Origin of the sequence: Croceitalea sp. P059 (assembly GCF_031846365.1) — a bacterium.
GTDB lineage: Bacteria > Bacteroidota > Bacteroidia > Flavobacteriales > Flavobacteriaceae > Croceitalea > Croceitalea vernalis.
The window spans coordinates 1-115,343 of the sequence record NZ_JAVRHW010000005.1; the positions used below are offsets into that span (position 1 = coordinate 1).

Annotated in this window: 96 protein-coding genes, 3 tRNA genes and 1 other RNA gene (1 of these 100 running past the window's edge); 58 read left to right on the forward strand and 42 right to left on the reverse strand. The window is 34.4% G+C overall.

Going from position 1 to position 115,343, the window contains the following annotated elements:
- Positions 1-913 (forward strand): hypothetical protein (locus tag RM542_RS13475; protein ID WP_311386275.1); only part of this gene is annotated, 913 nt, incomplete at its 5' end.
- Positions 914-1,195: 282 nt separating this feature from the next.
- Here the strand turns inward: RM542_RS13475 and RM542_RS13480 are convergent.
- Positions 1,196-4,618: a fasciclin domain-containing protein gene (locus tag RM542_RS13480; protein WP_311386276.1), complete on the reverse strand. Its 3,423-nt coding sequence runs from the start codon at positions 4,616-4,618 to the stop codon at positions 1,196-1,198.
- A gap of 87 nt (positions 4,619-4,705) precedes the next feature.
- Positions 4,706-6,109 (reverse strand): fasciclin domain-containing protein, encoded by a 1,404-nt coding sequence (locus RM542_RS13485; protein ID WP_311386277.1) that lies wholly within the window; start codon positions 6,107-6,109, stop codon positions 4,706-4,708.
- Positions 6,110-6,470: 361 nt separating this feature from the next.
- Between RM542_RS13485 and mnmA the strand changes: the two genes are divergently transcribed.
- The 3 genes from mnmA to RM542_RS13500 all read left to right on the forward strand — a co-directional run bounded on the left by mnmA (position 6,471) and on the right by RM542_RS13500 (position 9,201).
- The gene (mnmA, locus tag RM542_RS13490) at positions 6,471-7,694 is read left to right on the forward strand and encodes a tRNA 2-thiouridine(34) synthase MnmA (RefSeq protein WP_311386278.1); all 1,224 of its coding nucleotides are present in this window, start codon (positions 6,471-6,473) and stop codon (positions 7,692-7,694) included.
- A gap of 4 nt (positions 7,695-7,698) precedes the next feature.
- Entirely contained in the window at positions 7,699-8,640 is a 942-nt protein-coding gene (locus tag RM542_RS13495; RefSeq protein WP_311386279.1) for a nitronate monooxygenase, read from the forward strand.
- 87 nt (positions 8,641-8,727) lie between these two features.
- Positions 8,728-9,201, forward strand: coding sequence for a hypothetical protein (locus RM542_RS13500; protein ID WP_311386280.1), 474 nt, complete (start codon positions 8,728-8,730; stop codon positions 9,199-9,201).
- Here the strand turns inward: RM542_RS13500 and RM542_RS13505 are convergent.
- Genes RM542_RS13505 through RM542_RS13530 form a run of 6 tightly spaced genes read right to left on the reverse strand, consistent with a single transcriptional unit; the run spans position 9,198 to position 15,289 of the window.
- The gene (locus RM542_RS13505; RefSeq protein WP_311386400.1) at positions 9,198-10,529 is read right to left on the reverse strand and encodes a DUF58 domain-containing protein; all 1,332 of its coding nucleotides are present in this window, start codon (positions 10,527-10,529) and stop codon (positions 9,198-9,200) included. The genes RM542_RS13500 and RM542_RS13505 overlap by 4 nt on opposite strands.
- 2 nt (positions 10,530-10,531) lie before the next feature.
- A complete protein-coding gene (locus RM542_RS13510; RefSeq protein ID WP_311386281.1) occupies positions 10,532-11,515 on the reverse strand; it encodes a MoxR family ATPase in 984 nt (327 codons plus the stop codon).
- Positions 11,505-12,719 (reverse strand): DUF4350 domain-containing protein, encoded by a 1,215-nt coding sequence (locus tag RM542_RS13515; RefSeq protein ID WP_311386282.1) that lies wholly within the window; start codon positions 12,717-12,719, stop codon positions 11,505-11,507. The genes RM542_RS13510 and RM542_RS13515 overlap by 11 nt, the downstream gene beginning before the upstream one ends.
- Positions 12,712-13,449, reverse strand: a complete 738-nt coding sequence (locus RM542_RS13520; RefSeq protein ID WP_311386283.1) for a DUF4129 domain-containing protein — start codon at positions 13,447-13,449, stop codon at positions 12,712-12,714. Before RM542_RS13520 ends, RM542_RS13515 begins: the two co-directional genes overlap by 8 nt.
- A 3-nt stretch (positions 13,450-13,452) precedes the next feature.
- A complete protein-coding gene (locus tag RM542_RS13525) occupies positions 13,453-14,334 on the reverse strand; it encodes a hypothetical protein (RefSeq protein ID WP_311386284.1) in 882 nt (293 codons plus the stop codon).
- Positions 14,321-15,289, reverse strand: a complete 969-nt coding sequence (locus tag RM542_RS13530) for a stage II sporulation protein M (protein ID WP_311386285.1) — start codon at positions 15,287-15,289, stop codon at positions 14,321-14,323. The genes RM542_RS13525 and RM542_RS13530 overlap by 14 nt, the downstream gene beginning before the upstream one ends.
- 35 nt (positions 15,290-15,324) lie before the next feature.
- On the opposite strand from RM542_RS13530, the gene RM542_RS13535 reads away from it, so the two are divergent.
- Entirely contained in the window at positions 15,325-16,041 is a 717-nt protein-coding gene (locus tag RM542_RS13535) for an RDD family protein (protein WP_311386286.1), read from the forward strand.
- Between the two features lie 3 nt (positions 16,042-16,044).
- Complete coding sequence (locus RM542_RS13540) at positions 16,045-16,650, forward strand: trimeric intracellular cation channel family protein (protein ID WP_311386287.1); 606 nt, start codon at positions 16,045-16,047, stop codon at positions 16,648-16,650.
- A gap of 41 nt (positions 16,651-16,691) precedes the next feature.
- Here the strand turns inward: RM542_RS13540 and RM542_RS13545 are convergent, their stop codons facing one another.
- Positions 16,692-17,411, reverse strand: a complete 720-nt coding sequence (locus RM542_RS13545) for a peptidylprolyl isomerase (protein WP_311386288.1) — start codon at positions 17,409-17,411, stop codon at positions 16,692-16,694.
- Here RM542_RS13545 and RM542_RS13550 point away from each other — a divergent pair.
- On the forward strand, positions 17,410-18,051 hold the full coding sequence (locus RM542_RS13550) for a CoA pyrophosphatase (protein ID WP_311386289.1): 642 nt from the start codon (positions 17,410-17,412) through the stop codon (positions 18,049-18,051). The genes RM542_RS13545 and RM542_RS13550 overlap by 2 nt on opposite strands.
- Before the next feature lie 36 nt (positions 18,052-18,087).
- Positions 18,088-18,903, forward strand: coding sequence for a lysophospholipid acyltransferase family protein (locus RM542_RS13555; protein WP_311386290.1), 816 nt, complete (start codon positions 18,088-18,090; stop codon positions 18,901-18,903).
- On the opposite strand, the gene RM542_RS13560 is transcribed toward RM542_RS13555, so the two are convergent.
- The 3 genes from RM542_RS13560 to RM542_RS13570 form a co-directional block, all read right to left on the reverse strand.
- Positions 18,900-19,538, reverse strand: coding sequence for a hypothetical protein (locus RM542_RS13560; protein ID WP_409220570.1), 639 nt, complete (start codon positions 19,536-19,538; stop codon positions 18,900-18,902). The two genes, RM542_RS13555 and RM542_RS13560, sit on opposite strands and share 4 nt — an antisense overlap.
- Before the next feature lie 7 nt (positions 19,539-19,545).
- Positions 19,546-20,040, reverse strand: coding sequence for a sigma-70 family RNA polymerase sigma factor (locus tag RM542_RS13565; RefSeq protein ID WP_311386292.1), 495 nt, complete (start codon positions 20,038-20,040; stop codon positions 19,546-19,548).
- A gap of 121 nt (positions 20,041-20,161) precedes the next feature.
- Positions 20,162-21,589 (reverse strand): amidohydrolase, encoded by a 1,428-nt coding sequence (locus tag RM542_RS13570; RefSeq protein WP_311386293.1) that lies wholly within the window; start codon positions 21,587-21,589, stop codon positions 20,162-20,164.
- Between the two features lie 103 nt (positions 21,590-21,692).
- On the opposite strand from RM542_RS13570, the gene RM542_RS13575 reads away from it, so the two are divergent.
- The gene (locus RM542_RS13575) at positions 21,693-22,982 is read left to right on the forward strand and encodes an NAD(P)/FAD-dependent oxidoreductase (RefSeq protein WP_311386294.1); all 1,290 of its coding nucleotides are present in this window, start codon (positions 21,693-21,695) and stop codon (positions 22,980-22,982) included.
- A 12-nt stretch (positions 22,983-22,994) separates the two neighbouring features.
- On the opposite strand, the gene xerD is transcribed toward RM542_RS13575, so the two are convergent.
- A complete protein-coding gene (gene xerD / locus RM542_RS13580) occupies positions 22,995-23,897 on the reverse strand; it encodes a site-specific tyrosine recombinase XerD (RefSeq protein ID WP_311386401.1) in 903 nt (300 codons plus the stop codon).
- Between the two features lie 138 nt (positions 23,898-24,035).
- On the opposite strand from xerD, the gene RM542_RS13585 reads away from it, so the two are divergent.
- The 4 genes from RM542_RS13585 to RM542_RS13600 all read left to right on the forward strand — a co-directional run bounded on the left by RM542_RS13585 (position 24,036) and on the right by RM542_RS13600 (position 26,811).
- Positions 24,036-24,548 (forward strand): hypothetical protein, encoded by a 513-nt coding sequence (locus RM542_RS13585; protein ID WP_311386295.1) that lies wholly within the window; start codon positions 24,036-24,038, stop codon positions 24,546-24,548.
- An 82-nt stretch (positions 24,549-24,630) separates the two neighbouring features.
- Positions 24,631-25,089, forward strand: a complete 459-nt coding sequence (locus tag RM542_RS13590) for a hypothetical protein (protein ID WP_311386296.1) — start codon at positions 24,631-24,633, stop codon at positions 25,087-25,089.
- Positions 25,090-25,168: 79 nt separating this feature from the next.
- Positions 25,169-25,579: a type II 3-dehydroquinate dehydratase gene (aroQ, locus tag RM542_RS13595; RefSeq protein ID WP_311386297.1), complete on the forward strand. Its 411-nt coding sequence runs from the start codon at positions 25,169-25,171 to the stop codon at positions 25,577-25,579.
- 53 nt (positions 25,580-25,632) lie between these two features.
- Positions 25,633-26,811: a PQQ-dependent sugar dehydrogenase gene (locus RM542_RS13600; protein ID WP_311386298.1), complete on the forward strand. Its 1,179-nt coding sequence runs from the start codon at positions 25,633-25,635 to the stop codon at positions 26,809-26,811.
- On the opposite strand, the gene RM542_RS13605 is transcribed toward RM542_RS13600, so the two are convergent.
- The 5 genes from RM542_RS13605 to RM542_RS13625 form a co-directional block, all read right to left on the reverse strand.
- The gene (locus tag RM542_RS13605) at positions 26,808-27,086 is read right to left on the reverse strand and encodes a DUF3817 domain-containing protein (RefSeq protein WP_311386299.1); all 279 of its coding nucleotides are present in this window, start codon (positions 27,084-27,086) and stop codon (positions 26,808-26,810) included. The two genes, RM542_RS13600 and RM542_RS13605, sit on opposite strands and share 4 nt — an antisense overlap.
- 10 nt (positions 27,087-27,096) lie before the next feature.
- On the reverse strand, positions 27,097-28,488 hold the full coding sequence (gene lpdA / locus RM542_RS13610) for a dihydrolipoyl dehydrogenase (protein WP_311386300.1): 1,392 nt from the start codon (positions 28,486-28,488) through the stop codon (positions 27,097-27,099).
- 134 nt (positions 28,489-28,622) lie between these two features.
- Entirely contained in the window at positions 28,623-29,030 is a 408-nt protein-coding gene (gene msrB, locus RM542_RS13615; RefSeq protein WP_311386301.1) for a peptide-methionine (R)-S-oxide reductase MsrB, read from the reverse strand.
- 14 nt (positions 29,031-29,044) lie between these two features.
- Positions 29,045-29,548: a peptide-methionine (R)-S-oxide reductase MsrB gene (msrB, locus tag RM542_RS13620; protein WP_311386302.1), complete on the reverse strand. Its 504-nt coding sequence runs from the start codon at positions 29,546-29,548 to the stop codon at positions 29,045-29,047.
- Between the two features lie 108 nt (positions 29,549-29,656).
- Positions 29,657-30,235 carry a collagen-like protein gene (locus RM542_RS13625; RefSeq protein WP_311386303.1) on the reverse strand — a complete coding sequence of 193 codons (579 nt, stop codon included), beginning with the start codon at positions 30,233-30,235 and terminating at the stop codon, positions 29,657-29,659.
- A 155-nt stretch (positions 30,236-30,390) separates the two neighbouring features.
- On the opposite strand from RM542_RS13625, the gene glgB reads away from it, so the two are divergent.
- From glgB to RM542_RS13645, 4 genes are all read left to right on the forward strand, one after another.
- Complete coding sequence (gene glgB / locus RM542_RS13630; RefSeq protein ID WP_311386304.1) at positions 30,391-32,289, forward strand: 1,4-alpha-glucan branching protein GlgB; 1,899 nt, start codon at positions 30,391-30,393, stop codon at positions 32,287-32,289.
- 117 nt (positions 32,290-32,406) lie between these two features.
- A complete protein-coding gene (locus tag RM542_RS13635) occupies positions 32,407-34,806 on the forward strand; it encodes a glycoside hydrolase family 31 protein (protein ID WP_311386305.1) in 2,400 nt (799 codons plus the stop codon).
- 37 nt (positions 34,807-34,843) lie between these two features.
- Positions 34,844-35,653, forward strand: coding sequence for a M48 family metallopeptidase (locus RM542_RS13640; RefSeq protein ID WP_311386306.1), 810 nt, complete (start codon positions 34,844-34,846; stop codon positions 35,651-35,653).
- A gap of 62 nt (positions 35,654-35,715) precedes the next feature.
- Positions 35,716-37,035, forward strand: coding sequence for an MFS transporter (locus tag RM542_RS13645; protein WP_311386307.1), 1,320 nt, complete (start codon positions 35,716-35,718; stop codon positions 37,033-37,035).
- Between the two features lie 62 nt (positions 37,036-37,097).
- Here the strand turns inward: RM542_RS13645 and RM542_RS13650 are convergent, their stop codons facing one another.
- The 4 genes from RM542_RS13650 to RM542_RS13665 are packed head-to-tail and all read right to left on the reverse strand — an operon-like array spanning position 37,098 to position 40,068.
- Positions 37,098-37,820, reverse strand: coding sequence for a head GIN domain-containing protein (locus RM542_RS13650; protein WP_311386308.1), 723 nt, complete (start codon positions 37,818-37,820; stop codon positions 37,098-37,100).
- Between the two features lie 49 nt (positions 37,821-37,869).
- Positions 37,870-38,970 carry a hypothetical protein gene (locus tag RM542_RS13655; protein ID WP_311386309.1) on the reverse strand — a complete coding sequence of 367 codons (1,101 nt, stop codon included), beginning with the start codon at positions 38,968-38,970 and terminating at the stop codon, positions 37,870-37,872.
- Positions 38,948-39,508 carry a hypothetical protein gene (locus RM542_RS13660; RefSeq protein ID WP_311386310.1) on the reverse strand — a complete coding sequence of 187 codons (561 nt, stop codon included), beginning with the start codon at positions 39,506-39,508 and terminating at the stop codon, positions 38,948-38,950. The genes RM542_RS13655 and RM542_RS13660 overlap by 23 nt, the downstream gene beginning before the upstream one ends.
- Before the next feature lie 2 nt (positions 39,509-39,510).
- The gene (locus RM542_RS13665; RefSeq protein WP_311386311.1) at positions 39,511-40,068 is read right to left on the reverse strand and encodes an RNA polymerase sigma factor; all 558 of its coding nucleotides are present in this window, start codon (positions 40,066-40,068) and stop codon (positions 39,511-39,513) included.
- Positions 40,069-40,290: 222 nt separating this feature from the next.
- Here RM542_RS13665 and lon point away from each other — a divergent pair, with 222 nt between their 5' ends.
- Together lon and cmk are read left to right on the forward strand one after the other, a co-directional pair.
- Positions 40,291-42,741 (forward strand): endopeptidase La, encoded by a 2,451-nt coding sequence (gene lon, locus RM542_RS13670; protein WP_311386312.1) that lies wholly within the window; start codon positions 40,291-40,293, stop codon positions 42,739-42,741.
- A gap of 34 nt (positions 42,742-42,775) precedes the next feature.
- The gene (cmk, locus tag RM542_RS13675; protein WP_311386313.1) at positions 42,776-43,468 is read left to right on the forward strand and encodes a (d)CMP kinase; all 693 of its coding nucleotides are present in this window, start codon (positions 42,776-42,778) and stop codon (positions 43,466-43,468) included.
- A 77-nt stretch (positions 43,469-43,545) separates the two neighbouring features.
- Here the strand turns inward: cmk and RM542_RS13680 are convergent, their stop codons facing one another.
- Positions 43,546-43,926, reverse strand: a complete 381-nt coding sequence (locus RM542_RS13680; protein WP_311386314.1) for a LysM peptidoglycan-binding domain-containing protein — start codon at positions 43,924-43,926, stop codon at positions 43,546-43,548.
- 261 nt (positions 43,927-44,187) lie between these two features.
- On the opposite strand from RM542_RS13680, the gene rpsA reads away from it, so the two are divergent.
- The 8 genes from rpsA (at position 44,188) to ppk1 (ending at position 52,173) form a co-directional block, all read left to right on the forward strand.
- Positions 44,188-46,059: a 30S ribosomal protein S1 gene (rpsA, locus tag RM542_RS13685; protein ID WP_311386315.1), complete on the forward strand. Its 1,872-nt coding sequence runs from the start codon at positions 44,188-44,190 to the stop codon at positions 46,057-46,059.
- Positions 46,060-46,183: 124 nt separating this feature from the next.
- Positions 46,184-46,723, forward strand: a complete 540-nt coding sequence (gene pyrR / locus RM542_RS13690; protein WP_311386316.1) for a bifunctional pyr operon transcriptional regulator/uracil phosphoribosyltransferase PyrR — start codon at positions 46,184-46,186, stop codon at positions 46,721-46,723.
- Positions 46,724-46,726: 3 nt separating this feature from the next.
- Entirely contained in the window at positions 46,727-47,653 is a 927-nt protein-coding gene (locus tag RM542_RS13695; RefSeq protein WP_311386317.1) for an aspartate carbamoyltransferase catalytic subunit, read from the forward strand.
- Between the two features lies 1 nt (position 47,654).
- Positions 47,655-47,987: a ribonuclease Z gene (locus RM542_RS13700; RefSeq protein WP_311386318.1), complete on the forward strand. Its 333-nt coding sequence runs from the start codon at positions 47,655-47,657 to the stop codon at positions 47,985-47,987.
- Complete coding sequence (locus RM542_RS13705; RefSeq protein WP_311386319.1) at positions 47,984-48,889, forward strand: ribonuclease Z; 906 nt, start codon at positions 47,984-47,986, stop codon at positions 48,887-48,889. Before RM542_RS13700 ends, RM542_RS13705 begins: the two co-directional genes overlap by 4 nt.
- Positions 48,890-48,954: 65 nt before the next feature.
- Positions 48,955-49,602, forward strand: a complete 648-nt coding sequence (pdxH, locus tag RM542_RS13710) for a pyridoxamine 5'-phosphate oxidase (RefSeq protein WP_311386320.1) — start codon at positions 48,955-48,957, stop codon at positions 49,600-49,602.
- 5 nt (positions 49,603-49,607) lie between these two features.
- A complete protein-coding gene (locus RM542_RS13715; RefSeq protein ID WP_311386321.1) occupies positions 49,608-50,093 on the forward strand; it encodes a phosphoglycerate mutase family protein in 486 nt (161 codons plus the stop codon).
- A gap of 1 nt (position 50,094) precedes the next feature.
- A complete protein-coding gene (gene ppk1 / locus RM542_RS13720; RefSeq protein ID WP_311386322.1) occupies positions 50,095-52,173 on the forward strand; it encodes a polyphosphate kinase 1 in 2,079 nt (692 codons plus the stop codon).
- Positions 52,174-52,176: 3 nt separating this feature from the next.
- On the opposite strand, the gene RM542_RS13725 is transcribed toward ppk1, so the two are convergent.
- The gene (locus RM542_RS13725) at positions 52,177-52,758 is read right to left on the reverse strand and encodes a tRNA-(ms[2]io[6]A)-hydroxylase (protein ID WP_311386323.1); all 582 of its coding nucleotides are present in this window, start codon (positions 52,756-52,758) and stop codon (positions 52,177-52,179) included.
- 115 nt (positions 52,759-52,873) lie between these two features.
- On the opposite strand from RM542_RS13725, the gene RM542_RS13730 reads away from it, so the two are divergent.
- From RM542_RS13730 to RM542_RS13760, 7 genes are read left to right on the forward strand one after another with little or no spacing between them, the layout of a single operon-like run.
- Positions 52,874-53,731, forward strand: a complete 858-nt coding sequence (locus RM542_RS13730) for an EboA domain-containing protein (protein WP_311386324.1) — start codon at positions 52,874-52,876, stop codon at positions 53,729-53,731.
- Positions 53,732-53,733: 2 nt separating this feature from the next.
- On the forward strand, positions 53,734-54,642 hold the full coding sequence (locus RM542_RS13735) for a TatD family hydrolase (protein WP_311386325.1): 909 nt from the start codon (positions 53,734-53,736) through the stop codon (positions 54,640-54,642).
- Positions 54,642-55,526 (forward strand): UbiA-like protein EboC, encoded by an 885-nt coding sequence (eboC, locus tag RM542_RS13740; protein WP_311386326.1) that lies wholly within the window; start codon positions 54,642-54,644, stop codon positions 55,524-55,526. Before RM542_RS13735 ends, eboC begins: the two co-directional genes overlap by 1 nt.
- Positions 55,527-55,535: 9 nt before the next feature.
- Positions 55,536-56,687 (forward strand): 3-dehydroquinate synthase, encoded by a 1,152-nt coding sequence (locus RM542_RS13745; RefSeq protein WP_311386327.1) that lies wholly within the window; start codon positions 55,536-55,538, stop codon positions 56,685-56,687.
- A gap of 13 nt (positions 56,688-56,700) precedes the next feature.
- Entirely contained in the window at positions 56,701-57,897 is a 1,197-nt protein-coding gene (eboE, locus tag RM542_RS13750) for a metabolite traffic protein EboE (RefSeq protein WP_311386328.1), read from the forward strand.
- On the forward strand, positions 57,894-59,273 hold the full coding sequence (locus RM542_RS13755; RefSeq protein ID WP_311386329.1) for an alkaline phosphatase family protein: 1,380 nt from the start codon (positions 57,894-57,896) through the stop codon (positions 59,271-59,273). Before eboE ends, RM542_RS13755 begins: the two co-directional genes overlap by 4 nt.
- Positions 59,270-59,620, forward strand: coding sequence for a transmembrane 220 family protein (locus RM542_RS13760; protein WP_311386330.1), 351 nt, complete (start codon positions 59,270-59,272; stop codon positions 59,618-59,620). The genes RM542_RS13755 and RM542_RS13760 overlap by 4 nt, the downstream gene beginning before the upstream one ends.
- Before the next feature lies 1 nt (position 59,621).
- Here the strand turns inward: RM542_RS13760 and RM542_RS13765 are convergent, their stop codons facing one another.
- On the reverse strand, positions 59,622-61,382 hold the full coding sequence (locus RM542_RS13765) for a DNA polymerase III subunit gamma/tau (RefSeq protein ID WP_311386331.1): 1,761 nt from the start codon (positions 61,380-61,382) through the stop codon (positions 59,622-59,624).
- 103 nt (positions 61,383-61,485) lie between these two features.
- Between RM542_RS13765 and rnpB the strand changes: the two genes are divergently transcribed.
- Positions 61,486-61,802, forward strand: an RNA gene (gene rnpB / locus RM542_RS13770) — RNase P RNA component class A.
- On the opposite strand, the gene RM542_RS13775 is transcribed toward rnpB, so the two are convergent.
- The 3 genes from RM542_RS13775 to RM542_RS13785 are packed head-to-tail and all read right to left on the reverse strand — an operon-like array spanning position 61,799 to position 63,808.
- Positions 61,799-62,350 carry an RsmD family RNA methyltransferase gene (locus RM542_RS13775; RefSeq protein WP_311386332.1) on the reverse strand — a complete coding sequence of 184 codons (552 nt, stop codon included), beginning with the start codon at positions 62,348-62,350 and terminating at the stop codon, positions 61,799-61,801. The two genes, rnpB and RM542_RS13775, sit on opposite strands and share 4 nt — an antisense overlap.
- A complete protein-coding gene (locus RM542_RS13780) occupies positions 62,350-63,180 on the reverse strand; it encodes a DUF3822 family protein (RefSeq protein WP_311386333.1) in 831 nt (276 codons plus the stop codon). The genes RM542_RS13775 and RM542_RS13780 overlap by 1 nt, the downstream gene beginning before the upstream one ends.
- Complete coding sequence (locus RM542_RS13785) at positions 63,161-63,808, reverse strand: hypothetical protein (protein ID WP_311386334.1); 648 nt, start codon at positions 63,806-63,808, stop codon at positions 63,161-63,163. Before RM542_RS13785 ends, RM542_RS13780 begins: the two co-directional genes overlap by 20 nt.
- 102 nt (positions 63,809-63,910) lie before the next feature.
- Here RM542_RS13785 and RM542_RS13790 point away from each other — a divergent pair, with 102 nt between their 5' ends.
- From RM542_RS13790 to RM542_RS13815, 6 genes are read left to right on the forward strand one after another with little or no spacing between them, the layout of a single operon-like run.
- Positions 63,911-65,350 (forward strand): AAA family ATPase, encoded by a 1,440-nt coding sequence (locus tag RM542_RS13790; protein WP_311386335.1) that lies wholly within the window; start codon positions 63,911-63,913, stop codon positions 65,348-65,350.
- A gap of 24 nt (positions 65,351-65,374) precedes the next feature.
- Entirely contained in the window at positions 65,375-65,941 is a 567-nt protein-coding gene (locus RM542_RS13795) for a DUF4126 domain-containing protein (protein ID WP_311386336.1), read from the forward strand.
- Positions 65,942-65,977: 36 nt separating this feature from the next.
- Positions 65,978-66,691, forward strand: coding sequence for a 3-deoxy-manno-octulosonate cytidylyltransferase (kdsB, locus tag RM542_RS13800; RefSeq protein ID WP_311386402.1), 714 nt, complete (start codon positions 65,978-65,980; stop codon positions 66,689-66,691).
- Entirely contained in the window at positions 66,682-67,386 is a 705-nt protein-coding gene (locus tag RM542_RS13805; RefSeq protein ID WP_311386337.1) for an HAD family hydrolase, read from the forward strand. Before kdsB ends, RM542_RS13805 begins: the two co-directional genes overlap by 10 nt.
- Positions 67,387-67,388: 2 nt before the next feature.
- A complete protein-coding gene (locus RM542_RS13810) occupies positions 67,389-68,516 on the forward strand; it encodes an iron-containing alcohol dehydrogenase family protein (RefSeq protein ID WP_311386338.1) in 1,128 nt (375 codons plus the stop codon).
- Positions 68,517-68,551: 35 nt separating this feature from the next.
- A complete protein-coding gene (locus RM542_RS13815) occupies positions 68,552-69,103 on the forward strand; it encodes a 1-acyl-sn-glycerol-3-phosphate acyltransferase (protein ID WP_311386339.1) in 552 nt (183 codons plus the stop codon).
- Between the two features lie 9 nt (positions 69,104-69,112).
- Here the strand turns inward: RM542_RS13815 and RM542_RS13820 are convergent, their stop codons facing one another.
- Positions 69,113-69,604, reverse strand: coding sequence for a hypothetical protein (locus RM542_RS13820; protein ID WP_311386340.1), 492 nt, complete (start codon positions 69,602-69,604; stop codon positions 69,113-69,115).
- A gap of 186 nt (positions 69,605-69,790) precedes the next feature.
- Between RM542_RS13820 and RM542_RS13825 the strand changes: the two genes are divergently transcribed.
- Positions 69,791-79,636, forward strand: coding sequence for a BspA family leucine-rich repeat surface protein (locus RM542_RS13825; protein WP_311386341.1), 9,846 nt, complete (start codon positions 69,791-69,793; stop codon positions 79,634-79,636).
- Positions 79,637-79,712: 76 nt separating this feature from the next.
- Here the strand turns inward: RM542_RS13825 and RM542_RS13830 are convergent, their stop codons facing one another.
- The 7 genes from RM542_RS13830 to thrA all read right to left on the reverse strand — a co-directional run bounded on the left by RM542_RS13830 (position 79,713) and on the right by thrA (position 87,544).
- Positions 79,713-80,423 carry a YebC/PmpR family DNA-binding transcriptional regulator gene (locus tag RM542_RS13830; RefSeq protein WP_311386342.1) on the reverse strand — a complete coding sequence of 237 codons (711 nt, stop codon included), beginning with the start codon at positions 80,421-80,423 and terminating at the stop codon, positions 79,713-79,715.
- Between the two features lie 69 nt (positions 80,424-80,492).
- Complete coding sequence (locus tag RM542_RS13835; RefSeq protein WP_311386343.1) at positions 80,493-80,777, reverse strand: 4a-hydroxytetrahydrobiopterin dehydratase; 285 nt, start codon at positions 80,775-80,777, stop codon at positions 80,493-80,495.
- A 14-nt stretch (positions 80,778-80,791) separates the two neighbouring features.
- A complete protein-coding gene (locus RM542_RS13840) occupies positions 80,792-81,619 on the reverse strand; it encodes a sugar nucleotide-binding protein (RefSeq protein WP_311386344.1) in 828 nt (275 codons plus the stop codon).
- A gap of 9 nt (positions 81,620-81,628) precedes the next feature.
- Positions 81,629-82,714 (reverse strand): glycine cleavage system aminomethyltransferase GcvT, encoded by a 1,086-nt coding sequence (gene gcvT / locus RM542_RS13845; RefSeq protein ID WP_311386345.1) that lies wholly within the window; start codon positions 82,712-82,714, stop codon positions 81,629-81,631.
- A 164-nt stretch (positions 82,715-82,878) separates the two neighbouring features.
- Positions 82,879-84,174 (reverse strand): threonine synthase, encoded by a 1,296-nt coding sequence (gene thrC, locus RM542_RS13850; RefSeq protein WP_311386346.1) that lies wholly within the window; start codon positions 84,172-84,174, stop codon positions 82,879-82,881.
- Positions 84,175-84,176: 2 nt separating this feature from the next.
- Complete coding sequence (locus RM542_RS13855) at positions 84,177-85,097, reverse strand: homoserine kinase (RefSeq protein ID WP_311386347.1); 921 nt, start codon at positions 85,095-85,097, stop codon at positions 84,177-84,179.
- Positions 85,098-85,099: 2 nt separating this feature from the next.
- The gene (thrA, locus tag RM542_RS13860) at positions 85,100-87,544 is read right to left on the reverse strand and encodes a bifunctional aspartate kinase/homoserine dehydrogenase I (protein ID WP_311386348.1); all 2,445 of its coding nucleotides are present in this window, start codon (positions 87,542-87,544) and stop codon (positions 85,100-85,102) included.
- A gap of 257 nt (positions 87,545-87,801) precedes the next feature.
- On the opposite strand from thrA, the gene RM542_RS13865 reads away from it, so the two are divergent.
- On the forward strand, positions 87,802-89,346 hold the full coding sequence (locus RM542_RS13865; RefSeq protein ID WP_311386349.1) for an NAD(P)H-hydrate dehydratase: 1,545 nt from the start codon (positions 87,802-87,804) through the stop codon (positions 89,344-89,346).
- Here the strand turns inward: RM542_RS13865 and RM542_RS13870 are convergent.
- Positions 89,343-89,759, reverse strand: coding sequence for an STAS/SEC14 domain-containing protein (locus tag RM542_RS13870; protein ID WP_311386403.1), 417 nt, complete (start codon positions 89,757-89,759; stop codon positions 89,343-89,345). The genes RM542_RS13865 and RM542_RS13870 overlap by 4 nt on opposite strands.
- A gap of 191 nt (positions 89,760-89,950) precedes the next feature.
- A complete protein-coding gene (locus tag RM542_RS13875) occupies positions 89,951-92,506 on the reverse strand; it encodes an ATP-dependent Clp protease ATP-binding subunit (protein WP_311386350.1) in 2,556 nt (851 codons plus the stop codon).
- Positions 92,507-92,765: 259 nt separating this feature from the next.
- Here RM542_RS13875 and gyrA point away from each other — a divergent pair, with 259 nt between their 5' ends.
- Positions 92,766-95,297, forward strand: coding sequence for a DNA gyrase subunit A (gene gyrA, locus RM542_RS13880; protein WP_311386351.1), 2,532 nt, complete (start codon positions 92,766-92,768; stop codon positions 95,295-95,297).
- 35 nt (positions 95,298-95,332) lie between these two features.
- On the forward strand, positions 95,333-96,583 hold the full coding sequence (locus RM542_RS13885; protein ID WP_311386352.1) for a tetratricopeptide repeat protein: 1,251 nt from the start codon (positions 95,333-95,335) through the stop codon (positions 96,581-96,583).
- Positions 96,584-96,632: 49 nt separating this feature from the next.
- Here the strand turns inward: RM542_RS13885 and RM542_RS13890 are convergent, their stop codons facing one another.
- Both RM542_RS13890 and RM542_RS13895 read right to left on the reverse strand, forming a co-directional pair.
- Complete coding sequence (locus RM542_RS13890) at positions 96,633-97,388, reverse strand: NlpC/P60 family protein (RefSeq protein ID WP_311386353.1); 756 nt, start codon at positions 97,386-97,388, stop codon at positions 96,633-96,635.
- A 17-nt stretch (positions 97,389-97,405) separates the two neighbouring features.
- Complete coding sequence (locus tag RM542_RS13895; RefSeq protein WP_311386354.1) at positions 97,406-98,581, reverse strand: acetyl-CoA C-acyltransferase; 1,176 nt, start codon at positions 98,579-98,581, stop codon at positions 97,406-97,408.
- Positions 98,582-98,687: 106 nt separating this feature from the next.
- On the opposite strand from RM542_RS13895, the gene RM542_RS13900 reads away from it, so the two are divergent.
- The 5 genes from RM542_RS13900 (at position 98,688) to RM542_RS13920 (ending at position 107,369) form a co-directional block, all read left to right on the forward strand.
- A complete protein-coding gene (locus tag RM542_RS13900; protein ID WP_311386404.1) occupies positions 98,688-100,727 on the forward strand; it encodes an HDIG domain-containing metalloprotein in 2,040 nt (679 codons plus the stop codon).
- A 162-nt stretch (positions 100,728-100,889) separates the two neighbouring features.
- Positions 100,890-103,271, forward strand: coding sequence for a Plug domain-containing protein (locus RM542_RS13905; RefSeq protein WP_311386355.1), 2,382 nt, complete (start codon positions 100,890-100,892; stop codon positions 103,269-103,271).
- Between the two features lie 111 nt (positions 103,272-103,382).
- Positions 103,383-103,466: transfer RNA gene (locus RM542_RS13910), tRNA-Ser, on the forward strand.
- Between the two features lie 27 nt (positions 103,467-103,493).
- A tRNA-Pro gene (locus RM542_RS13915) sits at positions 103,494-103,568 on the forward strand.
- Between the two features lie 432 nt (positions 103,569-104,000).
- Positions 104,001-107,369, forward strand: a complete 3,369-nt coding sequence (locus RM542_RS13920; RefSeq protein WP_311386356.1) for a hypothetical protein — start codon at positions 104,001-104,003, stop codon at positions 107,367-107,369.
- Positions 107,370-107,491: 122 nt separating this feature from the next.
- Here the strand turns inward: RM542_RS13920 and RM542_RS13925 are convergent, their stop codons facing one another.
- The gene (locus tag RM542_RS13925) at positions 107,492-107,635 is read right to left on the reverse strand and encodes a hypothetical protein (protein WP_311386357.1); all 144 of its coding nucleotides are present in this window, start codon (positions 107,633-107,635) and stop codon (positions 107,492-107,494) included.
- A 109-nt stretch (positions 107,636-107,744) separates the two neighbouring features.
- Between RM542_RS13925 and RM542_RS13930 the strand changes: the two genes are divergently transcribed.
- The 8 genes from RM542_RS13930 to RM542_RS13965 all read left to right on the forward strand — a co-directional run bounded on the left by RM542_RS13930 (position 107,745) and on the right by RM542_RS13965 (position 114,641).
- Positions 107,745-109,811, forward strand: a complete 2,067-nt coding sequence (locus RM542_RS13930) for a hypothetical protein (protein ID WP_311386358.1) — start codon at positions 107,745-107,747, stop codon at positions 109,809-109,811.
- Positions 109,812-109,826: 15 nt separating this feature from the next.
- Complete coding sequence (locus tag RM542_RS13935) at positions 109,827-111,212, forward strand: caspase family protein (protein WP_311386359.1); 1,386 nt, start codon at positions 109,827-109,829, stop codon at positions 111,210-111,212.
- 51 nt (positions 111,213-111,263) lie between these two features.
- Positions 111,264-111,668 carry a hypothetical protein gene (locus tag RM542_RS13940; protein ID WP_311386360.1) on the forward strand — a complete coding sequence of 135 codons (405 nt, stop codon included), beginning with the start codon at positions 111,264-111,266 and terminating at the stop codon, positions 111,666-111,668.
- A 28-nt stretch (positions 111,669-111,696) separates the two neighbouring features.
- A complete protein-coding gene (locus RM542_RS13945) occupies positions 111,697-112,332 on the forward strand; it encodes a hypothetical protein (RefSeq protein ID WP_311386361.1) in 636 nt (211 codons plus the stop codon).
- A 115-nt stretch (positions 112,333-112,447) separates the two neighbouring features.
- Positions 112,448-112,521 (forward strand) — tRNA-Arg (locus tag RM542_RS13950).
- A gap of 166 nt (positions 112,522-112,687) precedes the next feature.
- On the forward strand, positions 112,688-113,209 hold the full coding sequence (locus RM542_RS13955) for a 5' nucleotidase, NT5C type (protein WP_311386362.1): 522 nt from the start codon (positions 112,688-112,690) through the stop codon (positions 113,207-113,209).
- Entirely contained in the window at positions 113,206-113,922 is a 717-nt protein-coding gene (locus tag RM542_RS13960) for a dienelactone hydrolase family protein (RefSeq protein ID WP_311386363.1), read from the forward strand. The genes RM542_RS13955 and RM542_RS13960 overlap by 4 nt, the downstream gene beginning before the upstream one ends.
- Positions 113,922-114,641 (forward strand): M15 family metallopeptidase, encoded by a 720-nt coding sequence (locus RM542_RS13965; RefSeq protein WP_311386364.1) that lies wholly within the window; start codon positions 113,922-113,924, stop codon positions 114,639-114,641. The genes RM542_RS13960 and RM542_RS13965 overlap by 1 nt, the downstream gene beginning before the upstream one ends.
- Positions 114,642-114,696: 55 nt before the next feature.
- Here the strand turns inward: RM542_RS13965 and RM542_RS13970 are convergent, their stop codons facing one another.
- Positions 114,697-115,343 carry the 3' portion of a class I SAM-dependent methyltransferase gene (locus RM542_RS13970; protein ID WP_311386365.1) on the reverse strand. It continues 532 nt past the right edge of the window, so 647 of the gene's 1,179 nt are visible here — the last part of the coding sequence; its start codon lies beyond the right edge, outside the window; the stop codon is at positions 114,697-114,699.

Below are 115,343 nucleotides of genomic sequence, written 5' to 3' on the forward strand. Positions count from 1 at the left end.
TCCTGTAACCGATGACATTGAAGAAGAAGTAACGATATGTGAGGGCTCAAATTATGAATGGGATTTAAACGGTGAAACCTATTCTGTCTCAGATAGTCCGGTTATGATTAACTTAGAAGACAGCAATGGCTGTGAATATAAAGCTACTCTTATTATTAATGAAGAAGTATGTGGGGGAGGAAGTTGTGAAACAGCTTTTGCTAGATATGAAAATGATAATACATGTTTCATAGATGATGGTTTCCAGAGATGGGGTTGGACTAATTTATTTTCGACTAATAATGGCAGTTATACTTTAGACTTTTATGCCGGAGCTGGGCAATGCGTAATTAATGCTGATAGAAAATGGGGTGAAGTTCAGGTTGAGTTTAACAATGGAATGGCTAAAGTTACAGTTAATATGGATAATGGGTATGTATTAAATGTAACACAGATGTATATAGGTGGGGAAAAGTATCCAACGAAAGGTAATGGTATGCCAACTGTAGCCCCAGGGCAATACCCATACAATTCAGGTGAATTGAACGAAGTAAGTTCATATGAGTTTGAGGAAGTTGATGTTAGTACTTTAGATAATGTTTATATCATTGTTCATGGTGATGTATGTGAAGGGCAAAGCCAAACTAATAGTATTCAGAATACGAAACTAAATGGTCTAGCTTCTTTTAAGACTTTTCAGAAACCATTTACTAAAACTATTACCATGGAACTGAATATGCCATATTCCAGTCATATTGATGTTGATTTTATGGATTTGTCTGGCAGAGTAATTAACAGTTCTATGACGAGAAACTTAACTAAAGGAAAGCATATGATGCATTTTGAAACTAATAACCTGGCATCGGAAGTTCATATTTTGAAAGTAAGAACGGATCGAGAAGTGATAATTAAGAAAGTTATTATTTTTAAATAGTTATTCAGGGGGAACTTTCCTTAAATAAAACTTCCCCCTTTCGGGGGAAGCTTCAACCATAAAGGTTTAGTTTGGAAAGATTCGGGACTTCAAAGATGCGGCCTAATTCCCTCTGAAAAAATTAATAGTTGTCAAGTGTCCTTTTTTGTATGGTAAGAGAGTCGCTTTTGATGTGTCATCGATGAACGGTAATTTGCTTTTAAAAAAGAAATGCCGTTGGTCGATACCAACGGCATTTATTAGTAATATTTGCCTTACAAAAACTATGATTTCTATCAGTTTTTAGTGCAATACATCAATTACCTCTTGTGGTAATAGTACTTTGTCAATTATATGTACTATGCCGTTACTAGCTAAATTATCAGCACCAGTTACATTAGCGTCAATATGAGTCTTGTCTCTTATTGCCACTCCATGATTCAAGATTGCAAAAACAGATTCCCCTTGAAGAGTTTGTATTTCTTGGTGATCAGATAAATCTGTAGATGCCACTGCAACTCCATTAATCACATGATAGGTTAAAATTTTAGCTAAAAGTTCTTTCTCAAAATCTGTATCGAAGTCTTCAAGACTGTTAAAAGAATCTCCTAAGCTGTCTAATAAGTCAGCAAAGGCTTTGTTTGTTGGTGCAAAAACGGTAAATGGTCCTTCACCACTTAAAGCTTCTACCAAGCCGGCATCAGCTTGAATTAAAGCGTCAACTAAAATGCTTAAATCATCAACTGATTGGGCCAACTCAACAATATTTGGTGTTGGTGGGAAAAGAATATCTAAAACCGCTTGTGGTAATAGTACTTTGTTAATGACATGAACTACACCGTTACTGGCATCAACATCAGGAATTATTACCTGTGCATCTGAATCAGAAGCATCTTTCACGAATACGCCACCATTTAAGTTAATAGTTACGTTTTCTCCTTGAACGGTTTGAATGGTTTGTCCGTCAGATAAGTCCGTTGAGAAAGCTTCTGTTCCTGCCACCACATGATAGGTCAACACTTGAATTAGAATATCAATTTCTGCTTGGGTATCAAAGTCTGAAAGACTGTTGAACTCATCTCCAAGAATATCTAACAGACCTGAAAATGCCTCATTGGTTGGGGCAAACACTGTAAATGGTCCTTCACTACTCAACGTTTCAACTAATCCTGCGTTAGCAGCAATTAAAGCATCTACTAGTAAGCTTAGGTCATCCGTTGCAATTGCAGTTTCTACAATATTCATCATATTAAGAGCAGCAACAAAATCTAATGCTTCTTGAGGTAGTAGCACTTTATTAATGACGTGAACTACCCCGTTACTAGCATCTACATCAGGTATCACAACTGTTGCATTGTTATCGGTTGCATCAACCAAATGAACAGTTCCATCTTTCAAATTAATACGCACTGAAGCACCATTTACAGTTTCGATAGATTGTCCATCTGATAAATCCGTTGAAAAAGCTTCTGTTCCCGCAACCACATGATAGGTCAATATTTTAACTAATAAATCAAGTTCCTCATCAGTATCAAAGTCAGCTAATGAGTTGTAATCATTGCCTAAAACATCTAATAGACTTATAAAAGCTTCATTTGTCGGGGCAAATACCGTAAATGATCCATCACCACTTAAAGTTTCAACTAATCCAGCGTTAGCAGCAACTAGAGCGTCAACCAATAAACTCAAATCGTCAGTGGCAATTGCGGTCTCCACAATGTTCATCATGTTGAGTTCGGTAACAAAGTCTATTGCTTCTTGCGGTAACAATACTTTATTAATGACATGTACGACACCATTACTGGCATCAACATCAGGAATTACAACCTGTGCTGGAGCTTCAGAAGCATCACCTATAAATACACCACCGTCAAGACTAATAGAGACATTGGCACCGTTTACCGTTCCGATTTGTTGTCCATCAGATAAGTCTGTAGAGAAAGCTTTTGTACCCGCAACTACATGATAGGTCAATATTTTAACCAATAGGTCTAATTCTTCTTGTGTGTCAAAATCGGCTAAAGAATTATAATCATCACCAAGAACATCCAATAACGAAACAAATGCATCATTCGTTGGAGCAAAGACCGTAAATGGGCCTTCACTGCTTAAGGTTTCCACCAATCCTGCATTGGCGGCTATCAGAGCATCTACTAATAGACTTAAATCGTCTGTTGCGATGGCAGTTTCAACAATATTCATCATGTTAAGTTCTGCTACAAAATCAAGAGCCTCTTGTGGCAACAATACTTTATTGATGACATGCACCACACCATTACTTGCATCTACATCAGGAATTATAACCTGAGCCGTGCTTTCAGAAGCATCACCAATGAATACACCGCCATCAAGACTGACAGTAACATTGGCTCCATTTACGGTTCCGATTTGTTGTCCATTAGATAGATCTGTAGAGAAAGCTTCAGTTCCGGCAATAACATGATAGGTTAGTATTTTAACCAATAAGTCTAATTCTTCTTGAGTATCGAAATCAGCTAGAGAAGTGTAGTCTTCACCTAAAACGTCCAACAAGGTAACAAAGGCGTCATTAGTTGGCGCGAAGACAGTAAATGGGCCCTCTCCGCTTAATGTTTCAACCAATCCTGCATTTGCAGCAGCTAAAGCATCTACCAATAGACTTAAATCGTCAGTTGCGATTGCAAGCTCAACAATGTTTTTCATTTCAAGAGTCGCCACAAAGTCAATTGCAGATTGTGGAAGAAGCACTTTGTCAATTACATGAGCAACACCATTCGTTGCAATCACATCGGTTAAAGCTATATTAGCATTAACTTCAGAGGCATCTCCTATCACAAAAGTCTCGGCCTCTGCAATTACCTCGATTGAATTTTCAGCTAAAGCTGTACCTACAGTTCCGGCAGCTAAATCAGCCTCTAAAACTTGAGCAGGCACTACATGATATAACAGAATGTCTCTTAGTAATGCAATTTCTTCATCTGTATCGAAATCTTCTAAAGAACTGTAGTCACTTCCTAAAGCCATCAATAATCCCATAAAAGCATCATCGGTTGGTGCAAAAACTGTAAAAGGACCTTCACTTTTTAGAGTATCAACCAAGCCTGCCTTTATAACAGCGGCCTCTAATGAAGACAAAGTCTCAGTGGCAATAACAACATCAACCAAATCTTGAGCATTTAACGCATCTAGAACAGCTTGCGGAACTAAAACTTTATTAATCACGTGAACAATACCGTTTGAGGTGGCCACATCCGGAATTATTACTTCAGAATCGTTAATGAATACTCCACCGTCTAATGAAACAGTTACCTTTTCTGATTGTACCGTAGTTATTTCTTGACCGTCTGAAAGGTCATCTGAAGCAACCGCTGCTCCGACAACTACATGATATTTTAAAATGTCAGCAAGGAGAGCTTTCTCTTCTTCAGTATCAAAATCTGATAGAGAATCAAAGCCATCTAAGCCAGAAAGTAGTTCAGTAAAAGCTTCATTGGTTGGAGCAAATACAGTAAATGGACCTTCACCGCTTAAAGTTCCAACAAGGTCAGAATTTTCATTTTCATCAGCCTTAATTAAGGCAGCCACCAAAGAACTTAAATCGTCTGTACCTTGGGCAGTCTCTACAATATTTGTTGAAGAAGTTTGGTTTTCTAATACATTTTGGTCGTCATCTTTATTACATGAAAGGACGAAAAGGGTCATTGCAATAAGCAATAAGAAATTTTTGAGTTGTAAAAAATGTTTCATTTTAATATAGTTTTTAGGGTGTTAATTGAAAATTCAATCAGTTTAAAAACTAAGGATCGTAGTGTTCTGCTACGACCCTTAGGTAATTTAGTTAGAGGTATTTGGAATCATTACTTTGTTCAATACGTGAATGACACCATTGTTTGCTTGAACATCGACAACTACAATACCGATATCGGTATTACCAGACCCATCAGTTACGTCAGCAATGTTATCTCCTGTTCCAGGTAAGGAAATTGTAATCGCATCGCCTTCTAAGGTGTTAGGCGAGGTGTCACCAGGGTTCGTTAAATCACTTGAACGCACGTTACCAGGCGTTACTACATGATGTTGAAGTACACTGGTTAAAAGTGCTTCATCAATATCAGAAACACTATTCCAATCCATATTACTATCCAATAAGGCTTGAAAAGCATCAGCTGTTGGTGCGAATACTGTAAAAGGTCCTTCTCCATTAAGTATGCTGACAAAGTCAGTTGCCGGAGTTCCTTCAGTTAGTGCTGCTACTAAAGGTTCGAATGTAGCATCTGCTACTGCAAAAGTGGTTACTGTTGGTAAATCTATTACACTGCTGACGGCATGAACAACGCCGTTCGTGGCCACAATGTCTGCAAGAGCCACTTGACTTGAACCATTGATTACTACTCCATCATCTGTTGAAATATATTGACTTAGATTGTCACCATCTGCATTTGTCGCAGCAGTAGTTACGTACATATTCATTAAGTCATCTGAGAATGCGGCAGTACCAGGTATTACATGATAAGACAAAACAGCGTTGATGTCATTATCATTTGGATTTGTAAACGCACTAAATGCCGTATCAACTGGTGCGAATACAGTAAAATCTGTATCAGTACTTGATAATAAGTCTGTAAATGTCGTATTACCATCAGCCGTTAACGCACTAACAAGAGAAGTTAAGCTTCCGTTGGCCACGGCGTGGTCTACAATATTTGGTAAACCAATCACACTATTTACAATATGTACTACGCCATTATCGGCTTCTACATCTGGTGTGATTACAGTTGCAACACCGTTAATTATAACGCCAGAATTAGTATTGATATACATGCTTAAATTTCTTCCGCCTGCACCTGCAGTAGACAGACTAGAAACGTAACCTGTAGATAGATTTGTTGATAAATTTGTTCCACTTACAACATGATTTAATAGTACTTGAGTTAGTATATCGTCAGGTATATCTGATAAAGAGCTAAAATTATTTGTAGTCAAGAATGCAGCAAAAGCTTCATTAGTGGGTGCAAAAACTGTAAACGGGCCATCTCCTTGTAATGTTTCAACAAGATTTGCGGCAGTTAAAGCTTCTACTAAAATACTTAGGTCAGCTGTATCTACAGCTAAATCAACTATAGTTGTAGTTTCCACCATTGGAGGGTCTACCGTTTCATTATCGTCATCGGAACACGAGATGAATAGAAACATAACAAGTAGGGTACTGAGTTTGAAAAAATTTGATACGACTTTCATAATAAGGTTTTAATTAATTGTTTAACAAAAAAATAGAATGTTTGAACTTTATTTTGTTTGATAATCAGCTTGTTAAAAGTTTTTTATTGGTAAACAACTGATAATCAATATTCTATTTATTACGACAAGAAGATAGTTTGTTGAAGAAATGGTTGCTTTTGTTAAACAGTATTTAATAAATGTTTAACATTTATTAATAAAGTTGAAACAATAATAATTTCATTTAAACCTTTTTAGATAATTGATTTTCAAGGTTTAGTGTTTTGAATTTTCTCTTAGAATGAATTTTATCGAATTTTAATAATTATAAATTCTTTGGCATTTTGTTAAGGAATTAAACAAAAGCAAGACAAAGGCTATTTTGTATTTTTGTAAGACAGTTTTTAAAGAAGTGAAAAAGAAAGTAGTTGTTGGTTTATCGGGAGGAGTAGATTCAAGCGTAACTGCATATTTGTTAAAAGAGCAAGGCTATGAAGTTATTGGTCTTTTTATGAAGAATTGGCACGACGATTCTGTTACAATTTCTGATGAATGTCCTTGGTTAGAAGATAGCAACGATGCTCTCATTGTTGCTGAAAAGCTTGGTATTCCATTTCAAACAGTTGATTTAAGTGTCGAATATAAAGAGCGAATTGTCGATTATATGTTTGATGAATATGAAAAAGGGCGTACGCCAAACCCTGATGTGCTCTGCAATCGTGAAATCAAGTTTGATGTTTTCTTAAAAATTGCATTGGATTTAGGTGCTGACTTTGTAGCCACTGGTCATTATTGTAGAAAAGGAATTATTAAAAATTCTGATGGTAGTGAAACTTATCAATTACTTTCTGGGGCTGATGAAAACAAAGATCAATCTTATTTTCTCTGTCAACTATCTCAAGAACAGCTCGCTAAAACATTATTTCCTATCGGGGAGCTTCTAAAACCTGAGGTTCGTGAAATAGCAGCGGAAAACAATTTGATTACAGCTGATAAAAAAGACTCACAAGGTCTTTGTTTCATAGGCAAGGTGCGATTACCAGATTTTCTACAACAGAAATTGAAGCCTAAGAAAGGTGTTATTGTTGAGATACCATCAGATGCACCACACTATCAAAATGGACAAGTTAATTTCTCAGAAAAGCTCTTAGAGTTAAAACATTATGCTGAAAAACCCGTGTATGATGTAGCTGATGGAAAGGTAGTTGGAGAACATCAAGGGGCTCATTATTTTACAACAGGACAACGAAAAGGTTTAGATGTTGGTGGTACTCCAGAACCTTTGTTTGTAATAGAGACTGATGTTAAAAGTAATGTAATTTATACCGGGCAAGGCAAATCACATCCTGGTTTATATCGTCGAACACTGTTTATTCACGATGATGAATTACATTGGGTACGAAAAGACTTAGAACTAGGCTTAGATGAATCACTGGAGGTCAATGCAAGAATTAGATATCGTCAATCTTTACAAAGAGCAAAACTTTATAGAGTTGAAGGGGGAGCGTACCTTGATTTTGAAGAAAAACAATCTGCAATAACCGAGGGCCAATTTGCTGCTTGGTATGTTGCTGACGAATTGATTGGTTCAGGAGTAATATCTTAGTACAATGCAAAATCAAATCACAAAACTTTTCGGAATACAATACCCTATTATTCAAGGTGGAATGATTTGGGCCAGTGGTTGGCGCTTAGCCTCGGCAGTATCTAATGCTGGCGGTTTAGGAGTCATAGGAGCTGGAAGTATGTACCCTGAGGTTTTAATTGAACATATCAAAAAATGTAAGCAAGCCACAAAGAAACCTTTTGCAGTAAATATTCCAATGCTATACCCCGATATAGATAAATTGATGGATATTATTATCAGTGAAGATGTAAAGATTGTCTTCACTTCTGCAGGAAATCCCAAAACTTGGACTTCATTTTTGAAGGAAAAAGGAATAACGGTTGTGCATGTGGTGAGTAGTATAAAATTTGCTTTAAAGGCACAGGAGGCTGGAGTTGATGCGATCGTAGCTGAGGGTTTTGAGGCTGGAGGACACAACGGGCGTGATGAAACGACAACTTTGGTCTTGATACCTGCTGTAAAAGAAAAGATTAACGTGCCATTAATAGCCGCGGGAGGAATAGCCACAGGAAAACAAATGTTGGCCGTTATGGTTTTGGGTGCCGATGGGGTGCAGGTAGGTAGCAGATTTGTTGCCAGCGAAGAAGCTTCTTCACATCAGTCTTTTAAAGATGAGGTGGTTAAAGCTAAAGAAGGTAGTACTCATTTAACATTGAAAGAATTGGCACCAGTTAGATTATTGAAAAATAAATTCTATCAAGATGTTCAGGAAGCTTACCTTCAAGGAGCTTCTATTGAAGACCTTAAAAAGGTTTTGGGACGAGCTAGAGCTAAAAAAGGGATGTTTGAGGGTGATTTAGATGAAGGTGAACTAGAAATAGGTCAAGTTTCCGCCATTATACATGAAATAAAACCCGCTGCTGAAATTATAAAGGAGCTAGTAGAAGATTTTGAGAAATCTAAAAGTGATTTCAAAAACTTATAGCTATTATGTAAAAGCTTATTATTTTTTAAGTGTAATTCATCGAATTCTCTTTCAACTTTAGTTTGCTTTTATACCTTTGCCGAAAACATGAAAAAACTAATCTCCACCTTAGTGTTTTTATTCTTTTTAAACTCTGTTTGCGCTCAAGTAGATAGAGATAAAGTCTTGCATTATATTGGTGGAAATCTTTACGGCCTTGCGGGCGCTGGAATTGCTAAACAAATTTCTAAAGGAGATCGTTGGTGGACCTTTGCTGGGGCAATCGGAGGTAGTACTTTAATAGGATTAGGTAAAGAAGCGGTAGACGCTAGTCAAAGAGAAGACGGTTGGGATAATGAAGATTTGTTAGCCACAATTTTGGGGGGAGCAACTGTAGGAATCGTCATTGATATTGCTGGTGGTAAAAAAAGGAAGCGACTAAAAGAAAAAGCTGCAAAATCAAGCGTCTTTTTGGATAAACCATGGCCTGACAAATCAATTGTTTTTTTTAATGATTTGGAACGGCTGCCTACACTAACAGAATTAGCTATGCCAAAAAGTCTCATACTTCAAAAGTATTAAAGTAGCCCTCTTGCTTTAATTTCTAAATATTTGTTGATAGTATTAATAGTAAGGTTTTCTGGTCTTGTTAAGATGGTTTGAATTCCATATTGCTGCAAAGCCTTTTGCATCAGTCTTTTTTCCATTGAAAATTTTTCCGCAATTGTTTTATGGTAGATTGCTTGAAGGTCTTCTGCATCATTCTTAATGAGGTCTTCCAACTCAGTATTCTCAAAGAAAATGACCACTAGAACATGTTTTTTGGCAATAGCATTCAAATAGGGTAATTGTCGTTGTAAAGCTGAGATATGCTCAAAATTAGTGTAGAGTAGAATAAGACTTCTGTGGTTTACTTTTCTCTTTAAATGTGCATATAGCAAGCCATAATCAGAGTCGGTAAAGGCTGTTTTAATATTGTATAATTTTTCAAGAATTGTATTTAAATGCGTAATTTTTTGAATTGCTGGGACATAACTTTCTATTTGTTTTGAAAATGAAATCATACCCGTTTTATCATTCCGTTTTAAAGCCACATTTGAAAAGGCTAAGGTTGAATTTATAGCATAATCCAGCAATTTTAATCCATTAAACGGCAATTTCATTACACGACCTGTGTCAATAATAGAGTATATGGGTTGTGATTTTTCATCTTGATATTGATTAACCATTAATTGGTTCTTTTTTGCAGTCGCTTTCCAATTAATGGTTCTAATGTCGTCTCCTTCAATATATTCTTTAATTTGTTCAAACTCTTGAGTATGACCAATTCTTCTAATTTTTTTTAGACCTAATTGTGTTAAGTTATTACTGGTTGCTAAAAAATCGTACTGCTGCATTTGAATAATCGATGGGTAAACGGGTACCATTTGATCTCTTTGAAAACGGTATCGGCGTTTAACTAATTGCAACTGTGAGGAAGCAAAAATATTAAGGTTGCCAAAAATATATTCTCCGCGGTCAACGGGTCTTAGGGAATAGATATGTTGGTATTGCTGATTCTTGATTAAGACTTTAGTATGAAGAAAATCTCGTTTTTGAAATTGTTCGGGTAGCTCATCAATAACATCGATTCTTGTTTTAAAAGGATACTTTGAGGTTACTTTTACTTTTAGTTCATTAAAATCACTATTTGAAAGTTTTTTTGGTAATTCTCTCACGGCTGTAATTGCATTACCATTGCCATACATCAAATAGCAGTCGAGCAGAAAAAGTGTAATTAGCACATAAAATAATAGCCATGAGATTGGGTATAACCATTCTACCCAAAAAGAAAGCACAAAGCTAGCCGCTAGACCAGCTATATACCAGAAAAAGGTATTATGAATATAGAATGATTTGAAGAAGGAAATCATTAACGCGGAATTTCAACTGATTCTGAAATCATTTTAATAACACTTTCTGTTGTCATACCTTCCATCTCGCGTTCTGGAGTTAGTATAACTCTGTGATTCAAGATAGGGACTAATGCTTTCTTTACATCTTCCGGGGTAACAAAGTCTCTACCTTTAATAGCTGCAAAGGCCTTAGCACAATGCATGGCAGCAATTGATGCCCTCGGGGAAGCCCCTAAATACAAATGAGGGTGATTTCTCGTTTTTGCAATTATTTCAGCGATATATTTAAAAAGTTTCTCTTCAACGATTACCTCATGAATAATATTCTTAAACTCTGTAAGCTTTTTAGGAAGTAAAACTGGTTTAATGTCATCTGCAGGATTATTCGACTTACGCTCATGATGAGTTTGAATAATTTGAACCTCTTCATCTACTGATGGATAATCAACTTTTATTTTAAATAAAAACCGGTCAAGTTGAGCTTCTGGCAACGCATAGGTGCCTTCTTGTTCAATTGGATTTTGGGTGGCTAAAACCATAAATGGTGAGGCCATTTTATAAGTTTTTCCATCAACAGTCGCTTGCCTTTCTTCCATTGTTTCAAAGAGAGCCGCTTGTGTTTTTGCTGGTGCTCTATTGATTTCATCAATAAGAATTATGTTAGAAAAGATAGGTCCTTTCTTATATTCAAATTCAGATTCTTTGACATTAAAAACTGATGTCCCAAGAATATCACTGGGCATTAAATCTGGAGTAAACTGAATTCTACTAAAGTTAGTTTTAAGCGTTTTAGCAAATAACTTGGCAGTAATCGTTTTTGCAATACCCGGTACTCCTTCAATCAAAACATGACCATCAATAAATAAAGAGACTATCAACAGCTCAATAAAATTGTGCTGACCTACAATAACTTTTGACAATTCATCACTTATAGCTGTTACACTATTTTTCAATTCCTCAAGTGGAATTCTATTGTCAAAATTCAAATTATTATTTTCCATTTGCTCTTGCTTTAAAAGTTTCTATTTTTTTACTCAAAGTTTGTAATTGCGAATTATTAAGTACAGATTGACTTTCTATATACCGAATATATTTAAACAAAGATTTTATTTCTTCTTTAGTGTGATAACTTCGAGAGGCCAAACTGGTAAAAAAATGTTCATCAAACTCATTAGTTTTCAGATAAAAGTTAGTCCTCACATAATCTAAAAAATTAGCGATTTGATGTTTGGTTATTTCTTTTTGTTGTCCTGTCTCATAGTACATGTCGGCAATGGTCCGTGTGAAGGCTAAGGTTTGATTTTTTAAAGGTGGTATCACGGCAATTGGACGTTGCTTTCTTTTTCCTTCAAAAATCACATAAATTAAACAACCAATAAGTGCTATATAATAAGCCCATTTTAACTCCTTTGTATTCAAAAAAATATACATTGGCGAGGTGTAGAAAGACTTACCTGATTTATGATGATTGTCTACAAATATTTTATTTGTAGGTTTTAAATAGGATAGCAACCCTGCGGTATAGCTCTTATTCTCATCTTTGAGAATGAAATAGTTTGTAAAAGCCTTAGGGAATGTTGAGAGAATAATAGTGCCTTGTCCAAAAGATTGCTTGATAACGTTTACTTTTTTATCGATAATTTCAAGGCTATCTAATTTGGTGTGAACTTCACCAAGAACAACAGTTTTTAAAGTGTCAATTTTGTCAAAGACCATTGCGTAGTAATCTTTATCAAAAGAAACTTTAGTAGATTTTAGTTTTGGATTAACTAATTGGTGTTGAAAATTTGGATTGATATCAGAGCTATTGTAGAGGCTTGTTTGTTCAAGATTTAATGTGTCTAAAAGCTTATATTCAAAACCTTCAGAAGCAATAAATAGGGTATTCCCTTTTGAAGCCCAATCTAAAAGAATATTTAATTCAGTTTCTCCCAAATCTATTTTATCATTAATCAAAAGATAAGTGCCCTTAACCTCTTTGTTTTGATTTATAAATGTGAAGGGCGTTTCATAAACTTGCTCTAATTGATTTTTAAAATTAGTAGTCAAAATTTCATTTACTACCAAAGTGCCATAGGGGATTTTGTGCTGTGCAACGAAGGACGGAAACCAATTAATTTTCTTTGGCTTATTGTATTGCATTAACAAGATGAGTCCCACGGTAATGACTGCAATAACAATGTAAACACCTCCTTTTTTAGTCATTATTACTTACAGTTTTTTTAAACGTATTAAAAACTTCAGAAGCTCTTTCGTAATCATTTTCTTTGATATGAAACCCCCCATACCAAACATAATCATAAAGTAACGTAGCTTTTGCAAACTGTAGTTTGAGATCTGAGTTTTTTAACTCACTCAAATAGTCGTCATTAGTTTTTTGAACCTGCCAGGTAATTAACTCCTTATCACTTAAAAGTTTTAGTAAATACAAATAGTAGTATCTGATAGCCAGGCGAAAGTCTTTTTTTGCAATGGCATCTTTTATAAGTTGCTGGATATCTTCAGATTGAAGAATTTTTTCTTCTTCAGATAGCGAAACCAAATTTGCATTTTGTTGGGCTTGTATTAATGCCCTTGTGTTTGCATTGATAAAAAACTTTATAATCAAATATAACAAGAGGCCTAATAAAATATAAGGCACTATTCGAAGGAAAATGGCTAAATACCCTACGGCCTTTTCTGCCCCAAATAGCCATTCAAAAAAACTGCGAAACAGGTTATAAAACCAATTTTTCACTCCTTCCCACCATTCGTTTTTTTCTTCGATTACTTCATAGTTGAATTTTTTATCGTCACGATATTTTTGTAAATCTTCCTCTGAGATTTCAACAATTTCAATATCAGACTCATCAAATTGTACTTTTTCGCTATCAGACTGAGCTAGCCCCAAATTAAAAAAACATAAAAGAAGTAATAAAATGAACTTTTTGAACATGAATTAGTTGGTTTGTTTACCCAAATTTTCAATTGTTTCAAAAGTGCCAGTAAAATTCTTCCTCTCGTTTAAATTGAAATAAATAAATGTTATTGAAACTAATAAAATAATGTTCATTAAAAATTGTATAATCTGACTTATTAAATTTAAAATCAAATAAATAGGGTCAGAAAAAATATTCATGTTTTCCGCGTCTACTTCCCCTGAAAAAATACCCATCTTTGCCCATGTATAAATGATTGTGGGTAAACTAAATGCTAAACTTGCAATGTATATGATAATATAAATTACAAATAATGTAGCAAAGGTTATCCACCAGTTTTCTTTTACTAAGCTAAAACTCTCGGAGTAGGCATCCGAGACGTTTTTTTTCTGAAAAATTAAAATTGCAAAGGAAACAGATAAGCAAACGCCTAAATAGATACCAGGAATTAAACAAAAAATAATACCTGCCATAATAGAGAGCCCAACTAAAAATCCTAGTCCTATTAAAGACCAAAAGTTAGCATAAACTCCTTTTTTAATATCCTCAAAAAAAATCTTGCCTTTGTTTTCAGTATAAGACCTGATGTAACATAAAACCGTACCGTGTGAAACAACATAGGCCATGATTGAACTAACAAACAAAGCTAGACCAGCGAGAATCATAATTATTGGTGAAAAAATTTGATTATCAGCTTGAAGGGTAGTAATATTCATGATATCTCCTACTGTGTATATATAAAAGCCTGAAGAAATCAACATTATTAAAATGTATGGACCAACTATCTTTAATAGTGTTCCAAAAAATGGTTTGAATTCACTTCTAATGAAGGCAAAGGTATCAGAAAGAATTTCACCTAGTTCTCGCTGTTTTTTAAATTCTATATAATTAACTGTTTGCATATAATGGTTTTTTGTTTAGTTGATATGGATATATGATGTAATAAAATACGATTAAACTTAAGGAGCTTAAAATGATTAGAATGGCTAACCAATCTGGCATTTCGGTATGTCTAGTTACAAAGCCTTCTAAAAAACCAGCGATTATGAAAAATGGAATTGTACTTACCATAATTTTCAAACCATTTTTTACACCTCTTTTAAATGATTCTAATCGGGAATAAGTGCAAGGAAAAAGAATTCCATTTGCTAAAACCAATCCTGCACAACCCGCAATTATTATTACTGAGATTTCTATAGTGCCATGTATCCAAATTGTTCTCACAGATTCCCAAAGTAAACCTTTATCATAAAAGAAGTACTGAAAACTACCTAACATAATACCGTTTCTAAGCATTATAAACAAAGTGCCTACCCCAAGAAATATTCCAAAGGCAAAAGCAAAAACAGCCACTTTTATATTGTTTATAGTTATCCCTAAAAACATATTAAATTCGCCTTGCTGTTTATAAACCGCCATCGGGTCATTGTTTTCAATGTTCTCAAGAGTCATATTTACATAACCATCGCCCAAGATTGACCGAACAAAATCACCTTCATTAGCAGAAGAGAAAGCTCCGACAATGGTAAAAAAAGTAAAAACTAAAAAAGCAATAAGTAGTTCTTTACGATGCTGAAAAAACATGAGAGGAAACTCTGTTTTCCAAAAACTTACAATACGGTTCTTTGATTCGCGTTTAGTCTTATAAATTTTTTGATGTGCTTTTGAAGCAAGCGAGTTTAAATAAAATTGAGTGTTACTGCCTTCATAAAAAGTTTTGGCATAGCTTAAATGGTCAGTAATTTCAATATAAAGACTAGAAAGTTCATCTGGTTCTAATTGCCCTTGACCATTAAGGGCATTTTCGAAAGTGACCCATTTGTCCTTATTTTGTTTTACAAAAGCTGCCTCTCGCATTAAATTTGCGCGTTTACTTGTAAAGAAACTAAAATATGAACCAATTTCAAATAGAAACTGCTCAAAATATAAGCATAACCCAAAACACATCTAATTTGGGTGAACGTATGCTCGCATATTTGATTGATAGCTTTGTAATTGGTGCCTATACCTTGCTTATGATTTTACTTTTGGTTTCTCTTGAGATTGACTTTGGAGATTTATGGGCGCTTTATTTAGTGGTTAGTTTACCCGCATTTCTATACTATGTTCTTTTAGAGACTTTTACTGATGGAAAAACTATCGGAAAAGGATTGATGAAGTTAAGGGTTGTCAAATTAGACGGATCTAAACCTAATTTTGGCAATTATTTTATTCGTTGGATGCTAAGAATAATTGATGTTGTTCTTACCTCAGGAGGTGGTGCGGTTCTTACAATTTTAATAAGAGGTAATGGACAGCGTATAGGTGATATTGCTTCAGGTACCACAGTAATAAGTGAAAAACAAAGAGTTTCATTAAGAGATACTCTTTTACGCGAAATACCTTTAGATTACATACCTACATTTGCACAAGTTACTGTTTTTGAAGACCGTGAAATGCAAACAATTAAACAATTATTTGATAAAGCACGCAGAAACGGTCATCATAATGTTATTTTGTCTTTGGACAAAAGAATAAAAGAGGTGACAGAAATTAGTACGACAATGACACCAGTTGAGTTTGTTGATAAGGTAATAAAAGACTATAATTATTACACCCAAAAATTATAGTTAATGTTCTATTTTACAGTTGATATTTTAGGAACGATAGCTTTTGCTATTTCTGGTGTCTTGGTTGCAATGGAAAAAAAGTTAGATTTTTTTGGCGTACTTATTATTGCGTTTGTAACTGCTATAGGCGGTGGTACGTTGAGAGACCTCTTAATCGGAAATACCCCTGTTGTTTGGATGAGGGACTCAGTATATATGATAACTATCATCATTACTGTTATTCTTGCGATCCTATTTGTAAAACAGCTGAAATATTTGCGCAAATCGTTGTTTTTATTTGATACCATTGGTATTGGACTCTACACCTTAGTTGGCATAGAAAAGGGCTTAGATGCGGGTCTTTCTCCTTTGATGTGTATTGCTTTAGGCACAATAACAGCAAGTTTTGGTGGAGTTATTAGAGATATTTTATGTAATGAAATTCCAGTTATTTTTAGAAAAGAAATCTATGCAACTGCTTGTATTATTGGTGGCGCCAGTTACTTTATTTTAAATCAATTACCAATTGCGCCTAACTATGCTTTTGTCATAGCTATTTTGATAGTTATTGCGCTAAGAATTATTGCGGTAAAATTTAATATTAGATTGCCTAATATCTATAGAAGTTAAAGTTTAGACTTTGCAGAATAAAAGAGATGTTTTCATAACAATTAAAAAACCTCGGCTTTTAAAATATAAATATTCCGCATTGGCCAATCGCCATCATCTACGTCAACTTGGTTAATTTTATCTACAACATCCATTCCTTCAATCACTCTACCAAAAGGTGTATAGCTACCATCTAAATGGTATGATCCAGGTTTCGTGACCACAATGAAAAATTCATATGGTGAGGCCAATTTATGCGGATTGTCACGTTCACTGCTAGGCATAGAAATAGTGCCTCTATGATGCTTATTTCCTTTTCTGGTATCTGGTGGGAGTAGATAACGACCTATTTTACGCCGTTTTCGACTAGTTTGCTTATCATCTGAGTTTCCACCTTGAATTATAAAATCGCCAACAATTCTATGAAATTGAGTATTGTCAAAATAGCCTTCTTTGATTAAATAGATAAAGTTGCCTTTATGATATGGAACATTATCATATAATTCTATAGTAAAGCTTCCAAGACTAGTAGTTAATTTGGCTTTAGTCTCTTTAACCTCTTTCGCATATTCAAAGAAAAAATCAATTGCGTTTTCTTCAGTTAGTACAAATTCATTTTCAATCTCTTCTGAACTTTCAATTAACGTAACAGCAGAATCTATCTCCTTGCTTTTAGAATTACTAACTTTTTTATTTGTTTTTTTTACGTTGGAGTTGTTTCCACAAGCAGTGAAAAAAAATAGTGTTATAATTGTTATAAACGAAATAGAAAGTCTCAACATGAATTTTGATGATTTTTGCAAACAGCTTATAAAAATAAAAAAACTACCCTTGCCTGGTCATGAATCTCATTATAAAATGGAACCGGCTGTTAGAAGAAAGTGGAGGGAAAAAGAAAGGTTTGAAGATAGAAAACCTAAAGAAGCTGCAGTGATGGCTCTATTTTACCCTAATAGCTCTAATGAGACACAATTATTATTAATACTTAGAAAAACCTATCAAGGGGTACATTCTAATCAAATTGGTTTTCCAGGAGGTAAAGTTGAAAAGGAAGATAGAGACTTAATTCATACCGCACTAAGAGAAACTTATGAGGAAGTTGGCGTATTAGAAAATGATGTTGAGGTGGTAAAAAAGTTAACTCAAGTGTATATTCCGCCAAGTAATTTTCTCGTTCAATCGTATATTGGTTTTTACCCAAAACCAAAACCTTTTAAAATTCAGGAAGAAGAGGTTGAGGCCTTAGTTGAGGTTAAATTGACTGATTTTTTAAATAACAAGAATAAAATTGAACAACAATTATCAACCTCTTATGCCAAAGATATCCTTGTACCTGCCTTTAAATTAAACGGTTATACGGTTTGGGGAGCAACTGCCATGATGTTAAATGAAATCAAAGACCTTTTAAATAAAGTGCTTTAGCTGTATTTTTCTAAATTAGCCAAGTCAAATTAACACATGGGTATATTTAAAAAGAATCCTTTTGGTCATATTTTATTTTTAAAAAAGTGGCTTATTCGCATTTTGGGTATTATGACCCATAATCGATATAAACAATTTAATACCCTACAAATTGAAGGTTCAGAAATCATAAGAAGCTTACCAGAACAAAAGGTTTTATTTGTTAGTAACCACCAGACATATTTTGCAGATGTGGTGGCAATGTTTCATGTTTTTAATGCTAGCCTTAAGGGGCGTGATGATAATATCAAAAACGTTGCATATTTATGGAACCCTAAGCTTAATTTCTATTATGTAGCGGCTGCAGAGACCATGGGTAAAAGTCTTTTGACTAAAATTTTGGCCTACGCAGGATCAATTAGTATTGAACGTACTTGGCGTGCAGATGGTGAAAATGTAAATAGAAAAGTAAAGTTTAGCGATATTTCAAACATAGGTATAGCAATAGAAGATGGCTGGGTAATTACCTTTCCGCAAGGCACTACAAAACCTTGGAAACCAATAAGAAAAGGTACTGCCCATATTATAAAAAAATATAAGCCTATTGTTGTGCCAGTGGTCATAGATGGATTTAGAAGGTCTTTTGATAAAAAAGGACTGTATATTAAGAAAAAGGGGATTTTACAATCTATGCAAATAAAAGAGCCCCTAGAAATTGATTATGAAAATGAAACAATTGAGCAGATTACTGAAAAATTAGAATATGCTATTGAACAACATCCTTCTTTTTTACATGTTATTCCGGAATCAGAACTAGCAGCTTATGAAGCTGACCATCAAAAAAGACGTTATAGTCATAAAGAGAAAAACTAAACTTCAAGCTTTTTTAGTTCTCTATAATTAACATTCAATCGTTTTAGTAATATTCCATAAAGTAGTCTATAGAATAGCCAAAGTAATAGTCCGAAAAATACAATTGCAGCGGCAAATACAATCCCCAATAATAACCAAGCAATTAGAGTAGAGTCTGCGGACGAAATTCTTTCAGTCAATTCCATGGGTGGATTAAATATTAAAACCTCTAATAACACTACAATCATTGTTACCGCAAATAGGCCAAGGTTAAACCAGACATATTGCATCACTGTTTTTCTGGTTTTAATAATTTTTTTCATCAAATCTCTAGCGGAATCTGTTGCTGAGATTTTCTTATAGTTAAGATAGAATCTATAAATAAAGTAGATGATAACGACATAAAAAATTATATCAATAGTCCAATCTGTGATCTTTGTCAATTGAGCACCTTTACCATTCAATTCCTCATTTTTAATAGGTACTAGGGATATGGCTATCCAAAAAACAAATTCAATGATACTGATATAAAAAATCCATTTAACAATAGAAGAAGATTTCTTCCAAATCATTTTATATATCTGGTCATAAGTAAGCTTTGGAAGCGAAGCCTCTTGCTTTTGCCAGTCTTTTTTTAGTAATTCTAGTTCATCCATCATAACCTTATGGGTTTAGTATGGTTCTTAGTTTATTCTTAATTCTATTCATTTTCACCCTAGCATTTACTTCAGAAATACCTAAAGTTTCCGAGATTTCAGAATAGTCTTTATCTTCTAAATATAAAAACACAAGTGCCTTGTCAATATCGCCTAATTGTTTGACCGCATCATACATTAATTTCAGCTGGCGTTCTTGTGTATCATCATATTCGTCGGCCTTTATTTTAAAAATTACCGAGTCATAATCTTGAGTTCTTATTCTTCTCTTTGATTTGCGGTACAGAGTAATAGCCGTATTAAGTGCGACTCTATACATCCAAGTACTAAATTTGGCATCTCCTCTAAATTTTGGATATGCCTTCCATAATTGAATGGTTATTTCTTGAAACAAATCATTATGAGAATCTTTGTCATTAGTGTAAAGACTACAGACCTTGTGAACAATATTTTGATTGCTCTCAAGTTCAGTAACGAATTTGTGTTCAAGTTCTTTATTCACTAATTGGTTGGTAGTTACTTTTTATAATAAGTAGTAGATGTATGGGTTTTGTTACACTTTAACTTTGAAAAATTAAGTGGATCCCTACTTAGGTTTGTTTTTTCTATTTATAACAAAACAACTATTTTCTATAATCTAATGCAGGTGGTCTATCACCAAGTAATGGTTTGTAAACAAAATCAGAACCTCTTCTTTCTTCAAATTCTATTTTTGCTTTAGCAATCAACTCTTGATTACTAAAAAGGTCCATTGCAGTAGCTGTTAATGTTTTTGCCGCTACCATCATACCTTTTTTTCCGATTGAAGTTCCTCCAGCAGCTACTGCTTGCCAGCTATGAGCAGATGTTCCAGGAACCCAAGTTGCAGTGCCAAAGCCTACTGTGGGCACCACAAAACTCACGTCACCAACATCTGTTGAACCGTAAGCGCGAGCGGTTTCTTTAAAGGGTTGAACAGTCATGGCTCTTTCAGTATTTGCAGATTCTTGTCCAAGACTTATTGCTATTTTATCTGCAAAGGCTTTTTCTTCTTCAGAGTAAGAAACACCGCCAATATTTGATAAATTATCGTGAACTAATTTTTGTAAAGTCAAATTTGGCAAGAGTTCATGAACCCCATTTACTAACTCGTATTCCATCTTAGTTCCTGTTCCCAAGGCAGCTCCTTCTCCTGCTTTCACGATTCGATTAAAAATATTTCTAACAACATCACGTCTATTATGACGAGCATAATAATATACTTCAGCAAAATCAGGCACTACATTAGGTGCTTTACCGCCATCAGTTATTACATAATGTATTCTTGCTTCTTGTGGAACGTGTTCCCGCATCATATTTACCATAGCGTTCATTGCCTCAACTCCATCTAAGGAAGATCGTCCCATCTCTGGTGCTCCAGCTGCATGAGCAGAAACCCCATAAAAGCGAAATTTAGCTGAAATATTTGCTAGAGCTGCTGCTGCACTAGCTGCATTTTGTGAACTTGGATGCCAATGTAAAGCAATATCTACATCATCAAAAACACCCTCACGAGACATATAGACTTTTGCTCCTCCACCTTCTTCCGCTGGGCATCCGTAAAAACGAATTGTACCAGCAATTTTATTTTTTTTTAACCAATTCTTAACTGAGATAGCGGCTGCTGTTGAAGCTGTTCCAAACAAATGATGTCCACAAGCATGACCTGCCACACCATCTGCAGATTTTTTTTCTGGAATCGCCTGCTGCGAAAGCCCAGGTAGCGCATCAAACTCTCCTAAAATAGCAATTACTGGCCCTCCAGAACCATATTCAGCAACAAAGGCGGTAGGTATATTTGCAATTCCGCTTTTTACTGTGAAGCCTTCATCGGATAAGGTTTTTTGAAGCAAAGCCGAACTCTTTTCTTCTTGATATCCCATTTCTGCTAATCCCCATATTTCCATAGCGATATCACTAAATTTTTCACTTTGAGAATCCAGCTTTTGTAAAACGGATTTCTTAGTTTTTTGTGCGTTTAAATTGGAAAAAAAGAAAAATGAAACTGCTAAAATGCTAAAGAGATTTTTCATGTTTATTTAGATTGGTTGTAAGTCATAAATATACTAAAATCAACTAGAGAAATTAAAGATAAGCAAAGCGCTTATTTGTAACTTTACATCTGATTTATTTTATATGAATATTCCGCAGTCAAGTTTCCCTAGAGTCGTTATTATTGGTGGTGGTTTTGGCGGTATTTCTTTAGCAAAAAAACTGAGCCATAAAGAATTTCAAGTAGTCCTATTAGATAAGCACAATTACCACACTTTTCAACCTTTATTATATCAGGTATCAACAGGTGGACTAGAACCTGATTCCATAGCATACCCTATCCGTAAGGTTTTACAAGGCTATCCGAATACTTATTTTAGACTAACTGAGGTTAATAAAATTGATACTAATATTAATTGTGTTGATACTTCAATTGGTTCTTTAAAATTCGATTATTTGGTAGTTGCTACGGGTTCAACTACTAATTTTTTTGGTAATAAGGCTATTGCTAAAAACAGTATGGCCATGAAATCAATTCCGCAATCATTGAATTTGAGGAGTTTGATATTAGAAAATTTTGAGCAGGCCCTATTGACAGATGATTTACACGAAAGAGAGGCCTTAATGAATTTTGTGATTGTAGGTGGCGGTCCTACTGGTGTTGAACTGGCAGGAGCTTTAGCAGAAATTAAGAAGGGTATTTTACCTAAAGATTATCCCGATTTAGATACAAGACGTGCCCAAATAAATTTGGTACAAGGTAGTGATCGAATTTTACCAGCAATGAGCATAAAGGCTTCAGAAAAAGCAGAACAATTTTTAGAAAGTCTTGGAGTAAATGTATGGAAGAATCTTAGGGTATCAGATTACGATGGTAATATTGCTAAAACCAACACTGAAACCATTTTTGAAACAGCGACTTTAGTCTGGGCTGCTGGAGTAAAAGCCGTTGGGATTAAAGGGCTTGATGCAAAAGATTATCTCTGTCGAGGTAATCGTTTACGTGTAAATGAATTTAATCAAGTAGGTAGTTTTGAACATATATTTGCTATTGGTGATGTAGCTCAGATGGAATCAGAAGAATACCCATATGGCCACCCGATGATGGCGCAACCAGCCTTACAACAAGGTCATCATTTGGGAAAAAACCTTGTTCGCATCACTGAAGAAAAGGCTATGATTCCTTTTACATACAATGATAAAGGCAGTATGGCAACCGTTGGCAGAAATAAAGCGGTGGCCGATTTGCCGAAATTTAAGTTCCAAGGCGTATTTGCTTGGTTTATTTGGATGTTTGTTCACCTTTACTTTTTAATAGGATTTCGAAATAGAGTAGTGGTCTTTATTAATTGGGTTTACAATTATATCAAGTTTGATAGAGAAGCTCGTCTTATAATTCGCCCTTTTAAAAAAAAGTACCAGGTAAATTCTTAAACGATAGACTTTTTATACTTCATTTCTAGGGTGAAACTCATTCAATACTTTTGCCAGGTGCTTTCTATTTACATGCATATATACTTCAGTAGTTGTAATACTTTCATGACCTAGCATTTGTTGTATTGCTCTTAAGTCGGCCCCATTTTCAAGTAAATGTGTAGCAAAGGAATGTCTAAAGGTATGTGGACTTATGTTTTTTTTAAGATGAATAACCGTAGCTAAATTTTTAACTATGGTAAAGATCATAGCCCGTGTTAATTGTTTACCTCTTCGGTTCAAAAAAAGGAAATCTTCATGACCTACTTCAATCTTTTGATGGACTCTGACCTCTTTTCTATAAATAGTAATATATTTTTTATTAACCTTACTTATTGGCACAAAACGTTGTTTATTGCCTTTCCCTGTAACTTTTATAAAATCTTCATCAAAGTAAAGATCAGAGAGTTTTAAATTCAATAATTCAGAAACGCGTAAACCACATCCATAAAGCGTTTCAAGCATTGCTCGATTGCGTTCTCCTTCTGATTTTGAAAGATCTATTGCAGCTATTAGTTGATTGATTTCATCAGTTGAAAGTGTATCAGGAAGTTTACGTCCAATTTTTGGAGATTCGATCAAATCCATGGGATTATCACTTCTATAATCTTCAAAAATCAGATAGTTAAAAAAACCTTTTAGTCCCGAAATAATTCTGGCTTGAGAGCGAGGGTTAACTGTTCTGGGTAATTCATAAACGAATTGTTGAAGCAGTCCTTTTTTAATTTTTAAAGGGCTCTCAATGCTTTCTAAATTATTCAAAAAGTTGATTAATTTTTGAATATCAAGCGCATAGTTTTTAATAGAATTTTCTGAAAGACCTCTTTCAATTTTTAAGTAGTGTTTATAGTCTTCAAGTTTTTTATCCCACATGATATGGTAAATATAGTGCAACCTTTTAAAGAATAAATAATGTATTTCAATGGTTTGACAACAAGTTTTTTATAAAACACAACTTAGAATGAAGACTTGGTTATCAAGAGTTTATGTTTGTGCAACCAAACAATCGTTATTATGAAATTCATCATTTCTTTCATTTTTATTTTCTCATTTGTCCTAACTCTTCATTCTCAAGTGGATAGAACCAATTTACGAATAGGTATCAATGCTGGAGCCGTTGTGGGCGATGCATCAGATTTTTATAGTTTTACTTTAGGTTTAGATGTGTTACATGTTTGGGGACTCTCTAGAGAGATTGATTTAGGTATAGCTACAGGTTTCTTAAATGCTTTTGGAGAACGAGACACTTTAGATGTTGACGGGCTTACTCTTGATACTCAGTTTTATAATGCCCAATTTATACCTTTTGCAACTGCATTAAGAGTTTATCCTTCATATGGTTTTAAACTCGGTGGTGATATTGGCTATGCATTAGGAGTTGACCCGGGGAATGAAGGCGGATTTTATTATCGACCAATGGTCGGAGTTGAAATTAATGGTACGACCGAATTGAATATATCTTATTCGACTATTAACAATGAAGGTTCTTTTTCTAATGTCCTATTGGGTGTATTGTTTTTGTTTTAGAACAACTTGTCTAGTTTGTTAATTTTTCTATAAAACTAAACTCGGCATTTGTATATTTGTTTTAACACTAAAAACAATCATTATGAAAAAATTATTTATCACAGGATTATTAGTAGTTCTTTTTTCGGCATTAATGAATGCCCAAAATTACACTGCCGCAGCTGGTTTAGGTTTAGATTTATTTTCTGGTGCCACTTTAGTGGGCCCTAGTGGGAAATACTTCTTTTCTGAACAAAATGCAGTGCAAGCAGAGATTATGTTTGAATCTGGTCTAACTGCAATTACTGGTTTGTATGAATATCATAGTAATTTTGAAGGTGCCGAAGGTTTGCAATGGTTTGCAGGAGCAGGTCCCTCTATATTATTTTTAAGTAGTGGACTAGGAACAGAGATTGCTCTTAGGCCAACTGCAGGTCTTGATTATAAAATTAACGGAGCACCTTTGGCTGTTTCATTCGACTGGAGACCATTTATAGGGTTCGGTGATTTAAGTAATGAAATTGGAGCTTTTGGTATCGGTATTCGTTACGTTATCGAGTAAAGAAAACAATATATTGATTAAACAGAGGCAATTATGTCTCTGTTTTTTTATGCCCTAATTTTATTGCTACTTTTATAAAATGAAACTTATTATCATAAACGGACCAAACCTAAATTTACTAGGTAAACGAGAACCTGAAGTATACGGTAGTACCACTTTTGAAGAATACTTTAAACAACTTCAAAATAAGTATAAAGACATTGATTTAGACTATTTTCAGTCAAATATTGAAGGGGAAATTATTGATAAGCTTCAAGAGGTTGGCTTTTCGTATGATGGTGTTATTCTTAATGCAGCAGCATATACTCATACTTCTGTTGGAATTGGTGATGCGGTTAAAGCAATTGAATCACCAGTGATAGAAGTACATATATCTAATACTTTTAAAAGGGAAGATTTTAGACACCAATCTTATATTTCTGCTGGAGCTAAAGGTGTTATTTTAGGATTTGGTTTGCAGAGCTACGATCTGGCGATACATAGTTTTTAGAAGATAAAGTCCATTTGGGTTTATTCGTGCGTATATAAATAAACCCCACTTCTATGAAAATTTTAAAATTGCTTTTAGCATTATTTCTTGTATCTATAGTTTCTTGCGATTCAGAAGCATCTAATTTTGAACTTATTGACGAGACCAATGATGAACAACCGAATGAAAATGTGTCCGTTTCTTTAGTCAATGCCTTTCCAAATCTTTCATTTAGTCAACCTCTAGATTTGCAATCTCCTAATGACGGTACTAATCGGATTTTTGTTGTTGAAAAAGGAGGACGAATACAAGTGTTTGATAATAATGATTCTTCTACTGAATCTTCTACTTTTATTGATTTAAGTAATAGTATAAATACTACGAGCGAGCAAGGTTTTTTAGGTATGGCGTTTCACCCAAATTATGAATCAAACGGCTATTTTTATTTATGTTATACCCCCACGGAAGACTTATCTGTGATTTCTAGATTTACTGTTTCAGCTGATCCTAATTTAGCTGATGTCAATAGCGAATTAGTAATTATTGAAATACCGCAACCTGAGACCAATCACAATGGAGGTCAAATAGCTTTCGGACCTGATGGTCACTTATATATTGCTAGTGGTGATGGCGGTGGGGGTGGTGACCCACAAAATAATTCGCAGAATCGGGCTAACCTTCTTGGGAATATTTTAAGAATAGATGTAGACAACCCTAGTGGAGGCTTAAATTATGGTATCCCAGGTGATAACCCTTTTATCAATGATGTAAATTCAAGAGATGAAATTTATGCATATGGTTTTCGTAATCCTTGGCGTATGAGTTTTGATATTGAAACAGGAACACTTTGGACGGCTGATGTTGGGCAAAATGAAATAGAAGAAATTGATGTAGTTGTAAATGGAGGTAATTACGGTTGGAAATTATTTGAAGGTACTTCTTGCTTTTCTGGCGATTGTGATGCTACGGGTTTAACAGCTCCAATTTTTGAATATGACCAGAGCAATGGCGACCGTTCCATTACTGGAGGTTATGTTTATAGGGGAAATGATATAAGCCTTTTAGATGGAAAGTATGTATACGGTGATTTTGTTAGTGGACGTATTTGGGCACTTTCCGAAAATGAAGGTCAAAATGAACTGATTTTGGAGTCAAGACTTAGCATTTCTTCCTTCGGGACAGATAATTCGAATGAACTTTATGTATGCGCCTTTGATGGTGCTATTTATAAGTTTGTGGAAACGACCGACTAGGCTATTCTCAAATATTTTTTTTCTATATAGAAAGTTGCAAATGGCAACAAAGAGGCTATTATCAATATAAAAAGTCTCTTAATACTCCATTTTTTGAGCAACCAGAAAACAAAAGCAATGATTATATAAGCGATAAATAATATGCCATGCGCATAGCCTACAACTTTGTTAGGTTCACCTATTTCTGCCCAATATTTGAGCGGCATCGTTAGACCAAAAAGCAATAAATAGGAGATTCCTTCAAGAATAGCCGTAGCTCTAAATAGTTTTAGCAAATTTGTTTTTTTATAAGTGAATTACTTCATCGTAAGCTGCGGCAACAGCTTCCATAACAGCTTCGCTCATCGTTGGATGTGGGTGTACTGCTTTTAATACTTCATGCCCAGTTGTTTCCAATTTTCTAGCCACAACAGCCTCTGCAATCATATCAGTGACTCCAGCGCCAATCATATGACATCCTAACCATTCACCATATTTTGCATCAAAAATTACTTTGACAAAGCCATCAGAAGTACCGGATGCTTTTGCTTTACCACTTGCTGAAAATGGAAATTTACCAACTTTAATATCTAAACCTTTTTCTTTTGCTTGCTTTTCAGTTAATCCAACAGATGCGATTTCAGGGGAACAATATGTACAACCAGGAATATTTCCATAATCTAGAGCTTCAACATGCATTCCAGCAATTTTTTCGACACAAAGAATTCCCTCCGCAGAAGCTACATGTGCTAAAGCTTGCCCAGGAGTAACATCACCAATAGCATAATAGCCTGGAATATTAGTTTGATAATAATCGTTAACGAGAATTTTATCTCTATCAGTTGCCACACCTACATCTTCTAAACCTATATTTTCAATATTAGTTTTTATACCTACTGCAGAAAGTACAATATCAGCTTCAAGAACTTCTTCTCCTTTTGCAGTTTTGACAGTTGCTCTTACACCATCGCCTGAAGTATCTACATTAGTGACTTCGGCTGAGGTTTTAATTTTTATTCCTGTTTTTTTGAAGCTTCTTTCTAATTGTTTTGAAATGTCTTCGTCTTCAACTGGAACAATGTTAGGAAGATATTCTACTACAGTAACTTCAGTACCCATACTATTGTAGAAATACGCAAATTCAATACCGATTGCACCACTACCTACCACAATCATCTTTTTTGGTTGTTTATCTAGGGTCATGGCCTCTCTGTAACCAATCACTTTTTTACCATCTTGAGGTAAACTAGGTAATTCACGACTTCGGGCGCCAGTGGCAATTATAATGTGATCAGCACTAAACTCAGTTGGTTCTCCATGTTCACCTTTGACTAAAACTTTTTTACCAGGCATAATGCGACCAAAACCATTCAACACTTCTATTTTGTTCTTTTTCATCAAGAATTGAACACCTTTGCTCATTCCATCAGCTACACCACGACTTCTCTTAACTACTGCGTCAAAATCGTGTTCCACTTTTTTAGCACTCAAGCCATAATCCTCAGCATGTTTTAAGTATTCAAAAACTTGGGCAGATTTTAATAAGGCTTTGGTTGGAATACAACCCCAATTCAAGCATACACCACCTAGATTTTCTTTTTCGACAATCGCGGTTTTAAATCCTAATTGAGATGCTCTAATAGCCGTAACATAACCACCAGGTCCACTACCTAAAACGATAATATCAAACTTGCTCATTAACCTAAATTTTAGTTGTTAAAAATGGAAACTCACTTAGTTGTGAGAGGGTGCAAAAATACGGAATTCATATAGCATATTCCAAACCTCAATAGCAAGTTCATTTGAGTTTTAGAAATTTTATAACAAAAGGTCTACTTATTGTCTTTTGGGTCAAAGCCAATACTCAAAGAATTGATACAATAACGTTGCCCAGTAGTTTCTCTTGGCCCGTCATTAAAGACATGGCCTAAGTGGCTTCCGCAATTAGAACAAACTGTTTCCGTTCTAATCATTCCGTGTGAAGTATCTCTAATATATTCAATTGCGCCTTCAACGGCTTCATCAAATGAAGGCCAACCGCAGCCACTCTCAAATTTGTGTTCACTTTCAAATAGTTTTGCGTTGCAGGCTTTGCAATGGTAGTCACCATTTTTAAAATTGAGATTTAATTCGCCTGTATGAGGTCTTTCGGTACCTTTTTGACGCAATACATAATATTCTTCAGGAGAAAGTTCGTTTCTCCATTCTTCTTCGGTTTTATTTACTCCGTACTTACTCATTTATCTTTTGATTTTTATCCTTCGTCTGGAACGAAGTTCAAAGCAGCCCCATTGATGCAATGTCTTTTGCCAGTAGTGGCACTAGGCCCATCATTAAATACATGTCCTAAATGTCCACCGCAATTTGCACAGTGTTCTTCAGTTCTGGCATACCCAATTTTGTAGTCGGTATCAAAACCTATGCTTCCTGCTATTTCTTGGTCAAATGAAGGCCAGCCAGTTCCTGATTTGTATTTATTTTCACTTCTAAAGAGTGCTGTTCCACAGCCAGCACATGTGTAAGTGCCTGCTTCTTTATTTTCCAATAATTCACTCGAAAATGCATTCTCTGTAGCCGCTTTTCTGAGCACATAATACTCCATGTCAGTAAGTTCTGAACGCCATTCAGAATCTGTTTTGGAAACTTTAAAGGTTACATTTTCCGCAACCTCCTTTTTTACTTCTTTCTTTTCTGTTTGTGAAATACCTATGCAAGAACTCATCAAAGATAAAATCACAATAGCAATACTTTTTCCCATCTTATTTTTTTGGATTGGACGAAATTAAACCATAATCCTTTCAAAATTAAGCTAAAAAGAAAGCCCACTTCATTTTTGAAATGGGCTTTTAACAAAATTTAATAGTTTTTAGTCTAAACTTACTTTGTCAATACTATTAACGTCTAATTCAAGAGCACTCATAACAGCGTTTAAGTTTGATGTGTCTACACCATTGTCAGTGCCAAATTCTGCAGGTACTACGGCAATTCTGAATATTTGATTATCAGTGTCACCTGCCGGTAAAGTTGATAAGTCAAAATCTGATTCTAAGAAGATGCTAACATCTAAAAAGGTATGATCATAATTGTATTGTAATAAACCTTGGTCTAGAATTCTGGTTTGAGGTAAAAGTCGCCATACATCTATCGGGTCACCTCCATCTGGGTCATCTGTTTGTTCAAAGAGAATGTATACCAGAACTAAATCTGATTCAAAAACTTCTATACTTTGAGGAAACTCGAAGAATATGGAATAGTCGTTCGCTGCCTCAAAAGTACCCTCAACTTCTAGAACTTGACCTAAAATATTTATGCCGTCTTGTCCATCTAGTCCATCTAGTCCATCAAGACCGTCAAATCCATTAAGTCCTGGAGGTCCTTGAGGTCCTTCACATGAAATGGCAAAAGCCACAACTAAAATCCCTAAAAATGTCTTAATTCTATTCATAATATTTTATTTGAAATGGTTTTTATTTTTTCCAAAAACTAATAAATCAAAAAGCGTTCCACTTTTTAATTTCACTTATTAAATAAAGTAACCAACACAATTTTAGTATCTTGAGAAAAGATGCCTAGTTTTGCATTTATATTATTGAAATAGATATGACCAACGTTATAGTACATAGCTTATTTACAGATTTTGACATTGATCTTTTTAAGTCAGGAAAACACTTTCGTTTATATGAAAAATTAGGATCACATCTTGTTGAAGTAGATGGTCAAAAAGGAACCTATTTTGCGGTTTGGGCACCATCGGCAAAGAATGTTTCTGTAGTAGGTAATTTTAATCATTGGAATAAAGAAGAACATCAGCTTAATGTAAGATGGGATTCCAGTGGAATATGGGAAGGATTTATTCCCAATATTCAGCATGGTGAGGTCTATAAATATAGTATTGTAAGCAACAACAATGACTTGGTGACCGAGAAGGCTGATCCTTTTGGTCGTTTTTGTGAACATCCACCCAAAACAGCCTCAATAGTATGGGATGCTAAATATAAATGGCAAGATAAAAAATGGATGGATATAAGAGAAAATCATAATAATCTTGACAAACCGTATTCTGTATATGAAGTTCATTTAGGTTCTTGGAAAAGAAAGAATGATAATGAATTCATGTCTTACATCGAGCTTGCAGATGATTTAGTTAGCTATGTAAAACAAATGGGTTTTACACATGTAGAGCTTATGCCGGTAATGGAATACCCTTACGACCCTTCATGGGGTTATCAGTTAACAGGCTATTTTGCTCCTACTTCTCGTTTTGGAAAACCTGAAGATTTTAAGCTTTTGGTGGATAAAATGCATCAAGCTGGAATAGGCGTTATATTAGATTGGGTGCCTTCACATTTTCCAGAAGACGCTCACGGACTTGGCTTTTTTGATGGTTCAAATCTTTATGAACATCCTGATAGAAAAAGAGGTTATCACCCTGATTGGAAGAGTTTAATTTTCAATTACGGCAGAAATGAGATTCGAGCATTTTTAATTAGTAATGCAATTTTTTGGTTAGACCAGTATCATGTGGATGGATTGCGTGTTGATGCTGTTGCATCAATGCTTTATTTAGACTATTCTAGAGAAGAAGGAGAATGGGAGCCTAATATGTATGGCAATAATGAAAATTTAGAAGCCATGTCTTTTATAAGAGAAATGAATGAAGCTGTCTATGGTAGTTTCAAAGGTGTACAAACTATTGCTGAAGAATCTACTGCTTTTTCAGGAGTATCTAAACCGGTTAATTTTGGTGGTCTTGGTTTTGGTATGAAGTGGATGATGGGTTGGATGCATGACACTTTAGAATACTTTAAAAAAGAACCTGTTTACCGAAAGCACCACCAAAATGATTTGACCTTTAGTATGACTTATGCTTTTACTGAAAATTTTATGCTTCCTTTTTCACATGATGAGGTAGTATATGGCAAACAATCTTTAGTTTATAGAATGCCTGGTGATGAGTGGCAACGTTTTGCCAATTTAAGATTGTTGTTCGGTTACATGTTTACCCACCCAGGAGCAAATTTGATTTTTATGGGAAGTGAATTTGGTCAAACTGCTGAATGGAATTTTCAACAAAGCCTTGATTGGCATTTAACAGAGTATGATTTTCATTCTGGAATTCAAAAGGTTATTCAAGATTTAAACAAAGTATATAAGCAACAACCAGCTTTACATGAAAAACAGTTTAGCCCTGAAGGTTTTGAATGGATAGAGTACAATGACCATGAAAATTCTGTGATGACTTATATAAGAAAAGGTCATGACTCTAAAGATGATTTAATTGTTATCGGAAATTTCACACCTGTACCAAGAGAAAACTATCGTATTGGAGTGCCCGATTCAAAATCACTAAAATTAATTTTTAATAGTGACGATGTTAAATACAGTGGAAGCGGAATGGGCAATAAAACAGCTAAAGTTACTAAAGAGCCTTGGAATGGTAGAGAACATTCTATTGAGATTACAATTCCTCCATTAAGTGTGTTAATTTATAAAAAATAGCATCCTTTTAATGCTAAAAAGAGTGCTATAACGTTGTAGTAGCTTATTTGTTAAAAAGAACTTTTCATAATCTCGAACTATTATCCTTTTTTTGTTAGTTCGATAAATCATTCATTTATGATTACCAATACTGAAATAGAGAAAAGGGGTAATTTATACCCCAACCATATAGTAGATTTTAGGCAAGATAATGACAAGTTGTACTTTACTACACAGAATGGTGTAATATTAGAATTAACCGTTTTAAGAGATAGTGCTATTAGATTTAGATATGCAACTGAGCATGCTTTTGAGCCTGACTTTTCATACGCTATTAGCGAAGATGCAAGTAAAGGCTATAATGAACTTGAAGTCTTAGACGAAATACCCGAATATGTTATTATTACCTCAAAAATTAAAATCCATATCAATAAAACCAACCTTAAAGTTGAAATTACCGATTTAAAAGATTTGGTGATTAATGAAGATGAGTTCGGTTTTCATTGGGAAGAGAATTATGATTATGGAGGTAATATTGTTAAGATGACTAAGGTCACACAATCAGCCGAAAGTTTTTATGGTATGGGTGACAAGGCTTCCCATACCAATTTAAAGGGTAAACGAATTAACAATTGGGTTACCGATTCTTACGCTTACGGGAAAGATCAAGAACCGCTTTACAAGTCGATTCCCTTTTATGTGGGCTTGCATAGTGATGCAGCTTATGGAATATTTTTTGACAATTCTTTCAGTACTTATTTTGATTTTGCACATGAGCGTCGAAATGTTACAAGCTTTTGGGCTGATGGTGGTGAAATGAATTACTATTTCTTTTATGGGCCAAAAATTTCACAAGTTGTAGAAGCTTATACTGATTTAACGGGGGTACCCGAACTACCACCCTTATGGGCTTTGGGATTTCACCAATCAAAATGGAGTTATTATCCTGAGAAAAAAGTAAAAAAGATTGCATCAACCTTCAGAGAGCTTAAAATTCCTTGCGATGCCATTTACTTGGATATCGATTATATGGAAGGTTTTCGTTGTTTTACTTGGAATAATCGTCGTTTTCCGAATCCTAAAAAGATGGTTGATGATCTTTATGAAGATGGGTTTAAAACGGTTACGATGATAGACCCTGGAATTAAAATTGATCGTGATTATTGGGTTTATAAACAAGCAATGGATAATGGTTACTTCTGTCGAAGAGCTGATGGGCCACATTTTAAGGGTAAAGTTTGGCCTGGAGAATGTAAGTTTCCAGACTTCACTAATCCTGAAGTAAGAGAATGGTGGGCTGGTCTATATAAAGAGATGATTGCTGAAGTTGGAGTTCATGGGGTTTGGAACGATATGAATGAACCTGCAATTATGGAAGTACCTACAAAAACAGCTAATCTTGATGTACGCCATGACTATGATGGTCACCCTTGTAGTCATAGAAAAGCACACAATATATATGGCATGCAAATGGTTCGTGCCACTTTTGAAGGAATAAAGAAATATACTTTTCCAAAAAGGCCTTTTGTTCTTACACGTGCTGGATACTCTGGCACTCAACGATATTGTGCAACTTGGACAGGTGATAACGTTGCTACATGGGAGCATCTATGGATTGCTAATGTGCAAATGCAACGTATGTGTATGAGCGGCTATTCTTTCGTTGGTTCAGATATTGGTGGTTTTGCTGAACAACCTAACGGCGAACTTTTTGCACGTTGGATTCAACTGGGTGTTTTTCACCCTTTCTGCAGAGTACATTCAAGTGGAGATCATGGAGAGCAAGAACCTTGGTCTTTTGGTGATGAAGTTACGGATATTACTAGAAAATTTATTGAACTACGTTATCAACTATTACCTTACTTGTATACTATGTTTTATAAGTATGTAAAAGAAGGGGTACCAATGTTACAATCTTTAGTCTATTATGACCAAGAAGACACGCAGACGCATTTTAGAACAGATGAGTTTTTATTCGGAGAACAAATACTAGTCTGTCCGGTGCAAGAGGCCAATGCAAAAGGAAGAAGGATGTATATTCCCAAAGGAAAATGGTACAACTATTGGACTGAAGAAGTTGTTGATGGAGGCATAGAAAAATGGGTTTCTGCTGATATTGACAAGATTCCTTTATTTATCAAAGCCGGTGCAATTATTCCAAAATATCCGATACAGCAATATGTTGGTGAAAAAGAGATTACAGAATTAAAGCTTGATGTTTATTATAAAGAAGGAGTTGAAACATCAACGGTTTATGAAGATCAACAAGAAGGTTATGACTATAAAAAAGGTCGTTTTAGTCTTAGAAAATTTCGTCAACGAGGTAAAGAGAATGAATTGATTATGCAACAGTTTAAAGATGGTAGTTTTATTACTACCTATGAAACCTTTAAGCTTCAATTTCATGGATTACCTTTCAAGATAGAGAATATAGAAGTGGATAATGAAATGGTAGATTTAAAATCAATCAACTTTGACGGAGGTAATAGTATAGAAGTCAGTAAAGACTTTACCGAATTACATATTTTTGGACAATAATTTTTTTCGTAATTTGAAGCTATAAACACTATACATTATGAGAAAATTATTTTTAACAATTGCTATTTTTTTTGCTGTTGTAGCTTGTAAAACAAATCCCTTTACAGGTAAAAAAATGTTGAATTTTTACGGAAATCAGCAAATATTCCCCATGGCCTTTGCACAGTATGACCAGTTTTTAACGGAGAATAAAGTAATTACAGGTACTAAAGATGCTCAAATGATCACAAATGTTGGGCAACGTATTGCAAAAGCGGCTGAAACTTGGTTAAACGCCAATGGTCACCCCGGTTATTTAAAAGATTATAAATGGGAGTATAACTTGGTAAATGATGAAACAGTAAATGCCTGGTGCATGCCAGGTGGAAAAATTGTTTTTTATACCGGAATATTACCAATCACTCAAACTGAAACCGGTGTTGCAGTTGTAATGGGACATGAAGTTGCCCATGCACTTGCAGACCATGGTGCTCAGCGTATGAGTGCCGGTACATTGCAACAGATTGGAGCAGTAGCAGGTAATGTAGCAATTCAGGATCCTGAAAAACGTAATATGTTTAATCAAGCATATGGGGTTGGTTCACAATTAGGCGTTATGCTACCTTTTAGTCGTAGTCATGAAACTGAAGCCGATAATATTGGATTACATATCATGGCAATTGCTGGGTATGATCCTTATGAAGCTGCCGAGCTATGGAAACGAATGAAAGCTAATAGCGGGGGAGAAGCCCCACCAGAATTCATGAGTACTCACCCATCAAATGATACGAGAATAAATAATTTGACTGCATGGGCTCCGCTTGCTAAAGAAGAGGCTGCTAAGTTTGGAGTTACATCTTTTAGATAAACTGCAATCAATTAATAATAATAAAAGCTGTTCTTTTCGAACAGCTTTTCTATTTTTAGGGTATGGCAAAAGCATTGGAGTTAAAAGGAACTAAGAAGTTATTAAACGCATGGGCCTTTTATGATTGGGCTAATTCTGTATACAGCTTAGTAATTTCGTCAGCTATTTTCCCAATTTTTTATGGGGCACTATTTCGGGTTGCTGAGATTGAAAAAGTAACTATTTTTGGAGGAGAAATAGCACGGGCTCCTTTAATTAGTTATGTCACTTCAGCCGCTTTCGTATTTATTGCAATAGTTACTCCTTTAGTTTCTGGTATTGCAGATTACTTAGGAAACAAAAGAATTTTTTTAAAATTCTTTTGTTATCTCGGTGCAATTTCTTGTGTTGGTTTATACTGGTTTTCTCTTGAGAACATCTATTTTGGTTTGCTGTGTTATTTCTTTGGATTGGTTGGGTTTTGGGTAAGTTTTGCAATTAATAATTCATATTTACCAGATATTGCCTACCCCGAACAGCAAGATGGAATTAGTGCAAAAGGATTTTCACTGGGTTATATAGGAAGTGTGATTTTACTTGTTTTTAACCTAGCTATGGTTATGAAGCCAGATGTTTTTGGTATTACAAATGAAGGTCAAGTGGCCGAAGTTAAAGCAATGAAGTATTCATTTGTAACCGTTGGAATTTGGTGGGCGCTTTTTAGTCAATATACTTTTGCTCATTTGCCAAAAGGCTATAAACGCGAAGGAGAACGAAAGAATGTGGTGTTAAATGGATTTAAAGAGCTTAAAAGTGTATGGAAGCAATTAGGTGGTCAATTACAACTTAAGCGTTATTTGGGTGCATTTTTTGTTTACAGCATGGCGGTTCAGACCATAATGCTAATTGCTACTTATTTTGGCGAGGAAGAAATTAATTGGGGTACAGATAATGAAAGGACTACAGGTTTAATTGTAAGTATTTTGGTAATTCAAGTAGTGGCAATTTTTGGAGCAACCATAACTGCAAAAGCTTCAGATAAATTTGGTAATATCAAAACTCTTGTTGTCATTAATATTTTATGGCTTCTACTATGTATTTATGCCTATTTCTTAATAACCCCAACGGATTTTTATATTGCTGCCGGACTTGTTGGTTTAGTTATGGGCGGAATTCAGGCACTTTCTAGGTCGACCTACTCAAAATTTTTACCTGATACTACTGATACTACATCTTTTTTTAGTTTTTATGATGTTGCAGAAAAAATAGGAATCGTAATAGGTACTTTAATGTATGGGTTAATTGCACAACTAACTGGCAGTATGAGAAGCAGCACTATTTTTTTAGGAATATTCTTTTTAATAGGTGCTTTTCTATTAACTAGAGTACATAAAAAACCCTAACTATTCAGTTAGGGCTTTCAACGTTAATTGATTGAAATGGTCGTCTTTTGATTATTTTAGTTTTAATAACTCGATATATCACCAGAACCAGAAGTTTTGGTGTCAATCTTCTTTGGATTTCCTTTATAACTTATATCACCAGATCCAGAAACTCTTGCTTTTATCATTTCCGTTGCAGTAACTTTAATGTCGGCAGATCCAGAAACTTGCGCATAAACATTTGCGGCTTTTAAATCATACGCTTTGATATCGCCAGAACCAGAAATTGTAGCTTCAAAGTCTTGAACAGTACCAGATAAGTTGATATCTCCAGAACCAGACATAGAGGCGTCTATGGAGTTAGCCTCAACAGATAAAGTAATATCACCAGAACCAGACATTGCTGTTTTAAAATCATTAGATTTAATTGTAGTTTCTCCTACAATATCACCAGAACCTGATAAGGCAACCATATCAACGGATTCTACAGGAACAGTGACATAAATACCTGAATTCCAATTTGAAGGTTTTAAATTCACACCCTTTTCAGTTTTAATTACAAGTTTTCCGTCTTTAACTTCTGTCTTTATGTACTCTAGTAGATTTTCTTCGCCTTTAAGGGTAAGTTCACCCTCATTGCCCGCTACCAGATTTACATCAAACCATCCTGATACCGCAATTGCATCATATTCCCCAACAGACCGTTCAATAGTCACAGTTTTTCCGTTTCCTTTTACTCTTTTTCCCCATTGGGCACTAGCAGCAATGGTAAATAATACTAAACTTAATGTTATTACTTTTTTCATGATTGTGTTTTTTTACCCAGTTTGACCGAGCTTTTGTTATTGATTGATATTAATTTTTATAAAATGATACACCACCGTAATCGGTTGTAATATTTAAGGTATTCCCTGAATTGGGTTCACCGTAATATCCTTTATAATATTTGTCTCCAGATTTTTCTTTGCTAATATTAATCGTGAAATCATCTTTTCCGCTAACACCAGCATATTCGGCTGATATTTCAAAATCAAAATGATAGCCTGGGTCGTATCCAATTTTGATACCTGTATAATCAGATTTAATAGACAAGTCTCCAGCTTCAGCGGTCATTTTATCAATCTTAATTGATCCGTAATCAGCAGTAATACTTAGGTCTCCATAAACTCTGCCTAGTTTAATACCAAAATAATCACCATTACCTGAAATACTTTGAACACTGCCGACCTCCATTGAGCCATAATCCGAAGTATAGGAGAGGTCGCCCATCTCTTTAATAACTGCATTAGTATAATCGGCATTTATCTTTAAGTCACCGGCTTTTTCAATTGTAAAGCCAGAATAGTCCGCAATTATTTCTGCGCTATTTACATATTCAAAAGTGGATCTTGATGTGTAGTCAAATCGCAGTTCATTATTTCTTCCTCTGAGTTCTCCTATTTCCATTTTACCATAGTCACAATTGATTTTAGCATGCCCATCAATACGATCCAGGTAAATATTACCGTAATCGTTATTTAAATGAACACTGTTCTTTACTGGTAATTTAATCGTATAGTTTACTTGCACACTTACATTATTTCGTTTACCCCAGTTCCAACCCCAATTATTGTTTCGTTCTCCAAATCTGGTCATAGCAGAAACAAGGCTGTCACTATTTTCAAAATCAATATCAATTTCATTCAAACGTTCCGCAACTTTTTCCTCGTTATTACCATTTGTTTTTATGTTCACTTCAATAACAACTCTGTTTTCATTCCATGAGGTTATATTAAGGTTCCCATAACTGTTTTTAACTTTGAAAAGAGCATCAGAATTCACGCTAAATTCTTTGTTAATCTTTTTTTCTTTGGTGTACTTACCTTTCATTCCACCACCATAGGTAGCCGAAACAGTAAAAGAGGATACCAATAAAAATGTTAGGCTTATGTATTTAAATAGTAAAGTTCGTTTCATCTTGATAATTTAAATTTTTTATAGATTCAATTGTGGTTAGTACTTCTTTTAGCAAATCAATTCTTGTTTGAAAATTGTTAATCATAGCATTCAAAATTAGCTTGCTATCTCCACCGTCTACAAGTTCTTGCTCAAGGTTGTTGTAATCAATTTCTAACCGTTTTAGTTGTTTTAAAGTGTCATCTACTAGCTGCTCATTTTGAGGAGTTTTTAATGTTCTTAGCTCTTGTACTTGTTCTTCAATTAGGCTGGCAAAATAAAATTCAGTATCTGAAACTTCAGGTGAAATTTCAACTACTTGTTCTTTAAGACTTGTTTGATTATTGTTCAGGGTTAATGCCAAAACACAAACGACAATTATTGAAGCAGCAATTGAAAGAGGTTTCCACCAAGTTGTCTTCTTTTTACTTAATTGAACAACACCGTTTGATTGATTCAGTTTTTCTAAAAAACGTGCTTCGTGCCCGTTACTTGGGTTTTCTGTATCAAAATTATTCTCCAGGTTTTCAAAAAGTAGTTTTATATCATCCTTTTCCATAATTAGGCATTTACTGTCAATTTTTTTCTTAGACTTTCTTTAGCTCGCGAAATTGTTGTTCTGCAATTAGCATAGCTGATATCCATTATTTCACTTATCTCTTCATAATCATAACCTTCGATTAAATGTAAGGTCAAAGAAACTCTGTAATTGTTTTTTAAACTTTTCATGGTTTCCATCACTTTTTGAGCCTTCAGTTCTGTTATACCATTACTCGTAATCCCAACTGCATCATTATCTTCGACCTTGTACATAACTTCTTCTAAATCAACAGCACTATTTTTTTGCTGCTTTCTGTAATGATATATACTGTTGTTAACTACAATTCGTTTTAACCAAGCTCCGAAAGTAACTTTGCCTTGGAAAGTATGCAGTTTCGTAAACGCGTTTAAAAACGACTCTTGCATAATGTCTTCGGCTTCGGCAGTATGTTTTACAATTCGTAAAGCTGTGTTATACATGGCTTTGTAATACTTATTGTAAAGTGCCAACTGCGCACTTTGTTTTCCTTCGAGACACCCTTGTACTAATGGGTCAGTATGTTCATATTGTTGGCTCAAAAAGTTGAATGGTTTGTATTATAGATGATTCAATTTAGTGATTGTTACAGTTTCTGTTAAAAATTATTCTTAACCATGGCATACCAATTGCAATATGATAATGAGTTTATGTTTTTTATTGAACTGAAATCGCTGTTTTAAAGCGGTTTGAGTGAAAAAGCGAAAAAAGAATAATTTTCAGAAAGCTGTCTATTGGTGACAGAATGACCGATACAATATATTATGGGAGAAGTAAAGTTCACAAATTTTGACAATATGTCTTTACAAGGAATTGATGAAGAAGCAGAATTAATACCACTATTGACGCCAGAAGATGAAGAAGAAATGAATAACGAGGTTTTACCTGAGACTTTGCCGGTACTGCCTTTGAAAAATACGGTTTTATTTCCAGGGGTAGTAATTCCGATTACTGCAGGGCGTGATAAGTCTATCAATTTAATAAAGGATGCTAATAACGGCAATAAAACTATTGGTGTTGTATCTCAAAAGGATGAAGAGACTGAAGACCCAAAGGCAAAAGATATCAATACACTTGGTACCGTTGCTCGAATATTAAGAGTACTTCAAATGCCTGATGGAAATACTACAGTTATCATTCAAGGAAAGAAAAGATTTGAGGTTGCTGAAGTGCTTACCGAAGATCCTTACATGACTGCGACTATTAGGGAAGCAGAGGAGACAAGACCTGATCAAAATGATAAAGAATTCTTAGCCATTATCGACTCAATTAAGGAGTTGGCGTATAAAATAATTAAGGATAATCCTAATATCCCTAGTGAAGCTACTTTCGCTATTAAAAACATACAGAGTAATTCTTTCTTAATCAATTTTGTTTCTTCTAACCTTAATCTAGGCGTCACAGAAAAACAACATTTATTAGAAATTCCGGATTTACAAGAAAGGGCTTTAGCTACATTAAAGTATATGAACATTGAACTTCAGAAATTAGAGTTGAAAAATGATATTCAATCTAAAGTTCGAAGTGATATGGACCAGCAACAGCGAGAGTATTTTTTACATCAACAAATGAAGACGATTCAAGAAGAATTGGGTGGTCTCTCTTATGAAGAAGAAGTTGATGAAATGAAGGCCAAAGCAAAAAAGAAAAAATGGAACAAAAAGATTAAAGACCATTTTGAAAAAGAATTGTCTAAAATGCAACGTATGAACCCACAGGTTGCAGAATATTCTATTCAAAGAAATTATTTAGATTTATTTCTTGAGTTGCCTTGGGAGGAGTTTTCTAAAGATAAATTCGATTTAAAGAGAGCCCAAAAAATATTAGATCGGGACCATTACGGTCTAGAAGATGTTAAAAAAAGAATCATTGAGTATTTAGCGGTTTTAAAATTACGAAATGATATGAAATCGCCGATTCTTTGTTTGTACGGCCCTCCAGGAGTTGGTAAAACCTCTTTAGGAAAATCTGTCGCTGAAGCTTTAGGACGTGAATATGTGCGAATTTCATTAGGTGGTTTGCGTGATGAGGCTGAAATAAGAGGACATCGTAAAACCTATATTGGTGCAATGCCAGGTCGTATTATTCAAAGTCTTAAAAAGGCTGGAACATCTAATCCAGTTTTTATTTTAGATGAAATTGACAAACTATCTAATAGCCATCAAGGAGATCCATCTTCTGCCATGCTTGAAGTTCTTGATCCAGAACAGAATAGTGAGTTTTACGATAATTTTTTAGAGATGGGCTATGACTTATCTAAGGTAATGTTCATTGCTACAGCAAACAATTTAGGAACCATTCAGCCTGCTTTGCGCGATAGAATGGAGATTATTAATGTTACTGGCTATACTATTGAAGAAAAAGTTGAAATAGGAAAAAAGCATTTATTACCAAAACAATTAAAAGAACATGGTTTAGCAACTGAGCATTTAAAAATCGCAAAGCCTCAATTAGAAAGAATTGTTGAAGGCTATACTAGAGAATCAGGTGTAAGGTCTTTAGAAAAACAGTTGGCAAAAATGGTGCGCTACGCTGCTAAAAATATTGCTACTGAAGAAAAATATGATGTTAAAGCCACTAATGAAACAGTAGGAAAAGTTCTTGGCGCGGCTCGTTTAGAACGTGACAAGTACGAAAATAATGATGTTGCAGGGGTTGTTACAGGTTTGGCGTGGACCAGCGTTGGAGGAGATATTCTGTTTATTGAATCTATTTTATCTAAAGGAAAAGGAACACTCAATATTACCGGTAATCTTGGTAAAGTTATGAAAGAATCAGCCACGATTGCGATGGAATATATAAAATCAAATGCCGAAGTTTTTGGAATAGCTACCGACGTTTTCGATAACTATAATGTACATATTCATGTACCGGAAGGTGCCACTCCAAAAGATGGGCCAAGTGCGGGTATAACAATGTTAACTTCTTTGATATCATTATTTACTCAGCGCAAAGTCAAGAAAAATCTCGCTATGACCGGTGAAATTACTTTAAGGGGAAAAGTACTCCCTGTTGGAGGAATTAAAGAAAAGATTCTGGCAGCTAAAAGAGCAAAAATTAAAGAAATAATTCTTTGTGAAGAGAATAGAAAAGACATTCAAGAAATTAAAGAAGATTATCTAAAAGGGTTGACCTTTCATTATGTCAGAGATATGAGCGAAGTAATTGATTTGGCTATTACGAAGCAGAAAGTGAAGAATGCAAAGAAATTATAAATTTTGTTATCACATTTTCTAGGTATTTTTATATATGGGTAAAATCATAATAGCCATTGACGGCTTCTCATCAACGGGTAAAAGCACTATAGCCAAACAATTGTCGAAAGCCTTAAATTATATTTACGTAGATACAGGTGCAATGTATCGGGCGGTGGCGCTTTACGCATTAAATTACGATTTGGTTGATGATGTAAAACTTAAAACTGATGATTTGGTGAATGCGCTTTCAAAGGTTAATATCAAGTTTGTTCCTAATAATCAAACTGGAAAGTCTGATATGTTTTTAAATGGTAAGAATGTAGAGCAAGAAATTCGGACCATGAGGGTATCTCGTCAAGTAAGTAAGATAGCGACAATCAAAGAAGTAAGAGAAAAGTTAGTAGCTATCCAACAAAAAATGGGAACAGAGAAAGGTATTGTTATGGATGGTCGTGATATTGGCACTGTTGTCTTTCCTGATGCTGAACTTAAGATTTTTATGACAGCTTCACCTGAAGCTCGAGCAAATAGACGCTATAAAGAATTGTTAGATAGGGGTGATAAAGTTACTTTTGATGAAGTTTTAAAAAATGTCCAAGAGCGCGATTATATTGATTCTAATCGCAAGGAATCCCCACTTAAAAAAGCGGACGGAGCTATTGAAATTGATAATAGTGATATGGGGTTAAAAGAACAACTAGAACGGATTCATAATTATGCTTTAAGACTAATTAAAAGCCATTAGTTGATGACAAGTGTGCTACTGAATATAAAAAATGCCGTTGATTTATCAACGGCATTTTTATTTAATAATCTTTAATTCTAGATGTTTGGAATGACCAATACTTGATCAGGGTGAATCACATCTGGGTTTTTCAAGATATTCGTGTTAGCTTCGAAAATTTTTGTGTATTTCATCGCGTCTCCGTAATAGTGTTTTGCTATTTTACTCAAAGACTCGCCACTTGCAACCGTATGTCTATGATAGACAGAATCATCAGAAACTGAAATATTGGCTTTAACATCTGACGCACCTTCTCCACCTAATTCTTTAATTTTATCCCAAAGGAGATTTTTTTCGTAAGGTGTGTTTGCCTCACCTTTTATTTTTAAAACACCTGCTTCTTCAGAAACGTCACCGTTCTTTATTCCTAATTGTTGCCCTAAATCTAGAACCCCTTGATATTTTGCTTTTACACTCATGTTGTTGCTATTAATTTATTGATTACTTATTAGACCCAATATACTTATAAAAGTCACATTTTTAGAGCTTTTTTAATTAATATTAGAATGTTCTTATGTAAGTGTAGTAGAAAGGTTTGTTTTACAAGTAATTAATTGTACTTTTGCACTCCTTTTTAGCAAAAACAAGAGAGAAAGGAACATTTATAATTTAAGTCTAAACTACTTCTACAATAATTGCTTTACTCTTGTGAAACTGTAGAATACAAATTTTATCAGCAAATGGCTGAAGATAAAAAACCAGCTGAGGCAGCAGAGACTGTTGAGGCAATAAAAGAAACTACCGAAACACTTCAAGAGGTAGTTGAAACCAAAAAAGAAGAAACTCCAAAACAAGATCCAGCAGAATTCTTAGAAAATTTTGATTGGGAGAAGTATGAAGAAGGAATCGAACGTGTTGATGATACTAAGCTACAAGAATTTGAATCGCTTGTAGAGGAAAACTTCGTCGATACTGCTGATGCTGAAGTAGTTGAAGGTCATGTTGTGCATATGACTGATCGTGAGGCTATTATTGATATCAATGCGAAGTCTGAAGGTGTTATTTCTTTAAATGAATTTAGGTATAATCCTGATTTAACGGTTGGTGATAAAGTAGAAGTACTTATTGACATCCGTGAAGATAAAACAGGTCAGTTAGTTCTTTCTCATAGAAAGGCACGAACTATTATGGCTTGGGATCGTGTAAATGCAGCTCATGATAAAGAAGAGATTGTAACAGGTTTTGTGAAATGCAGAACTAAGGGAGGTATGATTGTAGATGTTTTCGGTATCGAAGCATTCTTGCCAGGTTCGCAGATTGATGTGAAACCTATTCGTGATTACGATCAGTATGTTGGTAAAACAATGGAATTTAAAGTAGTTAAAATCAATCACGAATTCAAAAACGTTGTAGTATCACATAAAGCTTTAATCGAGGCTGATATTGAAGAACAGAAGAAAGAAATAATCGGTCAACTTGAAAAAGGACAGGTATTAGAAGGGGTTGTTAAAAATGTAACTTCTTACGGGGTCTTTATTGATTTAGGTGGTGTAGATGGTCTTATTCACATTACTGACCTTTCTTGGAGTAGAATTAATCACCCGAATGAGGTTGTTGAGCTTGATCAGAAATTAAATGTTGTTATCCTTGATTTTGATGATAATAAATCGAGAATTCAATTAGGTCTTAAACAATTAGAAAAGCACCCTTGGGATGCTTTAGGTGATGAAATTAAGATTGGTGACAAAGTAAAAGGTAAAGTTGTTGTTATAGCTGATTACGGAGCCTTTATCGAAGTTGCTGAAGGAGTAGAAGGATTGATTCATGTTTCTGAAATGTCATGGTCAACACACCTACGTTCAGCACAAGACTTTGTTAAAGTTGGTGATGAAGTCGAGGCAGTTGTTCTTACATTAGACAGGGAGGATAGAAAAATGTCATTAGGTATTAAACAAATGACACCAGATCCATGGACGGATATCACCTCTAAATATCCTGTAGGTTCAAGACATAAAGGTATTGTAAGAAACTTTACAAACTTTGGTGTATTTGTTGAAATGGAAGAAGGGATTGATGGTTTAATTTATATCTCAGATTTATCTTGGACTAAGAAAATCAAACATCCTTCTGAATTTGTTAATGTAAGTGACACTTTAGAAGTTGAGGTATTGGAGTTGGATGTTGAAGGCAGAAAGTTAAGCCTTGGACATAAACAAACCACGGAAAACCCTTGGGATAAATATGAAACAGAATTTGCTGAAGGGACCTTGCATAAGGCGGCAGTATCTGATATCGTAGATAAAGGTGCAACCGTTGTCTTCAATGACGATATTACAGGATTCATTCCTTCTCGTCATATGGAAAAAGAAGATGGTAAGAAAATTACAAAAGGAGAAGAAGTTGAATTTAAGATTATTGAATTTAACAAAGACTTCAAAAGAGTTGTCGCAAGTCATACAGCTTTATTTAGAGAGCAAGAAGAACGCAATGTAAAAGCTGCCAAAAAGAAAATGGCTGCTTCAGCTGATGCTGCAGCAACTACTTTAGGTGATGCTAACTCTGCTCTTCAGGCCTTGAAAGAAAAAATGGAAGCAGGTTCTAAGAAAAAGTAACCAATTTCATTTCATCTGAAAACAAGCCCTTGATGACATCATCAAGGGCTTTTTGTTTAGATTCAAAATGCTTCTTTTATAATTTCTTATTTTTGTAACCCAATATGCATTGGTTGTAGAGCCTATGAGTCAAAAAGTACTGCTTTCCGCAAAAGAAATTCATATCATACTTCATCGTTTGGCTTGCCAATTATTGGAAAATCATCTTGACTTTTCTAACACAATTTTAATAGGAATTCAACCGAGGGGAGGTTTTTTGGCGAAAAGGCTAACAAAGATTTTAAAAGAGGATTATGGAATCAAGAACATTAATCTTGGTTTTTTAGACATTACTTTTTATCGAGACGATTTTAGACGAGGGGATAAAACGTTGGAGGCCAGCAGCACGAATATTGATTTTATTGTCGAAGACAAAAAAGTAGTATTTATTGATGATGTTCTATACACTGGACGAAGTATTAGAGCGGCTTTAACAGCAATGCAATCATTTGGGAGACCTTTAGAGATTGAGTTATTAACTCTAATTGATAGAAGATTTAGTCGTCATCTACCTATTCAACCTAATTATCGTGGCAGACAAGTAGATGCAATAAATAATGAAAAGGTAAAGGTTATGTGGGAAGAAAATGAAGGAGAAGATACCGTTTATTTAGTAAGTAGATAGTTTATGAGTGAATTGAGCGTCAACCATTTATTGGGAATTAAATATCTAAACGAACTGGATATTGACCTCATTTTTGAAACTGCAGATCATTTTAAGGAGGTAATCAATCGCTCTATTAAAAAAGTACCGACACTTCGCGATATTACAATTGCAAATATATTTTTTGAGAATAGCACTCGAACTAAGTTGTCTTTTGAATTGGCAGAAAAAAGGCTTTCAGCTGATGTGATTAATTTCTCCGCTTCTCAATCTTCTGTAAAAAAAGGTGAAACGCTTATTGATACGGTCAATAACATTTTATCAATGAAAGTTGATATGGTGGTAATGCGTCATCCTAATCCTGGTGCAGGTATTTTTCTATCTAAACATGTAAAAGCATCAATAATTAATGCAGGCGACGGTGCACATGAACACCCTACCCAAGCACTTTTAGATTCTTATTCAATTAGGGAAAAGTTGGGTGATGTTGGAGGTAAAAATGTTGTTATAGTAGGGGATATATTGCATTCAAGGGTAGCCTTATCAAATATTTTTGCTTTGAAACTACAAGGGGCTAATGTCAAAGTATGTGGCCCTAAAACATTAATTCCAAAGTATATTACTACATTAGGTGTAGCGGTCGAAACAAATTTAATTCAAGCATTGGAATGGTGCGATGTGGCTAATATGCTTCGTGTGCAAAATGAACGAATGGATATTAGCTATTTTCCGACAACACGAGAATACACTCAGCAATTTGGAGTTAATAGAAAAATTTTGGAAAATCTAAATAAGGAAATAGTAATCATGCATCCAGGGCCTATTAATCGTGGAGTTGAAATTACTAGCGATGTAGCGGATTCTGGACAGTCTATAATTCTTGATCAAGTAGAAAATGGCGTTGCAGTTCGTATGGCGGTTATTTATTTACTTGCATCTAAAATTAAATAATATGGTTTTCGATAAGATGGGAACAACCATAATAGTTTCTCAAAAGGAATCGTCTCTAAGTGTTTTTTTTGATAATTTCAAAGAAAAATATGAGACTATTAATAGTGATAATGTAATCGTAGATCTTACTTTTTTTAAAGAATTGAAGACAACCCAAATTTTAAGGTTTTTAGATATTTCAAATGAACATCGGAATTCAAATAAATCATTTGTTTTGGTTAGCGATGTTGTTTCTTTCGAAGACATACCAGAAGAAATATGCTTAGTACCGACCATTCAAGAGGCGAAAGACATCATTGAAATGGAAGAGATAGAACGAGATTTAGGTTTATGAAATTAAATATTCTCGGTTGTTATTCCGCAACACCACGAACTCTTAATAATCCTACTGCTCAAATACTTGAAATAAAGAATCATTTGTTTTTAATCGACTGTGGAGAAGGAACACAAGTCCAATTAAGAAAGAGCAAACTTAAATTTTCTCGTATCAAGCGTATTTTTATTTCGCATCTTCATGGGGACCATTTTTTTGGCTTACCAGGATTAATTTCAACATTCAGGTTATTAGGAAGAGAAGCAGATTTGCATATTTATGGTCCAAAAGGGATTAAAGAAGCAATAACTTTGTTATTGAAGCTTGGAGATTCTTGGACTAATTATCGATTGTTCTTTCATGAATTAAATTCAAAAGATTCTGAACTAATTTTTGAAGACGATAAAGTTACAGTACATACAATTCCTTTAACACACCGAGTTTACACTAATGGGTTTTTATTTAGAGAAAAACCTGCCTCTAGATCTCTTAATGTTGTAGCGGTTGATAAATACGCAATCGATAAAAGTCAATTTACTAATATCAAGAAAGGTAAGGATGTAACTTTGGATGATGGTTCAAAAATCTCTAATGCAGAATTAACATTTAATCCACCAAAAACAAAAAGTTATGCTTTTTGCAGTGACACCATGTATCAAGAAAATATTGTCCCTCAGATAAAAGAAGTTGATCTTTTATATCATGAGGCTACGTTTTTAGATACGGAACAACATCTATGCTTAAAAACTAAACATTCTACAGCGAAAGAAGCAGCTACCATTGCTAAGAAAGCTAATGTTGGACAACTGGTATTAGGTCATTATTCTACCCGTTATAAATCACTGGAGATGTTTAAAGAAGAAGCCCAAATGATTTTTGACAACGTTCTTTTAGCGGAAGACGGACGAACTTTTGAAGTATAGCCTTGTAGCAACTAATTCAACATAGATTTTATCTTCTCCCTTCTTTTGTTGAACTTTGTTGGACTATGCAAAAAGATTTAAGCGACTACAGAAAATCATACGAAAAAAGCGAATTAACTGAAGATTCTATTGTTGAAAATCCCATAGAATTATTTCAAAAATGGTTTTTTCAAGTGGAAGCCGCCGGGGGTTCTGACGAGCCAAATGCAATGACAATCTCAACTATTGGATTAGATGGTTTTCCCAAGAACCGAGTTGTGTTAATGAAGAAGTTCACTCATGAAGGTTTTATTTTTTATACAAATTACCATAGCGAAAAGGGAAAAGCCATAGCAAATAATCCATCTGTTTGTTTATCATTTTTTTGGCCAAATTTAGAAAGACAAGTTATTATTAAGGGAAAAGCAGGCAAGATAGCGAAGAATTTATCTGATGGTTATTTTGATTCAAGACCACTAGGAAGTCGTTTGGGTGCAATGGCATCTAATCAAAGTGAAGTAGTAGCCTCTAGAGAAGTTCTCGAAAATCGATTAAAAGAATTAGAAGAAGAATATGCTAATAAAGAGCTAGAGCGACCAGATTTTTGGGGTGGATATATAGTGAAACCAGAATCTATTGAATTTTGGCAAGGTAGACCAAATAGATTACATGATAGATTGCGATATAAACTACAAAAAGATTTTAATTGGAAGATTGAACGCCTGCAACCCTAAGTATTATGAAAACAATTACGTTTATTCGTCACGGTAAATCTTCTTGGGATTATCAGGTTAGCGATTTGGATAGACCTCTAAAAGAACGAGGTATAAATGATACTAAATTAGTTGCTGAGGAATTTAAAAATTCCGGATACACAGTAGATTTTATTTACTCAAGTCCTGCAAATCGGGCCTTACATACTAGTATGATTTTTACAAGAGTACTTGATTTTGAGCTTAATAACTTCAAAGTTCGTAAAATGCTTTATGATTTTTCCGGAGAAAGTGTTTTGAAGTTTATAAAGTCCATTGAAGATAAGTATCATCATATTTTGATATTTGGTCATAATTACGCCTTCACAACACTTGTAAATACGCTTGGAGATACCTATATTGAAAATGTTCCAACTGCCGGTTTAATTCAAATAGAATTTGATATTCATAATTGGTATGCTCTGCAAAAAGGAAAAACTATAAAGACGATACTTCCAAAAGAATTAAGATAATATGATAAAACCTAAAAACGATTATATAAATAGGGAAATCAGCTGGTTGCATTTTAATGATCGCGTACTGCAAGAAAGCGCTGATAAAGATGTTCCATTAATTGAGAGATTACGTTTTTTAGGAATTTTCAGTAATAATTTAGATGAGTTCTTTAAAGTTCGATATGCCACCGTAAAACGTATTGTTGATGTTGGTAAATCTGGTAAAAGCGTTCTAGGTGGTGAAAAAGCTAAGGACTTACTTGAAGAAATAACCAAAAATGTCATTCAATTACAAGCTAAAAGCGGTAAAATTCTGCAGCAAATTGAGAAAGAATTGGCCACTGAACATATTTATATAATTGATGAAGGAGAGGTAAATGAGTCTCAGGCCGCGTTCGTTAAAGACTATTTTTTAAAAGAAGTTAACCCTGAGTTAATCACGATTATTTTAAATAACCTCAATGAATTTCCAACTTTAAAAGATACAGCGGCCTATTTAGCGGTTCGAATGGTCTTGAAAGGAGATGATAAGTTAGAAATTACTGAAAATGGAATGCAATATGCACTTATCGAAATTCCTAAACGTCTACAACGTTTTGTAGTGCTACCTGAAGATAATGGAAAAAATTACATTATGATGGTTGATGATGTAATTCGTTTTTGTTTAGATCAAATTTTTACCATGTTTGAGTTTGATGATATTTCGGCTCATATGATAAAAATAACACGTGATGCAGAACTTGATATGGATAACGATTTAAGCAAAAGTTTTATTGATAAAATCTCGTCAAGTGTTGAACATAGAAAGATTAGTGATCCAGTTCGATTTGTATATGATAAGGGAATAAAAATGGATACCCTTCGATTTTTGAAGGGTAAAATGAATATTGAGGAGACCGATAGTGTAATTCCTGGTGGCAGATATCATAATCGAAGAGATTATATGGGTTTTCCTAGCCTCGGTAGGTCAGATTTGCAGTATAAAAAAATAAAACCTCTTTTAGTAGAAGATTTTCATTTAAATGAGAGTATTCTGGGTCAGATTGCGGTTAAGGACTATATGGTTTATACACCATATCAGAATTATTCTTACGTCGTGAACTTTTTGAAAGAGGCTGCTTTAGATCCACAGGTTAAAAAAATAAAACTAACCATTTATAGACTTGCTAATAATTCTCAAATTGCCGCTGCTCTCATTAATGCCGCCAAGAATGGGAAAGAAGTAACAGTGCAAATTGAATTACAGGCAAGATTTGATGAACAGGCCAATATTAAATATGCTAATCAGTTTCAAGAGGAAGGGATTAAGTTGATTTTTGGTATTCCTGGATTAAAAGTACATACAAAAGTTTGCTTTATAGAGCGGGAAGAAGAGAATGGAATTAAACGTTACGGCTTTATTAGCACAGGTAATTTTAATGAATCTACTGCTAAAATATATACAGATTATACTTTGTTTACAGCTCATGATGCAATCCTAAAAGAAGTAAATAAAGTATTTGATTTCTTTGAAGTTCCTTACAAAATAAATAAATACAAGCATTTAATTGTATCTCCACATTATACAAAAAACGTATTTTCTAAATTGATTGATAATGAAATTGCTAACGCTTTGGTTGGTAAAGACGCATTTATCAAAATTAAGATGAATAGTTTTACTTCGTATAAAATGGTGGACAAATTGTACGAAGCTAGTAGAGCTGGTGTAAAGGTTCAATTAATTATAAGGGGCATTTGTTGTTTAATTCCAGGTGTTGAGGGAATGAGTGAAAATATTGAAGCAATAAGTGTGGTAGATAAATTCTTAGAGCATCCTAGAGTATTTATTTTCGGTAACGATGGCAATCCCAAGGTATATATTTCTTCTGCAGATTGGATGACAAGAAATCTTGACTATAGAGTAGAAGTAGGTTGTCCAATTTATGATAAGGATATCAAACAAGAAGTTTTAGATACCTTTCAAATTTCTTGGGACGATAATATCAAGGCTAGAGTTTTTTCTTCAAAACACGATAATGCATATAAAGATGATAATAAAGCTAAGGTGCGCTCTCAATTTGCTATATATGATTACTATAAGAAAAAAGTTGAAGCTTAGTTTTTAACCATGAACGGATTCACCTTTACCAAGATTTTTCATAATCTTGGCTTCATACTTTAGCAGTTCTTGCCATTTTTCATCTACTTCTTTTCGGTCTCCGTATTGTCTTGCAAATTTTAAAAACATTGTATAATGGCCGGCTTCACTTACCATTAGTCTATGATAGAAATCTGCTAATTTTTTATCTTCTAATTCTTCAGATAATAATCTAAAACGCTCACAACTACGAGCTTCGATTAAAGCAGCATATAACAAACGGTGGATTAATTGAGTTGTTCGACTACCTCCTTTCGGGAAAAACTTGAGTAACTCAATTACATAAAAATCTTTTCTATCACGACCTAATGTATTACCACGTTCAAGTATTAAGTCGTGAACCATTTTAAAATGTCCCATTTCTTCTCTAGAAAGAGCTATCATTTCTTTAGTCAATTCGGTGTACTCTGGGAATGAAACTATTAGGGAAATAGCTGTACTTGCCGCCTTCTGTTCACAATAAGCATGATCAGTTAAAATCTCATCAATATTTTTTTCAACAATATTGACCCATCTTGGGTCAGTAGGTAATTTGAGTCCGAGCATTTATTATTGTGTTTTTTCTAAACCAAATATACATGTTATAGCTGTTTTACGGCAATATATAGCAGTAACTATAGTTATCTTTGTATTGCGTAGTACTTAATAACAAGGTTTTAAAATGCCCTATTCAAATTCAATAAAATCTCTTTCAAAAATATTTGAAGCAAGTATTAATAGCAATTCAAAAAACTGGTTAAAAACCAGGTTAAATGAGACTATTAAAGAATGCTCTACTAAAAAGCTCTACTTAACATATACCTTGTGCAGTTCAAATATTGAGCAAGGAGATATTGATTTTAATGAAAATAGCGATGATGAAATCGAAAATTATCTTAAGAGTAAAAAAGCAAATACTCTAGAGTTAGCACGAATCTTTTTGTTGGTAAAAGTATTGGAAGCTAATGACACTTTTTTTAAAGATAAAGTAATCAATTTAATACAAGTTGCTGATATTTCTGAGCTCGTAACTTTTTTGAATTATTTGGTGTTGTTACCTAATGCCGAAAATTTCAAATTTGTAGGTGTTGAAGCTTTGAGAACAAACATAGCAACCGTTTTTGATGCCATAGCGATGGACAATCCATATCCAAGTTTATATTTTAATGAACAACAATGGAATCAAATGTATTTGAAGGCAGCATTTATGCAGCGTGATTTATCTAAAATATTGGGTATTGACATCCGTGCTAACAAAGAATTAGCAAGAATTATTTCTGATTATGCCCATGAGCGTTGGGCAGCATCACGTGATATTGACCCTCTATTTTGGAGACCAGTTTCTAACTACATTCAGGGCCAATTATTAAGCGATATCGAGCGTCTATTTAAAAGTGATAATCATCTTGAAAATAAAGCGGCAGCATTAGTTTGCTTTAAATCTAAAGATGAAAAAATTCAACAAATGTTAGTAGATTACCCCAAGTTTGAAAAACAATTAAAAAATGGCATCCTAACCTGGGATGATTTGAGAAATTGATTATGGAAGAAAAATTACATTTTATTGACCCACATATTCATATGACATCACGAACTACGGATGACTATGAGGCTATGGCGAAAGCTGGAATTGTCGCAGTTATTGAGCCATCTTTCTGGATGGGTCAACCCAGAACCCAGGTAGGTTCTTTTCAAGATTATTTTAGCAGCTTGGTCGGTTGGGAAGCTTTTAGAGCCAGTCAATTCGGAATTAGGCATTATTGTACAATTGGGCTAAACTCAAAAGAGGCCAATAATGAAGCTTTAGCGGAACAAGTGATGGAATTATTACCACTTTATTTGCATAAAGACAATGTTGTGGCAGTTGGTGAAATAGGTTATGATGATCAGACACCAGCTGAGGATAAATATTTTCGCGAACAACTTGAACTAGCAAAGGAGTTCAATATGATGGTGCAAGTACATACACCACACAGAGATAAAAAGGCAGGTACCATAAAAAGTATGGAAGTATGTTTAGAGCATGGTCTTGATCCAAGTACGGTAATTATTGATCACAACAATGAAGAAACGGTTCAAGAAGTATTAGACAGAGGTTTTATTGCTGCCTTTACAATTTACCCTAAAACAAAAATGGGAAATGAAAGAATGGTAGAAGTTGTAAGAAAGTTTGGTAGCACAAATATCATTGTAGATAGCTCAGCTGATTGGGGTGTAAGTGACCCTCTTGCAGTACCTAAAACCGCAAACCTTATGTTACAAAGGGGAATTAATAAAGAAGATGTTATCAAAACTTGTTATCAGAATGCGCTCAATACTTTTGGCAGGTCTGGTAAAATGAAAGAAGAGCATTGGCTTAACCCTATCTCTATTGACCAGAGAAAACTTTATAATGATAATAGCGTACTTCGTGGGCAAGAACCAAAAGTAGAGGATGATAAAATTGTTTAATGAATTCTAGAATAAAAGGATTCTTACAGTTATGTAGACCTGCTAATTTACCAACGGCTGCTGCGGATATTTTAGCGGGACTTACCCTTGCAGGTTTTTTTGTAAATGATCAGTTTTTGACTCTTAATAAGTCTTGGTTATTAATACTTTCATCGATACTTCTTTATGCTGGTGGTGTTGTATTTAATGATGTTTTTGATTTCGAGTTAGATAAAATAGAGCGTGCTGAACGTCCACTTCCTAGTGGGTTAGTAAAGTATAAAGAAGCCGTGTGCTTTGGATTGATTTTAATAATCATTGGAATTAGTACTTCCTTTTTAGTTGGGGTTATTTGCGGTTATATTGCTTTAGTTTTAACGCTGCTGATTTTAGTTTATGATAGCTATTCAAAGAAATTCAGTTTTTTAGGTCCATTGAATATGGGTTTATGCAGAGGTTGCAACCTTTTATTAGGGATTTCTATTTTTGGAGAGTTTAATAATATTGAGTATGTGATAATTCCAATCATTTATATAGCTGCCATTACAATGGTGAGTCAAGGTGAAGTTCATGGAAAAAATAAAAGGAATATTTTACTGGCAGGAGGCCTATATAGTACTGTTATTTTGTTGCTAGTTTACTTTAATACTACGAAGGCAATTATGACTTTGACAAGTTATTTATTTTTAGTGATTTTTGTTTTAGCAATAGGTATTCCTTTGTTGAGAGCTTATCGACATAATATACCAGTAAACATTATGAAGGCTGTAAAAGCTGGAGTTATTTCCATAATTTTATTAGATGCTGTCATTGCAGTTACATTTTCAAATGTAATTATTGGGCTTTTAGTATTATTACTTTTGCCAATTTCAATGGGGTTGTCAAAAGCTTTTGCTGTTACTTAATTAAGATTTATGAACCTTAGTACTATTTCGCAGACTTTCTCGGTCAACTACGACTACAAGCTATATTTTACCAATGGTCTTTTTAACCCTGAAAACTCTTTATTTATAAATATTCTAAAGAATTATCAAAAAGGGGGTTTAGTGAAAATGATATTTGTCGTTGATCAACAGGTAATTGCTACTAATGAGTATTTGTTGGATAATATAAAAAAGTATGGTAAAAAACATCAAGCGCATATTAATATCAAAGATATAATCCCTGTAATTGGTGGCGAGGCTAGTAAAAATGATAAATCAAATGTTGAACGTATATGGAATTCAATCAATAAAAAAAGCATTTGTAGACATTCGTTTGTAGTGGTTATAGGTGGTGGCGCAGTAATAGACATGGCTGGATATGCTGCTGCAACAGCTCACAGAGGGGTGAGACTAATTCGAATACCTACAACCGTATTAGCTCAAAACGATGCAGCAGTTGGAGTTAAGAATAGTATTAATGCTTTTGAAAAAAAGAATTTTTTAGGAACGTTTGCACTTCCTTACGCTATTATTAATGATCTCGATTTTTTAAATACTTTGGAAAAACGCGATTGGATTGCTGGAATCGCTGAGGCGTTAAAAGTAGCACTAATCAAAGACGAAGACTTTTTTAAGTCTATTGAAAAAAATGCTGAACGTTTAGCGAACAGAGAAATTAAAGCAATGGCACCTTTAATTCATAAATGTGCAGAAATTCATATGCGGCACATTAGTGAAGGTGGAGATCCTTTTGAGAATGGTTCATCTAGGCCGTTAGATTTTGGGCATTGGGCGGCTCATAAGTTAGAGCAAATAACTAACTATGAGCTTAGACATGGAGAGGCTGTAGCTATGGGTATTGCTCTTGATTTAACTTATGCTGAGCTGATTGGTTTAATTGATAAAAATGATTTAGAGAGAATTTTACAAGTATTCAAAACAGTTGGTTTTAACCTAATAATGCCGATCAGTACTATTGATGAGGTAGACAACTTGCTTAGAGGAATTGAAGAGTTTAGGGAACACCTAGGTGGTGAACTAACAATTACCCTAATTTCAGCAATTGGTATAAAATGTGATGTTCATGAGGTAGATAGAGATAAAATGAGAGAAGCTATTACATTACGAAGTTTAAAATCATAAGTAACTTGTCGGTATGTTGATTTCTAATTTATACTATTTAACCTATTGTACAAACATTCATCCTGGTGAGAATTGGAATGTAACCTTTGCAAGTTTAAAAACTAACCTTCCAACGATTAAACAAAGAGTTTCGCATAATCAAGATTTTGGGATTGGTTTGCGCTTGTCAAATAAGGCTAGTGAAGAACTGGGTTTAGAAGAAAACTTAACCGAGTTTAAGAATTGGTTAGCGGAACATAAACTTTATGTTTTTACCATGAACGGTTTTCCTTATGGCAACTTTCATGGTGAGGTAGTTAAAGATAACGTTCATGAACCCGATTGGACAACAAAAGATCGTGTAAACTACACTTCAAGACTATTTAACCAACTCAATCTTTTAGTGCCAAAAGGCGTTTCTGGAGGAATATCCACATCACCTATATCTTATAAGCATTGGTTTAAAACACCATCAGAATTGACAGAAGCCAAAAGAATAGGAGCAGAGAACATGCTTTCAATAGCATTACAATTGTTTAAAAATGAAGAGGACCATGGTAATTATTTACATCTTGACATTGAACCAGAACCAGATGGTATATTAGAAAACAGTAGTGAAGTACTTGATTTTTTTAATGAGTTTTTGCTACCACAAGGTGTGGTTATGTTTAAGAACGAATTTGGTTTTGAAAAACAAAAAGCAATTGATTTTATTAAAAGATATATAACCGTTTGTTATGATATTTGCCACTTTTCATTGGCCTATGAAGAGCCTTCTGAAACTTTTCAGAAATTTAAAAAAGCTGGAATTTTGGTTGGTAAAATTCAAGTAAGTGCAGCTTTAAAGATCTTATTTGATAACGAAAATGATGATATGGTATGGGATGAACTCGCTAAGTTTAATGAGCCAACTTATTTACATCAGGTTACGGAATATAATGAGGGGGTGGTTAAAACCCATTCTGATTTACCTATTGTATTAGAAAACAAAAAATCGGTTAAGGAGTTAAGAGCTCATTTTCATGTTCCAATTTTCTTAGAAAAATTCACAAGCTTATATTCTACTCAAGATCATATTATTAAGACAATTTTATATTTGAAGGAGAATCAAATCTGCAATCATCTAGAGATCGAAACTTATACTTGGGAAGTACTTCCAAAACACCTTAAAAAAGAACTTACCGAATCAATTGTTAGAGAAATTGAATGGTTAAAAGGTAAACTAACATGAATAAAACAGTTGTTATAAATGTAGTCGGTTTAACCAAAAGATTAATTGGAGAACATACTCCATTTATAAAATCCTTTTTAGAAAAGGGTAAAAGTAGCTTCATTAGACCCGTCATACCAGCAGTGACATGTACGGCGCAATCTACATATTTAACAGGAGAATGGCCTTCAAATCACGGTATTGTTGGTAATGGGTGGTATTTTAAAGAAGAATGTGAAGTGAAGTTTTGGCGACAATCTAATAAGCTTGTTCAAGCTCCAAAACTATGGGAAAAGCTTAAAAGTGAAAATGAGAGCTTTACATGTTCCAATATGTTTTGGTGGTATAATATGTATTCAAGTGTTGATTTTAGTTTAACTCCAAGACCAAATTATTTAGCAGATGGTCGCAAATTACCCGATGTTTATTCTTTCCCTTCAAGCCTTCGAGATACTTTGCAAAAAAAACTAGGTACTTTTCCTTTATTTAGTTTTTGGGGTCCCAAAACGTCAATTAAATCAAGTAAATGGATAGCTGATGCAAGTATTGAAACTGATAAAATTCATGACCCGACCTTGACCCTTGTTTATCTTCCACATTTGGATTATAACCTTCAGCGATTCGGAATTGATTTTGATATCATTGCTAATGATTTGAATGAAATAGACAAAGTTGTAAAAGACCTTGTAGACTATTACCAATCAAAGAATTCTGAAATCATTTTACTTTCCGAATATGGAATAACTAACGTTAATAACCCGATTCATTTAAATCGAGTGTTACGTGAAAAGAACTACTTAGCGATTAGAGAAGAGCGAGGGCTTGAGTTGCTTGATGCAGGAGCAAGTGAGGCTTTTGCAGTTGCTGATCACCAAATTTGTCATATATACATCAAGAATCAATTGAATGTTAAAGCGATAAAAGCAATAATAGAAGAAGTTAAGGGGGTTGAAAAGGTTATTGAAAAATCAGAATTGAATGAAATACAATTAAATCATGAGCGCGCTGGTGATTTAGTTGTAATTGCAAATAGCTCATCATGGTTCACCTATTATTTTTGGAATGACGATAAAAAAGCACCCGATTATGCTCGTATGGTAGATATTCACAAAAAACCTGGTTATGATCCTGTAGAAATGCTTACTGATCCAAAAGACAAATTGATAATTTTTAAAATATTTTGGAAACTATTAAAAAAGAAACTCGGTCTTAGAACAGTGCTAAATATAATCCCATTAAACGCTAAGCTTATAAAAGGCTCACATGGGCGAATTCCTGAAAGTAAACAGGATTTTCCTATTTTTATTTCTAACAACCGTGATTTGGAATTTAACGAACAAATTGAACCAACTGCTGTTTTCAATATTTTAGAGCAACATATAAACCATTCAAAATGAAAAAAATTCTAAAGATTTTGGCATTTATTTTCGCCGCGTTGTTCATTTATGCGGCAGCAGTGCAATACAATGACCCTGATGCAACTAAGTGGTATGCTATTTATGGTATGGCAGCATTTGCTTCAATATTGTTTGGATTAGGGAGATTACCTTTGAGATGGTCTATAATTTTAGCTATTTTTTATTTAGGACTTACGGCTTATACTTGGCCCGAAAAATTTGAAGGGGTAACCATTGGCGAAGGTGATATTGTGAATGTTGAAAGAGGTAGAGAAGCATTAGGACTTTTGATAGCAGGCATAATGATGTCTCTTTATACTATTGGTAGTTTCACAAAAACGAAATAAGCTATAAATCTAAATCAAACTCCTTTCGTAGTAAATCTAAAGCAGGGTTCTTTTCTCTAAGTTTTTCATATTTCTCTTCAGGTGTAAAGGCAAACTTTTTTGCCACCTCTTCATTAACCGCAATTTTTAAAGAAATACTATAATTATTGAGCTTTTCTTTTAAATAATTCAGCATTAAACTTTGTTCTCTTTCAACTTCCTTTTTCATCGTAGAATTAGGCAATTCAATAAAGATTACATGATTTTCTTTAAGCTTAGGTATATCAGCTTGAAGATTAGCAGCTAGTATTTTTTTGCCATTATTTTCCAATTCTTGAACAAACTCAGTCCAAAGTTCTTGCATTTTTGACTCTTCAAACTCCTCTTCGGGTAATTGTGTATGGTCTACGATATCAACTTTCGCCTTTTCATGTTCTTTTTTTGCTTTTAGACTTGAGATTGATAGGCCTGAAACTCTTTTAGGAGAAATATTAAGATCAATCTTTATGGGAATGGGCTTATCAATAATCTGAGTATTTTTATCTGTAGAATTTGTAAACTCTGGTGCTGTTGTTTCTATATGATAATCCTCCGGTAAATTTGTTTCTTGAGTTAATTTAGCATCAATCATTTCCGTTATTGGTGCTATAGTAACTTCATTTTTTGGAAAAGTCAAATTAGCGAAATGCGAGGCTGGTATTATGAAATCAGACTTTTTTTTTTCTCCATTAAAAGTAATGGAGGCCAGTTTCATCAGGGTAAGTTCAACCAACAATCGTTGGTTTTTACTTGCTTTGTATTTTAAATCACAATCATTAGCCATGTCCATTGCTTTTAAAAGAAAAAGCTTTGTAATTGCTTTAGTTTGTTCTTGATACTTTTTCTTTGTGGATTCACTTACTTCTAATAAGCTAATAGTTTCAGTGTGTTGGCAAACCATTAAATCTCTAAAGTGTGAGGCTAAACCGGTGATAAAATGATGTCCATCAAATCCTAATGCAAGTGTTTTATTTAAGAGAAGGAGTAATTCGGGAATTTTATTTTTCAAAATTAAATCAGTCACTTCAAAGTAAACATCATAATCTAAAACGTTTAAATTTTCTGTTACAGCTTTTCTTGTTAGGTTTTCTCCCGAGAAACTTACAACTCTATCAAATATTGACAGCGCATCACGCATGGCACCATCCGCTTTTTGTGCTATAATGTGTAAAGCATCATCTTCTGCTGAAATACCTTGTTCATTAGCAATATATTTAAGGTAATTCGCCGCGTCCTTTACTGTAATTCTTTTGAAGTCAAAAATCTGACATCTTGAAAGAATTGTAGGTATGATTTTATGTTTTTCGGTTGTGGCTAAAATAAATATTGCGTGTTTCGGTGGTTCCTCTAATGTTTTCAAGAAAGCGTTGAATGCAGATTGAGATAGCATGTGAACCTCATCGATAATGTAGACTTTATATTTACCTACTTGCGGAGGAATTCGAACTTGGTCTGTGAGATTCCGAATATCATCAACGGAATTGTTAGAGGCTGCATCTAACTCAAAAATATTGAAAGCAAAGTCTTCATCCTCAACTTCTGAACCATCTTCATTAATTTTTTTAGCTAGAATACGTGCACAAGTCGTTTTGCCTACCCCTCTTGGGCCACAAAATAAAAGAGCCTGTGCTAAATGGTTATTTGAAATTGCACTTTCCAAAGTATTGGTAATAGCTTCTTGCCCCACAACATCTTTAAATGTTTGCGGACGAAATTTTCGAGCTGATACTACAAAGGGTTCCAATACTTAGTTTTTGACTAGTTACAAATATAAAAAGAGCGAAATGGATTGGCGAGCGTAGAATAGAAAGCAAACATTTTTTTATTAACAATTAGAGTACCTTTGCCTAGCAGGTCACCTTATCGCTTCTGATTTTTATCAGAAGAGGAAAGTCCGGACACCATAGTGCAGTATAGCGGGTAATACCCGTCACCCAATTAGAAATTTTTGGGGCGGACCAGTGCAACAGAAAGCAAGTACAGTTCGGCTGTAGTGAAACCAGGTAAACTCTATACGGTGAAACGCCATGTAAACCAGTGTTTAAAAACGGCACGTTTAAGCTGGAGGGTAGGCGGTTAGAATTTTTAGGCAACTAGAAACCTAGATAAATGATAAGGATTCACTTATGTGATTACAGAATCCGGCTTATGGCCTGCTTTTTAAATTAAATTATTTTCTAACTCAAAAAAACTAAAGACATTTCCCCCATATTTTCTACTCTCAGAATAATAAAGCATTTTAGATAAATCGGTCTGTTCTGAATGTTCAATAATTAACATTCCGTTTTCCCTCAATAAAGAATTCTCGAAAACTAATTGAGGAATTTTGCCAAATTGCTCTTGATTAAAATTATAGGGTGGGTCGGCAAAAATAATATCTGATTTAAAATGTGCTTTACTCAAATATTTAAAGACATCACTCTTAATCACTGAAATATCAAATTTTAGTTCTCCAGAAGTTTTTGATATAAATTGAGCACAACCTGAATGTTGATCAACCGCAATTATATTTTTTACACCTCTTGAAGCGAATTCAAAACTAATATTTCCTGTTCCAGAGAAAAGGTCAAGGATGCTAATGTCTTCAAAGTAATAACGATTGTTTATAATATTAAATAGGGCTTCTTTAGCCATATCAGTTGTTGGTCTAACGGGTAGTTTTTTAGGGGCTGTTATGCGTCTACCTTTATAATTTCCAGATATTATCCTCATTAAAACGTATTAAGGAGGGTAAGGTCGATAGAATCTTTAGGGTTAGATTCTATTTCTTTGGTATTAGGTTCAAAAACAGCTACTTTTTTAATGTATTGATAACAAATATTAAAAAGTTCATCGCCTTCTTCAATAGAGCCAAAAAGCTTAACCTTTACTGATTCTGTATCAAAGCCTAGCTGTTCATAGGTAAATAACAAGTAGTATAAAAAATCTTCTTTGGTTTTATATTGAAATTGGTTAAAGAGTAGTAGTTTCTTTTTGTCAAATGCAATTAACTCGAAGTTAGTCTTAGAAATATGTGCATAACAAACTGGTTTAGAGCCTATTTTATGGTTAAAGAGTGATTGTATTACCATCGAACTATTATGAATAAATTCAAACTCACCGTACAACTCAAAAATTAGATTATTGATGTTAGTGAATGGAACATAAACACTTGTTATTTCATGATGACTCAACTCATCATAAGCAATTTCATCATTTGCTAATAGTTTGGTATTAAATTTTAAATAGTTCGGAAGTTCATTTACATCAAAGAGCGGTTTCGGAACAAGACAAAACATGTCGTTATTGTGAACAACCTGAACCTTTTCAAATAGGGCTTTGTCTAAATTATTTTTTTCAAGTAGTTTTTTTAATTCCTTTTGTAATAAATAAGGGGTAGTATCCACTTTAAAATTAATTTGCTCGAAAGCATCAACTTTTTGTGTGATACTATCTAATACAAAAAAAGAAAGTCCATTCAAGCTAACTTGAATGGACAAATTCTTAAAAGAATCGGTATCGTTTATAGAGACACCTTTATTTCTAGTCGTTTTTTCTGTCATAAATAGGAGGCCAGTTACCATTGGTACTAACATCAGTTAAAGAACCTACTTTAATAGTTGTTCCATTAACTTCCTCAACACTCATATGTGCCTTTTCACGAGCAAGCAAGTCTTTTGGTTGATCAAATAAAACAACTTCCTTATCAACTTTCACTTCAAAAACCGGAGCTTTATACCCACTCTTATCAATAATGTCAGCTTTCATTTCAAATTTCTCTCCATTAGCTGCACCTGGAACATCCATTAAGCTTTTGTAGCGGTCGTCATTTTTGAATAAAGAATCCTTTATTTTGACAAAACCTAAGGTATCGATAATAATGGTATCCTTTTGTAAATCAATTTTATAAACATCACTAAACTCCATGAAAGATGAATCTCTTTGTTGAGTAATTGTGTAGTTAGCGGTATCAACAAATTGAATTAAACTTTTGAAATTACCAGCATATCTTCCATTAACAGATTTATATGCTTCCTGTGAATCTCGAATGTCTTTTAGTTTAGCAATAACCTCTGAGAATCGCTCTTGTCGAACTTTGTTAAACTCAATTGGAGCATTTACTGATTGGTATATCAGATAACCTAAAAAGATGCAAACAATCCAAAGTACAATTTGTATTATGGTCTTCATTTTATAAGTGTTAATTAGATTTAGTGGTTATTCACAAATCTACAATTTTTTTTTAATCACAAAAGTTTTTGTCCTAAAAATGATGACTATATTTGAGGGGTTATGGCCGACTTGAAAACGCAAGATTTTCTTAAGATTTTAATTGATAAATTTCCACATCAACCTACTGTTTTGCAAGAGGCAACCCTAAGCGGATTGTCTGATTTTATATTATCCAAAGAAAAAGACAGGCTCTTTCTGTTAAAAGGTTATGCTGGAACGGGAAAAACAACCATAACGGGTAGTATAGTAAAGAACCTATGGCGAGCTAAAATGAAAGCGGTGATGTTAGCACCAACAGGTAGAGCGGCTAAAGTCATGTCAACCTATTCAGGCACAAAGGCATTTACTATTCATAAAAAGATTTATTTTCCGAAGAAACAATCGGGTGGAGGTGTTCAATTTGTTTTAGCACCTAATAAACATCGTGATACTCTATTTATTGTAGATGAAGCCTCTATGATACCTGATGCCCCTTCAGATTCAAAATTATTTGAAAATGGCTCTTTATTAGATGATCTAATCTTTTATGTGTATTCTGGTCATAATTGTAAATTGATTTTAATAGGGGATACAGCTCAATTACCACCCGTGAGATTAGATTTAAGCCCTGCGCTTAATCAAGATAAATTGTCATTAAATTATAATAAAGAAGTCACTAAGATTGAATTAGATGAGGTAATGCGACAAGGGAGTGAGTCAGGTATTTTATTTAATGCTACAAACCTCAGAGAACAATTACAACAAGAATTTTTCGAAGAATTTAAATTTCAATTGGCGGGTTTTGAAGATATCGTTAGATTGATTGATGGACATGAAATTCAAGAAGCTATTGATGACTCTTATTCTCAAAATGGGAAAGAAGAGACGGCCATAATTGTGCGTTCAAATAAAAGAGCGAATTTGTATAATGAAAATATACGTGAAAGAATATTATTTCTGGACAATGATATTTCTGTTGGAGATTATATGATGGTGGTCAAAAACAATTATTTTTGGCTTAAAGCAACTTCAGAAGCTGGTTTCATTGCTAATGGTGATATTATAGAGGTTTTAGAGTTGTTTTCAATTAAGGAACTTTACGGATTTAAATTCGCCGAAGTCAAGGTTCAAATGGTAGACTACCCTAATCAAAAACCATTTGAAACAGTGTTATTATTAGATACTATAAAGGCAGAAACACCATCGTTGTCTTATGAAGATGGTAATAAATTATATCAAGAAGTTTCCAAAGATTTTGCACATGAAAAATCGAAATATAAGAAGTTTTTAGGTGTAAAAAATAATAAGTATTTCAATGCGCTACAAGTAAAGTTTTCATATGCTATTACTTGTCACAAATCTCAAGGAGGCCAGTGGAATACGGTGTTTGTAGAACAGCCTTATTTGCCCAATGGTATAGAAAAAGAATATTTGCGATGGCTTTATACGGCAGTAACCAGAGCAAAAAACAGACTTTATTTAATTGGATTTAAAAACGATTTTTTTGTTGAAGGGGAATAACCTATTTTAGTTTAAACTGTAAAAATGACTTCAGAAACGATTATCAGCATTTTTTTAGGTATTGGACTAGCAGCATCTGCTGGGTTTCGAGTATTTTTGCCGCTATTTGCTTTAAGTCTAGCTTCATATTTTGGCGTTTGGGACCTTAATGATAGCTGGACTTGGATTGGAAGTTTAGCTGCGGTATTAACACTTGGTATAGCGACTTTAGCAGAGATTTTTGCTTATTTTATTCCATGGGTGGATAATGCACTGGATAGCATTGCAATTCCACTTGCAGCGATTGCCGGAACAGCTGTTATGGTTTCAACAGTTGCTGATTTAGATCCTGTAATTACATGGTCATTGGCAATTATAGCAGGTGGAGGCACGGCCACAGCGATTAAAGGTGCAAATGCAGCAGGTAGATTAACTTCAACTGCAACAACAGGTGGAGTGGCTAATCCAATAGTTTCAACAGTTGAAACTGGCACAGCATTGGCGGTTTCTACAGCTTCAATCTTGGTTCCTCCGTTAGCCATAGTTTTAGTAATTATTATTTTGATTGTCATATTTAGTATTTATAGAAAGCTTAGACCCAAACGTAAATAATAAAATAAAATATAAATCAGGGTGAGAATAATTTCAATGATTCCGGCACGATATCAGGCGTCTCGCTTTCCTGCGAAATTAATGCAAGATCTTAACGGAAAACCGGTAATACTTCGAACGTACGAAGCAGTCATTAATACTAAACTATTTGACGATGTTTATGTAGTTACAGATAGTGAATTGATTTTTGCACTCATTAAAGATAATGGTGGAAAGGCCATAATGAGCATTCAAGAACATGAAAGCGGTAGTGATCGTATTGCCGAAGCAGTATCTACTATGAATGTAGATATTGTTATAAATGTTCAAGGAGACGAGCCTTTTATAGATACCGAAAGTTTGAAACGTATAATTGCAGTATTTAAGAACGATAAAAAGTCAGAGATAGATTTGGCTTCTCTGATGACACCAATTACTGATTGGGAAGAGATTTCAAATCCTAATACCGTCAAGGTCATAGTTGATAATCGTAGTTTCGCACTATATTTTTCTCGTTCAGTTATCCCTTATCCTAGAGATAAAAGTGCTGGCGCTCTTTATTATAAGCACAAAGGCATTTATGCTTTTAGAAAAAGGGCATTGGCTGATTTTCAAAAATTACCAATGCTTGCCTTAGAAGCGACGGAGAAAATAGAGGCCATACGTTTTTTAGAATACGGTAAAAAAATTAAAATGGTTGAGACCCAAGTAACAGGTATCGAAATTGATACTCCCGAAGATTTAGAAAGAGCTAAAAAGGCATGGAAGTAGATTTTTCTAATATAAAAACAATTGCTTTTGACGCAGATGACACACTCTGGGTCAATGAAACATATTTTCGTGAAACTGAAGAAAAATTTGCTGAATTATTAGAAGGCTATGAAACGAAAAATAAAATAGATCAAGAGCTTTTTAAAATGGAAATGAAGAATTTAGAGCTATATGGCTACGGAGTAAAGGGCTTTATGCTATCAATGATTGAATCGGCTTTGGATTTATCCAATAACAATATAGCTCAAGAAAAGCTTTTAGCAATAATAGATCTTGGTAAAACTATGATTGCTCAATCTGTTGAATTATTAGATGGAGTAGAAGAGGTCTTGGCTAAATTGCAAAATCAGTATCGATTGATTGTATTGACCAAGGGCGATTTATTAGATCAGGAGCGAAAGCTTGCTAAATCAGGCCTTTCAAAGTATTTTCATCATGTTGAAGTCTTAAGTGATAAAAAAGAAGAAAATTACAAGAATCTGTTGGATCATTTAGAGATTCAAACAAATGAGTTTTTAATGGTAGGGAATTCATTGAAGTCAGATGTTATACCTATAATTAATATTGGCGCAAAGGCCATACACATTCCCTTTCATACTACCTGGGCACATGAAATAGTTTCAAATGAAGAAGAACAAAACAACGGACATTTAAAACTTAGCGGAATTCGTGAAATTTTGAAGTACTTGAATTAAGAATGAAGATAGAAAATAAATTAGAAAATAAAAGTATAGTTCTGAAGAAAAATACAAATTATAAGAACTTTCCAATGGTGCCGAGAGTAGTTTTCGGCAGAGGGAGTTTTGGCCAATTGGCAGATATATTATTACCAAAAAGAAAGAATTCTGATGCTCCATTTATCTTTTTAGTAGATGATTTTTTTGAAAATTCCGATTTTGCTCATCGTATACCATGGTTGTTTAATGATCAAATCATTTTTATTTCAGCAGATGAAGAACCAAAAACTGAGCAAGTAGATTATCTCGTTGAAAAAATTAGAGCTGATTATGATGAATTACCATCAGGAATTGTTGGAATTGGCGGCGGAACCCTTTTGGATTTGGCAAAAGCGGTAGCGATTATGCTGGGGAATAAAGGAACATCGGACCAATACCAGGGTTGGGATTTGGTTCAAAAACCTTCGCTATATCACGTTGGTGTGCCTACAATTAGTGGGACTGGAGCAGAAGTTTCCAGAACGGCAGTCTTATTAGGTCCTAAAAAAAAATTAGGCATAAATTCTGATTTTACCACTTATGACCAGGTAGTTTTAGATCCTGACTTACTTGCTACAGTGCCTAATGAGCAATGGTTTTATACTGGTATGGACTGTTTTATTCATTGTGTAGAGTCTTTAAATGGTACTTATTTAAATGCTTTTAGTCAAAGCTATGGTGAAAAGGCTTATGAACTTTGCAAAGAAGTTTTTTTAAACGATTTAGCAACGGAAGAAGCTGAAGAAAAATTGATGATGGCTTCTTGGCACGGTGGTATGAGTATTGCCTATTCTCAAGTTGGGGTAGCCCATGCAATGAGTTATGGTCTTTCTTACGTTTTAGGTACAAAACACGGAATAGGTAATTGTTTGGTATTTCAACATTTGGAAGAATTTTATCCTGAAGGAGTAATGTTATTTCAACAAATGCTTCATAAACATCAAATTATACTCCCAAAAAATGTTTGTTCCAATTTAACGGAAAAAGAAATGGATGTCATGATTGAAGTAGCTTATTCCATGGAGGCCCTTTGGGAAAATGCACTTGGGACTAATTGGAAAGAACAGCTTTCGAAAGAAAAGTTGAAATCTATTTATCAAAAAATCTAAGCTCACTTTTTAGTTGAACTCTTCAAAAGAAATTCATGTTACATAGATTTGCCAAGTTTCTATACTTTAAACTAATGGGTTGGCGTATAGAAGGTGAGTTCCCAGATATTGATAAATGTGTTATCATCGTTGTACCACATACGCATTGGTTAGACTTTGTATTAGGTCTTTTAATACGCAAAGTATTAAATAAAGAAATCAATTACATAGGTAAGAAAAGTTTGTTCAAGCCACCTTTTGGGTGGTTTTTTAGGTGGACAGGCGGCGCGCCTATAGATAGAACCAGCGCTCAAAATTCAGTAGAGGCAATGGTTAAGGTTTTTGAGTCTCATAAAATATTCCGATTTGCTCTTGCCCCAGAAGGAACCCGGAAAAAGGTAAAGGAATTAAAGACGGGCTTTTATTATATCGCAAAGGCTGCGAAAGTGCCAATTGTAATGGTAGCTTTTGATTTTGGTAAAAAGAAAATCAGTTTTGCCGAACCGTTTCGTCCTACTGATGATTTAGACAATGATTTCAAAAAAATTGTAGGGTTCTATAAGGGGGTTAAAGGTAAAATTCCCGAGTATAGTTTTGAGGTTGAATAATCTAAATAATCATAATTTTTTAAGAACCCTTGTTTTCGTGGTGTCAATCACTTTTTTTGAATTACCCGGAAAGATTAAATTAGTGCTGGAATAACTATTGCCAAAAGTAATGGCAGCAGCATAAACTTGTTGAATTGCATCTATAACTTGTCCTTCAGTTAACTCTTTTAATGGATGCGTATATACAGACCAAATGATTTCATCACTTAATGCATATTTAACATCTAAAACCGAATGAAAATTTGCTACTAGCGCATTTAATAATTCATCTTCAGTAAGTTTCTTTCGTTCAATGATAGGTGATATGATTCGCATTCTGTTAGCATTTTCATCAAAAATGCAAATCAATAAACCATTGTTTACTTTAAACTGAATTTGATTGCTGCTGATTGATAAAGTATCGGATTCTTGCTCAATAAGTGAAATTAAATTCTCTGGAGTCATTTGCTGAGCCACTGCATTTGTCAAAATTCCTAAAAAAAGGAGTATAGTAAAGCGCATGTTTGTTTCTTGAATAAGTCGTTAAAATAATGATTCTCTTACTGGACAAAAACCATAGTGTAACTATGGTTTTTGTTTGCTCTTTTTTAATAATCGAACTTAGTTACATTTTATCGATTTTTTGAACTTAAAGATAGTCTATTGCTTTATTTTTAATGATTTCGAACCTATTTGATTTTACAACATATGAAGAAATTTACGCTCACTATTCTTATCTTTTTATTCGGTTTTTTAGGTACTGCACAATGGCAACAATTTAATAATCCACAAGGTGGTTCTGTTTCTGATATTTTGAGTGTAGAAAGCAGGCTATTCATTGCAACTAATGGAGGAGTTTTTAAATCTGAAAATAATGGTTCCAATTGGACTTTGGTAAATAATGGATTTCCTAAAAATGCGTTTATTTGGACAATTGTTACTGATGGTACTAATCTCTTCGCAAGTGTAGACCAAAACGGAATTTATAAATCTACAAATAATGGAAGCTCTTGGTTTCCAATAAATACGGGTATTGAATCTGAAACGTTTTATCAAATTTATGCGGAGAATAATAATATTATTGCCGCATATGCCAATGGGGGAATAACGTTTTCTAATGATGGTGGATTAACTTGGAGCGAAGGCACTGGACCAATAAATAATACTCAGTTTAGTAGTTTTACATCCTTTAACAACAAAATTTATGGCGGTGGTTCTGCTTTATTTGAATCTTCTGATAATGGCGTTTCTTGGCAAGAGATTATAATTCCCGGTCTTGGACCAAATGGAATAAGATCACTTCATGCCAATGAAAATAAAATATATGCTGGAGATGATGATGACATTTTTGTGTTTACAACGGACACAGATGTTTGGTCAAAAATTGAATTAAATACCTTTGCGACTATTACTAGTATAGTTGAATTTGATAGTCAAATATATTTAGTAGCTGCAAATAGAATTTATGTTTCAGATAATGATTTCCAAACGTTTACTGTACTTTCAAATCCTTTTGTCGAGCTTTCCCAAAATGATATTTATATAAATGAAGATGTCATTTTAACTGTAGGAATCAAAGGAGTATTCAAAACGGATGATGCAGGTTTAAATTGGTATGCAAGTAATGACGGTCTGGTTGCTTTAAATGTTGAGGCCTTGCTTGTTGATAATAATGATATTTATTTAGGGACTTCCTTTATTGGTTTTTACTTTTCTGATGATGCTGGTCTAACATGGGAGTTACGCAATAATGGTTTGAATAATTTTTCTGCCAGAAGTATTAGTCAACTTTTATTAGTTAATGATGTTTTATATAGCATCACACAAGACGGTATTTATTCAAGTGCTAACAAAGGAGAGAATTGGATAAAACGTTTGTCTCCACCTGGTGTATACTCCATTTCAAATATCAGTTATGACAATGGTATTTTTTCATCTGTAACATACGGTAATGAGGTGTATTTATCATCTGATAATATGGAAAGTTGGACAACCAAGCCTATTGTAGGTTTAGATTTTGAAACGAGTTTTAACCGCATAGTATTAAATGAAAACAAATTAGTATTAAGTACTGTTAATAACGAGTTGTTCATTTCTGAAGATCTAGGTGATACCTGGGCTAATATTACTATTCCAAATTCATTTGCTGCCACTCTTGATATTGATTTTATTAATCAAAAATTAGTTGTTGCTACAAGCAGGGGTGTTTTTATTACAGATGATTTAGGCAGCACTTGGAGTAGACTAAATGGACTAGAGATTAGATTTAATGAAATAGAAGTGGTTAATGAGATAATCTACGGTGCAACAAGTGATGGTCTTTATGCAACCAGACTAGATTTAACAGGTTGGTACCCCGTTAATGAAAATCTAGAAAGAGAATTAACTGAATTAGAATTGAACTCTACTACTATTTTTGGTGGTTCTTTTAGACAGGGCTTATGGAATTTGGGTAGGGACTTAGTAAATCTTCCCGAACAAAATCTCAATCCTTTTATAACAACTTGGAAAACCGACAACGAAGGTATTTCTGAAGATAATCAAATAACAATACCTATCTACGAAGCCAATCAATTTGCCGTACCGTTATACTATAATTATAATGTGGATTGGGGAGATGGCACAACAAGCGAAGGTTTAACAACTTCAGTGACTCATACTTACGCTGTGGCTGGTACATATACTGTTGCAATAACAGGAAGTTTCCCTAGAATTTATTTTGGTGATTTTAATACTGAAACTGATAAACAAAAAATATTATCGATAGAACAATGGGGAGATATGGCCTGGTCATCTATGAGCAGAGCATTTTACAATTGTTCTAATTTAGATGTAAAGGCGCTCGATACGCCAAACTTGAGTAATTCAACTTATTTAAGCCAGATGTTTGAAGGTTGTTCTTCTTTAGTTGGCAATGAGTTATTTAGTAATTGGGATTTGAACAATGTGACTAGTACCGATGGAATGTTTAATGGAGCGTCCCAATTTAATCAGGCTATTGGTTCTTGGGATATAAGTAATGTACGCTATATGTCAGCTATGTTCTATAAGGCGGCTGCTTTTAATCAAGACATTAGTTTATGGGACGTTAGTTCGGTAGAGTATTTATCACTAACATTTTCACAATCTTCGTTCAATCAACCTATTGGCTCGTGGGACGTAAGTAATGTTGTTGGTTTTGAAAGTATGTTCGCTTTTAATACAGCTTTTAATCAAGACATTTCTTCTTGGAATTCCGAAAATGCTAGAGGCATGCAAAACATGTTTTTGCAAGCTGATAGTTTTAATCAAAATATAAGTAGCTGGAATGTTGCAAATGTTCAAGATATGAACGGAATGTTTTCTGGGGCTTCATCATTCAATCAAAATCTAGGGAGTTGGGATATTTCTCGTGTTACCGAAATGGGAAATATGTTTAATAGTTCTGGCCTATCACAAGAAAACTATGACAATATATTAATTGGATGGAATGCTCTTATTTCAAAAAGATTTGATGTTAATTTAGGCGCATTCGGTATATCATATTGTGAAGGAGGTACTGCTAGGCAGAATCTAGTTGAAATTTATAACTGGAATTTTAGTGATGGAGGATTGCAAATCAATTGTGAAGCAAATCAACAAAGACCTTTTGTAACTAGTTGGTTAGTAAAAGATATAAATCCTTTTAATAATAGTATAACAATACCAACGGATTCTAACCTGACTTATGACTTCGAAGTTGATTGGGGTGATGGTACTTTCGATAGCAACGTTGACGGTGATATAAGTCATTCTTATGCTGAAGAGGGCCTTTATCAAGTATCGATTACTGGTGATTTTCCGAGAATTATTTTTGCGTTGGGTGGCATTAATAGTGAATCCATACAAAGTATCAATCAATGGGGTGATATTAAGTGGACTTCTATGGAAGGCGCTTTTGCTGATTGTAATAATTTAGATGTAGTTGCTCAGGACAAACCGAATCTATCTGGCGTTACTTCTACTAGAGAAATGTTCAGTAATTGTAGAAAACTAGTCGGGAATCAAAGTTTTAACAATTGGGATGTTTCTACGATTGTGGATATGGATTTCATGTTTAAAAACACATTATTGTTTAATACTAATTTATCTAATTGGGATGTTTCAAGTGTTAATTCTATGTATCAAATGTTTTATGAAAGTGCCTTTAACCAAAGCCTAGGAAGTTGGAACGTTAGTCTTGTAGCGCAGATGGACGACATGTTCTTGAATTCCGGCTTAAGCACTTTAAATTATGATAATACATTAGTTGAATGGAGCCGTTTGCCCCTACTACAGTCAAATTTAGTTTTTGATGCAGGTACAAGTACTTTTTGTCTTGGTGAAGATGCGAGACAGGTTTTAATTGATAACTACAATTGGACTATTAATGATTTTGGTCTAGATTGCTCAGATGTTCAAGCATTTGTAACCACATGGAAAACAGATAATTTGGGTAAAACAAATGATAATCAAATTTCAATTCCGATTTCTGGCGGTCCCTACACCATTGATTGGGGCGATGGTACAATAGAAACAGAGATTTATAATGAATCTTTACATACTTATGACTTAAAGGGAGTCTATACGGTTTCTATCACAGGTGAATATAACTCAATTCGAGTTAATAGTTTTACTGGCAATGAAGCCAATAGTGACGCTCTTAAACTTTTAAAAGTAAATCAATGGGGCGATAATCAATGGTTGTATATGTCTTTCTCTGGTTGTGAAAATTTAGATGTATTAGCGATTGATTCTCCAGATTTATCACAAATAACTTCTTTATTTTCAATGTTTAGTGGTTGTAAATCACTTCAAGGTAATGATTCCTTTAATAATTGGGACTTGAGCACAGTTACTGATCTTACCCAAGTCTTTAATCAATGTGAAAATTTCAATGCCAATATTTCAAATTGGGATGTGAGTAATGTGACTAATATGTCAAACCTTTTTGGAAATTGTCTAGAATTCAATGCTGATATTTCAAATTGGGATGTGTCTAAAGTAACGATGATGGGAGGCATGTTCAGTGGAGCAATGAACTTTAATCAACCCCTAAATAACTGGGATGTTTCGCAGGTTACCAATATGCGAGGGATGTTTCAATCTATAGGTTTTAACCAAGATATTGGTAATTGGGACGTATCTCAAGTCACGGATATGAGCTTTATGTTTGGCAACTCGACAGCCTTTAATCAAGATATTAGTAGTTGGGATGTTTCAAGTGTAGTTGACATGTATTACATGTTTGGTTTTTCTCAATTTAATGAAGACTTATCAAATTGGAATATTTCAAGTGTCACTGATATGACCAAAATATTTTTAAATTCTAGACTGTCCAACGAAAATTATGATAGAACCCTAATTAGTTGGAGTAAGTTACCGACATTACAAAATGATGTGCAATTAGGAGCTCAACAAAATCAATATTGTCAATCTGAAAATGCAAGACAAAATTTAATTGATAATTACAATTGGGTTTTTAATGATAATGGTAAACAGGAAGGGTGTGTTATTACTTGTACTGAATTTAATTTAGCCTTGAATAAACCAACTCAACAATCAAGTACTTACGGAAATGGTGTATCTGATTTGGCAGTTGATGGAAATACTATCGGCCAAAGTCCATGGGCACCAGAGGCATCTTTGCAGCATTCAACTACTGAGTTACAGCCCTGGTGGCAAGTAGATTTAGGCGAAACTTCGGCTATAAAAGGCATTACAATTTTTAATAGGACCGATAAGTTACTGGCTAGATTAAACAATTTTTACATTCTCATTTCAGAAACGCCCTATAATGAAACTGCCACCTTATCAGAATTATTGGTAGATGATACCATACTGAACTACTTTTTTGAAGGAGAAGCTGGTTTAGAGGAAAATTTTGATTTTGATGCCAATGGTCGTTATGTTCGTATTCAATTATCAGGCACGGGTACGTTACACATGGCTGAAGTTGAGGTTTTGGGCTGTGCAGTTGAAGCAGTACAAAGACCTTTTGTCACTACTTGGAAGACGGACAATATGGGATTATTAGAGGATAATCAAGTTACCATCCCAACTTTCCCAGGCGAAACGTATAATTACACGGTAGATTGGGGTGATGGTACGACTACGGAAAATGTAACTGGTGATATAACACATACTTATTCTTCTAGTGGTACTTACACGGTGTCTATTAGCGGCGATTTTACACGTATTTACCTAAGTAGTTCCATCAGCAATGCGCAAAAGCTATTGACGATTGAACAATGGGGTGATATTGTTTGGAGTTCAATGGAAGAGGCTTTTTATGCTAGTGATCCAAATATTACCGCTAGTGATGTTCCTAATTTAACTAACGTAACATCCTTGAAAAGCATGTTTTATGCTTGTCCAGGTTTAAGAAACGAAAACTTATCCATGAATAATTGGGATGTGAGCGGGATTGAAGACATGGCCTCCATGTTTACTCTTAGTGGTATTTCGGGTATTAAAATACCAGACTGGGATGTAGGAAATGTTAAAGATATGAGTAGCATGTTTGTCTTCGGTTCTATAACTTTTGATATTAACCAATGGGATGTTAGTAGTGTTATTGATATGTCTAATATGTTTTTTGATTGTTCGATTGGTCAAAGTTTAGAGAATTGGGATGTTAGTAGTGTTATTGATATGTCTAATATTTTTGGTGACCCCTCGATGACAAACGACGATTATGACAAGACCTTAATCGGTTGGAGCCAATTACCCTCATTACAGAGCGGTGTACAATTGGATGCACCGAGTAAACAATATTGTTTGTCTGAAGAGGCAAGACAAAGTATTATTGATATTTACGGTTGGACCATCAATGATGGCGGTAAGGCAGTTGACTGTGAAGAAACTGAATGTACCTCATTTACAAACATTGCCTTAAACAAGATAGCTACACAATCTTCAACTTATGGCGATGGTGTTGCAAGTATTGCCATTGATGGTAATACTTTCGGCGATTCCCCTTGGACTGCCGATGCGACTTTACAACATACGATTAGTGGGGAGTTCCAGTCATGGTGGCAAGTAGATTTGGGAGAAATATCGACAATTAAAGGACTGAATATCTTCAATAGAACAGATAAGTTGCAAGGTAGATTGAATAATTTCTATATTCTTATTTCGGAGACACCTTTTAGCGAGACGGCCACCTTATCAGAATTATTGACTGATGGTACCATATTTAACTACTTTTTCGAGGGAGAAGCAGGTTTGGAAGAGAATTTTGATTTTGAAACCAATGGTCGTTATGTGCGTGTTCAGTTATCTGGAATAGGCACTTTACATTTGGCAGAGGTTGAGGTGATGGGCTGTGCAGGTGAATTAACACAAAGACCTTTTGTCACCACTTGGAAAACAGATAATCCTGGTGAATCTGAAGACAATCAGATATCCATTCCGACATTTGACGGAGAAACCTATGATTACTTTGTGGATTGGGGTGACGGTACTACATCTGAAAATGTAACAGCTGATATTACACATTCCTATGCTGTGCCAGGAAGCTACACGGTTTCGATTTCAGGTGAGTTTCCGAGGATTTATTTTAATTATTACGGAGATTCTAACAAATTGTTAAGTGTTGATGAATGGGGTAGTATCAAGTGGTCATCTATGGAAGATGCATTTTCAGGAGCTCGCAACTTGGATGTTATTGCTGAAGATGTGCCCGACCTTTCCCAGGTTATCACAACACGTAATATGTTTGCTAATTGTAGAAATTTAAAAGGGACTATAAGTTTTGATAATTGGGATGTTTCAAATATAGAAAATATGGATTCCATGTTCGTATGGGCACTTTTATTTAATCAACAGCTGAGCGAATGGGATGTTTCCAACGTCAAAAACATGAATTATATGTTCGGTTTTAACCTAGAATTTAATGGAGATATTTCGAACTGGAATACGCCAAATGTGGAGATAATGGCTGGTATGTTTGACACAGCTAATTCTTTCAACCAAGACATAGGTAATTGGAATGTTTCCAAAGTAAAAGACATGTCATACATGTTTTTATCGTCGGAAACCTTTAATCAAAATATTAGTGGATGGGATGTATCGAACGTGACCAAGATGACTGAAACATTTCAATCGGCTCCTTTGTTTGATCAAGATTTAAGTTCTTGGCGGGTTTTAAATGTAACCGACATGTCAAGAATGTTCCAAAGTTCTGGCTTATCAAATGAAAATTATGACAAGACTTTAATAGGTTGGAGTTTGCTACTATCATTGCAAAATGGAGTTCAGTTGGACGCACCAAGTAATCAGTATTGTTCGTCCCAGGAGGCTCGCCAAAGTATTATCGACAATTACGGTTGGACCATCAATGACGGTGGTAAGGCTATTGGCTGTGAAGAAACTGAATGTACCTCATTTACAAACATTGCTTTAAATAAGATGGCTACACAATCTTCAACCTATGGTGATGGTGTTGCGAGCATAGCTGTTGACGGCAATACTTTTGGTGACTCCCCATGGACTGCAAGCGCTACGCTTCAACATACTGTTAGTGGTGAGTTTCAACCGTGGTGGCAGGTAGATTTGGGGGAAACTTCGTCTATAAAAGGTATCACTATTTTTAATAGGTCGGATAAGTTACAGGCCAGGCTAAACAACTTTTATATTTTAATTTCAGAAACGCCATTTAGTGAAACAGCCACCTTATCAGAATTATTGGTAGATGATAACATATTGAACTACTTTTTTGAGGGGGAAGCAGGTTTAGAAGATAATGTTGATTTTGACACCAACGGTCGTTATGTTCGTATTCAATTATCTGAAACTGGTACCTTACATATGGCTGAAGTTGAGGTTTTGGGCTGTGCAGGTGAAGCGGTACCAAGGCCTTTTGTGACCACTTGGAAAACGGATAACCCAGGAATTTCAGATGATAATCAAATCACTATTCCTACCTTCCCGGGAGAAACCTATAACTACACCGTCGATTGGGGTGATGGTACGACGACAGAAAATGTAACTGGTGATATTATTCATTCCTACTCAGCATCCGGTACCTATGTCGTATCAATAAGTGGTGATTTTCCGAGAATTTATTTTAACGATGCATTCGATGTATCAATTAATGATAGCGATAAAATTATCGCTGTAAACTCATGGGGAAATAATGAATGGAGTTCAATGCAAGTGGCTTTTTCTGGATGCGAGAATTTAAATGTAATAGCTGATGACGTTCCTAATTTGTCAATAGCCAATAGTACGGCTGCCATGTTTTTGGGCTGCAGCAATTTAGTTGGAAATTTAAAATTTAATGAATGGAATATGTCGAATATAGAGGAAATGCAATCGATGTTTAACAGGGCTATTCTATTTAATCAACCATTAAATAACTGGAATACCGAAAAAGCTCTTAATATTAATGGAATGTTCGCTTACGCAGCCAGTTTTAATCAATCTATTAATTCTTGGAATATTGAAAACGTCGAAAATATAGGGGTAATGTTTGGTTTTGCTTCCTCTTTCAATCAATCATTACAAGATTGGGATACGTCTTCTGTCACTAATATGAATGGTGTTTTCGCTGAAGCACTTACATTTAACCAAAGTTTGGAAAACTGGGATGTTTCCAAGGTGGAAGATATGTCTGGTATACTAGATTTATCAGGCCTTTCAATTGAAAATTACGACGCTACATTAATTGGTTGGAGTCAATTAGGTTCATTGCAAAATGATGTTGTCTTAGGTGCTTTTGAAAAGGAGTACTGTTTATCTGAATTTGCGAGACAAAACATTATTGATAATTTCGGTTGGATTTTTAATGATGGTGGAAAGGCCGTAGATTGTAATCCTGGTGGTTGTTTAAAACCTGGTAACCTTGCTTTTGGCAAACCAACGGAACAATCGACAACTTATGGTAACGGACTTTCGCTTTATGCTGTAGATGGTAATATTGTTGGAGAGTCACCATGGTCAGCCGATTTACAGCACACTATTTCTGGTGAATCTCAGTCTTGGTGGCAGGTTGATTTAGAAGGCAATTTTTCAATAGAAAATATCGTGATTTTTAACCGTTCAGATAAGTTACAATCGCGGTTGAATAATTTTTATGTTTTGATATCCGAAACACCATTTTCACCGACCGCTACATTAGATGAACTCTTGACTGATGAAAATATTGAACATATCTTTTTTGAAGGTGCAGCAGGTCTGGAATCAGAAATTGCCTTTGAAACTACAGGTAGGTATGTACGAGTTCAATTATCAGATGTCGGTACATTGCACATGGCAGAGGTGCAAGTATTTGGATGTTCTCTTGCTGTTCCGTTAACGGCTAATTTAAATGAAATGAATTTATATCCAAATCCAGCGAATGATTATATTAATGTAAGTTTTTCTGAGGTAGCTAAAGTTGATGTCTTTTATGTCTATGATATAAGTGGACGAATGATTCAATCAAGTAAAGCTAATGCTAATGAGAATAATTATTTATTGAATGTAACCCAACTAACTACAGGTACGTACTTTGTAAAAGCTATTGATAATCAAGGGATTGAATATTATAAACAAATGGTAATCAAAAGATAAAGACAATTGATTATCAACAAAATAAAGAAAAGCCACCCAACTGGGTGGCTTTTTAATTTAAGACATTTTTTAACTACTATTCCTGCATGGTGTGATAAACGTTTTGAACATCGTCATCTTCTTCAATTTTTTCTAGTAATTTTTCTACATCGGCTACCTGTTCTTCATTCAGCGCCTTAGTAACTTGAGGTATTCTTTCAAATCCTGAAGATAAAATTTCAATCTCCCTAGTTTCTAACTCTTTTTGAATAGCTCCGAAACTTTCGAAAGGGGCATATATTAAAATCCCATCATCATCCACAAAAACTTCTTCTGCACCAAAATCAATGAATTCTAGTTCTAGTTCTTCAGCATCAATACCTTCTGATGGTATTCTAAAGTTACATGTATGGTCAAACATAAATTCTACAGAGCCTGAGGTGCCTAAGCTACCATTACATTTGTTGAAATAACTTCTAACATTTGCAACCGTTCGGGTATTGTTATCAGTTGCAGTTTCAATAAGCACCGCGATACCATGCGGAGCATAACCTTCAAATAAAACTTCTTTATAATCACCAAGACTTTTATCACTAGCTCTTTTAATAGCACGTTCTACATTGTCTTTTGGCATGTTAACTGCCTTAGCATTTTGGATAACAGCCCTAAGTCTTGAATTGGCATCTGGATCCGGACCACCTTCTTTTACGGCCATAACAATATCTTTACCAATGCGTGTGAACGCTTTGGACATTGCTGACCATCTTTTCATTTTACGTGCTTTTCTGAATTCGAAAGCTCTTCCCATAAAAACTAAATTTTAGAACGAAAGCAAATTTAAGAAATCACTTTGCATTCGCAAATAAGGCAATAAGTATTACGAATTTACAATCGACTCAATTGTTGCGGCCAAATTGAAATCATTTTGAGTAATACCGCCAACATCATGTGTGTTTAATTTGATGGTTAAGGAGTTGTATACATTCTCCCATTGAGGATGGTGATTTTGAGCTTCACATTCAAATGCAATCCGAGTCATTATTGCAAAAGTAGTTTTGAAGTCTTTAAATTTATAGGATGTAGTGATTGAACCATTTTCATAGGTCCACCCGGTTAGTTTTGTAAGCTCTTGTTCTATTTGTAAATCGTTCAACTTTTCCATATTAATAAATTTAATCAATCTACGGTTAAATGATGGTCTATTATTTCTTGTGAAGTAATACTTAAATTTTTAGGGAGCTTATTATCTTTTGGAAGCACAGCCAAGTAACGATCTTCATTGGTGGTATAAACTTTTTTTAGAATTGAATCATAATTACCTAAACGATGAATAACTTCTTTGATAAAATCTTGATGGTGAATTAAATCTGTACTTCCTAAATGAAAAATACCATACTTGTCTTGATTAATTAAATAGTGTATCTGTTGTGTTAGTCTATCGTCATTCGTAACATTAATAATTAGATTAGGAAACACTTCTATTGGTTCATTCAAATCAAGCAATGCCTTTATTTCTTTAATTCTGGGTGATGTATTGCCAAAAACCATAGGTACCCTTAAAATACCTACTTTAGTTTTAGGCATGCGCATCATCATGTTTTCTATTCTAATTTTCAACCTTCCATAAATACTTTCGGAGAGGGTTTTGTCATTTTCATAAGAAGGATATTTACTGTAAGCATCAAAAACATTTGCCGAAGAAATAAAGTATAGTTTACACTTAGATTTTAATAGATATTCCATCAAATGAAGATGTGCTTGAACTTGAGAAGTGAAATCCCCTCTTAAAGCAGAAATAATGTAGTTAGGTTGGGTGGCGTCAAGTATTTTAAAAATATCATCTTCTTGTATATCATATTTAAAAAACTTCTTATTTTCTCTGTATAACGGATTCGTACAATATGTTCCGTAAGTATCAAAGTAATTACAGAGTTCCTTATATAGCGCATTCCCAATGAATCCGCTTGCACCGAGTATGAGTATTTTTTTCTTTTTATTGTCCAAAACAGAATACTAGCTTTTATAAAAAGGTAGTTTTATCACTGTTGCAGGAATGGCATTTTTTCGAATTTGAATATTAATTTTACTCCCTACTTCAGAAAATATTTTCGGTACATACCCCAAACCAATGCCTTTACTTAAAGAAGGAGACATAGTCCCAGAAGTGACGACACCAATTTTTTTGCCTTGACCATCAACAATATCATAATCATGCCGTGGAATACCGCGTCCATCTAATTCAAAAGCTATAAGTTTTCGTTCTAGCCCATGGGCCTTCTCTTTTTCAAGAGCTTCACTATTTACAAAGTCTTTTGTGAATTTGGTAACCCAACCAAGGCCAGCTTCCAATGGCGAAGTATTGTCGTCAATATCATTACCATATAAACAATAACCCATCTCTAAACGTAAAGTGTCTCTTGCAGCTAATCCGATTGGTTTGATGCCGAAATTTGCCCCTGCTTCAAGTACTTTATCCCAAACCTGTTGAACCTCTGAGTTTTTACAGTAGATTTCAAAACCTCCAGAACCAGTATACCCAGTTGCAGAAATAATAACATGTTCAATACCGGCAAAATCACCAACTAGAAAATTATAAAACTTAATCGCCGATAAATCATGGGATGATAATGATTGCATAGCTTCTACTGCTTTTGGACCTTGAATGGCAAGTAATGAGTAATTATCAGATAAATCTCGCATTTCAGCCCCAATTGCCTCATTATACTTTAAAATATGATTCCAATCTTTTTCAATATTTGAGGCATTAACGACCAATAAATACGTTTCATCTTTAATTTTATAAATAATTAGATCATCAACAACACCTCCATTTTCGTTAGGTAAATAACTATATTGGGCTTTACCCACACTTAATTTTGTAGCATCATTAGCACTTACTTTTTGAATTAAATCTAACGCATTAGGACCTTCTATTAAAAATTCTCCCATATGAGAAACATCAAATACTCCTACTGATTTTCTAACAGTTTCATGTTCAATATTAACGCCTTCATAAGAAACAGGCATATTGTAACCGGCAAAAGGGACCATTTTAGCTCCTAAGGCCGCATGAGTTTGTGTAAGTGCTGTATTTTTCATCCGCTAATATTATTTTTTATCAGTCAAATGGAATTCGCCTTTAAATATTTTAGCAGACATTATACCTGTCTTTGGCTCATTTCATTGTTCATTATTAATCGTCGTAAAAATATTGAAATATTGATGGAAGATTAGTAATAATTAAGAATGTTTTTTAAATAAAATTATGATTGAAGTAGATGCGATTTAAGCCCGTCGTACGAAGATATTTTAAGAGCAATTTTTGTTTTACCCATTACTTTTTTTATTTGTTCAGGTATGCTTGGACTTATATTTAAGGTCTCTTCAACTACATCTAGAAATTTTACGGGATGAGCTGTTTCAAGAAAAACACCAAATGTGTTTGGATTATGTTTTTGATAATGTTTTAAGCCTAGATATCCGACAGCTCCATGGGGGTCGGTTACATATCTTGTTTTATTGTAAATTTTTGTCATTGTTGCTTTGGTGGTGACATCGTCAAAAGAATACGAAGAAAAGTTCTCTTTAAGTTTCGAAAAATTATTTTCATATAATTCTCGAATTCTAATAAAATTACTGGGGTCGCCAACATCCATAGCATTTGAAATAGTAGCTGTAGATGGTTTTGGTTGATATTCACCAGTTTTCATGAACTGTGGTACAGTATCATTAACGTTTGTTGCCGCAATAAAATGTTTGACCGGCATTCCAAGTTTTTGAGCTACCATACCCGCGCAAACATTACCAAAATTACCAGAAGGTATAGAAAAAACGATGTCTCTACCTTTTGCTTTTACTTGTTTAAACGCAAATAAGAAATACAATAATTGTGGTAACCATCTAGCTACATTAATACTATTTGCAGAGGTTAATTTTTTATGCTTTGTAATTTCATTATCTAAAAAAGCTCTCTTTACCATTCGTTGACAATCATCGAAGGTGCCATCAACTTCTAAGGCAGTAATGTTTTTGCCTAAAGTAGTAAGTTGTTTTTCTTGAATTTCACTGACTTTACCACTAGGATATAATATGACCACCTTAACCCCTTTAACTCCAAGAAAACCATTGGCAACAGCCCCTCCGGTATCACCAGATGTAGCAACCAAAACAGTGACTTCTTCATTATTTCCTTCAGAAAAGTAACCTAAACAATTAGCCATAAAGCGCGCGCCTACATCTTTAAAGGCCATGGTAGGACCATGAAATAATTCCAGTGCAACTATATTTTCTTCAATTTCAACTATTGGAAAATCAAAATCAAGTACTTCATCTAAAATAGCATTCAGTTTTGAGTCAGGAATAGTTTCTGAAACAAATTGACGGATTGCGGTAAAAGCAATTTCTTTGTTTGATAGTAATTCAATCTTATCAAAAAATGAATAGGGCAATGGTTTTATTTCTTTAGGGAAGTACAAGCCTTTATCCGGTGCAATACCTGATATTACAGCCTCGTCAAATGATACTTCAGGAGATTGGTGATTTAGACTGTAGAATTTCATAATTATATTAATTTGACTCCTTTTGAACAGATTTTAGAAACGTGAACATCAAAATCTAAACCAATTTCTTCGTATACTTTAGACATGGTTTGCGCCACTATTTGTGCAGTTTCTTGTCCTTTACTTAATGCAAAAATAGACGGGCCAGAACCAGAAATTCCGCAACCTAAAGCACCAGCACTAATGGCCGAAGCTTTTACGGCGTCGAAACCCGGAATTAAGATGGAACGAACAGGCTCAATAATATGGTCTTCTAATGAACGACTTATTAACTCATAATCTTCAGTAAATAAACCAGCTATTAATCCACCTAAATTACCCCACTGCTTAATTCCTTTTTCTAATGAAATATTAGTTTTTAATATTTTACGAGAATCGGAAGTTTTAATTTCTATTTGTGGGTGTATTACTGTTGCATATAGTTGGTTGGGTGTATTAACAGGCACTATGTCTAGCGGCTCATAACTTCTAACGAGGGTAAATCCGCCAAAAATTGCAGGCGCCACATTATCAGCATGAGCCACGTTGCTTGCTAATTTTTCCCCCTGCATGGCAAACTGAACTAGTTCAAGTTTTGAAAACTGTTTATCAAGTAATTCATTCATTGCCCATACGGCACCAGCTGAACTTGCAGCACTACTACCTATACCGCTACCTGGTTTTATATTTTTAAAAATTTCTATTTCAAACCCGCCTTTGTAATTACTTGCATTTAAAAGAGCTAAACCAGCGACTCCAGCAACATTTTTGTTAGTTTCTAAGGGTAAATCTTGACCCTCAATTTTTGTAATTTTAATACCTGGAGTTTCCTTTTTGCGCACTAACATTTCATCTCCAACAGATTCCATTGCTAATCCGAGAACATCAAAGCCGCAGGAAACATTGGCGATTGTAGCTGGGCAAAAAACCTTGATTTCTTTCATCATTAGAAATTTCCAATTCTTACTACATCCGCAAAAATACCAGATGCAGTAACATCTGCTCCGGCTCCAGCTCCTTTAATTATCATAGGTTGATTAATATATCTTTCCGTGTAAAAAAGAATAATATTATCACTTCCCTCAAGACTATAAAAATCATGGCCTTTAGGTATTTCTTGTAATCCTACTTTGGCGGTTCCATTCTCAAATTGAGCCACATATTTTAATTTACATTCTTTTTTGGCTGCATTCTGATAAAGTCTTTGAAAATCTGATTCATATTTTATCAAAGAGTCAAAAAACTGTTCGTTGGAATTGGTTTCAAGACATTCTGGGGGTAGGAATGCATCATTTTTAATGGCTTCAATTTCTAATTCATGACCACTTTCTCTAGCTAAAATTAAAATTTTTCTCATCACATCAATACCACTTAAATCTATGGTGGGGTCAGGTTCTGTATAACCTTCTTCTTGGGCTTGTTTCACAACATCATGGAATGTTGTGGTGTCATTAAAGTTATTAAAGACAAAATTTAGACTACCGGATAATACAGCTTGTATTTTTATGATTTTATCACCTGAAGCAATAAGGTGTTTAAGTGTGTCTATAATGGGTAGGCCAGCACCGACATTAGTTTCAAATAAAAACGGTGAATTATATTGCTTAGCTAATTTTTTAAGTTCTTTATAATTTGAGTACTCTGATGAACAAGCAATTTTATTACAAGTAACAACCGATATGCTACTTTTTAAATATGTTGCATAGTGGCTCGCAATTGTTTTATTTGCCGTATTATCAACGAATATGCTATTTCTGTAATTAAGTTCTTTAATAGCTTGAATAAATCGTTCAGAATTCGCTTTTTGACCTTCGTCTAAGAAATTTTGCCAATTTTCAAGTGGAATACCATTCTCATGAAAAGCCATAGTTCTTGAATTAGAAATTCCGATGACCCTTAAGTTGAGTTTTAATTCTTCTTTTAAATAGCTTTTTTGAAGTCTTATTTGCTCTAAAAATTTGGAACCTACATTTCCAACTCCCATAACAAATAGGTTGAGCTGTTTTATATTTTCTTCAAAAAAGGTCTCATGTAAAGTGTTTAATGCCTTTTTAACGTCTTCCTTGCGAATAACCGCAGAGATATTACGTTCAGATGCTCCTTGAGCTATTGCTCTTATGTTCACATTGTTTTTACCTAAAGTACTGAACATTTTACCGCTCAGTCCTTGATGACTTTTCATATTATCACCAACAAGTGCGATTATAGCCAATTCGCTTTCGATACTAATTTCTTTTATTTTGTTCGAGGCAATTTCATATTCAAAAGCTTTGTTAATGGCTAATAAAGCTTTTTTGGCATCTTTATCAGAAATACCAACACATATTGAGTGTTCAGAAGACGCCTGAGTAATCATTACCACACTAACTTGTTCATGTGATAAAGTTTCAAAAAACCGCTTAGAAATACCGGGTATTCCAACCATGCCGGGACCTTCAAGTGATAATAAAGTGATTTCACTAACATGACTAATTCCTCTAACAGTTTTTCCGCTGCCGTTTTTGTTTTTGGTGATAGTTGTACCTTCATCATCGGGTGCAAATGTGTTTTTGATGATGATTGGAATTTCTTTGTGCAGTACTGGTTGAATTGTTGGAGGGTAAAGTACTTTAGCACCAAAATGCGAAAGTTCCATTGCTTCTTCATAAGAAATATGTGCAACACATTTGGCTTGTTTGACCAATTTAGGATTTGCCGTATACATACCACTAACATCAGTCCATATTTCTAAAACTTCAGCTTTCGTAGCAGCGGCCAGAATAGCTGCGCTATAATCTGAACCACCACGTCCTAAGGTAGTTGGTTTTCCGCTATAAGAAGAAGAAACAAAACCGGGTATAATAGTAACTTTATGCGGCGTATTGGTAAAGTAATTATTGCAATGCGTGTATGTTAATTCAAAATCAACAGTCGCATTACCAAAAACTTCATCTGTTATAATTAGTTCCCTACCGTTTTTTAATTCAAGTTCGATTCCCTCGCTTTTAAAGAATTCACTGATGATAAAAGAAGAAAGTATTTCTCCATAACTAACTACTTTATCTCCTAGCTTTGGTGTTACTTCACCAATTAGGTATGAGCCTTCTAAAAGCGTTTCTAAATCATTGAGTTCGCTTTTAACTTTACTTAATATGCCGCTTTGTAATTCAACTGGGAATAATTCTTTAATTGTTTGTAAATGACGTTCTTCAATCTTATTCAAATTATTTTCATAATTTAAATCTTGTTGAGATGCTAAATTTAAAGTACTAAGCAGTAAATCAGTAACTCCTCCAAAGGCTGAAACTACAACTGCCATTTTAGTTCCTTCATTTTTTTGAAGAATATTTTTTACGAGTTTAATATTCTCAGCATTGGCTACCGAAGTACCACCAAATTTTAAAATTTTCATGATGCGAATTCTTGAATATGCAATAGGTAATATCTAAATAGGACGGACAATTGAATATATAGCAGTTTACCCCAAAGGGGTAGTTATAAAAAAAGTAATGATGCTATTACTATTTAGAATCATCGAAATTGTTTTATTGGCGATTGATTAAATTTCATACTAAATTCAAGTTTTCAAATGTAGTACTTTTGTTTAGTGCGTCAAATGATTCTTAAATTTTTATCAAATTATCAATTATTCATTAACTATCGTATTGAATGAAAATATTTACCTCGGAACAAATCTATGCAGCTGATAGATTCACAATTGAAAAACAACAAATTACTAGTGACATCCTTATGGAGCGTGCTTCTGTTCAGATTTTTGAATGGATGAATTCGCGCTTGCAAGGTGCGCAAGTTAAAATTCATCTTTTTTGTGGAATTGGTAATAATGGAGGAGATGGAATTGCACTAGCCAGGCACTTGCAAGAACATGGATACTCGATTGGTGTTTATGTAGTCAATTATAGTGAAAAGCGCTCTAAAGACTTTCTATTGAATCTTGATAGATTAAAAGAACGAAAATTGTGGCCGGAATTTTTAGATTCTGAATGCGAGTTCCCTGAATTGGGCAGAGATGATATAATTGTAGATGCTATTTTTGGAATTGGACTAAACCGTGATCCAGATAATTGGGTTGCAAAACTCATTCAACACATAAATAGCTCTTCCGCTTTTATTTTGTCAGTTGATATTCCATCAGGTCTTTATATGGAACAATTGCCAAGTAGTTCAGATAACGTAATCCGTGCAAATCATGTTCTCAGTTTTCAAGCTCCTAAACTGGCTTTCTTTCTTCCGCAAACAGGGGTGTATATTAATCAATGGGAATTATTAGATATTGGTTTAGACGCGGAATTTCTCTATAAGACAAAAACCGGTTATGAATTCATCGGTAAACCCGAAGTTTTACCCATGTATCGCCCAAGGTTAAAATTTTCACACAAAGGTAATTATGGACATTCGTTGATAATTGGCGGTAGCTACGGCAAGATTGGGGCTGTGCAATTGGCTGGTAAGGCCTGCTTAGAAATTGGAGGTGGTCTTTTAACTGCGTTGATACCAGAATGCGGATATACAACTCTACAAACAGCTTTACCTGAGGCCATGGTCATTACATGTGATAATGATGATCTCATAGACGATATCAGTTATGAAATTCAACCGACAGTAATTGGAGTTGGAATGGGAATGGGTTTAGATAAAGTTAGTATTAAGGCATTTAGTGCTTTTATAGAAAAAAATAATATCCCTTTGGTGGTTGATGCAGATGGTTTAAATATAATTTCAAAAAACCCGAAGCTTTTAAAAAACCTACCAAAGCAAACGGTACTTACCCCACATCCTAAAGAGCTTGAAAGACTTTTAGGTAAATGGAATGATGATTTTGATAAACTAGAAAAAGCAAAATCGTTTTCTAAAAAATACGACTGCATTATAGTTATAAAAGGTGCGCATACCATTGTTGTTTATAAAGATGTTGGTTTTATAAATTCTACAGGTAATCCGGGTATGGCTACAGCTGGTAGTGGTGATGTTTTAGCTGGTATGATTACGGGATTAATTTCCCAAGGGTATGAACCTTTAAGTGCTGCTATCTTTGGTGTATATCTTCATGGGTTATCTGGAGACTTAGTGGTCTCAGACAATGGATATGAAGCTGTAACCTCTTCAAAATTAGTAGGTCATATAGGGAAAGCTTTTATGGAACTATTCAGAAGACCAGAACAAGAACAAAATAAAGAAACAAAAGAAGTTTAGACCTTTTTTCTTTTCTTCTTCTTAAGCCGTTTTTTTACCCATGCTAAGGCATTTTCATACTCGATAAAGAATTCCATGTTCTTTTTGTAGAACATTTTTTCAATTTTGAAATTATGCATATCAATCTCTTTTTTCGAGACAATAGCAAATGCTTTTAAATTGTCTAATTCTCTTACATAAGTATAAACAATAGGGTCAATAGCGTAAGAGTTTTTTCTAAGACTAACATATCCAAACTCTTTACCTCTGAAATGTATTTCTGAAATACCAATTATTTGATATGCTCTTTCTAGCGTTAAAGTAGCTCCTTCATCAAAAATAGCAACGATGTAATTTTCAAAAACCTGAACTACCCCGATATCTAAATTATATTCCTTAACTACAATGGCTTTTTTAGTAAAACCAATTTTCATCCCCATAATAAATAGTGTCTGCGGCTAAAGTAGTTTTCAAGTCAGCTAAATTGAAAATTTTTAGATTAAGTGCGTAAATATCGTTTATAATGTTAAAATCTATTTATGGAGCGTCTTAATTCTTACACGAAATGTGAGCATAAAAAAAGGAACCCTTTTGAGGTTCCTTTAGTATAATGGTATGTTATTACTTATTCCGCTTCAGAAGATTTTTTAGCTTTTTTAATTTTTATGGTAAGTTCTTCTTTTTTCTCATTCAAATCCATAAAAATACTATCACCTTCATTTAGGTTTGAGTTAACAATCTCTTCAGCTAATGCATCTTCAATATATTTTTGAATAGCTCTTTTCAGTGGCCTAGCACCATACTGCTTGTCAAAACCTTTGTCAGCAATATAGTCTTTGGCTTTTTCTGATAGGTTTAAATCATAACCAATGTCTTTTATTCGATTAAAGAGTTTGTCTAATTCGATATCAATAATCTTGTGAATATCTTCTCGTTCTAGCGCATTAAACACAATAACATCATCTATCCTATTTAAAAACTCTGGAGCAAATGCCTTTTTTAAGGCATTTTCAATAACACCTTTTTGATGCGAATCAGCTTGAGCTTTTTTAGATGCTGTGCCAAAACCAACACCTTGACCAAAATCTTTTAACTGTCTGGCTCCTATATTTGATGTCATGATTATGATAGTATTTCTAAAGTCAATTTTACGACCTAAACTATCGGTTAAGAAACCATCATCTAAAACTTGAAGTAGCATATTAAAGACATCAGGGTGTGCTTTTTCAACTTCATCTAATAAGATAACCGAATATGGTTTTCTTCTAACTTTTTCTGTCAGTTGTCCACCTTCTTCATATCCAACATATCCTGGAGGAGCTCCTACTAGTCTAGATATTGCAAACTTTTCCATGTATTCGCTCATATCAATACGAATAAGAGCATCTTCAGAATCAAAAAGCTCTTGGGCTAATACTTTAGCTAATTGTGTTTTACCAACACCTGTTTGTCCTAGAAAGATAAAAGAACCAATAGGCTTATTTGGATCTTTAAGACCAGCTCTATTTCTTTGTATTGCTTTTGCAACTTTAGCTACGGCTTGGTCTTGACCTATAACGTTACCTTTAATTAAATCTGGTAATTCTGCAAGTTTGTTACTTTCAGTCTGAGCAATCCTGTTTACTGGTATGCCACTCATCATTGAAACAACATCAGCTACATTATCTTCTGAAACTGTTTCACGATTTAATTTGCTATCTTCTTCCCATCTTTCTTGTGCCGACGCTAAATCTTTCTCTAATCTTTTTTCGTCGTCTCTAAGTTTAGCGGCCTCTTCATATTTCTGCTTTTTAACAACGCTATTTTTCAGTTCACGAACGTCTTCCAACTTTCCTTCTAGTTCTAAAATTTGTTTTGGAACATCCATATTAACGATATGAACTCGTGAACCAGCTTCATCTAAAGCATCAATGGCCTTGTCTGGTAAAAATCTATCAGTCATGTAGCGATTCGTCAATTTCACGCAAGCGAGAATTGCTTCATCTGTATACATCACATTGTGATGATCTTCATATTTACCTTTAATATTCATTAAAATTTCAATGGTTTCCTCTACTGTTGTAGGCTCTACCATTACTTTTTGAAAACGTCTTTCTAAGGCGCCATCCTTTTCAATATACTGTCGGTATTCGTCTAGCGTAGTAGCACCAATACATTGAATTTCACCTCTTGCAAGAGCAGGTTTAAACATATTTGATGCATCAAGACTACCTGTAGCGCCACCAGCCCCAACTATGGTATGTATTTCATCAATAAAAAGAATAATATCATCATTCTTTTCTAATTCGTTCATTACAGCTTTCATTCGCTCTTCAAACTGACCTCTATATTTAGTACCAGCCACCAATGAAGCCAAATCTAAGGTCACAACGCGTTTACCATAAAGAATTCTAGAGACTTTTTTGTTTATAATTCTTAAAGCAAGCCCTTCTGCTATTGCACTTTTACCAACGCCAGGTTCTCCAATGAGTAAAGGATTATTCTTTTTTCTTCTACTTAGTATTTGAGATACGCGTTCAATTTCTTTCTCACGCCCAACTACAGGATCAAGTTTATTCTCCTCGGCCATCTTAGTCAAATCTCTACCAAAATTGTCTAGTACAGGAGTTTTTGATTTTTTATTGCCCTTTTGAGCACTAGAAGAACCGAACGTACTTTCTTTAGAATCACCACTAGTGTCTTCAGGTTCTCCTGGGAAAGACTCTGAAGTCGGAGAATCTATATAATCATCATCACTAGTTATCATTGATTTGAACTGTTCTTTTACATTATCGTAATCAACTTTAAGCTTGTGAAGTAGTTTGGTGGTTGGGTCATTCTCGTTTCTAAGAATACATAATAAAAGATGTGCAGTATTGATAGACGAACTTTGAAAAAGTTTTGCTTCTAAAAAGGTAGTTTTTAAAGCCCGTTCAGCTTGTCTGGTCAAGTGTAAATTTTTCTTATCTTTTTGAACAGAACCTGTATTTGGATTAGCAGGACTTAGAATCTCTACTTTTCTTCTTAAATGATCCAAATCAACATCAAGTGCATCTAATATATTTATAGCCTTTCCATTACCGTCTCGTAATAGACCAAGCATTAAATGTTCAGTTCCAATAAAGTCATGACCTAGACGCAGTGCTTCTTCTTTGCTGTAGGCGATTACGTCTTTGACTCTTGGGGAAAAATTATCATCCATAAATTCTCTTTTCAGCAATTAAAATTAATAAAAGTATCCTTACCAAGGTCAAATACCGTACCCATAATCGTTAAAGAAAGGTCAAATCACGAAAAAAGACGCCTTTTGGTTACTTTTTAACGCTTTTTTGGCTTTGATTATTGTTGTGATTTCATGTTGATAATTTTTTTAATAAACTCTTTTGAACTTGTGTAGCAACCTCCGATTTTCTGTATATTGCTACGATGTTTTAACCACAAAAAAGAACTAATATTTTAGCATGGCTGAAGGAGAAAAATTGATACCTATCAACATCGAAGACGAGATGAAGTCCGCATACATTGATTATTCAATGTCGGTCATTGTGTCACGTGCCCTGCCAGATGTCAGGGATGGATTGAAGCCAGTTCACCGTAGAGTGCTTTTTGGCATGTATGAGCTTGGTGTAAGATCTAGTAGTGCACATAAAAAGTCCGCGCGTATCGTCGGGGAGGTTTTAGGTAAGTATCACCCACATGGCGATACTTCTGTTTATGATAGTATGGTGCGTATGGCGCAGGAATGGAGTTTAAGGTATATGCTTGTTGATGGCCAAGGGAACTTTGGTTCAGTCGACGGTGATAGCCCTGCTGCAATGCGTTATACTGAGGCGCGAATGCGTAAAATAGCTGACGAAATGTTGGCGGATATTGATAAGGATACCGTAGACCACCAATTAAATTTTGATGATTCGTTAAAAGAACCTACTGTTTTACCCACTCGGGTACCAAGTTTATTGGTAAATGGGGCTTCTGGTATAGCAGTTGGTATGGCTACAAACATGCCCCCGCATAACCTGTCTGAGGTGGTTGATGGAACAGTAGCTTACATTGATAATTCTGATATTGAGATTGATGAACTAATCACACATATCAAAGCACCAGATTTTCCAACAGGAGGAATTATATATGGATATGATGGTGTAAAAGAAGCATTTCATACTGGGCGAGGTCGAGTTGTTATGCGGGCAAAAGCCACTTTTGAAGAAGTTCAAGGCAGAGAATGTATCATCGTGACGGAGATTCCTTATCAAGTGAATAAGGCAGACATGATTAAGAAAACTGCCGATTTAGTTAATGATAAGAAAATTGAAGGTATTTCAACTATTAGAGATGAATCTGATAGAAAAGGAATGCGCATCGTTTACATTCTAAAGAGAGATGCAATACCTAATATTGTGCTAAATATGCTGTATAAGTATACAGCACTTCAATCGTCTTTTAGTGTTAATAACATTGCCTTGGTTAAAGGAAGACCAAGATTGTTGAACCTAAAAGAAATGATTCACTATTTCGTTGAGCATAGGCATGAAGTGGTGGTTAGAAGAACAAAATTCGAGCTTAAAAAAGCAGAAGACCGGGCACATATTTTAGAAGGCTTAATAATTGCTTCTGATAATATTGATGAGGTTATAGCAATTATTAGAGGTTCATCAAATGTTGATGAAGCTAGAACTAGTTTGATGGAACGTTTTAAATTAACGGAAATTCAGGCTAAGGCTATTGTTGAAATGCGTCTACGTCAATTAACTGGTCTTGAGCAAGACAAGTTAAGAGAAGAATATGATGCACTTTTAGTGACAATTGAAGACCTTAAAGATATTCTTGATAAGAAAGAACGAAGAATGCAAATTATCAAAGATGAGCTTTTAGAAGTAAAAGCTAAATATGGTGATGAAAGACGTTCTGAGATTAATTTTGCTGGTGGTGATTTGAGTATTGAAGATATGATACCAGATGAGCAAGTGGTTATTACCATTTCTCATGCAGGTTATATTAAGAGAACTCCTTTATCTGAGTACAAGACACAGAATAGAGGTGGGGTTGGACAAAAAGCATCTTCAACTCGTAATGAAGACTTTCTAGAACATCTTTTTGTAGGTACCAATCACCAATACATGTTATTCTTTACTCAAAAAGGAAAATGTTTCTGGATGAGGGTTTATGAAATTCCAGAGGGAAGCAGAACATCAAAAGGTAGAGCCATACAAAACCTTATCAATATTGAAAATGAAGATAAGGTCAAAGCATTTATTTGTACTCAAGATTTAAAAGATGAGGAATATGTAAATAGCCATTATGTTATTATGGCTACAAAAAAGGGTACTGTCAAGAAAACATCTTTAGAACAGTATTCAAGACCTCGTCAAAATGGTATAAATGCAATAACCATCCGCGAAAATGATGAGTTATTAGAGGCTAAATTAACAACTGGTACAAGTCAAATATTCTTAGGGTTAAAATCAGGTAAAGCTATTCGTTTTGAAGAAGGTAAAACAAGACCTATGGGTAGAAATGCTGCTGGTGTTCGTGGAATTACTTTGGCCAATGACGACGATGAGGTTATAGGAATGGTTTCTGTACACAATTTTGAAGACAATTTACTAGTCGTCTCAGAAAATGGGTATGGTAAAAGATCTAACATCGATGATTATCGCGTAACTAACAGAGGTGGTAAAGGTGTAAAAACTATCTCCATTACGGATAAGACGGGTGGGCTCGTAGCGATTAAAAACGTTACAGACTCTGATGATTTAATGATTATCAATAAGTCTGGGATTGCCATTAGAATGGGAGTTGAAGATTTAAGAGTAATGGGGCGTGCCACTCAAGGTGTGAAATTAATTAACCTAAAAGGTAATGATAGCATCGCTGCTGTTGCCAAAGTAATGAAAGATGAAGATGCGGTTGATGAGGCCGATATACTGGATATAGAGGTAGAAGGAGAAGATGGCACGGCAATTGATAATGATACTGATGAAAAACAAGAATAATAAATAAACACTAAATTTTTAATTAAGTTAAAACGATGAAAACTAGAATTTTAATACTTCTTGCCTTTACAGTTTCCATGGCAGGATTTTCACAAAAAAATGAAATTAAAGCAGCTGAAAAGGCAATGAAAAGTGGTAATGCCGCTGAAGCAAAGTCTACCCTTGAAGGTGCTGCTTCTTTGATGGAAGGAGCAGATGCTAAGTATCAAGCGCAGTACTATTCTATTTTAGGTAATGCAAACGTGAATTTATCTGAGTACGATGCTGCAATTGAGGCTTTTAACAAGGTCATTTCAGTAGAGGAGGCTTCAGGAAAGCAGAAATTTACTGCAGATGCTAGACAAAAAATGAGTCAAATGACTGCTGATTTGGTTAACGCTGCTGTAGATGATAATGCTAATAAGAAGTATAAAGAAGGAGCTTCAAAATTGTATAGTGCTTTCAAACTGAGCCCACAAGATACTATCTATTTGTATTATGCAGCAAGTAGTGCCGTCAATGCTGGTCCAGATAATTATGATCAAGCTATTCAATTTTATGAAGAGTTAAGAGATATTAATTATGATGGTAGTGAGAAAAAGTTCACTGCGGTAAATGTTGCTACTGGCGAAGTTGAAGCAATGGATAAAACCAGTCGCGATTTATATGTAAAAGCTGGAACACATAAAGACCCTAATGAAGAAGTAACTCCTTCAAAAAAGGCGGAGATAGTTAAAAATATTGCACTTATTTATCAAGAACAGGGCAAGAATGACAAAGCCTTAGCAGCTTATGATGATGCTATTTCAAATAACCCTGCAGATGTTAATTTAGTTTTGAATAAGGCAAATCTTTATTACACCATGGGTGATAAGGACAGTTTCAAGACTTTAATGAATAAGGCTTCTGAAATGGCACCGGATAACCCTGATCTAATTTATAACATTGCTGTAATAAACATGGAGCAAGGTAATTTAGATGATGCACGTGCGGCTTACAACAAGGTTTTAGAAATTGATCCAACTTATGTTAATGCACAATTAAACCTTTCGACGTCATATGTAAATGAAGGGAATGGATTAATTGATGAAATGAATACCTTAGGCACCTCAAGAGCAGATACTGCGCGATATGATGAACTTAAGAAAAAGAAAGATGATTTATTTCTTGAAGGAGCAAAAATTTTAGAAGGGGCTCTTAAAACAAACCCTGATAACGAAGGTGTTCTAGCTCAATTGAAAAATATTTACGGAGCACTTGGTGATACGGATAACTTTATGAGAATTAAAAAGCTATTAGGAGAATAGTTCTTTTAAAAAATAAATTGAATAGAAGCCTCGATTAGTCGGGGCTTTTTTATGCAGTAAACTTTTTTATTACTCTTAATTTATGAGAATAATTTTTCTCTTGCACATTAAATATTCCAGTATGGTCAATTCTATCAATTCTAACTTTACCATGGGAGTGAATAATATAGTTGTCTTTTAGAATGATTCCTACATGGTTGATAATACCGTCATTATCGTCAAAAAAGGCTAAATCTCCAGGCTCACTTTCTTCTATAAAACTCAAAGGTTCACCTTGGGTAGATTGCTGTTCTGTTGCTCTAAAAAGTTGAAAACCATTTATTTTATAAACCATTTGGGTTAAACCTGAAGCATCAATTCCAAAGGGTGTTTTTCCACCAGATAAATACGGCGCATTCAAATATAGTAAGGCAGTTTCAACTAATTTTTCTTTGGATTTTTTTACTATTGGAGCATTTCCTTCAAAAGAATGGTTCAATAAATTTGATAAATCAATTCGTGACCCAAGAAGCAATGGCGACAAGAGCTGTTCATTACAATTTAAATGCGCAATAAAATCAGTGCTTAGTCTTTGGTCAGTATAAGAACTAGCTACTTTAAAATCATCCTCAGAAATAAATGAGTATTGATTATTATCAATCCATCCTTCAAGTTTGTCAAAAGCGATTTGAATCTTACTGCAAGTTTTTCTTATTTCCTTGACTTTAAAATGCTCTCCATAGAGTAATTGGGTAACCATTTGGTCATGGCAATTGGCACCATTTCTGACAGATACTACGCTTAAATGACAAATCCCGTATTGCATTGAATTTGAATACTAGATTATTGGCGTTCAATTACAATTGCTGAAGCTCCACCGCCACCATTACATATTGCAGCAGCACCAATCTTGCCATTATTTTGTTGCAAAACATGAATGAGTGTCACCAATATTCTAGCCCCTGAACAACCTAAGGGATGACCAAGTGAAACAGCCCCACCATTGACGTTAACATTTTCGTCAGTTAACCCAAGTAGTTTAATGTTCGCTAAACCAACTACTGAGAAAGCCTCATTGAATTCAAAAAAATCTACATTCTTAATGCTGATTTTAGCTTTATCCAAAGCTTTAGGCAAGGCTTTCGCTGGTGCTGTTGTAAACCATTTTGGTTCTTGTGCAGCGTCTGCATAGCTTTTTATAGTTGCTAATGGTTTTAAATTTAGCTCTTTTGCTTTTTCAGAACTCATCAAAACTAGAGCAGCAGCCCCATCATTTATAGTAGAAGCATTAGCAGCAGTTACCGTTCCTTCTTTTGTAAAAGCTGGTCGTAGTGCTGGAATTTTTTCCATTCTTACATTCTTATATTCTTCATCTTCCGTAACCAAAATGGGCTCTCCTCTTCTTTGAGGTACTTCAACTGGGACTACTTCATCAGAAAACTTACCTAATTTCCAGGCATCTGCGGAGCGGTTATACGATTGGATTGCATAATTATCTTGGTCTTCACGACTGAAGTTATGTTCTGTTGCACAAGCATCTGCGCATACACCCATCGCATTTTGGTCGTATACATCAACTAGTCCATCTTTTTGCATACCATCGACTAAAGAAGTGGGGCCAAATTTGACTCCGTTTCGCATGTGCACATAATGAGGTATTAAACTCATATTTTCCATACCGCCAGCAACAATAACATGAGCATCGCCCAAAGCAATGGCTTGGGCAGCTTGCATAACGGTTTTCATACCTGAAGCACAAACTTTATTTACCGTTGTACATGGCACAGTATCAGGAATACCTGCATATATCGCTGCTTGTCTAGCAGGAGCTTGACCTGTTCCTGCTTGCACTACATTACCCATTAAAACTTCATCAACCATTCCTGGAGATAAATCAATTTTTTCTAAAGCACTCCTGATGGCTGTGGCGCCTAATTTTGGTGCTGGAATACTGGATAAGGAACCCATGAAACTTCCTATTGGTGTGCGTACTGCAGAGACGATTACTACTTCCTTCATCATTAAAAATTTAATCATGCGAAAATACTAAAATTAAACGCATATAATTTTTATTGGTAGGCTTGTTGGGTTCATTTTTCTATTTTTGGAAACAGGCAAGGATACTATGGGAAAATCGTTGGACAACTTCTACAAAAAGCAATCATTATTTTACAAGTATTTTCTTTACTTCATTTCTATTGCTTTGATTGTTTATTTTTTCCCGAGAGGCGGCAAGTTTAAGTACGACTTTCAAAAGGGAAAGCCTTGGCAATATGAAAACCTTTACGCTCCTTTTGATTTTTCAATTAAAAAGACAGCAGTTGAAATTGAAGATGAACAAGAAGAATTAAAAAGTAAAACTGCCGCTTATTACGCTTATGACAATACGATATATCAAAAAGCACTGAATGATTTTAGTAATGAATTTGAATCGTTATTTCAAGCAAGTGAATTACCTAGCTCAAAACAGCAAGAGCTATTTCAATTAGGAAATCAAGTTTTAGATTCAGTTTATGCTAATGGAGTTTTTGAACAACCTGATAATCAAAGTGAGGTGATGCTTGTGGTTAATAATGCAGCAAGCTCATTAAAATCTGATGATATCATTACTCTTGAAAAAGCTAAGAGTATCATTCAAAATAAGTTTAGAACTGTTTTTCCAGATGAAGTACGATCTAAATTGATTACCGCAGTCTTTGAACAGGTTAAACCAAATTCATTTTATAATAAAGACTTATCAGATAGGGCACTTGCAGACGAATTATCAAAGATATCTTTTACAAGAGGAGATGTGTTAGAAGGAAGATTGATTATCGCTAAAGGGGAGGTGGTAGAATCAGAAAACTACAATATCCTTAATTCTTTAAAAACAGAATTTGAGTCAGAACTTTGGAAGGGAAGCAACTATTATTTTATTCTATTCGGTTATACGGTTCTAGTGGCTTTGGTGTTAATCATGTTATTCTTATTTCTTAAGAAGTATAGACCAGAAATTTATTCAAATAATACGAAGGTGACTTTTATTTTTGTCAATGTATTATTAATGGTTTTTATTACTACCCTGGTAGTTAAGAATAATGAAAACTACGTATACGTGGTTCCGCTTTGTATACTTCCATTAATTCTTAAAAACTTCTTTGATGCTAGGTTGGGCTTATTTGTTCATGTATTAACCATTCTTATTTTAGGATTTGTAGTCCCCAATAGCTTTGAATATATCTTTTTGCAAATAATTGCAGGTATTGTCACTATACTGACAGTTTCTGAGCTATATAAAAGAGCTAATCTGTTTATTTCTGTAGGTCAGATAACATTGATTTATATCATTGGATATTTTGCTTTTCATACCATTCATGAAGGAAATCTTGAGAATATCGAACTAGTAACATTTGGAATTTTTCTATTGAACGGAATGATTACCCTTTTCGCACAGCCTTTAATTTATTTGTACGAAAAGATATTTGGTCTAGTCAGTGATGTATCGCTTCTAGAACTCTCAGATACCAATTCAAAGCTTTTAAAAGAACTTTCGAATAAAGCACCTGGTACATTTCATCATTCTTTGCAGGTTGCGAATTTAGCTGAAGCTGCTGCCAATGAAATTGGTGCGAATTCAATGCTGGTTAGGGTAGGGGCCTTATATCATGATATTGGTAAAATGAATAACCCAACGTATTTTAGTGAAAATCAAATCACTAATGTTAATCCGCACGACGATTTACCACCAAAAGAAAGTGCTAAGATTATAATTGACCATGTTATTGAAGGAATTGAGCTGGCTAGAAAAAATGGTTTACCAGATAGAGTCATAGATTTTTTGAGAACGCATCACGGTACATCGTTCGTATATTACTTTTTTAAAAAACAGCAAGAGTTAGAACCAGAAGCAGACGAGGCACAATTTCGATATCCTGGGCCAATACCATTTTCAAAAGAAACTGCAATTTTAATGATGGCAGATTCGGTTGAAGCCGCTTCAAAGAGTTTAAAATCTCCAACCTATTTAATGATTGATGAGTTTGTTGAAAAAATTGTGAAAGGGCAAATGCAGGCTAATCAATTTTTAAATGCGAATATTACTTTTAAAGAAATTGAAATGGTTAAAAAAGTACTTAAGCAAAAACTCACTAACATTTACCATTTGAGAGTTGAATACCCCGAATAAGGCCTAAGGGTTAGTGTAATAAATTAATATACAGAGGTTTACTAGATTTTGATTCTTCCCGTTTGCTGTTGTTAAATTATTCTAAATCATACGTTATAGCATATTTTTTTTAGTAATTTTGTTGTTATTGCGTGCAATACTATTGATTTTAAAACTAAAGCTATGAATTTAAAAACTACTCTTTCTATTGGTCTATTTTTTTGCTTTTTAACTGTTCCATCATCAATCAAAGCTCAAATAGGAGGGCCAAATCTACAGGATTTAGAAGTCTACTTTGAATCGGATTTGCCGGAGGATTTTCAGCAAAACGAGCTAGATTCATTAATCACTTGGCAAGAACGAATATTATTACACATAGACAAACCAATAGTAAACGAAGGAAGTCCTTTATTTTTTAAGGCCTACACTTTAACAGGACCAAATAGGGTAAGAGCTACTTTGAGTAAAGTGCTTAAGGTGGAATTGATAAGCAAATCAGAAGATGTTCTTGCAACACAATACCATCAAATTCAGGATGGAATGTCTGAAGGAGTATTTGAAATTCCAAAAAAATTAGAGAATGGTTCTTATACTTTGAGAGCTTATACAAGATGGATGCAAAATTATGGAGAATCGTTTTATGCTATAAAAAAGCTGGTTTTAGGAGAAGTTGATGATGCTTTCACCAATAACGAAGAAGTGGTTGTTTCTTTTCATCCAGAAGGAGGTGGCTTAATTGGCAACTTTAATAATAGGCTTCTGATTAAAGCTTCTACAAAAGAAGGTTATCCGGCAAATATAAAAGGTGATATAATTGATGAAGAAGGTAATAGAATAATGCCTTTAGTTTCTTTTGATAATGGCATAATGTCCACTATTTTTAAACCAAATTCCAATCAAAATTATAGGCTAAAAACTAACGATGGTAGTATTTTCAAGTTGCCAAGGGTGAATGAAAAGGGTTATGTTTTAAATGTTAATAATTTAAATCCAGAACTTTTAAACATTCGTGTACAGGCTTCTCCAGAGATTTCAAACAGGGTAGTTAAGATTAATGGAATCATGGGTGGTGTTACTTATTTTAGTAAAAAATTAGATTTAAAAACTTCTCTTGCCGAGCTTCAAATTTCTAAAAAGGGAATTCCTTTTGGAGTAATGACAATTTCTTTGGTTGATGAAAATAATCAACAAGTTTCCAAACGTCCAGTTTTTATTGATGTTGATAATACTTTAAAGCTATCTATCGCTCCTTTAAACGAAAATGGCAAGAGTGGAGAACTAGCTTTTAAGGTTAAGGTTTCTGATAGTGATGATAATCCTGTTGCTACACAAGTAACATTAAGTGCCACGAATACAGTTTCAAGAGTTAACGAGATTAAGATAGAAGAAAATAGCGGTTTTAATTGGGAACGAGATGAACTGGTTAAAACAGCAAAAAACTCAGCCAGAACAAATAGCTTTAAAAAAGATTTAGAATTATTGACCTCAAGTGAAAATAGCTCCCCATCTTTTCAAAACCTGCCAGATAAAATTAAATACCCTTTTCAAAAAGGATTAGACCTTTTTGGCTATGCCTATGATTTGAACAACAAGTTGTTAGAAAACACCAAAATTCAAATGTTAAGCGCCTCAGACGCAAATGTGGTAGTGAAGGAGCTGGAAACTGATGGTTCAGGACGAATACGAATAGAAAATTTGCAATTAGTAGGTGACAATGAATTGATTTTTCGTACAAAAGGTGACGATACCAAATCTCGATTAGTAAAACTGGTGCCCATACAAGAAAGTTATGACGACGACCATAAACCTAAATCAATACTTGATTTTAAAAAGACGAAAAACCGCGATGCGGTTCAAAGTTCGCCATGGCAACCTATTAGTAGTGACGATATGATAGAATTAGAGGAAGTAGTAGTTTTAGAGAGAAAGATGAAAGAGAATAAAACAACCCCATCTGTTTATGGAACTGTACCGGACAGAGTTGTTTTTCAAGATGTAAAACGACCGGTAACAATTCCACAACTCTTAATGGGTATACCAGGGGTGCAAGTCATAGGATTTGGTACATTGGAGCCTAGACTTAGTCTGCCAAGAGCGGCTGGTATGGGACCGGTTTTATGGGTTATAGATGGTTTTCCGCTAATACAGCCCACATCCCTTCTTGATATTATTAATTTAATCAGTAGTGCAGATGTTGAGAGAATAGAAATACTATATGGTGCTCAGGCAGCTATTTACGGAACTCGAGCCTCAGGTGGTGCAATTGTGCTTTATACTAGAAGTGCAGCTGGACTTGATTATATTAACAGAAAAGAAGGTCGTTTGAATTTTCAGGGTTATTATGAGTCTCTAAGTTTTGATAGTTATTCTGAGTTACTGTCTAAAAGGCCTAAAAAATATGAGGATAAAGCCACGACACTTTTTTGGAATCCTAATATTCAAACTGATGAAAACGGTGAAGCTACTGTTCGTTTTACGCCACCTATTGATTATAAAAACCTTAAAATTAAAGTCAGCACGGTTACTGAAAAGGGAGAAATTGCAAGTACTAAATTGATTTTTTAACTACATTAATTATTTTAATAAAAAACCATCAAAAATAGTTGCGTTGTTGATAATGAAAAAGTATTTTTGCATCCGCGTTTTGCGCAGGTTCTTACAAATATTAAGATTAAAGGAGAGGTGCCGGAGTGGTAACGGAGCAGATTGCTAATCTGTCGACGCGTAAGTGTCGCATGGGTTCGAGTCCCATTCTCTCCGCAATTTCTTTTAATTAAAGATAACCATCGGGGTGTAGCGTAGCCCGGTTATCGCGCCGCGTTTGGGACGCGGAGGTCGCAGGTTCGAATCCTGCCACCCCGACAAAAGCCAGTTCATTTTATGAACTGGCTTTTTTTATTTTTAGCTATAATGAAAATAGAAATCCATTGATAATTTTATATAAATCCTCTCAATAATACTTCATCAGAATCGTTCTTAAATTTGCCAGACAGTAATTTTAATTATTCGGATATATCAAAAACGTCAAATTAATTTCATTTTTTATGCGTCTAAATGAATGAACATAGAGCTCTTGAAATTAGAACAAACAGTTTCTCTTGAATTTTTGATAAAGGAGCCTTAAAACCTTAATTTAAGGCAGCTTACCAGCAAATAGTTTTAATATTTTTTCAAACAATTCATTTAATATTGAACAAAATTGTTCTCTATACCATCTTATCCGATAGTTTCACAACAAATTTTCTATAATTCTTTGTTTGGAATCTAAATTTATCCCTAGCTACCAAACAACCAATGATAAAAAGACCAAACGCATTCTTAATTACATTCAGAACATATTTTAGTAATTGGGCAATTTTGAAAAGTAAACAGAAAACCCTCAATTTGAATTCAAAAGAATATTCAACTCTGTTGAGCAATGTTATTCTGGTAATTTCTTTAGTATGTTGTTTAAATATTTCTGCTCAGACCACAAATATTTCGGGTGTTATTAATGATTATACTGCAGTAACAGCTATAAGCTGTATATCAGGTGGAGAAATTGAAGTTGCCTCTACCATCTCTTTATCTCCTGGAGATAAAGTTTTACTTATTCAAATGAAAGGGGCAATTATAAATGAATCTGCTACAAGTTCTTATGGAACTGTAACTGACTATGGTGCTTCCGGTCAATATGAAGTACAGGAGATCCAAAGTATTTCTGGTAATACAATTTTCTTTACTTACTCATTAGAAAATAATTATGATGTTTTAGGTTCTGTTCAGTTAGTTAGAATACCCGAATATGATACAGCCAATATTAATGGGACCTTAACAGCGCAGGCATGGAATGGAACCACTGGAGGCGTCTTGATATTTTTCGCTAATAATGTATCGCTAAATGCAAATATTGATGTGCAGGGTTTAGGATTTAGGGGTGGTGCCGTTTCAGCCAATAATTCGACAAGAAATCAAGGCGGTTATTATTACCAAGCAGGTACGGGTAATGCCGGCTATAAAGGCGAGGGAATAGCAGAAGTTATAACAACAAAGGAAACCGGTAGAGGAGCACAAGCCATTGGTGGCGGAGGTGGAAATGCACACAATAACGGTGGTGGAGGTGGTGCCAACTATGGTTTAGGTGGTAATGGAGGAACATGGTCTAGTGAAACTTTTATTGGTTTTGGCGGAAAATCAGTCACAAACCAAATAACGGATAATAGAATTTTCCTTGGAGGAGGAGGTGGTGGTGGACATCAAAACAATAATGTAGCTGGAGCCGGAAGTGCTGGAGGAGGAATTGTTATTATTCAATCTCAAACAATTACAGCCAATGGAAATCAGATTCTAGCAAATGGAATAGCTGGCGTTCAAGCACCTAATAATGATGGATCCGGAGGAGGAGGTGCCGGAGGTAGTATAATCCTTGAAATTGCTAATCCATTAACTAATACCACTTTAGAAGCTTCAGGAGGAAATGGTGGAAATAACATTCGAAGTCATGGAGCTGGTGGAGGTGCCGGTGGAGGATTTATAGTGATATCAAGTTCTATTGGAGGCTCTGTAACCACCGCTGTAGCAGGAGGAACAGGAGGAACATCTGGAGGTGCAGTTCAAGCAACTGACGGAACTGTAGGTTTAGTAAGTACTTCTTTAAGTTTAATAACGTCTAATACATCATCTGGTCCAATTACAGAAATATGTAATAATGGTATTGACGATGATTGTGATGGTTTTACCGATTGTTTTGATTCCGACTGTAGTTTAATTGCGACTTGTGTAGACAGTGATTTAGATGGAATCGTAGACGCGGTGGATTTAGATGATGATAATGATGGCCTTCTTGATACTACAGAAAGTGATGGTTGCCAAGTTCAATTTTCTGAGCTTAATTGGCATGGGGCTGCTGCGGCCAATGTTTCAGCCACTGCAGACCTCTTAACCGTTTCTGGTTCTGCCTGGGCTAATGCCTATTCAGACGAAACTTTTAGTTTGCCAATTAGAATAATAGGAACCGTAAATTCAGTTGGTAATGGTATGTTGGGTATTCTGCCCACATTTATGCCGGAAACTGCTAGTTGGAATGACCAAGGATTTAAATTTCAGTTTAACGGAAGTAATGGAATGTACGTTAGACACGGCAATGTTAACACAGGTTGGAACGCACCTTCTATTGTTGGAACCCAATTCATATTAGATATAGATCAAAATGGTACGATGACTTACTCCCATGATGGCAATATTGTCTATACTGGAACGGTACCAGATACTGATTATAAAATAACACTAAGTAGAGGAGCATTTCAAATTAGTGATTTGAGAATTGAATTCTCAGACTGTAGCGGTGAACTGGATACTGATAATGATGGAATTCCCAATAGATTAGATTTAGATTCAGATGGCGACGGGTGTACTGATGTACAAGAGGCAGGATTTACAGATGATAATGGAGATGGTCGTTTAGGACCAGCTGCACTCACTGTAGATTCACAAGGTTTGGTGACAAGCGGTATAGACGGTTATACTGGTTCTAATACTTCAGTATTGGATGGGGAATGCTCTGATTTAGATAATGATGGAGTCCTTGATTTTTTAGATTTAGATGACGACAATGATGGTATAACAGATTTAGATGAAAACTGTTTTGTAACACCTGAAGATCTGACTTGGCATGGCACTGCAGCGGCTAATATGACTAATCCATCGAGTGGTACATTAGCAGTAACAGGTTCCGCATGGGCTAATGCCTATTCTGACCAAACTTTTTCAGTACCATTTACTATAGAAGGTACGGTTTCAACGGCCGTAAACGGTATGATAGGAATCTTGCCAAATGCCGGAACTGAAACGTCTAGTTGGAATGATGGAGGATATAAATTTCAGTTCAATGCGAGTAATGGTATGTACATTCGGCATGGAGCCATAAACCGTGGATGGCAGTTACCAATTATAGTAGGAACTTCATTCAAGTTAGAAATTTTAGCATCTGGTACTATGAATTATTATCATGATGGCTCACTGATTTACTCAGGTGTTATTTCTTTAACAGACTATAAGCTAACTATTTCTAGAGGAAGTTTTACCGTTGATGACTTTACTATTTATGAACCACTTTCTACTTGTAATGATATAGATAGTGATGGCGTGCCTAATTTTATAGATATTGATTCTGATGGCGACGGCTGTAATGATGTCTTAGAAGCAGGTTTTACAGATACAGATAGCGATGGTGAGGTAGATGGCAGTGGATATGCAACTAACGGAACTGTTCTAGACTCTGATGGCTATACAATGCCTGCAGATGCTGACTCTAGTGGTATCTATGATTTTCTAGAGGCTGGTATAGCCCCTACTTTTATAAACCAGCCTACCAATAGTGTCGTTTGTTTTGGTTGTAACGCCTCCTTTACCGCTGTGACTGCCGATGCAGATAGTTTTCAATGGCAGATCTTCAATGGCACTGATTGGGATGATTTAACAGATGTAGGAATTTATAGTGGCACATCTACCGCCACACTAAGTTTGACAAATATCACTCAGTCACTAAATGGTAACCAATATAGATTACAGGTTTCAAATACTACCTATAGTTGTCAAACAACTTCAGAGGAGGTTACTTTAAATACTCGTGTCACTACAATTATAACCAATAGACAACGAACTTATAGAGTTAACAAACATTGAATTTCTAGTATTTTGTAATGTAGATATTTAATTTTTGTAATTTTTAAATTGCAGTCATTCCAACAAAAAAAGCCGAATACAATTATTTGTATTCGGCTTTTTTATTCACAATACTTTAAAGCTTATCCCTTCGGGTCAATATTTACTCCTGGTTTTGAAGAAGCAGTTTTAGGGTCAATATTTACTCCTGGTTTCGAAGAAGCAGTTTTTGGGTCAATGTTTACTCCTGGTTTAGAGGAAGCTTTGTTGGAATCTTTAGTCGGCATGATACTTATTTTTTTGTGGTTTATGTTCTATATTAGTGAAAATAAGAACGCTATCCAAATTTAGCTGATTAATCATTGGCTAAATGGAGGGCCTATTCAACCAAACCAAATGAAGTTTAGTGAGTTTTTAATTGAGTGTCGCGAAAAGGATGTTTTCAAACGACTTTCAATTTATGTAGTATCTAGTTGGGTATTGCTTCAAGTGGTTTCATTACTTGCAGATCCTTTGAACCTGCCAAAGTCTTCATTAACGGTTTTATTGTTGATTTTAATTATTGGTTTCCCACTATATATTTTCTTTTTGTGGCAGTATGGAATTAAACTAGAGAATACTTCAAATACTAATATTTCTGATAATAACGCTAAAGCGTCTTCTAAAAATGGACTAGAAATAGATCCTCCTTTAACTAGTCAAAACGAGATTCCCTCTGATTATTTACGATTTAGAAAAATGTATTTTGTTTCTACAGGTTTCTTGGGCCTTTTGTCCTTAGTGGCTGTTATTTTTATTATTCGCACTAATTTTTTAAGTACAAAAACTGTCGTTCCACCATTGCTTTCAAGCGAACCTATGAGCGATAAAATTGCTATTGTAAAGTTTGACAATAACACTGGGGATGAAAAATTTGATGTGGTTAGTAAAATGACTGTGGATTGGATAATGCATGGGATTACCCAAAATAAGGTCGCCCAAGTAATTTCTCCTAAGATAATTGATGACTATGCCAATGTGCTTAAAGCTTCAATGCTGCCCTTACCGGAAGTAAAAGTTTTAAGTGAATACTTGAAACCTTCAAAAGTAATTACAGGTAATTTTTACCTAAACAAAAACGAATTAATCTTTCAGTCTTCAATAACAGATGATAAATTAAACGAAACGTTTATCTCTTTCAACCCAATAAAATGTAATCCGCAAGCACCTTTAGAGTGTATTGAAGCTTTAAAACAAAGAATTCTAGGGTATTTTGTAGTTGAAGAAAATCCACTGGAGAATTTACAAGAAACACCACCAAATTTTGAAGCCTATCAACATGTTCTTAATGCTAAAGCTGTTTATGGTAATGACGAAGAGTATCTTAAGCTTATAAATGCCGCGATTAAGGCTGATGATTCCTACTTTGAACCAAAGGTCAATAGAATTGCCCATTTCTACAATAAGGGTAATTACATAAAAGCAGATAGTTTATTGACTTTATTGAGAAAAAAGCCAAGCAGTAATAAGCGGCAAAGTAATCTATTAAACATGTATGAAGCACTTTTAGAGGGCGATAATAGAGCTACTTATGAATATTTAAAAAATGAATATGACACGTATCCAGATGATATAGATACTAATTCAAGTTTGATGACCGTTGCGTTACAATTTGTAAATAGACCCGAAGATGTTGAACGAATATACTCGAGAATTAACATAAGTGATGTTGATACCAAAGATTGTGCTCAATGTGAGTTTAGATATTACATTAAGGGTATATCAGAAATAGAATTGGGAAATTATAATTCGACTATTGAATTATTGAAACCATTTATAAAAACTAAAGAAAATAAGCTTTTAAAACGTGTTCTTTTAATGGCATATATTAAATCAAATACTGAAGACACTAAAGTTGATAACTTATTAGCAAGTACTAAGTTGCTCATGTCTTCGTCAGATTGGCGAAACTTTTCACTTTTAGCAGGCAAACTTTATTTATTACAATCTAGCCCTGAAAAGGCAACAAAACATTTTCAGAATGTTGTAGAATCTTTGAATGGCATTAATGATTTGTCTAAAGATGAGTTCAAAGATTTAGGAGATGCTTACTTCTATTTGGCTGATTACAAAACAGCATCAAAATACCTTCAAGAGTATTCTAATATTAAACAAGATAATGGTCTTTATAGCCACCTAGGTACCTTGGCAATTTGTTATCAAATGATTAATGATAAAAAAAATGCTATGGCCACCTTAAATCAACTTGAGAATTATCGAGATTCATTTAAATATGGTCATATCGATTACACCTATGCGCAATACTATGCGTTTATTGGCAATCAAGACAAAGCAATTGATCATTTATTTCGAGCTGTAGCTGATGGTAAATGGTATACAACGGATGGTTATCAAAATGATGTCTTATTACAGTCTGTAAAAGAATCTCAAGATTTTATTAAAATTTTGAATTTTTGGGACTAATTAAAATAAAGCTCAATGTCTTCTAAGTCTAAAATGTACGCTCTTTTAATAGGTGTTGGTGATGATTTACCATATACTATTAAGGATGCAACTAAACTTTATGATACTTTAATTGATCCTGAGTTGGCAGGATATGAAAAGGATAATGTCATTCTGGTCTGTGATAAAGAAGCAACACGTGATGGGATATTAAATTCCCTGGATAAGTTGATTGAAACTACTAATGAAGATTCATCGGTTTTAATTTACTATTCTGGGCATGGAGGCAAATACATGAGTCAGCATAAGTTTTTTTTACAACCTTATGGTATGACTGCGGAAAACTATGCTACACATTGGGTGATGGCAGAAGAGCTTACAGAAAAAATTAATGCCATAAAATCTAACAAAATCGTATTTCTTTTAGATTGTTGCCATGCTGAGGGCATGACCCAAGAAGGTTTGTTAAATATGGAGGGTTTAGCACAAAAGTTAAACGATAAAGGAGGTATGTGGGTTATTTCATCTTGCCAAGACAATCAAAAATCTTGGAGATTACCAAATGCAGAAAATAGTCTTTTTACTGAATGTTTATTAGAGGTAATCTCAGGTAACCACAAAAAGCCATTTACAGAGCCCAACGTTACCATAACAGATGTTGTTGAACATATTTTTGACGAGGTACCAAAAAGAGCTAGTAAATGCATTGATGAAAACACGGGTGAGCCCATAAATCAACGGCCATTTGCAAAATTTCAAATGTCAGAGAATGTTGTACTTAGTAATTTTCCTAGAAATTTGGAATCTCACGCAGCTACCATTACTGAACTAGCACCAAATATTGAAAAGTTAGACGAACGTGGTTTAATCAAACTTCTCGACGCAATGAGTTTCCTTGGTCGTAGAGATGAAGCTATCAATATTTTAGAAAATCACAAGAAAACTTCAGGTGATGCGGATTTGCTTAATATTTTAGGTAATCTATTTAAAGAAAAGTATTTAGAGACTAATTTTGAAGAGCCAGGTTTAGTTTCCTTAGAACACCATAAAAAAGCGCTTGAAATTGCTACTAAAGAGGAAGATGAACAACAAATTTATTTAAATAGCATTAATATAGCTTTTCTTTACCTACTATTAGATTTAAGTAAAAAAGAGGTGAGATTTTATGCTGATTTAGCTTTTAACGCTGCAAAAAATTATTATTACCCAAGCCCAGAAAAATTTGGAACAATGGGTGAAGCTTGTATTTATTTGAATCAGTTAGAAAAGGCTAAAGAAAATTATAATTTGGCATCAGAAAAAGCTGGAATTAGAACAAGAATGAATCTTTATAAAGATGCTTACGCTGTCTATACCACACTTTATGATGATAATAAAGACGACCCCTTTTTAATATTTTTGAATAACAAATTGCTTTCTTAAGTAATAAAATCAGTAACTTATACACGACTAAACAACCTAATAATTAAACTAATGAGTACTTCAGACAATGAAAATCTTTCTGACTTACTAGAGGATTTAAAGGCTGGTTTTAATCTTCACAGAATAAAAATTAAAGGTAGAATTAGAAATTCTTATATAAAAATGGGCCTTGGTGTGCTCATAGTTGTGGCTTTAATTGCTGTTTCTTATTTAGATGCTACTATTTTTGATGCTATATCCGGCTTGAAAGAGCGGCTAGAATTCGCTGCACCAATAATGGGTGTGCCTACATCATTCACTTTTGCTTCTTTAAATCAAACGAAATCTTTAAAAAAACAAATGGAAGGTATTTATGATTTTGAAGATAAAGTGAGTGAATGGGAAAAGGGCTTATCTGAATTTAACAAAAAAGATGTTTTATCTCTAGAACATGAATTCGAGCGTTATATAAGATAAATTCCAACTAACCAAACAACCATCCATAATGAGTAAAATCCAAGAAAGAATAGCTGAATTAGACAAGGTTTCGAAAAAAACTAGAACGGTAAATAATATTTTGTGGGTATTCGTTTTTGCACTTGTGGCCCTTGCAGGATATTTTGCTTATGAATCTTCGGTAAAAGAAAAGGAGATAGAAAAATTATTGAGTTTGTCTAATGACGCTAAAGAAAAACTTGCTTTAAGTGAATCGACGACACAAGCTAAATTCGATTCTATTATAAGGGCTTCAGATGCTGATTTATGGCAACAGGCTAAAAAAATAAACACCTTGAAAGCTTATTCAAATTATGCTCAAGAGAATCCATATGATTCAATTCATAAGGCTGATTTGATAAAAGCTGTGGATAATCTTCTTAGCAATGTAGGTTATGTTCAGTATCAAGAAACGAATGGCAATAAGCTTTATACAGTTAATACAGAAATTCATTTAGAAGGAGAGTATGTTCAATTTAAGAACGATAAGGCAATTAGGAACGGAGCAATTGGTATAAACGACTGCGGTGCGGATAATTCGAAAAGAATAGATGTCATCAATAAAGGAAAAACCGTAAGGGTTAATAAGTTGTGTGAAGCTCCAGGCAGTCAATCAATTTGGGCAGAAATTGCTTATTCAAATTAAGTTTTTAAGACGTGGTCTAATTTAGTTTTTCTTAGTTTCAACTTAATTTTTGAAATAATAAATCCAATAATTTTAAAACTAAATTATACATTACTATATTTGCACCCGCAAAATAGGTCGCGTAGCTCAGCTGGATAGAGCATCTGCCTTCTAAGCAGACGGTCAAAGGTTCGAATCCTTTCGCGATCACAGAATAATAAAGCCTTGTTTTTACAAGGCTTTTTCTGTTTCTATACTCAAAATTTGATACAACTACTACCTTCGTTTTTGGTCATTAATATTTTTCTTCAAATACTTCCTGCCAACATATTTCCATTTGTGCCTCTTTTTAAAGAACTTCACAAAAAGATATAAGATGACCATTTTTATAGATATGGATGAGGTAATTGCTGATACTTATCAAGGGCATATTGATTTATATAACCAAGAATTTGACAGTAGTTTTTCAAAGTCAGATTGCGATGGCAAAGATTTTTGGCAATTAGTGCCAGAAGCTCATATTGAAAATATTAGAGGACATGCCCGAAAAGAGGGATTCTATATTAACTTAAAAGTCATTGAACATAGTCAAGAGGTTTTAAAACGACTAAGTCAAAAACATGAAGTTTTTATTGCATCTGCGGCTATGCAGTTTCCTAATTCATTAAGGGAAAAGTCAGATTGGCTTGATCAATATTTTCCTTTTATTCCATGGCAAAATCGTATACTTTGTGGAGAGAAGTATATTTTGAATGGTGATGTTTTAATTGATGATAGAAGTTATCATTTACGAAAATTTGAGAATAGAGGAATTCTTTTTACTTCACCGCATAATACCAAAACGGAAGGTTTCGAAAGGGCTAGTTCTTGGTTGGAAATTGAAAAAATGCTGTCATGAAACATTTAATTTTAATATCAATTGCAGTTTCATTTCTTTTTTTATCGGGTTGCGCGGGTCAAAGTCGTCTTATTGACAATGAATATGAAACCGTTACTAAAGAGAACTTACAGTACTATCTCTACTTTCCAAAAGACTACGATAAGACTGAGGATGAAGAATTTGGGTTACTACTATTTCTGCACGGGGGCGGTGAATCAGGAGCTGAGTTAGAAGAAATTAAAAAGAACGGACCTCCAAAATTATTAGTAGAAGGTAAAGAGTTTCCTTTCTTAATTTTAGCGCCACAAAATCCGCATAAAAGGAAATGGTGGAATATTCATGCAGTAAATCAACTGCTTGACGAAATTGTCAAAACAAACAGAATTGACCCTAAGCGTATTTACCTAACCGGACTAAGTAGGGGAGGCAGTGCCGCTTGGGATTTGGCTGTTCAATACCCAAAAAAATGGGCTGCATTAGCTGTAGTATGTGGTATGGCGCCTGTACCATATGCACACTGGATTGATAAAAAACTCCCAATTTGGGTTTTTCATGGAGATATGGATAAAGTGATTTCTATTGAAGAGTCGGATAAAATGGTTGCTAAGTTAAAGCAGATGAGTTATGATGTTAAGTATACTCGTTATAAAGGTGTAGGTCATAATTCTTGGGCTAGGGCTTATACTACCGATGAGTTATATGAATGGATTAACAATCAAAAATTAGACTAATGACACGTTATTTTTTTCTTTTCGTGTTAATTAGTATAACGGCTTGCAAAAGGTCTGCAGAACGGGTTAAAAATACTCCAGTTGAAGTAATTGGGACAGGTTTAGATACAGTCTTAGAAGTTGTTGAATTACCAGTTAAGCAAAAAGAACTGCGTTCTTTTGAAGGGATAGCGGATAGTACTTTTATTCGCTTGGCTGATTTTAGCAACGATTTTGTTTTTGATATGCGTTATGCAACAGAAAATAATTTTTTAAAAGCTAAAGTATACGATTGTGCGGAATGTTACACCAGAATGCGAACAGCCAAAGCCTTGTTAAAGGCGAACAAGGAGTTTTTAGTACAAGGTGTAAAAATTAAATTCTTTGACTGCTACCGGCCTAATTCTGTACAATATAAAATGTGGGAAATAGTGCCCAACCCCCAGTATGTAGCAAATCCGGTAAAAGGTTCCATACATAACAAAGGTGGTGCTGTAGATATAACTTTAGTCGATTTAGAAGGTAATGAGCTCGATATGGGGACGGACTTTGACTTTTTTGGAAAACGTGCCTATCATGATAACCTGGACTTGCCAATAGAAATCCTTAATAATAGAAAATTACTTAAGGAAACTATGGAAAAGCATGGGTTTTGGTCAATTAGAACAGAGTGGTGGCATTACAACCTATCTGCTGGCAGCAATGCTAAAATTGCCAATTTTAAATGGGAATGCGAGTAGAGGAGATTTTTCTAAATTATTAAGGATTCATACTAATTAACCTTGTGCTTATTTTTTATGTCTTTTGGCCTTTTATTATTATTCGTTTATTGTTAGAATTGGTAGTAAAAAAGAGATAATGGTCTCCGCCTTCTTTTAACTTTAATTTTTTTCGAATACTTGCTACTGATTCAGGAAAGTTGCGTGTAGTGATATTAGCTTTAGTTAAATTTAGTTTTTGAAGTTCTTTTTTGTTACAGGGTAATACATTCTCTATTTTAAACCTTCGCCCGGGAAAATCAATAAACTTTTCAGATGTATATAAATGAGAATGTTCGTGTAGCTTTTTAATTTCAAAAGCTTTGCCTATAGATTTAAAACCACCAGATTTCAAAATTGCTGAATTTGGTTCATAAAGAAACTTTTGAGGTAGGTCAATTTCAGAAAGAGTTGCTTTTTCATCTTCAAGTATAAAATCAAATTCCTCATTTGAATTAGTTTTAAGATTTCTGGTTTTTATTTGAATGGACCCTCTAAAACCTTTTTCTAAAATCCAGAGTAATTCTTTGACTTCATTTTTAATGGCAACAATATGAATTTCTTTTACAAATTTTAAATCAGAAATACCTTGTTTGATATCCAAAAGAGGAGCCGTTTTTATTAAAATATTTTTCGATTTTTCAAAAATTTTATCAAGATTTGAAGGAACATCGGGTAAACAAT

Coding starts and splice junctions, on each gene's coding strand:
- RM542_RS13535 (WP_311386286.1), top strand. CDS start 15,325: ATGAACCAATTTCAAATAGAAACTGCTCAAAATATAAGCATAACCCAA.
- RM542_RS13585 (WP_311386295.1), top strand. CDS start 24,036: ATGAAATTCATCATTTCTTTCATTTTTATTTTCTCATTTGTCCTAACT.
- RM542_RS13945 (WP_311386361.1), top strand. CDS start 111,697: ATGAGTAAAATCCAAGAAAGAATAGCTGAATTAGACAAGGTTTCGAAA.
- RM542_RS13895 (WP_311386354.1), bottom strand. CDS start 98,581: ATGAAGGAAGTAGTAATCGTCTCTGCAGTACGCACACCAATAGGAAGT.
- gyrA (WP_311386351.1), top strand. CDS start 92,766: ATGGCTGAAGGAGAAAAATTGATACCTATCAACATCGAAGACGAGATG.
- RM542_RS13700 (WP_311386318.1), top strand. CDS start 47,655: ATGGTTTTCGATAAGATGGGAACAACCATAATAGTTTCTCAAAAGGAA.
- msrB (WP_311386301.1), bottom strand. CDS start 29,030: ATGAGTAAGTACGGAGTAAATAAAACCGAAGAAGAATGGAGAAACGAA.
- RM542_RS13545 (WP_311386288.1), bottom strand. CDS start 17,411: ATGTTGAGACTTTCTATTTCGTTTATAACAATTATAACACTATTTTTT.
- kdsB (WP_311386402.1), top strand. CDS start 65,978: ATGATTCCGGCACGATATCAGGCGTCTCGCTTTCCTGCGAAATTAATG.
- RM542_RS13755 (WP_311386329.1), top strand. CDS start 57,894: ATGAATAAAACAGTTGTTATAAATGTAGTCGGTTTAACCAAAAGATTA.
- pdxH (WP_311386320.1), top strand. CDS start 48,955: ATGCAAAAAGATTTAAGCGACTACAGAAAATCATACGAAAAAAGCGAA.
- RM542_RS13600 (WP_311386298.1), top strand. CDS start 25,633: ATGAAAATTTTAAAATTGCTTTTAGCATTATTTCTTGTATCTATAGTT.
- aroQ (WP_311386297.1), top strand. CDS start 25,169: ATGAAACTTATTATCATAAACGGACCAAACCTAAATTTACTAGGTAAA.
- RM542_RS13785 (WP_311386334.1), bottom strand. CDS start 63,808: ATGAAGACCATAATACAAATTGTACTTTGGATTGTTTGCATCTTTTTA.
- RM542_RS13805 (WP_311386337.1), top strand. CDS start 66,682: ATGGAAGTAGATTTTTCTAATATAAAAACAATTGCTTTTGACGCAGAT.
- RM542_RS13555 (WP_311386290.1), top strand. CDS start 18,088: ATGGGTATATTTAAAAAGAATCCTTTTGGTCATATTTTATTTTTAAAA.
- RM542_RS13550 (WP_311386289.1), top strand. CDS start 17,410: ATGAATTTTGATGATTTTTGCAAACAGCTTATAAAAATAAAAAAACTA.
- RM542_RS13825 (WP_311386341.1), top strand. CDS start 69,791: ATGAAGAAATTTACGCTCACTATTCTTATCTTTTTATTCGGTTTTTTA.
- msrB (WP_311386302.1), bottom strand. CDS start 29,548: ATGGGAAAAAGTATTGCTATTGTGATTTTATCTTTGATGAGTTCTTGC.
- eboC (WP_311386326.1), top strand. CDS start 54,642: ATGAATTCTAGAATAAAAGGATTCTTACAGTTATGTAGACCTGCTAAT.
- RM542_RS13510 (WP_311386281.1), bottom strand. CDS start 11,515: ATGGAAAATAATAATTTGAATTTTGACAATAGAATTCCACTTGAGGAA.
- RM542_RS13890 (WP_311386353.1), bottom strand. CDS start 97,388: ATGCAATACGGGATTTGTCATTTAAGCGTAGTATCTGTCAGAAATGGT.
- RM542_RS13645 (WP_311386307.1), top strand. CDS start 35,716: ATGGCAAAAGCATTGGAGTTAAAAGGAACTAAGAAGTTATTAAACGCA.
- RM542_RS13570 (WP_311386293.1), bottom strand. CDS start 21,589: ATGAAAAATCTCTTTAGCATTTTAGCAGTTTCATTTTTCTTTTTTTCC.
- RM542_RS13655 (WP_311386309.1), bottom strand. CDS start 38,970: ATGAAACGAACTTTACTATTTAAATACATAAGCCTAACATTTTTATTG.
- pyrR (WP_311386316.1), top strand. CDS start 46,184: ATGAGTCAAAAAGTACTGCTTTCCGCAAAAGAAATTCATATCATACTT.
- RM542_RS13760 (WP_311386330.1), top strand. CDS start 59,270: ATGAAAAAAATTCTAAAGATTTTGGCATTTATTTTCGCCGCGTTGTTC.
- RM542_RS13560 (WP_409220570.1), bottom strand. CDS start 19,538: ATGGATGAACTAGAATTACTAAAAAAAGACTGGCAAAAGCAAGAGGCT.
- RM542_RS13500 (WP_311386280.1), top strand. CDS start 8,728: ATGAAAAAACTAATCTCCACCTTAGTGTTTTTATTCTTTTTAAACTCT.
- RM542_RS13790 (WP_311386335.1), top strand. CDS start 63,911: ATGGCCGACTTGAAAACGCAAGATTTTCTTAAGATTTTAATTGATAAA.
- RM542_RS13725 (WP_311386323.1), bottom strand. CDS start 52,758: ATGCTCGGACTCAAATTACCTACTGACCCAAGATGGGTCAATATTGTT.
- RM542_RS13735 (WP_311386325.1), top strand. CDS start 53,734: ATGGAAGAAAAATTACATTTTATTGACCCACATATTCATATGACATCA.
- RM542_RS13960 (WP_311386363.1), top strand. CDS start 113,206: ATGAAACATTTAATTTTAATATCAATTGCAGTTTCATTTCTTTTTTTA.
- RM542_RS13680 (WP_311386314.1), bottom strand. CDS start 43,926: ATGAGTGTAAAAGCAAAATATCAAGGGGTTCTAGATTTAGGGCAACAA.
- eboE (WP_311386328.1), top strand. CDS start 56,701: ATGTTGATTTCTAATTTATACTATTTAACCTATTGTACAAACATTCAT.
- RM542_RS13810 (WP_311386338.1), top strand. CDS start 67,389: ATGAAGATAGAAAATAAATTAGAAAATAAAAGTATAGTTCTGAAGAAA.
- RM542_RS13965 (WP_311386364.1), top strand. CDS start 113,922: ATGACACGTTATTTTTTTCTTTTCGTGTTAATTAGTATAACGGCTTGC.
- RM542_RS13695 (WP_311386317.1), top strand. CDS start 46,727: ATGAGTGAATTGAGCGTCAACCATTTATTGGGAATTAAATATCTAAAC.
- RM542_RS13940 (WP_311386360.1), top strand. CDS start 111,264: ATGAGTACTTCAGACAATGAAAATCTTTCTGACTTACTAGAGGATTTA.
- RM542_RS13590 (WP_311386296.1), top strand. CDS start 24,631: ATGAAAAAATTATTTATCACAGGATTATTAGTAGTTCTTTTTTCGGCA.
- RM542_RS13575 (WP_311386294.1), top strand. CDS start 21,693: ATGAATATTCCGCAGTCAAGTTTCCCTAGAGTCGTTATTATTGGTGGT.
- RM542_RS13520 (WP_311386283.1), bottom strand. CDS start 13,449: ATGTTCAAAAAGTTCATTTTATTACTTCTTTTATGTTTTTTTAATTTG.
- RM542_RS13815 (WP_311386339.1), top strand. CDS start 68,552: ATGTTACATAGATTTGCCAAGTTTCTATACTTTAAACTAATGGGTTGG.
- RM542_RS13530 (WP_311386285.1), bottom strand. CDS start 15,289: ATGCGAGAGGCAGCTTTTGTAAAACAAAATAAGGACAAATGGGTCACT.
- rpsA (WP_311386315.1), top strand. CDS start 44,188: ATGGCTGAAGATAAAAAACCAGCTGAGGCAGCAGAGACTGTTGAGGCA.
- RM542_RS13485 (WP_311386277.1), bottom strand. CDS start 6,109: ATGAAAGTCGTATCAAATTTTTTCAAACTCAGTACCCTACTTGTTATG.
- RM542_RS13955 (WP_311386362.1), top strand. CDS start 112,688: ATGACCATTTTTATAGATATGGATGAGGTAATTGCTGATACTTATCAA.
- lon (WP_311386312.1), top strand. CDS start 40,291: ATGGGAGAAGTAAAGTTCACAAATTTTGACAATATGTCTTTACAAGGA.
- RM542_RS13820 (WP_311386340.1), bottom strand. CDS start 69,604: ATGCGCTTTACTATACTCCTTTTTTTAGGAATTTTGACAAATGCAGTG.
- RM542_RS13870 (WP_311386403.1), bottom strand. CDS start 89,759: ATGAAAATTGGTTTTACTAAAAAAGCCATTGTAGTTAAGGAATATAAT.
- RM542_RS13780 (WP_311386333.1), bottom strand. CDS start 63,180: ATGACAGAAAAAACGACTAGAAATAAAGGTGTCTCTATAAACGATACC.
- RM542_RS13635 (WP_311386305.1), top strand. CDS start 32,407: ATGATTACCAATACTGAAATAGAGAAAAGGGGTAATTTATACCCCAAC.
- RM542_RS13920 (WP_311386356.1), top strand. CDS start 104,001: ATGATAAAAAGACCAAACGCATTCTTAATTACATTCAGAACATATTTT.
- glgB (WP_311386304.1), top strand. CDS start 30,391: ATGACCAACGTTATAGTACATAGCTTATTTACAGATTTTGACATTGAT.
- lpdA (WP_311386300.1), bottom strand. CDS start 28,488: ATGAGCAAGTTTGATATTATCGTTTTAGGTAGTGGACCTGGTGGTTAT.
- RM542_RS13745 (WP_311386327.1), top strand. CDS start 55,536: ATGAACCTTAGTACTATTTCGCAGACTTTCTCGGTCAACTACGACTAC.
- ppk1 (WP_311386322.1), top strand. CDS start 50,095: ATGATAAAACCTAAAAACGATTATATAAATAGGGAAATCAGCTGGTTG.
- RM542_RS13660 (WP_311386310.1), bottom strand. CDS start 39,508: ATGGAAAAGGATGATATAAAACTACTTTTTGAAAACCTGGAGAATAAT.
- thrC (WP_311386346.1), bottom strand. CDS start 84,174: ATGAAATTCTACAGTCTAAATCACCAATCTCCTGAAGTATCATTTGAC.
- RM542_RS13885 (WP_311386352.1), top strand. CDS start 95,333: ATGAAAACTAGAATTTTAATACTTCTTGCCTTTACAGTTTCCATGGCA.
- RM542_RS13515 (WP_311386282.1), bottom strand. CDS start 12,719: ATGACTAAAAAAGGAGGTGTTTACATTGTTATTGCAGTCATTACCGTG.
- RM542_RS13495 (WP_311386279.1), top strand. CDS start 7,699: ATGCAAAATCAAATCACAAAACTTTTCGGAATACAATACCCTATTATT.
- RM542_RS13855 (WP_311386347.1), bottom strand. CDS start 85,097: ATGAAAGAAATCAAGGTTTTTTGCCCAGCTACAATCGCCAATGTTTCC.
- RM542_RS13640 (WP_311386306.1), top strand. CDS start 34,844: ATGAGAAAATTATTTTTAACAATTGCTATTTTTTTTGCTGTTGTAGCT.
- RM542_RS13715 (WP_311386321.1), top strand. CDS start 49,608: ATGAAAACAATTACGTTTATTCGTCACGGTAAATCTTCTTGGGATTAT.
- RM542_RS13540 (WP_311386287.1), top strand. CDS start 16,045: ATGTTCTATTTTACAGTTGATATTTTAGGAACGATAGCTTTTGCTATT.
- RM542_RS13775 (WP_311386332.1), bottom strand. CDS start 62,350: ATGAGGATAATATCTGGAAATTATAAAGGTAGACGCATAACAGCCCCT.
- RM542_RS13650 (WP_311386308.1), bottom strand. CDS start 37,820: ATGAAAAAAGTAATAACATTAAGTTTAGTATTATTTACCATTGCTGCT.
- RM542_RS13480 (WP_311386276.1), bottom strand. CDS start 4,618: ATGAAACATTTTTTACAACTCAAAAATTTCTTATTGCTTATTGCAATG.
- RM542_RS13705 (WP_311386319.1), top strand. CDS start 47,984: ATGAAATTAAATATTCTCGGTTGTTATTCCGCAACACCACGAACTCTT.
- cmk (WP_311386313.1), top strand. CDS start 42,776: ATGGGTAAAATCATAATAGCCATTGACGGCTTCTCATCAACGGGTAAA.
- RM542_RS13900 (WP_311386404.1), top strand. CDS start 98,688: ATGGGAAAATCGTTGGACAACTTCTACAAAAAGCAATCATTATTTTAC.
- gcvT (WP_311386345.1), bottom strand. CDS start 82,714: ATGAAAAATACAGCACTTACACAAACTCATGCGGCCTTAGGAGCTAAA.
- RM542_RS13625 (WP_311386303.1), bottom strand. CDS start 30,235: ATGAATAGAATTAAGACATTTTTAGGGATTTTAGTTGTGGCTTTTGCC.
- RM542_RS13935 (WP_311386359.1), top strand. CDS start 109,827: ATGTCTTCTAAGTCTAAAATGTACGCTCTTTTAATAGGTGTTGGTGAT.
- RM542_RS13730 (WP_311386324.1), top strand. CDS start 52,874: ATGCCCTATTCAAATTCAATAAAATCTCTTTCAAAAATATTTGAAGCA.
- RM542_RS13835 (WP_311386343.1), bottom strand. CDS start 80,777: ATGGAAAAGTTGAACGATTTACAAATAGAACAAGAGCTTACAAAACTA.
- RM542_RS13795 (WP_311386336.1), top strand. CDS start 65,375: ATGACTTCAGAAACGATTATCAGCATTTTTTTAGGTATTGGACTAGCA.
- thrA (WP_311386348.1), bottom strand. CDS start 87,544: ATGAAAATTTTAAAATTTGGTGGTACTTCGGTAGCCAATGCTGAGAAT.
- RM542_RS13865 (WP_311386349.1), top strand. CDS start 87,802: ATGAAAATATTTACCTCGGAACAAATCTATGCAGCTGATAGATTCACA.
- RM542_RS13905 (WP_311386355.1), top strand. CDS start 100,890: ATGAATTTAAAAACTACTCTTTCTATTGGTCTATTTTTTTGCTTTTTA.
- RM542_RS13525 (WP_311386284.1), bottom strand. CDS start 14,334: ATGCAAACAGTTAATTATATAGAATTTAAAAAACAGCGAGAACTAGGT.
- RM542_RS13930 (WP_311386358.1), top strand. CDS start 107,745: ATGAAGTTTAGTGAGTTTTTAATTGAGTGTCGCGAAAAGGATGTTTTC.
- RM542_RS13830 (WP_311386342.1), bottom strand. CDS start 80,423: ATGGGAAGAGCTTTCGAATTCAGAAAAGCACGTAAAATGAAAAGATGG.
- RM542_RS13925 (WP_311386357.1), bottom strand. CDS start 107,635: ATGCCGACTAAAGATTCCAACAAAGCTTCCTCTAAACCAGGAGTAAAC.
- RM542_RS13875 (WP_311386350.1), bottom strand. CDS start 92,506: ATGGATGATAATTTTTCCCCAAGAGTCAAAGACGTAATCGCCTACAGC.